The 99,480-nt window shown below is 39.4% G+C and carries 84 protein-coding genes, 3 tRNA genes and 2 pseudogenes; 45 read left to right on the forward strand and 44 right to left on the reverse strand.

The window, feature by feature from the left end; genetic code table 11:
• The first annotated feature begins 192 nt into the window (after positions 1–192).
• From AAV96_RS10725 to htpG, 3 genes are all read left to right on the forward strand, one after another.
• Entirely contained in the window at positions 193–792 is a 600-nt protein-coding gene (locus tag AAV96_RS10725; protein WP_046739302.1) for an OmpW/AlkL family protein, read from the forward strand.
• 133 nt (positions 793–925) lie between these two features.
• Positions 926–1,276, forward strand: a complete 351-nt coding sequence (locus tag AAV96_RS10730) for a lysozyme inhibitor LprI family protein (RefSeq protein ID WP_046739303.1) — start codon at positions 926–928, stop codon at positions 1,274–1,276.
• A gap of 116 nt (positions 1,277–1,392) precedes the next feature.
• The gene (gene htpG / locus AAV96_RS10735) at positions 1,393–3,312 is read left to right on the forward strand and encodes a molecular chaperone HtpG (RefSeq protein ID WP_046739304.1); all 1,920 of its coding nucleotides are present in this window, start codon (positions 1,393–1,395) and stop codon (positions 3,310–3,312) included.
• A gap of 90 nt (positions 3,313–3,402) precedes the next feature.
• Here the strand turns inward: htpG and AAV96_RS10740 are convergent, their stop codons facing one another.
• From AAV96_RS10740 to AAV96_RS10760, 5 genes are all read right to left on the reverse strand, one after another.
• Positions 3,403–4,284: a hypothetical protein gene (locus AAV96_RS10740; protein WP_046739305.1), complete on the reverse strand. Its 882-nt coding sequence runs from the start codon at positions 4,282–4,284 to the stop codon at positions 3,403–3,405.
• Between the two features lie 131 nt (positions 4,285–4,415).
• Positions 4,416–5,546, reverse strand: coding sequence for a hypothetical protein (locus AAV96_RS10745; protein WP_046739306.1), 1,131 nt, complete (start codon positions 5,544–5,546; stop codon positions 4,416–4,418).
• 194 nt (positions 5,547–5,740) lie between these two features.
• Complete coding sequence (locus AAV96_RS10750) at positions 5,741–7,183, reverse strand: hypothetical protein (protein WP_046739307.1); 1,443 nt, start codon at positions 7,181–7,183, stop codon at positions 5,741–5,743.
• A gap of 11 nt (positions 7,184–7,194) precedes the next feature.
• Complete coding sequence (locus tag AAV96_RS10755; RefSeq protein WP_004659320.1) at positions 7,195–7,380, reverse strand: hypothetical protein; 186 nt, start codon at positions 7,378–7,380, stop codon at positions 7,195–7,197.
• Positions 7,381–7,773: 393 nt separating this feature from the next.
• Complete coding sequence (locus tag AAV96_RS10760) at positions 7,774–8,469, reverse strand: DsbA family oxidoreductase (RefSeq protein ID WP_046739308.1); 696 nt, start codon at positions 8,467–8,469, stop codon at positions 7,774–7,776.
• A gap of 176 nt (positions 8,470–8,645) precedes the next feature.
• Here AAV96_RS10760 and AAV96_RS10765 point away from each other — a divergent pair, with 176 nt between their 5' ends.
• Complete coding sequence (locus AAV96_RS10765; RefSeq protein ID WP_046739309.1) at positions 8,646–9,395, forward strand: hypothetical protein; 750 nt, start codon at positions 8,646–8,648, stop codon at positions 9,393–9,395.
• A 58-nt stretch (positions 9,396–9,453) separates the two neighbouring features.
• Here the strand turns inward: AAV96_RS10765 and AAV96_RS10770 are convergent, their stop codons facing one another.
• Positions 9,454–10,152 carry a hypothetical protein gene (locus tag AAV96_RS10770; protein WP_005218622.1) on the reverse strand — a complete coding sequence of 233 codons (699 nt, stop codon included), beginning with the start codon at positions 10,150–10,152 and terminating at the stop codon, positions 9,454–9,456.
• Between the two features lie 290 nt (positions 10,153–10,442).
• Here AAV96_RS10770 and AAV96_RS10775 point away from each other — a divergent pair, with 290 nt between their 5' ends.
• Entirely contained in the window at positions 10,443–10,943 is a 501-nt protein-coding gene (locus AAV96_RS10775; RefSeq protein WP_046739310.1) for a hypothetical protein, read from the forward strand.
• A 55-nt stretch (positions 10,944–10,998) separates the two neighbouring features.
• Here AAV96_RS10775 and AAV96_RS10780 read toward each other — a convergent pair whose 3' ends face one another.
• The 3 genes from AAV96_RS10780 to fadB form a co-directional block, all read right to left on the reverse strand.
• Entirely contained in the window at positions 10,999–11,622 is a 624-nt protein-coding gene (locus AAV96_RS10780; protein ID WP_046739311.1) for a PH domain-containing protein, read from the reverse strand.
• A 168-nt stretch (positions 11,623–11,790) separates the two neighbouring features.
• Positions 11,791–12,963: an acetyl-CoA C-acyltransferase FadA gene (fadA, locus tag AAV96_RS10785; protein ID WP_004802276.1), complete on the reverse strand. Its 1,173-nt coding sequence runs from the start codon at positions 12,961–12,963 to the stop codon at positions 11,791–11,793.
• Between the two features lie 12 nt (positions 12,964–12,975).
• The gene (gene fadB / locus AAV96_RS10790) at positions 12,976–15,129 is read right to left on the reverse strand and encodes a fatty acid oxidation complex subunit alpha FadB (RefSeq protein ID WP_004659309.1); all 2,154 of its coding nucleotides are present in this window, start codon (positions 15,127–15,129) and stop codon (positions 12,976–12,978) included.
• Positions 15,130–15,737: 608 nt separating this feature from the next.
• On the opposite strand from fadB, the gene AAV96_RS10795 reads away from it, so the two are divergent.
• The 7 genes from AAV96_RS10795 to AAV96_RS10825 all read left to right on the forward strand — a co-directional run bounded on the left by AAV96_RS10795 (position 15,738) and on the right by AAV96_RS10825 (position 23,659).
• Positions 15,738–16,802: a GGDEF domain-containing protein gene (locus AAV96_RS10795; protein ID WP_004659308.1), complete on the forward strand. Its 1,065-nt coding sequence runs from the start codon at positions 15,738–15,740 to the stop codon at positions 16,800–16,802.
• A gap of 158 nt (positions 16,803–16,960) precedes the next feature.
• The gene (gene lpxO / locus AAV96_RS10800) at positions 16,961–17,875 is read left to right on the forward strand and encodes a lipid A hydroxylase LpxO (RefSeq protein WP_046739312.1); all 915 of its coding nucleotides are present in this window, start codon (positions 16,961–16,963) and stop codon (positions 17,873–17,875) included.
• Between the two features lie 136 nt (positions 17,876–18,011).
• Positions 18,012–18,878, forward strand: coding sequence for a hypothetical protein (locus AAV96_RS10805; protein ID WP_046739313.1), 867 nt, complete (start codon positions 18,012–18,014; stop codon positions 18,876–18,878).
• Between the two features lie 106 nt (positions 18,879–18,984).
• Positions 18,985–20,784, forward strand: coding sequence for an excinuclease ABC subunit UvrC (gene uvrC, locus AAV96_RS10810; RefSeq protein ID WP_081407491.1), 1,800 nt, complete (start codon positions 18,985–18,987; stop codon positions 20,782–20,784).
• 104 nt (positions 20,785–20,888) lie between these two features.
• A complete protein-coding gene (locus AAV96_RS10815) occupies positions 20,889–21,686 on the forward strand; it encodes a thioesterase family protein (protein WP_046739314.1) in 798 nt (265 codons plus the stop codon).
• 105 nt (positions 21,687–21,791) lie between these two features.
• Positions 21,792–22,379 (forward strand): CDP-diacylglycerol--glycerol-3-phosphate 3-phosphatidyltransferase, encoded by a 588-nt coding sequence (gene pgsA / locus AAV96_RS10820; RefSeq protein WP_004659303.1) that lies wholly within the window; start codon positions 21,792–21,794, stop codon positions 22,377–22,379.
• Positions 22,380–22,498: 119 nt separating this feature from the next.
• A complete protein-coding gene (locus AAV96_RS10825) occupies positions 22,499–23,659 on the forward strand; it encodes a hypothetical protein (RefSeq protein ID WP_046739315.1) in 1,161 nt (386 codons plus the stop codon).
• A 214-nt stretch (positions 23,660–23,873) separates the two neighbouring features.
• Here the strand turns inward: AAV96_RS10825 and AAV96_RS10830 are convergent, their stop codons facing one another.
• Entirely contained in the window at positions 23,874–24,647 is a 774-nt protein-coding gene (locus tag AAV96_RS10830; protein ID WP_004659301.1) for an IclR family transcriptional regulator, read from the reverse strand.
• 417 nt (positions 24,648–25,064) lie between these two features.
• Between AAV96_RS10830 and AAV96_RS10835 the strand changes: the two genes are divergently transcribed.
• The 3 genes from AAV96_RS10835 to AAV96_RS10845 are packed head-to-tail and all read left to right on the forward strand — an operon-like array spanning position 25,065 to position 28,421.
• Entirely contained in the window at positions 25,065–27,158 is a 2,094-nt protein-coding gene (locus tag AAV96_RS10835) for an FUSC family protein (RefSeq protein WP_046739316.1), read from the forward strand.
• Positions 27,151–27,366, forward strand: coding sequence for a DUF1656 domain-containing protein (locus AAV96_RS10840; RefSeq protein WP_004659299.1), 216 nt, complete (start codon positions 27,151–27,153; stop codon positions 27,364–27,366). Before AAV96_RS10835 ends, AAV96_RS10840 begins: the two co-directional genes overlap by 8 nt.
• 53 nt (positions 27,367–27,419) lie before the next feature.
• Positions 27,420–28,421, forward strand: a complete 1,002-nt coding sequence (locus tag AAV96_RS10845; protein WP_046739317.1) for an HlyD family secretion protein — start codon at positions 27,420–27,422, stop codon at positions 28,419–28,421.
• A gap of 166 nt (positions 28,422–28,587) precedes the next feature.
• Here AAV96_RS10845 and ruvX read toward each other — a convergent pair whose 3' ends face one another.
• The 3 genes from ruvX to recN all read right to left on the reverse strand — a co-directional run bounded on the left by ruvX (position 28,588) and on the right by recN (position 31,352).
• Positions 28,588–29,031, reverse strand: coding sequence for a Holliday junction resolvase RuvX (ruvX, locus tag AAV96_RS10850; protein WP_004659295.1), 444 nt, complete (start codon positions 29,029–29,031; stop codon positions 28,588–28,590).
• Positions 29,024–29,578 carry a YqgE/AlgH family protein gene (locus tag AAV96_RS10855; RefSeq protein WP_004659294.1) on the reverse strand — a complete coding sequence of 185 codons (555 nt, stop codon included), beginning with the start codon at positions 29,576–29,578 and terminating at the stop codon, positions 29,024–29,026. Before AAV96_RS10855 ends, ruvX begins: the two co-directional genes overlap by 8 nt.
• 115 nt (positions 29,579–29,693) lie before the next feature.
• Complete coding sequence (gene recN, locus AAV96_RS10860; RefSeq protein ID WP_046739318.1) at positions 29,694–31,352, reverse strand: DNA repair protein RecN; 1,659 nt, start codon at positions 31,350–31,352, stop codon at positions 29,694–29,696.
• A 342-nt stretch (positions 31,353–31,694) separates the two neighbouring features.
• Here recN and AAV96_RS10865 point away from each other — a divergent pair, with 342 nt between their 5' ends.
• The 3 genes from AAV96_RS10865 (at position 31,695) to AAV96_RS10875 (ending at position 33,833) form a co-directional block, all read left to right on the forward strand.
• Positions 31,695–32,021 (forward strand): pyrimidine/purine nucleoside phosphorylase, encoded by a 327-nt coding sequence (locus AAV96_RS10865; RefSeq protein ID WP_004659291.1) that lies wholly within the window; start codon positions 31,695–31,697, stop codon positions 32,019–32,021.
• A 120-nt stretch (positions 32,022–32,141) separates the two neighbouring features.
• A complete protein-coding gene (gene rlmB / locus AAV96_RS10870) occupies positions 32,142–32,891 on the forward strand; it encodes a 23S rRNA (guanosine(2251)-2'-O)-methyltransferase RlmB (RefSeq protein ID WP_046739319.1) in 750 nt (249 codons plus the stop codon).
• Between the two features lie 30 nt (positions 32,892–32,921).
• Entirely contained in the window at positions 32,922–33,833 is a 912-nt protein-coding gene (locus AAV96_RS10875; protein ID WP_046739320.1) for a DMT family transporter, read from the forward strand.
• Here AAV96_RS10875 and coaE read toward each other — a convergent pair.
• From coaE to pilB, 4 genes are read right to left on the reverse strand one after another with little or no spacing between them, the layout of a single operon-like run.
• Positions 33,830–34,435: a dephospho-CoA kinase gene (gene coaE / locus AAV96_RS10880; RefSeq protein WP_046739321.1), complete on the reverse strand. Its 606-nt coding sequence runs from the start codon at positions 34,433–34,435 to the stop codon at positions 33,830–33,832. The genes AAV96_RS10875 and coaE overlap by 4 nt on opposite strands.
• Position 34,436: 1 nt before the next feature.
• A complete protein-coding gene (locus AAV96_RS18510) occupies positions 34,437–35,297 on the reverse strand; it encodes a prepilin peptidase (RefSeq protein WP_046739322.1) in 861 nt (286 codons plus the stop codon).
• Positions 35,297–36,523, reverse strand: a complete 1,227-nt coding sequence (locus tag AAV96_RS10890; RefSeq protein WP_046739323.1) for a type II secretion system F family protein — start codon at positions 36,521–36,523, stop codon at positions 35,297–35,299. The genes AAV96_RS18510 and AAV96_RS10890 overlap by 1 nt, the downstream gene beginning before the upstream one ends.
• Before the next feature lie 24 nt (positions 36,524–36,547).
• Complete coding sequence (gene pilB, locus AAV96_RS10895) at positions 36,548–38,263, reverse strand: type IV-A pilus assembly ATPase PilB (protein WP_004659278.1); 1,716 nt, start codon at positions 38,261–38,263, stop codon at positions 36,548–36,550.
• Between the two features lie 345 nt (positions 38,264–38,608).
• Between pilB and tpiA the strand changes: the two genes are divergently transcribed.
• The 12 genes and pseudogenes from tpiA to AAV96_RS10955 all read left to right on the forward strand — a co-directional run bounded on the left by tpiA (position 38,609) and on the right by AAV96_RS10955 (position 47,476).
• Positions 38,609–39,400 (forward strand): triose-phosphate isomerase, encoded by a 792-nt coding sequence (gene tpiA / locus AAV96_RS10900; RefSeq protein WP_046739324.1) that lies wholly within the window; start codon positions 38,609–38,611, stop codon positions 39,398–39,400.
• Positions 39,401–39,412: 12 nt separating this feature from the next.
• Complete coding sequence (gene secG / locus AAV96_RS10905) at positions 39,413–39,742, forward strand: preprotein translocase subunit SecG (protein WP_005162938.1); 330 nt, start codon at positions 39,413–39,415, stop codon at positions 39,740–39,742.
• Between the two features lie 57 nt (positions 39,743–39,799).
• A tRNA-Leu gene (locus AAV96_RS10910) sits at positions 39,800–39,884 on the forward strand.
• A gap of 44 nt (positions 39,885–39,928) precedes the next feature.
• Positions 39,929–40,005: transfer RNA gene (locus AAV96_RS10915), tRNA-Met, on the forward strand.
• A gap of 87 nt (positions 40,006–40,092) precedes the next feature.
• Positions 40,093–40,169, forward strand: a tRNA-Met gene (locus tag AAV96_RS10920).
• Between the two features lie 197 nt (positions 40,170–40,366).
• Entirely contained in the window at positions 40,367–40,891 is a 525-nt protein-coding gene (gene rimP / locus AAV96_RS10925) for a ribosome maturation factor RimP (RefSeq protein WP_004659273.1), read from the forward strand.
• Between the two features lie 37 nt (positions 40,892–40,928).
• Positions 40,929–42,413: a transcription termination factor NusA gene (nusA, locus tag AAV96_RS10930; protein ID WP_005218583.1), complete on the forward strand. Its 1,485-nt coding sequence runs from the start codon at positions 40,929–40,931 to the stop codon at positions 42,411–42,413.
• Positions 42,414–42,423: 10 nt separating this feature from the next.
• Positions 42,424–45,138 carry a translation initiation factor IF-2 gene (gene infB / locus AAV96_RS10935; RefSeq protein ID WP_004659269.1) on the forward strand — a complete coding sequence of 905 codons (2,715 nt, stop codon included), beginning with the start codon at positions 42,424–42,426 and terminating at the stop codon, positions 45,136–45,138.
• The gene (locus AAV96_RS10940) at positions 45,138–45,539 is read left to right on the forward strand and encodes a ribosome-binding factor A (protein ID WP_004659268.1); all 402 of its coding nucleotides are present in this window, start codon (positions 45,138–45,140) and stop codon (positions 45,537–45,539) included. Before infB ends, AAV96_RS10940 begins: the two co-directional genes overlap by 1 nt.
• A gap of 254 nt (positions 45,540–45,793) precedes the next feature.
• A pseudogene (locus tag AAV96_RS10945) lies at positions 45,794–46,552 on the forward strand (hypothetical protein).
• A 19-nt stretch (positions 46,553–46,571) separates the two neighbouring features.
• Positions 46,572–46,922, forward strand: a complete 351-nt coding sequence (locus AAV96_RS10950) for a hypothetical protein (protein ID WP_046739325.1) — start codon at positions 46,572–46,574, stop codon at positions 46,920–46,922.
• 278 nt (positions 46,923–47,200) lie between these two features.
• On the forward strand, positions 47,201–47,476 hold the full coding sequence (locus AAV96_RS10955; protein WP_155857128.1) for a hypothetical protein: 276 nt from the start codon (positions 47,201–47,203) through the stop codon (positions 47,474–47,476).
• Between the two features lie 669 nt (positions 47,477–48,145).
• Here the strand turns inward: AAV96_RS10955 and AAV96_RS10960 are convergent.
• From AAV96_RS10960 to AAV96_RS11035, 16 genes are all read right to left on the reverse strand, one after another.
• Positions 48,146–48,526, reverse strand: coding sequence for a Na+/H+ antiporter subunit G (locus AAV96_RS10960; protein WP_004659266.1), 381 nt, complete (start codon positions 48,524–48,526; stop codon positions 48,146–48,148).
• Positions 48,527–48,537: 11 nt separating this feature from the next.
• Entirely contained in the window at positions 48,538–48,813 is a 276-nt protein-coding gene (locus AAV96_RS10965; RefSeq protein WP_004659265.1) for a monovalent cation/H+ antiporter subunit F, read from the reverse strand.
• Entirely contained in the window at positions 48,810–49,337 is a 528-nt protein-coding gene (locus AAV96_RS10970; protein ID WP_046739327.1) for a Na+/H+ antiporter subunit E, read from the reverse strand. Before AAV96_RS10970 ends, AAV96_RS10965 begins: the two co-directional genes overlap by 4 nt.
• Entirely contained in the window at positions 49,337–51,148 is a 1,812-nt protein-coding gene (locus AAV96_RS10975) for a monovalent cation/H+ antiporter subunit D (protein ID WP_046739328.1), read from the reverse strand. The genes AAV96_RS10970 and AAV96_RS10975 overlap by 1 nt, the downstream gene beginning before the upstream one ends.
• Positions 51,148–51,516 (reverse strand): Na+/H+ antiporter subunit C, encoded by a 369-nt coding sequence (locus AAV96_RS10980; RefSeq protein ID WP_005218581.1) that lies wholly within the window; start codon positions 51,514–51,516, stop codon positions 51,148–51,150. Before AAV96_RS10980 ends, AAV96_RS10975 begins: the two co-directional genes overlap by 1 nt.
• Positions 51,517–51,518: 2 nt before the next feature.
• Positions 51,519–54,362, reverse strand: coding sequence for a monovalent cation/H+ antiporter subunit A (locus AAV96_RS10985; RefSeq protein ID WP_046739329.1), 2,844 nt, complete (start codon positions 54,360–54,362; stop codon positions 51,519–51,521).
• Positions 54,363–54,791: 429 nt separating this feature from the next.
• Positions 54,792–56,174, reverse strand: coding sequence for an ATP-binding protein (locus AAV96_RS10990; RefSeq protein ID WP_046739330.1), 1,383 nt, complete (start codon positions 56,172–56,174; stop codon positions 54,792–54,794).
• A 24-nt stretch (positions 56,175–56,198) separates the two neighbouring features.
• Positions 56,199–57,701, reverse strand: a complete 1,503-nt coding sequence (locus tag AAV96_RS10995) for a UvrD-helicase domain-containing protein (RefSeq protein WP_004659254.1) — start codon at positions 57,699–57,701, stop codon at positions 56,199–56,201.
• 9 nt (positions 57,702–57,710) lie between these two features.
• On the reverse strand, positions 57,711–58,478 hold the full coding sequence (gene hisIE, locus AAV96_RS11000; RefSeq protein WP_046739331.1) for a bifunctional phosphoribosyl-AMP cyclohydrolase/phosphoribosyl-ATP diphosphatase HisIE: 768 nt from the start codon (positions 58,476–58,478) through the stop codon (positions 57,711–57,713).
• Positions 58,479–58,560: 82 nt separating this feature from the next.
• Positions 58,561–58,983 carry a hypothetical protein gene (locus AAV96_RS11005; RefSeq protein ID WP_005218573.1) on the reverse strand — a complete coding sequence of 141 codons (423 nt, stop codon included), beginning with the start codon at positions 58,981–58,983 and terminating at the stop codon, positions 58,561–58,563.
• A gap of 34 nt (positions 58,984–59,017) precedes the next feature.
• Entirely contained in the window at positions 59,018–59,404 is a 387-nt protein-coding gene (locus tag AAV96_RS11010; RefSeq protein ID WP_046739332.1) for a VOC family protein, read from the reverse strand.
• Positions 59,405–59,430: 26 nt separating this feature from the next.
• The gene (locus tag AAV96_RS11015; RefSeq protein WP_046739333.1) at positions 59,431–60,747 is read right to left on the reverse strand and encodes an FAD-dependent oxidoreductase; all 1,317 of its coding nucleotides are present in this window, start codon (positions 60,745–60,747) and stop codon (positions 59,431–59,433) included.
• Between the two features lie 122 nt (positions 60,748–60,869).
• The gene (locus tag AAV96_RS11020; protein ID WP_046739334.1) at positions 60,870–62,489 is read right to left on the reverse strand and encodes an ABC1 kinase family protein; all 1,620 of its coding nucleotides are present in this window, start codon (positions 62,487–62,489) and stop codon (positions 60,870–60,872) included.
• A gap of 12 nt (positions 62,490–62,501) precedes the next feature.
• Positions 62,502–63,182 (reverse strand): SCP2 domain-containing protein, encoded by a 681-nt coding sequence (locus AAV96_RS11025; RefSeq protein WP_046739335.1) that lies wholly within the window; start codon positions 63,180–63,182, stop codon positions 62,502–62,504.
• Positions 63,183–63,192: 10 nt separating this feature from the next.
• On the reverse strand, positions 63,193–64,134 hold the full coding sequence (ubiE, locus tag AAV96_RS11030) for a bifunctional demethylmenaquinone methyltransferase/2-methoxy-6-polyprenyl-1,4-benzoquinol methylase UbiE (RefSeq protein ID WP_046739336.1): 942 nt from the start codon (positions 64,132–64,134) through the stop codon (positions 63,193–63,195).
• Positions 64,135–64,329: 195 nt separating this feature from the next.
• Positions 64,330–65,037, reverse strand: coding sequence for an FFLEELY motif protein (locus AAV96_RS11035; RefSeq protein ID WP_188363584.1), 708 nt, complete (start codon positions 65,035–65,037; stop codon positions 64,330–64,332).
• Between the two features lie 204 nt (positions 65,038–65,241).
• Here AAV96_RS11035 and AAV96_RS11040 point away from each other — a divergent pair, with 204 nt between their 5' ends.
• Entirely contained in the window at positions 65,242–66,660 is a 1,419-nt protein-coding gene (locus AAV96_RS11040; protein WP_046739337.1) for a phosphate--AMP phosphotransferase, read from the forward strand.
• A gap of 28 nt (positions 66,661–66,688) precedes the next feature.
• Here AAV96_RS11040 and AAV96_RS11045 read toward each other — a convergent pair whose 3' ends face one another.
• Positions 66,689–67,195, reverse strand: a complete 507-nt coding sequence (locus tag AAV96_RS11045; RefSeq protein WP_046739338.1) for a hypothetical protein — start codon at positions 67,193–67,195, stop codon at positions 66,689–66,691.
• A gap of 182 nt (positions 67,196–67,377) precedes the next feature.
• On the opposite strand from AAV96_RS11045, the gene AAV96_RS11050 reads away from it, so the two are divergent.
• The 3 genes from AAV96_RS11050 (at position 67,378) to recD (ending at position 76,614) form a co-directional block, all read left to right on the forward strand.
• Positions 67,378–71,046 carry an exodeoxyribonuclease V subunit gamma gene (locus tag AAV96_RS11050; protein ID WP_046739339.1) on the forward strand — a complete coding sequence of 1,223 codons (3,669 nt, stop codon included), beginning with the start codon at positions 67,378–67,380 and terminating at the stop codon, positions 71,044–71,046.
• Positions 71,047–71,049: 3 nt separating this feature from the next.
• Positions 71,050–74,763, forward strand: a complete 3,714-nt coding sequence (locus AAV96_RS11055; RefSeq protein ID WP_046739340.1) for a UvrD-helicase domain-containing protein — start codon at positions 71,050–71,052, stop codon at positions 74,761–74,763.
• 99 nt (positions 74,764–74,862) lie between these two features.
• Complete coding sequence (gene recD / locus AAV96_RS11060; RefSeq protein ID WP_205625869.1) at positions 74,863–76,614, forward strand: exodeoxyribonuclease V subunit alpha; 1,752 nt, start codon at positions 74,863–74,865, stop codon at positions 76,612–76,614.
• 703 nt (positions 76,615–77,317) lie between these two features.
• Here the strand turns inward: recD and AAV96_RS11065 are convergent.
• Positions 77,318–78,616 carry a serine hydrolase domain-containing protein gene (locus AAV96_RS11065; RefSeq protein ID WP_004659226.1) on the reverse strand — a complete coding sequence of 433 codons (1,299 nt, stop codon included), beginning with the start codon at positions 78,614–78,616 and terminating at the stop codon, positions 77,318–77,320.
• 239 nt (positions 78,617–78,855) lie between these two features.
• Here AAV96_RS11065 and rpsO point away from each other — a divergent pair, with 239 nt between their 5' ends.
• The 4 genes from rpsO (at position 78,856) to AAV96_RS11085 (ending at position 84,417) form a co-directional block, all read left to right on the forward strand.
• Positions 78,856–79,125, forward strand: coding sequence for a 30S ribosomal protein S15 (gene rpsO, locus AAV96_RS11070; RefSeq protein ID WP_004637724.1), 270 nt, complete (start codon positions 78,856–78,858; stop codon positions 79,123–79,125).
• Between the two features lie 258 nt (positions 79,126–79,383).
• A complete protein-coding gene (pnp, locus tag AAV96_RS11075) occupies positions 79,384–81,474 on the forward strand; it encodes a polyribonucleotide nucleotidyltransferase (RefSeq protein WP_171062387.1) in 2,091 nt (696 codons plus the stop codon).
• Between the two features lie 256 nt (positions 81,475–81,730).
• Positions 81,731–83,053, forward strand: coding sequence for a dicarboxylate/amino acid:cation symporter (locus tag AAV96_RS11080; protein WP_004659222.1), 1,323 nt, complete (start codon positions 81,731–81,733; stop codon positions 83,051–83,053).
• A 140-nt stretch (positions 83,054–83,193) separates the two neighbouring features.
• The gene (locus AAV96_RS11085; protein ID WP_004659220.1) at positions 83,194–84,417 is read left to right on the forward strand and encodes a magnesium transporter CorA family protein; all 1,224 of its coding nucleotides are present in this window, start codon (positions 83,194–83,196) and stop codon (positions 84,415–84,417) included.
• Between the two features lie 29 nt (positions 84,418–84,446).
• Here the strand turns inward: AAV96_RS11085 and AAV96_RS11090 are convergent, their stop codons facing one another.
• The 6 genes from AAV96_RS11090 to AAV96_RS11115 form a co-directional block, all read right to left on the reverse strand.
• Positions 84,447–84,773: a chaperone modulator CbpM gene (locus AAV96_RS11090; protein WP_004659218.1), complete on the reverse strand. Its 327-nt coding sequence runs from the start codon at positions 84,771–84,773 to the stop codon at positions 84,447–84,449.
• An 11-nt stretch (positions 84,774–84,784) separates the two neighbouring features.
• A complete protein-coding gene (locus AAV96_RS11095) occupies positions 84,785–85,729 on the reverse strand; it encodes a DnaJ C-terminal domain-containing protein (protein WP_046739342.1) in 945 nt (314 codons plus the stop codon).
• A gap of 141 nt (positions 85,730–85,870) precedes the next feature.
• Positions 85,871–86,482: a LysE family translocator gene (locus AAV96_RS11100; RefSeq protein WP_046739343.1), complete on the reverse strand. Its 612-nt coding sequence runs from the start codon at positions 86,480–86,482 to the stop codon at positions 85,871–85,873.
• Between the two features lie 113 nt (positions 86,483–86,595).
• Positions 86,596–87,471, reverse strand: coding sequence for an Hsp33 family molecular chaperone HslO (locus tag AAV96_RS11105; RefSeq protein ID WP_046739344.1), 876 nt, complete (start codon positions 87,469–87,471; stop codon positions 86,596–86,598).
• Between the two features lie 119 nt (positions 87,472–87,590).
• Positions 87,591–89,408 carry a cation:proton antiporter gene (locus tag AAV96_RS11110; protein ID WP_046739345.1) on the reverse strand — a complete coding sequence of 606 codons (1,818 nt, stop codon included), beginning with the start codon at positions 89,406–89,408 and terminating at the stop codon, positions 87,591–87,593.
• A 121-nt stretch (positions 89,409–89,529) separates the two neighbouring features.
• On the reverse strand, positions 89,530–91,770 hold the full coding sequence (locus AAV96_RS11115) for a primosomal protein N' (protein ID WP_046739353.1): 2,241 nt from the start codon (positions 91,768–91,770) through the stop codon (positions 89,530–89,532).
• A 146-nt stretch (positions 91,771–91,916) separates the two neighbouring features.
• Here AAV96_RS11115 and gspF point away from each other — a divergent pair, with 146 nt between their 5' ends.
• The 3 genes from gspF to AAV96_RS11130 all read left to right on the forward strand — a co-directional run bounded on the left by gspF (position 91,917) and on the right by AAV96_RS11130 (position 94,290).
• Complete coding sequence (gspF, locus tag AAV96_RS11120) at positions 91,917–93,122, forward strand: type II secretion system inner membrane protein GspF (RefSeq protein WP_046739346.1); 1,206 nt, start codon at positions 91,917–91,919, stop codon at positions 93,120–93,122.
• A 23-nt stretch (positions 93,123–93,145) separates the two neighbouring features.
• Entirely contained in the window at positions 93,146–93,682 is a 537-nt protein-coding gene (gene gspG, locus AAV96_RS11125; RefSeq protein ID WP_046739347.1) for a type II secretion system major pseudopilin GspG, read from the forward strand.
• Between the two features lie 263 nt (positions 93,683–93,945).
• The gene (locus AAV96_RS11130; RefSeq protein ID WP_046739348.1) at positions 93,946–94,290 is read left to right on the forward strand and encodes a hypothetical protein; all 345 of its coding nucleotides are present in this window, start codon (positions 93,946–93,948) and stop codon (positions 94,288–94,290) included.
• Positions 94,291–94,341: 51 nt separating this feature from the next.
• Here AAV96_RS11130 and AAV96_RS11135 read toward each other — a convergent pair whose 3' ends face one another.
• On the reverse strand, positions 94,342–94,605 hold the full coding sequence (locus AAV96_RS11135; protein ID WP_046739349.1) for a DUF2798 domain-containing protein: 264 nt from the start codon (positions 94,603–94,605) through the stop codon (positions 94,342–94,344).
• Positions 94,606–94,891: 286 nt separating this feature from the next.
• Between AAV96_RS11135 and AAV96_RS17995 the strand changes: the two are divergent.
• Positions 94,892–95,181: pseudogene (locus AAV96_RS17995) on the forward strand (tRNA-binding protein).
• Between the two features lies 1 nt (position 95,182).
• Here the strand turns inward: AAV96_RS17995 and lnt are convergent.
• Positions 95,183–96,742: an apolipoprotein N-acyltransferase gene (gene lnt, locus AAV96_RS11140; protein WP_046739350.1), complete on the reverse strand. Its 1,560-nt coding sequence runs from the start codon at positions 96,740–96,742 to the stop codon at positions 95,183–95,185.
• Positions 96,739–97,578, reverse strand: coding sequence for an HlyC/CorC family transporter (locus AAV96_RS11145; protein ID WP_004659203.1), 840 nt, complete (start codon positions 97,576–97,578; stop codon positions 96,739–96,741). The genes lnt and AAV96_RS11145 overlap by 4 nt, the downstream gene beginning before the upstream one ends.
• A gap of 175 nt (positions 97,579–97,753) precedes the next feature.
• Between AAV96_RS11145 and tusA the strand changes: the two genes are divergently transcribed.
• The 3 genes from tusA (at position 97,754) to AAV96_RS11160 (ending at position 99,433) form a co-directional block, all read left to right on the forward strand.
• On the forward strand, positions 97,754–98,011 hold the full coding sequence (gene tusA / locus AAV96_RS11150) for a sulfurtransferase TusA (RefSeq protein ID WP_005162798.1): 258 nt from the start codon (positions 97,754–97,756) through the stop codon (positions 98,009–98,011).
• Positions 98,012–98,014: 3 nt separating this feature from the next.
• A complete protein-coding gene (locus AAV96_RS11155) occupies positions 98,015–98,611 on the forward strand; it encodes a LysE/ArgO family amino acid transporter (protein ID WP_046739351.1) in 597 nt (198 codons plus the stop codon).
• Positions 98,612–98,935: 324 nt separating this feature from the next.
• Positions 98,936–99,433: a hypothetical protein gene (locus AAV96_RS11160; RefSeq protein WP_227505847.1), complete on the forward strand. Its 498-nt coding sequence runs from the start codon at positions 98,936–98,938 to the stop codon at positions 99,431–99,433.
• The last annotated feature ends 47 nt before the right edge of the window (positions 99,434–99,480 follow it).

Here is a 99,480-nt window from a genome sequence, read left to right on the forward strand (position 1 = left end):
TTTATAATGATTTAAGTTGATTAAATTGGTCTGAATTATTTTTTATTACATATTTTAACAAATATATTTTTTTATTATTCAATATATTACAAAATCAATCAAAAAGGTTGGAATTAATATGTATTGCATAATATAAAAACACGTGTTTATTATGTTGAACAAGAACATAATTTTTTAAAAGAGGTTGTTTAAATGCTAAAAAATGTATTAGTTGTTGCATTATTGGGGTTATCATCAACTGCGTTTGCAGGTGGTTTTCAGGTTAAGGTCGGTGGTAGTGTTATTGCGCCAACAGATGAAACAAAAATTGCGGTAGGTACCTTAAAAGGTGACAATGAGTTTGCTTTTACACCTTCAGTAGAATATTTCTTTGGTGATACGCCATTTTCAGCAGAGCTATTACTCGCAACACCAATTGCACATGATGTTTTGCTAGATGGTGAGAAAGTAGCGAGAATTAAGCATTTACCACCAACAATAACATTCAAATATAATTTGAAGAATTCAACAGGTTTTACACCTTATATCGGTGTTGGTGGCTCAGCATTTCTTGCTTGGGATGAACAAACCACAGGTGGATTAACTGGTAAAGATTTATCAGTCAAAGAAGATTTTGGTTTTGCAGGTCAAATTGGTTTTAATTTTAAACCAGCTGATGCAAAGAACTGGGGTGTTTTCTTTGATGCGCGTTATGCACAATTAAGCCCAGAAGTTAAAATTAATGGAACTAAGTTGACTGATTTAGATATTAATCCAATGGTCTATACTTTGGGCTATAGCTACAAGTTCTAAGGCGATTTAGATTTAAAGAAACCTCACAGATCGTGAGGTTTTTTATTTTGCAATCGCAACATAAAACAGATACAAGCCTGAAACAGAGCGTACTGTAAGCTAACAACTAGTTTTTAATAAGTTGTGATCGGTGATGAAAAAATTATTAAACTCAGCATTATTTCTTATGTCATTACTCATTTTATCTCAAACCCATGCCGCCAGTTTCCCATGCAAAGCTGCAAAATTAAAATCGGAACAACAGATTTGTAACGATCTTGGTTTAAATGATGCAGATGTAAAACTGGCAACAACTTACCAGATTATTTTGCACGCACTACCTATGGGAGGACGTGATGCAGAAAAAGATAAGCAATTCCAATGGTTGAAACAGCGTAATTCATGTGCAGCAAATACTCCCTGTCTTCGTCGTGCTTATGCGCAAAGACAACAGCAATTGGATCAACTTCTACAAACACGTATATTGAGCCAAGGACCATTCTAATTGTTCTTTTGCGCATTTTTTAACTGAAAAAATAAAACACAAGGATTGAAATATTCAAGATATGCACCATTCATAAATCATTCCAAATATATAAGCCTCAAGATAAGGAGTGATTTATGAGTGAACAAGTCGCACAAAATTATAGTTTCCAAGCTGAAGTTGCTCAGTTATTACACTTGGTGACACATTCGCTGTATTCCAACCCAGAAATTTTCTTACGTGAACTGATTTCAAATGCTTCGGATGCTTGCGATAAGTTACGTTTTGAAGGGATTAATCACCCTGAATATTATGAAAATGATGCAAACTTACATGTTCGTGTGAGCTTGAATAAAGAGAATAAAACTTTAACTATTTCCGATAATGGTATTGGTCTGAGTCAACAAGAGGCGATAGAAAATCTTGGTACGATTGCAAAATCGGGCACTAAAGATTTTATGTCAAAGTTAAGTGGTGATCAGAAAGCCGACGCACAGTTAATTGGTCAATTTGGGGTTGGTTTTTATTCTGGATTTATTGTAGCCGATAAAATTACGGTTGAATCACGCCGCGCTGGCTTAGAGACTGCTGAAGGTGTGCGTTGGATCAGTGGCGGTACAGGTGAGTTCGAAGTTCAAACAATTGAGAAAGCAACTCGTGGTACCGATATCATCTTGCATTTACGTGATGATGCACTCGACTATTTAGAGTCGTGGAAAGTTAAACAAATCATCAATAAGTATTCAGATCACATCAGCTTGCCAATCGAAATGCAAAAAGAAATATGGCAAGAAGAGGAAGTCGCTGAAGGTGAAGAGCCTAAAGGCGGTCAGATGGTTAAAACGGATGAATGGGAGGCGATTAACTCTGCTAGCGCATTATGGACACGCAGTAAGAGCGAAATCACTGATGAGCAATATATCGACTTTTATAAAAACCTCAGCCATGATTTTGCAGAACCTCTAGCATGGGCACATAACCGTGTCGAAGGTAGTACTGAATATACACAGTTATTGTATATCCCAAGTCAAGCCAAACAAGATCTGTTTACACGCGAAGCAAAAGCGGGTATTAAATTGTATGTGAAGCGTGTATTCATTTTGGATGAAGCAGACAACCTCATTCCAAACTATTTACGTTTTGTACAAGGCGTGGTCGATAGTGCTGATTTACCATTAAATGTCAGTCGTGAATTACTTCAAGAAAGCCGTGATGTAAAAACCATTCGTGAAGGCAATGCGCGTCGTATCTTGACTTTATTGGATGGTTTAGCAAAGTCGGAAGATGAAAAAGACCAAGAGAAATTTAAAGCTTTCTATACTGAATTTGGTTCGGTATTAAAAGAAGGTTTAGGCGAAGATACCGGTAACCGTGAACGTATCCTAAAATTATTGCGTTATGCGACGTCAACCCATGATGAAATCTCGACTTCATTTGCTGACTATAAAGCACGTATGAAAGAAGGGCAGAAAGCGATTTACTACGTGACTGCTGATAACCTTACAGCCGCGAAAAATTCGCCACAACTTGAAGTGTTCAAGAAAAAAGGCATTGAAGTATTGCTCATGGCAGATCGTGTTGATGAGTGGGCAATGAACTTTGTATTTGAATTCGATGGCACACCACTGCAAAACGTTTCTAAAGGCGCTGTTGATCTTGGTGACTTACAGGATGCTGAAGAGAAAAAGGCTTTAGAACAAGCGGCTGAGCAGTTTAAACCTGTCGTCGATCGTTTGAGTACTTCCTTAAAAGATAAAACCAAAGAAGTGCGTGTTACGACGCGTTTAGTTGATTCACCAGCATGTTTGGTAACGAGCGAGGGTGAACTTTCTCCGCAATTGATTCGCATGTTGAAACAAGCAGGTCAAGCAGTTCCTGAGATTAAACCAACACTGGAAATTAACCCTGAACATCCATTGGTAAGAAAACTAGAAAATTCAGCACAGTTTGATGATCTTGCGAATGTGATCTTTGATCAGGCGGTGATAGCAGAAGGTGGCTTACCAGAAGACCCAGCAGCCTATGTAAAACGTATCAACAGTTTATTATTACAATAAGTGATTTGACCTAAAAACCTCTGCTTCGGCAGAGGTTTTTTATATCTATTGATAACATTTAAGTTATCCACAGTTATGTTGGTCTTTTGATCAAAACTGTGCTTCAAACTTCATTTGATAGTTGAAAGAATATCCTTGTTCACTCGTTGGCATGTTTACATAATTAATATCATTTTGCATAAAAACCCAATTACGCCAAATTGGTCTTTTCCAAGAAAAATATGGCCCCCACTCATTCACACGAAGAGTCTTGTTTTCATAATCACCTGTACTCAAAATTCCATAGGTGAGATTGTTTTGAGAAAACAGATTTAATTTCTGAAAAGTACGATTACTCCATACATATTCTGAGTCTTGAGTTTTAGAAAAGTTAAATTGCGTGGAAATCTGTGCTTGTTGCTGAAATTTTTGGGTTAAATCTAAGTAGGTTTCCGCATAGTTTTTACTGCTTGAACCGTAACGAAAGATTTGAGTTGTATTGAGCCGTAGCCCTGAATACAAGATCCAGTTTTTCTTTGCTAGAAATTGGACATAAATATCTGTATCTGAATTTGAACCTAAATCTAGATCATTATGAAAGGGCAATAAATTAGAAATGGTTGACCAACTTGCGCTGAGTGGATTCGGCGTGGGAATTGTTTTGTGGGCATTGTGCTTGGTATTTTTGCCTAGTTTTTTAGGCGGTTGGGTTTGCTGAGCACGTTGCCATAAAGTGTCATGACCAAAAACCTGCATAAGTTCATCGGCAAGTTGTTGATCGTTGCTTACTTCATGAGCTTCATCTGTAATCACCGTAGAACATTTTAAAACATGATGTACTTGCGAATGTGGCTGTAAAAAAGATTGATGAGCAAGATGTGTATGATGTCTATTGATTGGGATTAAAACAGGAAAAAAGGGGAGCAGTAGGTAACCTAAATATAGATTTCCTATAATCAAAACATACACAAGTATGGCGTATCGATGATTCATGCATAAAAGAAAAATTAAAGAATCAAATAATAACAATCAAAGCTTAATTAATTATTTATTTTATAAGATTGTATAAAAATGAAAATGCTCAATTAAAATTTAAATTAAGCATTCAGATCATTTAAATGAATTTAGAATAGGGTTTCAAGACGAACGAAAGTACTAACGAAATGACTGCGATCTGAACGATGATCATTGAAGTAGTTTAGATCACCTTGTACATAGAACCACTCACGCCATAAAGGTTGTCTCCAAGAAACAAAAGGCCCCCAACTATTTAGACGCAAGTCATTATTGTTGTAATAGCCACCTGTATAGAGACCGTAATTAAAATTGTTATGCGCAAAAAATTGGTGTTGGCGGAAAATTCGATTGTCCCATAACAAATCATCATCTTGTTTGTCAGCGTAAGTTAAACTGAATTGATTTGAAAGAAAAGGTTGGTTGGGGCGAGCATGTATCAATTCTAAATTTGTACGCAGATAGTTCTCACTTTGACTACCATATCGATAGATTTGTTCAGCATTAAAGTGGAAATCATTGCGCAAATCCCAATGCTTCTCAGCTCTTAGACGTAGGTAAACATCATCACCAGAACGAATACCAATATCTGCATCTGTTTCAAATGGTAGTTTTTTGGAAAAATTAGACCAACGTAATGCAAGAGAACCATTGCTGTCACGTGTTTGTTTAGAATCAAGTTTTTTATTTGGATCTTGATTTGGTTGTGTATTGGTATTGGCAATATTATTTTTAAATTCGTCATCTAGAGAATCATCACCAAAAACTAAGCTAAGTTTTTTTTCTAAAGTTGGAAGTTTGATTTTTCCTCGAATACGAGGTTTAACTTCATAGTTATCATATTCATTCCAATAATTGTCCAACATAAAACGAATCGTTGCCGAAGCTGGTTTTTCAGGGTCGACATCACCAAACCAGTCATCAATCTTAACCGAGGTTCGATCAGCCCAGTTGCGAATATCACGCTGTTTACGATCAACCCAAGTTTTATTCTCAGTTTCAGCGGTTGGAGGAACAATAGATTGATCAGATTGTTCAGGAAGAACCGTCGGACTCGCATCTACCCATTTAGGAATATAGTCTAAGAAATTTTCTTGATTTGATGTTTCCGCTTTGGGAATATTATTCTCAGTTTGTTCAACCGGTTTAGTTGCTGCACTGACAGTTGTTGATAAACCGAATGGAAGTGCAATGAGCGTATATAAAATATATGATGGTACCGTTTGATTTAAAGTCGTCATAGTTAAAACTTATATATTGTTCTTCATTTAACTTTTGATTATTCATACAATAAAATCAAGCTAAAGACACAAAAAACAGCAATTTAACAATGCTTTTGAAAATTTGAATGAGTATTTATGAAAATCTACCATCAAACTTACAATAAGCAATCACAAGTTTGATGGTGGATTAGATGTATCTTAAAAATAGATATTTAGGTCGCTGAAACATCCGCATTTTCGAGTGCTTGATAGAGATCGTGAACTGAAATTGGTTGAGGGAGACGGCTAATCACTTGACGTATTAATTGCCATGTATAGCCGTCTGCACGATCTAACAATAGATACGGATAAGCTTGATCTTCGCTCGATAATTTTACGCGTTCTGCGCCGTGTAGCACTCTTATTTTCTGGCGCTCTTTGAGGAGTATGACTGGCGTCAGAAAAGTCGCTGTTGTTTCTTCAAAAGGAATAAATTTTTGCGTGTTAATAAAGGCAGCAGGAATATAAGGGTAAGATCGCTCATTACGTTGCCAAACTTGACTACCATTCATGATACATTCATTAAATAATGTTTCATGTTGATGGTAATGTTGTTTAAAAATAACCCAGTCTGTTTGATGAATCGAGCTTGTTTGAGTATGACGTTGGTCTGTATAAGCTTGTAAGATTGTTGCAGCATATTCGACACTATGAGTACCAATAAGTACGACATAATGTGAAAACTGTCCTTGAGCATAAAGCTGTTCAGCAACAAAGATTTGAGCTGTTTCCCAAACAGGTTGAACGTCATTCTCAGCTTTTAAATATAACCAATCAATTTTAATATTTTGATCAATCTCATCGTGTAGCTCTACACGATATAAAGATGGAAATGTTTTAGGATCGATACGCTCTAAGCGACAAACGAGTCCATCTAAATTAAAATCTTTTAGCGCAACAGGTTTAGCTTTATTTAGATTTGCAACAGGACGCACATTTTGTCTAAAACTTGGTTTAGGCTTTGTAACCGTTGGCATACTTGGTGCTGGAGCATTGGGTACAGATTGAATTCTTTCCTGAATAATTGCTTCGAGTTGTGCTTCAAAATTCGCAGTTTCTTCTCTCATTGCAGATAATCTGTCCTTGTGAATTGTCTGATTTAGATCTAACGATAATTCTGTTGAAGTTTGATGAATTGGTTCTAAAACAGGGATGAGACTTTTGAGTTCATCATCTGTTTTTATATAATCACTTGTGCTCGTTTGAATCCATTCAAGTGCTTGTCGAGTAGATGTAAACCAAGGGCTCTTTATAAAAGACAATGCAGGACGAATAACCCAAATTTGCCAATGCTGTGACTGACGTAAAGCTGCCCATCCCATGTCGCCTGATGCAAATAAAGCATGTTCAACACGCCCCATAAATTTAAATGTTCCGCGATAAGTGAGTGCATACCCAAAGCTTTCTAATTCTTCAGCCGAAAATTCTTCTTGTTGAATAAATTCTTTAAATGGAGTGAGTTGTTCTTGAAACAATGGATCGTCACAAGAAGCACAAATATCCTTGATACGTTGCTTTGATTTTGCAATCTCAAAAAGTGAGTTTTTATCGTTGTTTAGCCCAACAATGAGATGTTTGAGCTCATCAACCAATAATGCTTTCTCTAATACGTCCATTGATAGTTTCCTTAGAGATAGGCTTGAGCCTGTTTCAAATAATGAATAAGTACGATATTCACAGCATCATCTAACAGTTTGTATTCAGGTGTATTCGTCAAATTATGCTGTCTAGCCAAGGCTACAAGTTGCTCAATGCATATTTGTTCGGGTTGAATCTGACCATTTATTAGGGCTTGTAACTCTTGAATTTTCATAACAAAAGAATGTCACTTTATGACGATTATAGAAGAAAAATATGCAAAATCTATAGACTGCAAGTTAGTAAAAAATCTCATTTAGGTATTCCAAATAGAGATTTTGATCATGTTTTGGCTTTCAAAGTATCAACATTTTAAAACAATAAATCGGATAAATAGATCGCGCTGGGGAAGTATATCTATAAATCTATCTCTGTAGTGTGATTTTAATCACATTTTTTTTAGTTAAAAGTTGATCAATAAAATACTTAGTTTGTTACAGAATTTACCACTAGAGATAAACGGTATGCTTTTTAAGATAATAGGTGATGTAACTATCACATCTAGCTAGAATAGTTTGCTGCGCACAAGCTTCAGACAGTTGCTGAAGCTTGTATTTTAGCTAGCTTGTTAAGGCTTAATTTCGCATTGATCATCGCTGCATTGGGCTGTATCTGTTTGCTGAATTTCTTCTGCAGAAGCAGATTGAGCCTGTTGTAATGCCTGTAAGAAAATTTCACGCGGTTGTGCACCTGAAAGTGCTAGTTTTTGATCAAAAACAAAAAAGGGTACACCCGTTACATTTAATTGCTCATGGGCAATTTTTTCATCATGGCGAACAAAATCTGCTAGTTCATCTGAATTCAATACATACTCGACTTCAGCATGATCCAAACCAATCCGTGAAGCGATTTCTTCAACCACTTCACGTTCACCAATTGCAAGACCTTCAGTCATATAAGCATGAAAAAAAGCTTCTTTTGCTTCGTTACCCAAGCCTTTGCTTTGAGCCAAATGGATAATACGATGTGCATTAAAGCTGTTGCCTGAATTGGCTTTTTGCCATTGAAAGTCAATGTTTTCAGTCGCTGCCATAGCCGCAACATTACGTTCCATTTCTTCCATTTCAGCAAAGCTACGCCCATATTTCTTTGCTAAGCGCTCCGTATTTGAAGTCTCGTGTTTAGCTGGAGCATCTGGATCGAGTTCAAAGCTATGCCAATGAATATCAAGCTCAATTCCTGCTTGTTCAGCAACATGTTCAAGACGCTTTTTCCCAATATAACAAAAAGGGCAAACGACATCTGACCAAATATCTACGCGCATAGCATATCTCTACAATTTCAGTTGATTTGATAATAGGGGCGAAAGTATGAAATTTAAAGCGATGAAAATGTAATGCTCCGTTACGAGAAATGAAATAAAAATCAATTAACAGTCTGTGTTTGATTGATTAAACTTAAATTCAGAACATAAAAAATATAAATATACTTGGAGGCTGCATGCGCCGTTTTTTATTATTTTTAACTGTAGTCGTGATTTGTTTGGGTACATTCTTTTTCTATCAATATCGCGTAAAGCAAAATGCAGCCAATACAGAACAAATGTTTGAAATTGTTATGGCTGAAAAAATGCGTGAGCTCTATGATCAAGCGCAGGATTGGAGCAAGCCTATACAACTCAACGTGCATGATGATCGTTTATCTGGTGATTATAAGTTGATGTCCGAGTTTCTACTTAGTTATTGGATGCAAAATGTTGAGGCAAGAAATGCTTATTTAAGGCAACTCAAAGCAGCAAATTGGGATACTTTTTTAGATGTCGAACGTTTAGATCAAGACCGTCAAAAAGGTTATCGTGAGACTGAAAAAATGCTTCAGGATGTTCGAAAAATCTCGACTGAATACGGAATAAAGAGACAGAAAATACAGGCAGATTCACTTGAACAAGCAAAAAATCTTGCCATTCATAATGAAATGAGAAAATCCTTACAAGAAAAATTGCAGAATAACCTGAAAACAGACAAGGCGCATGACATTTTCCCGATTGAACAACAAGTGATTGAGAAAGCACAAGCGATGTTTGATATGTTAAAAACCTACCCTTGGCAAAGAGAAGATAACAAGATTCTTTTTGAGGAAACAGCACAAGTCAAAAAGTTTAATTCGCTTTATCAAGATGTGCTCAGATTAAATCAGAAGATGGATAAAATTAAGCAAAACAATGTTGAAGTATTAGATGAAGAATTATAATTTCGTGATGCAATGATGCCTTGCATACATCATTGCATGACTGAGTTCGAGCTTAAGCTTAATCAAAGATCTTTTCTGCTGCTTGGAAAGGTAGACTCACTACATCAATCGCCACGGCAAAAGGGAGCAATACCAGTTTTTCCAAAGGATTCATACCTGATTTTGATTTATAACTTTCTTCTTTATTGGTATAGATAGAGACTTGATAAGGCTTACTTAAGGCTTTGAGTGAACTTAGATTATTTGCTGTAGGATAAACCACACCAGCGAGTTTGATATCGAAACAGAAGCGTTGAGCTTGCATACGTTCATCACTTGAAGAAGAACATTCTCTCGCACCATTCTCAATGAAAAACTCTAAATCTTTTTTGCTCAAGTCTTCTTTTAGTTTTATATATGAAAGGGGGAGTGTGCCCGAAAAATTGCCATCATTTTTTTCAGAATAAAAGCTTAGCTCACGTGTAATTTGAATATTTTTTGGGTCGAGTTTTGTGATCAAACTCACAAATTGGGATCCACCTTGGGTGAGGATATAGCTATTTTTTTGCCCAGCGATTACGAGACTATCTTTAGGTAAATTTGAAGATTGTTGAGCGGGTCTTCCAAATGCAATGACAGTATCTTCAACTAAAGTAACCTTAGTTGTGCGAACATAAGTTTTACTGTCTTTGGTAATAAGGGTTTTAGTTGCACAACCTGCTAAACATAATCCTGTAATCGATATCGCTGTAGTCATTTTAATTAAAGTTGAAAACATCCATTTCTCCCAATCGTTTTTTAAAGTATAGAAAATAATCAATATTTATAAATTCACTCGAGCACAGTAATCAAAAAAACGAGCTTATGCGAGATTTTTTCCTCTTTTATCTATTCATTTTACAAAGATCAGACATATTATTTGATTCGCTCATTTTATCTTACGTTCAAAAAAATAATCCTATTTACCGTTTATCAGAGTGATACAGAATTCAATATTACTTTGTTGTAGGCTTAAGCTTACAGTTATTTTTATTTAATGTTTAAGGTGAATGATTTTTGGAGCAAGTGATGAACTTTCTAAAACGATCAGCGCTGATGATGGCATTTACTTTGGTTGGGTTTTCAGCAGTACATGCCGAAGAGGTTGCAACTTTACCAACCATTCGTCTTATGGCTGAATCTGAATTACGTGAAGAAGTCGTAGGACCTACTCCATTTCAAGAAGATAAAAAAGTACGTCAAGCACTTCAGCATCGTATTTATAAAACTCATACTGATATGCAGAATGCAGAAATTCCTGAGAATATTAGTGCAGTTGAATTTGAACCAAAGGTGCAGTCAGGCTTATCTCAAGTTTCACCTGGGTTACAAGAGTATATTCTAGCAGTGGCTTCAGGTTTTCAATCATCTGATCCAACTAATGGTGTATTTAAAATATTAGAGCCACTTAATATAAATCGAAACAATATTGATGGCATTCGTGATGGTTCGATTAAAGTCAATTTGAATGATATTTTGTTATTACAGCAGCAAATTCAAAATGGTTTAAAAGATTTTAGACAACCATAGCTTATATCATTGATTAAGATAAAAATCCCCGCATATATAGTGGGGATTTTTTCTATTATTGTTTGAGATAACGCTCAAAAATACTAGAGAAATCATAATTTTCAATTTGTTTACGGCGTTCAGTAAATTTATTTTCAACTTGAATCGTCGTCTGTGAAATAATATCGGGGAGATTTAACAATACTTGTTCTGGTAATTCACGCAGAGAAAACATGTTATTCACAGCTTGTTGAGTAATTACTAGTGAATTTATTTGACGTTCAATTTCTTTACACGCTTCTCCAATACTAAACAGAGCTTTATACAAATCTCGTACTTTTTCGATTTGTGATTTTTCAATATCAATGGAATAACTTGCTCCACCAAGTTGGAATTTGATTTCGACATCGCGATCAATTGTACCTGCGGTTTCAAGCAACACGCGACTGATCTGATAATGTTTATAAGGATAGCGATTTAAAGTGCGTTTTTTGCTGACCGCACTGGTACCATCAAGATGAATAAATGATGTGTTAGTGAAGCAGTATTCATCGGTTTTTGCTTTAATTAAAAAGAAAATTTTTTCATTGTCTTCATGGAAAATATAGTCATCAATATCAGTTTTATCATAATCTTGAGGTTCAATAATCTTACCGATATCACTGGTTCCCATTAAATCGGCTGCCATATTTTTAAACATTGTTAGAACCTTATTATTTGTTGGAATAGCGATCATAATTTGCCGTGTATTGTTCTGTCTACAGTGGGCATTTGTATTTTAAGAATTCTATACAACCATGAAACGAATTTTGATCGCATAAAAAAATCCCCGCAAAATGCGGGGATTTTCTTTTTATCTTAGTGTCGATTAAACACGTTCGATAATGGTCGCGATACCTTGACCAAGACCGATACACATGGTCGCAAGACCGATTTGGGTATCTTGTTGTTCCATCACGTTCAACAAGGTTGTAGTGATACGCGCACCAGAACAGCCCAATGGGTGACCCAATGCAATCGCGCCACCATTCAAGTTGATGATGTCTTGTTTGTCATATACGCCTAAGCCTTTCATGACTGATAAGCCTTGAGCAGCAAATGCTTCGTTTAATTCGATGGTCTGGATATCCGCCATGGTTAAACCAGCACGCTTAAGCGCTTTTTGAGTTGCAGGTACTGGACCATAACCCATGATTGCAGCATCACAACCCGCAATGGCCATTGAACGAATCACAGCACGTGGTTTTAAACCCAATGCTTGAGCGCGCTCAGCAGACATCAACAACATTGCAGATGCGCCGTCAGAAAGAGCAGAAGAAGTTGCTGCTGTTACTGAACCACCTTTAGGATCGAAAACTGGTTTCAATGCTTTGAATGCTTCAAGGTTAGCATCCGCACGAATGACTTCGTCGATGTCGCAAAGGATTTTGAAGCCATTGGCATCATGACCTTCAACACCAACGATTTCGTTTTTGAAACGACCTTCTTGAGTTGCAGCCCAAGCACGACGGTGAGATTCAACACCGAAAGCATCTTGTTCTTCACGAGAGATACCGTTCATACGACCTAACATTTCAGCTGTTAAGCCCATCATGTTCGATGCTTTCGCATAGTGTTTAGATGCTTCTGGGTTAAGGTCGATGCCGTGCATCATACCGACGTGGCCCATGTGCTCAACACCACCAATGATGAATACATCACCTTGGTTAGTTGCAATCTGTGCAGCAGCTGTGTGGATTGCTTGCATTGAAGAACCACAAAGACGGTTTACTGTTTGACCGCCAGCAGTTTTTGGAATATCAGCCAATAAACCAATGTTACGAGCAATGTTCATACCTTGCTCTAAAGTTTGGTTTACACAGCCCCAAATTACGTCTTCAACTTCATTGGTATCAAACTGGTTACGAGCAACAAGTGCACGTACTAATTCAGCAGATAAACTGTCGGCACGAACATTGCGGAACATACCGTTACGTGATTTGCCCATGGCAGAACGAACGCCATCAACAATCACAACGTCACGTGGATTTAAAGTAGCCATTCACGTCGCTCCTTAACCGTAGAATTTTTTGTTGTTAGCAGCCATGTCACGCAACATTTGTGGCGCTTCATAAGCCTTACCTAAGTGTGCATATTTGTCGCAAAGCGCAACATATTCAGCAACACCTGTTTGGTCGATGTAACGGCATGGACCACCACGGAATGGAGGGAAACCTACACCCATGATCATCGCCATATCTGCTTCAGAAGCAGTTGCAACGATGTTGTCTTCTAAGCAACGAACTGTTTCGTTACAGAAAGCAAGCATCATACGGTCAATGATTTCTTGGTTGTCAAACTCGCGTTTTTCACCAGTAACGAAAGGCGCAATGATTTCGTAAGCTGTTGGATCAACAGTTTTCGCTTTCTTACCTTTCTTATCTAACACGTATTTGTAGAAACCAACGTCATTCTTTTGACCAAGACGTTTTGCTTCATACATCGCTTCGATAGAACCTTTGTAGTCAGGCTTCATACGGTCAGGGAAACCTTCAGCCATTACTTCTGCGCCATGAACACCTGTATCGATACCAACAACATCGATTAAGTATGCAGGACCCATAGGCCAGCCGAATTTCGCCATTACATTATCCACTTGTTGGAAATCCGCACCATCTTTTACAAGAAGATCGAATGCACCAAAGTAAGGGAACAATACACGGTTAACTAAGAAACCTGGGCAGTCGTTGACAACGATTGGTGTTTTACCCATTTTTTGAGCAAGAACAACAGTGGTTGCAATCGCTTCATCAGATGTCTTCTCACCACGAATCACTTCTACCAACGGCATCATGTGTACTGGGTTAAAGAAGTGCATACCAACAAAGTTTTCAGGACGTTGTAATGCTTTCGCCAAACGCGTAATTGAGATTGTAGACGTGTTAGAAGCAATAATCGTGTTTTCACGAACATTCTTCTCAGTGTCTGCAAGTACCATCTCTTTTACTTTTGGATTTTCAGTCACTGCTTCGATCACGATATCCACTTCTTTAAACTCATCGTAGCTTAAAGTTGGACGGATGCGAGCAAGTGTTTCACCCATTTGAGCAGGTTTCATTTTCTTGCGTTCAACTTGCTTAGTCAGTAAGCCGTTCGCTTCTTTCATACCAAGTGCAAGTTGTGGGTTACCAATGTCTTTCATGATGATTGGTGTGCCTTTGCTTGCCGTTTGGTAAGCAATACCACCACCCATGATACCCGCACCTAATACAGCTGCTTGGTTTACAGGATGAGCACCTTTCTCATATTTCTTCGCAGTTTTCTTCACAACTTGGTCATTGATGAATAAACCAATCAATGCACCTGCTTGTGGAGTAATTGCTGCTTTAGCAAAACCTTGAGCTTCTGCTTTTAATGCATCATTACGCGTAAGGCTTGCACCTGCTTGTAATGAGTCAAGTAACAATTTTGGCGCAGGGTATTGTGCAGGGTTTGCTTTTGCAAGTACCGCACCTTTTGCCGTATTGAACGCCATCATTTGTTCAAGTGGGTTCAATTTAATTGCGTCTAATTTTTCTTGACGTTTTGCTTTCCAATTCAAACGACCAGCAATGGCTTGTTTTACCAAATCAATCGCAGCTTCTTGAAGTTTGTCAGCAGCAACAACCGCATCTACAGCACCATCTTTTAGTGCAGCAGCTGGTTTTTTCGGGTTCGCCATTGCCATCCATTCAACAGCATTGTCGATACCAATTACACGGCTTAAACGTACGCTACCACCAAAACCAGGATAGATACCAAGTTTGATTTCTGGTAAGCCAACTTGAGCTTGCTCAGACATGACACGGTAGTCACACACTAAGCACATTTCAAAACCACCACCAAGCGCTGTACCATTAATAGCAACAACTTTAGGGATGTCTAAATCTTCAAAGCTATTGAAGACGTCATGTACAGGCATAAGCCAATCAACAATTGCTTGTTCACCAGCAGCGAAGTTGTCGCCAAATTCAGTAATATCTGCACCAACGATAAATGTTGATTTACCAGAGGTAACAACTAAGCCTTTAATGTCGTTATTGGCTTTAACCGCAGCAATTGCTGCTTGGAAGTCTTCGATGGTTGCACGGTTAAATTTATTAACCGACTCACCTTGTAAGTCAAAGCGGAATTCTGCAATTCCGTCCGCAAGCATTTGGACGGTAATGGCATTGCCAGCGTGGATCATGCCTGATCTCCCTTGTTGTGGAGGATTCTGAGTTGATGTCATAAAGCGTGTATGCGTTAGCGCACACAAAATGCTTCGCTAATCTTACGATAACTATATCCAAAAAGGACATAACAAGTTGTATCAAGCCGTGACGCTAGGGTCATCTATTCTTTTAAAGAATTTATTTCTAAGGCTTGTATAAAAATAGAAAGCTATTTTTTCCTTTAAAAACAGTGAAAAGTTGATTGATTTTAGTCATGTGATTATCGGTTTTAAACGTAAAAAGTGCATTAAGCAACCCATAAATCATTTTTAAATTCATATATTTTTTATTAGCATATTTAAGCTAATATTTAAGTTCAGTTGATAAAGTTATGGCTTATTTATTGCTTTATTATAGATATAGAGAAAGCAATATTTTATTGTTAACTCATTGTTGAAAAAGGATTTTGAAAGATTTTTTTTGTTTTTGAAATGAGACATAGTTTGATTTTATGACAAAAAATGTTAGTTATAGCTATTTTTAGGGTTTATGTGAAAACGAATAGAAAAATAATTATTTGTTGATGATGTGGTTGGGAGGCTGAATAAAAAAACAAACCTGTTTAGGGAAGGATGGGTAAAAGATGAAACCAACAGACCAAACATTGATGAAACAAATGCATATTTCGATTGAAGAAATTGAATATCGACGATCTTTGCTTAGTTTAAGTCATCAAGAATTACAGCAGTTGGTTGACTTAGGGGAACAAATTGATCTTGAGTATCTACTTGACCAAGTTGTGATTACCTTTTATCAACAGCAAACCTCGATTTCTGAGATTGCTTCACTGATTGGCGATATAGACACTTTATCTCGGTTACAACATGCACAACGCCAATACTTGGTAGAACTTTTTTCAGGTAATTATGATGCCAATTATGTCAATAATCGATTGAGAATCGGTTTAGTGCATAAACGAATTGGTGTCGAACCCAAATTATATTTATCCGCCGTCTATCATCTCAAAACCATGCTGATATCGATGATTCAACAACAGTTAGGCGATACAGAGAATTTTCATCAAATACGTTCTACTTTAGAAAAGTTATTTATGTTTGATATTTCGCTGGTTGTAGAAACCTATGTGTGGAGTCTGGTCAGTGAGTTGAAGGCATCTAAAGAAAAAATTGAGCAATATGCTTCTGTGTTAGAAGATCGTGCTCAGCAAATGGAAGCTTTATCTCAAACTGATCCGCTCACAGGACTATTAAATGTGAGACATTTAAATCGTATTTTAAATTCGACAATTTATGCAGCTGAACGAAGTTTAGAACCCGTTACAGTCGTATTTATCGATATCAATGATTTTAAAATGATCAATGATAATTTTGGGCATTCTAAGGGGGATCAAATCTTAAAAGTGGTGGCGGATGCGATTCGATTCGTTGCACGTTTGGATGATCATTGTTTTAGATGTGGTGGAGATGAGTTCTGTATTGTATTTCCGCGTTGTACTGAAGCACAGGCACTTGAAAGTTTCGTTCCGAGATTACTACAGTATGTTTATCAAATTGAGCCGAGTATTACCTTAAGTATCGGTGTAAAACAAACAGATCATGTTGATGGCTACTTGGACGCATCTACTTTGATTCATGAAGCTGATGCAAAAATGTATTTGGTCAAAAAACAGCAAAAAATAAAAAAATAACAATTTTCATTGGAAGATCAATTTTTATATATACATGATATTTATTGTTTATTTTATCTAATAAATTAAGTAGAACAAATTGTTGAACCAAAATTGGCTAGAAATTAAAAAAGACGATGATAAAATTCCGAGATTCATTTTTTTGGTCGATTTTTTCAATGGTTAAATGGATCATTTTAGCGATTTTTATTATTTCAGCTTTGTATATTCAACGACGCGGTAAAGTAAAGCATTCGTTTTATCGTCAATTTTTCGATCATTCAACGATTCTTGCACCTATAAACTTTTTAATGTACATGTTTTCTAAAGTACCGAATCAACCTTATATTGATACGCAGTATTTTAAAGATTTAAAAGTTTTAGATGAAAATTGGGAAATGATTCGAGACGAAGCCAAAGCTTTATATGACAAAGGTGGGATTAAAGCTTCAAGTAGTTATGATGACCTCGGTTTCAACTCCTTCTTTAAAACAGGTTGGAAACGTTTCTATTTGAAATGGTATGACTCGGCACATCCATCTGCCGCTGAACTTTGCCCAAAAACAACTGCATTATTAAAAACCCTTCCAACAATCAAAGCTGCGATGTTTACTGAGTTAGCGCCAGATAGCCGTTTAGTTCGCCATCGTGATCCTTATGCGGGTTCATTGCGTTACCATTTAGGTCTTATTACACCAAATGATGATCGCTGTTTTATTGATGTTGATGGTCAGCGATATTCGTGGCGTGATGGTGAAAGTGTGGTGTTTGATGAAACCTATATCCATTATGCGGAAAACACCACTGAACAGAATCGTATTATCTTTTTCGCTGATGTAGAACGCCCATTAAAAACCCGTTTTATGGAAAAGTTTAATCATTGGTTCGGTAAAAGTGTCATGACGGCAGCCAGCTCACCCAATGAAGCGGGTGACCAAACAGGCGGGTTAAATAAGCTTTTTGGATATATTTATCAGTTCCGTTTAAAAGCCAAAGCCTTAAAAGCAAGTAATCGTGGTTTATATTATTTTTTGAAATGGTTCATCATGTTAGGGCTATTTTTCTTAATTTTTATTCGACCTTATGTATTTTAAGTCTGAATGAGATCAACGCGCGAAAGGGCGTTTTTTTATAACGATGATTTGGTTATTTATTTGTTTATTAATATTGTATCAAATGGTCTAAATTGAGCATAATTTGCAGGCATTTTATTAAAATTGAGAAGCCATAATGAAAAAATTTTTACTGATTAATTTAAGCCTTTTAAGTTTAGTGGCTTGTAGTGATGAAAATAATGATATTTATGGAAAGGTTGACCCAAAGAATAAAGTTTTTTACAGTTATGATTTTGCAGCGGCAAATACCTCAAACAAACTAACAAAGAAATCATACCAAGTAGATAAAAATAATGATCTTTTAATTAGTTATACTGAAACACCGAAATTGCAAACAGAAGCGCTTCGAAACTTTATAACGAGCAATGGTATATCCACTATATTACCACCGCAAAATACTACGGGTGCTTATATGGTCGGTCGTAAAGCGATATTTAATCACACTGTTTTAGAATATGAGCCTTATAATTTAGAGCAGAGAACAGTATTTAAACTCACCTATCAACTTAAAAAAATTGATTTATCTGGCTTAGATGTTTCTGACTATATAGGATACTTTTTAAGACAAGCGACATCATCATCGTTCATAAGCGATATAACATTAGATATTATTAAAGGAATATTGTTTGCCAGTCAGGATAAATTCCCAGCAGGTGCAACATGTTGGCAAAAACAAGTTCAGTTGAGTTCACAAGATTATATTGAATCTTATCCAACCCAAAATCTGTCACATGTAAGTGTAGGAAGCAGTATTATCCGCCAAGATATTTGGCAAAATGCAGCTTGGACTGCATTTACACCTAATACTGAGTTTAATTTAGCAGATACACGTATTCGCCATCAGTCTCGTGAGTATTGGGGTTTTTACCATACAACTAGAGAAGTTAATCCAATCGCTCCAACAAATGAACTAGCCTGTGATTTCTTTAATGAGTCTGCATTTAATAGCGCTAATAACGTATTGAGTCGAGTTTTTAAATAATTGGTGTTATTTGAGTTATTGAATTGATGGATTTTAGCTCAATTGACTTGAAATTGATTTATGCAGACTACATCATCGAAAGCATTACTGATGATGAAAGTCTGCTGTGAATCCAAACGCGCGTGAACATATTGAAAAAATTCTGACTCATATGACTCAATTGCCTGGTGTTTATAAAATGCTCGGCAAAGATGGAGAGTTGCTGTATGTCGGGAAGGCCAAAAACTTAAAGAATCGTGTATCCAGCTATTTTGTTAAAACAATTGACCATCCTAAGACACAGGCTTTAGTCGCGCGAATTTATGACATCGAAAGTTTGGTTGTTCGTTCTGAAACAGAAGCATTATTACTTGAACAAAATCTGATTAAATTACATCGTCCGCCATACAATATTATGTTGCGTGACGATAAGTCGTATGTCTATATCTTCGTTTCAGCAGATAAACCTTACCCACGTATTGCCAGTGGCCGTGGCAAAGGTAAACATCAAATTGGCAAGTTTTTTGGTCCATATCCAAGTGCTTATAGTGCTAGAGATACGCTACTTGTATTACAAAAATTATTTAATGTCCGCCAATGTGAAAACAGTTATTTTTCACAACGTAAACGCCCTTGTTTACAGTATCAGATTAAACGTTGTACAGCGCCTTGTGTCGGTCTGATTAGCCCTCAGGACTATAAGGAAGATGTGGATAATTCAATTCGTTTTTTACAGGGTGATACCAAAGAACTCAATCAAGAGCTGATTGGAAAAATGGAACAGGCTGCCGAAGCTCTTGAGTTTGAAAAAGCCGTATTTTATCGTGATCGCCTCGCTTTATTGCGCGAGGTTCAAGCACAACAAGCAGTATTTAAGATCAAAGGCGAAGCCGATATTCTGGCGATTGCCTATCAAGCGGGTGTGACTTGCGTACAAATCATGCATGTTCGTAATGGACGTATGCTTGGTGGAAAAAGTTATTTTCCAGATATGTTGGGAGATGATTTGGCGCAAATGCTGAATGATTTTATGGCGAATTTCTATTTCCAAGTGGCGGATGAAGTGCCATCAGAATTGATTGTAAATGTAGATATTCCCGATCAAAAACAATTAGAAGAAGCATTACAACAAACCTTCAATAAGAAAGTTCAAATCAAGCATAAAGTGCGAGAGACTCGGGCTGAATGGCTAGAGTTGGCACAAATGAATGTGCAACATGCGATTAAAGGCAAACTGAGTAATCATTTGGAATTGAACGAGCGTTTTCATCAACTTGAACAAGTGGTTGGGCGTCCGATTGATCGGATTGAATGCTTTGATATCAGTCATACCATGGGTGAAGCACCGATTGCTTCTTGTGTAGTCTTTGATCAGGGCGGTGCAAGAAAGCGAGATTATCGTCAGTTTGCGATTCAGGATATTACGGGCGGTGATGATTATGCGGCGATGCGACAAGCGTTGATACGCCGTTATAAAAAAAATATGTTACCTGATCTACTCTTGATTGATGGTGGTAAAGGGCAGTTGCATATGGCGATGGAGGTCATGCAAGAATTAGCGCTTGATGCTTTTATGATTGGTGTTTCTAAAGGTGAGGGACGTAAACCGGGATTAGAAACGCTGCATTTTACTGATGGCACTAAGATTCAATTACCCGAAGACCATAAAGCTTTACACCTCATCCAACAAGTGCGAGATGAAGCGCATCGTTTTGCTATTACCAAACATCGAGCTAAGCGTGATAAACGCCGTAGTAGTTCAGTTTTAGAGGCTATTCCTGGGCTAGGGCCAAAACGCCGTCGTGATCTACTCACTCATTTTGGCGGTATACAAGGTGTTTTAAAAGCATCAGAAAAAGAGTTGATGCTTGTACCGGGTCTGGGTGAAGTCATGGCGAGAACGATTTATAAAATTTTGCATGAATAATTTGACCGATTGGCTCAATCTCTCAATGACTGATGCGTCAATGATCATTCACAAACAGAGAAAAACATTTAAAGATAAGATGGTTTGACGATTAAGGAAAGATAATGTCATTGCTTCCGCTATATCAACAGGTTGAACATCAAGAGTGGATTGATATTCCATTAGGATGGTTACAAGGTCGCACCGTATTTGGCGGTTTAGTTGCAGGATTATTAATCCAAAAGGCGCAGAGTGTGGTTCATGATACAACAAAGCAGTTGTTGAGTTGTAATGTGACCTTTGTTGGCCCTGTGCAAGAAGGGCAGGCTAAACTCACGGCAGAGGTGTTGCGAGAGGGTAAATCGGTTACAACCTTAGAAGTGCGGTTATGGCAAGCAGATACTGTACAAAGTATTTTAATAGCAAGTTTTGGTTCGCAGCGTGAATCTCGGATTCATGTGCAAAATCTACCGCAAATTCCTGATTATCCACTGCCGGCACAGTTGGAAAAAACGGCTTATATTGAAGGCTTAATGCCACAATGTTTGCAACAGTTTGAACTATGTTGGGCTGAAGGTAATTATCCAATGGCTGGCAGCAAAGTGCCTGACTTTGGCGGATGGTGTCGTTTTATGCCTCAGTTGCATCCAAATCGCGAAATGAAATTAGCCGATCTATTTGGATTGATGGATGTGTGGCCACCAGGTGTGTTACCGATGTTTAAAACCCCCGCACCTGCAAGCTCATTAACTTGGCAAATTACCTATTTGCAGCCGATTGCTCATCAAGTACAGGATTGGTTCAAATACAAAGTAGTGACTGAATATGCTGAACATGGCTATTCAACCGAGTATGCCTATCTTTGGGATGATGAAAATCGACTGATTGCGATACTTAGACAAACAGTTGCCGTTTTTGCCTAGTCGACACTGCCGTGCATTTCGTATAAAGTTGCTTACACATGGATACAATCTCGGCACATCCTTTGTGCGACATGCATATTTGATGCGAACAACATGGCGGTGTTTATGAGCACAGGGCGAATCCTGAACATTCCTAATATTTTAACTTTGGCGCGTATCGCCCTCATTCCTGTATTTTTGGCAATTGCCTATTGGCCACCTGCAATTGGAATTGCTGAGCATCATGGGGGAATGATGCGACATTTGGTATTGACTGCAATCTTTGTTCTTGCAGCAGTGACAGATTGGTTCGATGGTTATTTAGCTCGGACTTTGAATCAGACTTCTGCTTTCGGACGTTTCCTTGATCCAGTCGCCGATAAGCTTATGGTTGCAGCTGCATTAATTGTATTGGTGCAATGGCAACCGACGATTTCAATGGCTTTTGCTGCAATTGTGATTATTTCGCGTGAAATTACCGTTTCGGCATTGCGTGAATGGATGGCTGAATTGGGTGCACGTACTAGCGTTGCAGTTTCTACGGTAGGAAAGTACAAAACAGCATTTCAAATGATTGCGATTAGTGTGTTCTTATTAAACTGGAAACCACTCGAAATCTGGGCATATGCTTTACTGTATACCGCCGTTATTTTGACTTTATGGTCGATGTTTATTTATATGAAAGCTGCTTGGCCATATTTAAAACAGCCTTAAAATGATTTGCCATCACTATTTTATTTAAATTTAATAAAAATCTAGATAATCAAAGCATTCACTATAAAATTTGTGAAATATAGTGAATGTTAAAAATGATAACGTAGGAACACGGTTACATGTCATCTTTATTATATTTATCAAATCAAGAATTATATCTATTACAAAATCAAAAAACACAGACTATAGATTGTCATGCGGTCAGTCAGTACAAGAAAAATTTACAAGAAATTAAGCAGCGCAAACAATGGAAAACCATTGGGACTGGCGCGCAATTTATGGGGTTGACCAGTCAAGATGATCCAAATGAATTAGCCTATGTATTTCCAGTTGATGCTGTATTGACTGATAATCAACACATGATTTATGCGGCGCGACTACAAGATGGTTGCGCAATTTATATGAAATCATTAACTGAGTTACAACAGCCAGAAGCTTTGGTTCTTAGAAATAATGAATTTATTGTTCATCATCTTGATTATGCAGCGCAAAAACAAAGATTAATTTTATCTGCTAGTAAAGGTTATGCATATGAAAGGCATCTTTGTGTTCTGGGGCTAGATTCGAATCGCATCCAATATATTACGGAAGGTGACTGTCAAGACGAACATCCAAGTTTTGATCCTCAAGATCCTGATATTGTTTATTATGATAGTTGTGGTTTTGCTTATGACCATCAAGGTAATGTCAGTGTGGGACCGAAAGAGATTTGTCGCTTAAACCTGAAAACAGGTGAACTAGAAACAATCATTGCTGATCCGAAATTTGATTTTTATAAACCAAAAATTGATGCGGCGGGGCAGCTTTATTTCCTTAAGCGCCCATATAAAAATCAGCATCACAGTGGTAATTCACTCAAAGATATTATATTTGCGCCGTTTAAAATTATTCGTGCTGTGATTGGTTGGTTAGACTTTTTTACGCAACGTTATACTGGCGAATCGCTTAAGTCGACTTCAGGTAGAAATCCTGCTAAGACTAAACAAAAATCTGAAGAAGAATTATTTGTTGAAGGTAATTTGATTAAAGCTCAGAAAATTTTGCAACAAAATCAAAGTGCAGGTGAAAAATTTGCTGGTGTGATTCCTCGTAATTGGGAACTGATTCAATATGCAATGAATGGAGAGCAGAAAGTTCTCAAAAGAGGGGTGTTAGGCTATGCCCTGAATCAGGATGGTTCGCTTTATTATTCAAATGGTAAATATTTGGTTGCAATGACGGCTGATCAGACTGAACAGATGTTGGTCGAAGCAAAGTTAATCAATAAAATTATGTGTTAACTCAATAAATTTATTCTAACTCATTGTTTATAATTTTTTTAATTAATAGTTTTAGATAGTGATTAAGAAAAAAGCCCATAACAAAGATGGGCTTAGTTCTCTGAGGAAAGTCATACTCTTTTTAGGAGGGTATGCTGAAGAACATAATCATAATATGAGAATATGTTGCTATTTACAACGGATAAAAATGTAAATATTTTTTAAAATTCTCAATTCAGTTTGACTGATTTTCGGAAAGTGTTGCAAATTTATGTTCAATTTGCGCTGCATTATTTTGCAAGATCTCGATCAGTTTTTGAATATTCAAGAAATCAAAACGATTTTTTGATGCTACTAGCGTGAGTGCAATCGGCGCCTCTTTAGTAGAAAAGCGAATCGGCACGGAAAGGCCACATACCATTGGATCAATCTCACCTTGAGATAAATAAAAGCCTTGTTTTTTAATTTTCCGCATTTGCTGCATGAATTCATCGAGGCTATGGGCAAAGCCTACCTGAGCAAGCTCCTGAGTAAACTGGTGATAATAAGCTTGAATATGTTGCTTGGAGAGATGAGCAATCACAATTTTGGGTGAAGCACCTACATAAACAGGGCGTGGACAACCTCTTCCGTACGAGATAAGTTCTGCTTCTTTAAAGGTTTCATGATGTAGATCAATACAATAATCATGGTTTAAATAGGTTAATAAACAACAGAGTTCAGTACGATCTACGATATCACGCATAAAAGGAATACTGATCTGAACCAATGGATCGGTACTATGAGAAATATAATCAAGAACGGCAATTTTAGAGCCTAAAGTGTAGTCTCCTGATGTACCACTAATGCGCTTTAAAATATCTGTTGAAACAAGTTCTTTAAGATAACGATAGGCTGTGGGTTTTGAGAGACCAAGCTCATCACAAATGATATCGACATTGATAATCGGACGTGAAACTGAAAATAAATCCAGCACGGTGAGAATTTTACCAAAACTCGAAATTGCCATGATCCGTTGTCTACTCCTTAAAAATAACGTGAAAATCGAACTTTTATTGCTTTATAACAGAAAAGCCCGAGATCGTGTATGGACTTTTAGGTCGGAATATTTTTGCTCAATCAATTAGCCATTGAATTGAGAAAAAATATGGTTTTTATTGAAAACATTTTAAATTAAAATTAAAAATTATCAAATAGTGATAATTTATGTTGACTAATTTGCTTTGTTTTGAAAAAATTGTAGATGTAGTGTCCTCATTGGATAATGAAATTAATTAGATTATCTCCATTTGCTCTAGACACTATGCCTTGCTCCCCATAATCAGCTTTCTCTTGTCAACTGATTTGATACTCCAAATCGGTCTAACTTCGTGCCACATTGTTATGTGTCATCTAGATCATGCTGACTTAGAATTGAGACATATTCATGTTACTTAAACAGCTGTTAGCTTTCAGACCAAGCCGACTTGATCTTATTTTTGCTTGTAAAACCTTTGTAGCAGGCATGCTGGCATTGTTTATTTCTTTTGAATTAGATTTGATTAATCCTATGTGGTCGATTGGAACGGTCATGATTATTGCCAATCCTTATTCGGGAATGGTGTCTTCGAAATGTGTGTATCGTTTGATTGGGACTGTAGCAGGGGCAGTCATAGCACTGTTATTAACCCCACATTTTATTAATACGCCGTGGCTATTTACGGTTATTTTATCTCTCTGGGTGGGCTTTGCTTTATATGTGTCATTACTAGACCGCACGCCGCGTAGCTACGTATTTATGTTGGCAGGATATTCAACTGCCATGATTGTTTACAATGCAATTACCTATATCGATACCTATAATATTTTTGATATCGCTGTTGCACGTGTACTTGAAATCTCAGTTGGGGTGGTCTCTTCCGCCATTGTTTCGGCAACTTTTTTTCCAGTTCATGTTGGCGCAATGATTAAGCAACGTGTCAATAAAACGTTAAACGATCTAGAAGCAACTTTTGAAAAATTGATTGCAGTTCAAGAAACACCTGAAAATTACACACAAGTTTTATCTGTGATTACTCGTGATGCCTCTGATATTCATGCTTTAGCAGTACATTTGGCTTATGAGAAAGGTGAGTTGAAAGGCATGACCAAACCTTTACAAGAAATGCTACATCAAGTGTCATTGGTGGTTGCGAATTTGGTTGCATTGTCGCAACGAGTGAAACAACTCGAACATTTGCACTTAGTTAATCTTGTTTCGAATTTGGATATGATTCGTCAGCATACTTTGACATTTTTAAAACAAGAGAAAATTTTAGTACCTGCTGATTTGCAGACTTTGCCAATTGGATTTGAAGAGGATTTTGCTGAGCTGATTTCTAAAGCAACGTCTGAACAGAAAGTTGTATTGGCTGCATTAAAGATGGATGTTCGTCATTTTATAGCCAATATCTTGGCAGTAAAACTACTTTGGCAACAGATTCAGCAAGGTAATAAAGAGATTCCAATAGAAATTACAGCAATTACGACGAAGTATCCAAGTTTACATCGTGATCATGGTATTGCGATACGAGGTGGAATTAGTGCCGTATTGATTACTTTTATTGTCACTGCAGCTTGGATTCTGTCAGGTTGGAAGGCGGGTTTTATGATGGCGCAAATGGGGGCTATCACGGCGTGTATCTTAACCGCATTGGATAACCCAGTACCTGTGCTGCGGATTTTTATTTGGGGCAGTATTGTGTCAGCAGGCTTAGTATTCTTATATGCATTTGGTATTTTTCCGCATGTGACCCATTTTTGGCAATTGGCTTTGGTGCTATTTCCTGTGTTTTTAGTGGCTGTCACCATGATGGCAAATCAAATGTTAATGCCTGTAGGAATGGTACTTGGGATTAACACCATGATGGGATTGAATCTGCATAATAAATACACCATGGATGCTGTTTCTTATTTAGATAGTTCATTTGCAATGGTTCTGGGCGTATTGGTTTCACTCATTGTGATTGATTTAGTTCGAGCTGTTTCACCTGATACCAGTGCAACGCGAATTTTAACTTTACATTATCAGGCGATGCGTCAGGCATTAAATCTATCTTATGGCAGTGAGTTCAAAATTCATCTACGCAGTATGTTGGACCGAGTTGGAGTATTGAATACCAAAATGGTTCAAAATCCTGAAGTTAAGATCTCGATTCAGAATGCTCTGATTGAAAGTAGTTCAATTATTGACTTAGTCCGATTGCAAGAAATTAGCCAAAAACTCCCCCAATTGGTCAGTTTGAAAAATGAAATCAATGAGCTGCAACAGCAACTGACTGAATATTTTCAAATGCAGGAGAAACAACTTTCTCTGAACCATTTTCCAATTCGAATTGTACAGCAGATTGATCTATTACAGCGGATTGCAGCGCAAATTGAAGATGAGCAACTCGCTCAAAGAATGTTGATTTCTCTGAATAATATTTGTGAAAGCATAGGGCATGTCTCAACACAAAAGCTGGATTCAGAAACATATGATTTAGGTGTATTGCATGGGTGAAATTAACGTTTATGGAATCTATATTCCAATTCTTTTGGTGCAAGCCATCATCGCCTACGTACTCTTTAAGCTGATGAGTCCACTGATCGATCGTTTAGTTATGAGAGGTTGGATTGTACTACCGAACATTTTCAACTTGTGTTTGTACTTGGGATTGTTGCTGTGTATGCATTGGTTATGTCTTTATTTACAAGGTACAAGCCTTTAAGTAGCTCTCTCCGAAATTTAATGATTTAAAAATATGTGGTAAAGGTGATGAACATGAATGCATTTGATGTACGAAAAGTCATACGTCCAATTGTATTAGTACTTTCGGTTTTGATTGCGATATATGCAGTCGTGCATTTATGGAATTACTACAATGCCGCACCGTGGACACGTGATGGTCGTGTGCGTGGTGATGTGGTTCAAGTGGCTTCAGATGTTAATGGATTAGTAACTGAGGTGCTGGTACAGGACAACCAGACGGTAAAGAAAGGACAAGTTCTTTTTAAGATTGATGTTGAACGTCAAGCGCTTGACGTTGAACAAGCTAAATCTGATTTAGCTAAAGCCAATGCTGGTTTGGCTCAGGCGCATGCAAACTTAGTCGGTTCAAAGGCAAATTTGGTCAAGACTGAAGCTAATATGAAATTGGCTGAGAAGAATGCAGCACGTTATGCGAGTTTGATGGATGGTGCAATCTCTAAGCAAGAGCAAGATCAGGTTTTTGCTACACGCGATCAGGCGATTGCTGAGAAAGAACAGCTAGCAGCGAGTATTGAACAGGCTGAGGCTGCCATTCAACAACAGCAAGCTTTGATCGAAGTAGCGAATAGCAATTTACATTTAGCTCAGCTCAATATGAGTCGTTCGGCAGTCGTTGCACCTGCGGATGGGACCTTAGCTAACTTTGATTTACGTGTTGGGAATTATGTTAAGGTTGGGCAAGCGGTTGCTGCGCTGCTAGATCGTCATCAGCTTTATGTCGTGGGTTATTTTGAAGAAACCAAATTGAATCGTATTCATGTTGGTGATTTGGCAACCGTACAGTTGATGGGGGATCGTCAATTAATTCGTGGGCATGTTCAAGGTATTGCAACAGGGATTGAAGATCGTGAGCGTTCTGGCAGTTCTAATCTATTGGCAAATGTAAACCCTACTTTTAGTTGGGTACGTTTAGCGCAACGTGTGCCTGTAAAAATTGTTTTAGATGAGCAACCTCAGAATCCATTGGCTTTTGTTTCAGGGCGAACTGCAACGGTTAGAATTATTGAGAAATAATCAGATGTAGTCTGAGCTGATTTATTTTTTAAAAATTGCATTCTAAATTTTATTCAAGTGATTTGGGTTGTAGACGTGATAAAGCAGTTATTTTGATGGTTTGGATTTGATTTTATCACGGTACATCAGTGTGCTATACCGTGATAAAGCGCTTAAATATAAATGATTAAGGTGTTATTCCATTAGGATCACGATACCAGCTTTGAATGAGTAGCGCAGCTGCGAAACTATCAGCAGATAATCGTTTTGCTTGGCCTTTATTTTGATAAGACTCAAGTTCTTCTCTCGCTTCGCGTGTAGTCAAGCGCTCATCCACCATCCACGTTTCAATATTGGTTTGATGACGCAAACGTCGTGCAAATTTTCGTGCGCGAGCAGAGAGTTCAGATTCACTATCATCCATATTTAATGGCAAACCGACTAAAAAAAGATTGGGTTGCCATTCTTTGACAAGTTTTAATAGTTGGTTCCAGTCAGGGATACCATCTTTCATCACGAATAATGGTAGAGGATTGGCACTCTCAATAGTTGATTGACCAATTGCGATCCCCATCTTTTGAGTGCCAAAATCAAAGGCCATAATGGATTGCGAAGTTTTAAAATCAGGCATGACCAATCTCTGAAGCAAACCATGTGCGGTCTACCCCAATTTTCTTGTATGCTGCATCCCAACGATCACCATATGGTAGATTAAAAATTAAATCCATGTCTGAGTCACAAATCAGCCAGTCACCACGTGCCATTTCTTCTTCAAGCTGATTTTTGCCCCAACTGGCATAGCCTAGAGCAATTTGGTAACGACCGACACCTTCGTTATGTGCAATTGCATCCAAAATATCTTTACTGGTCGTAATGCAAACATTTTCACCGACTGCGATTGATGAATGCCAAGTAGGTTGACCTGTGTGTAGTACAAAACCTGCTTCTGGGCGTAAAGGCCCACCTTGCAACACGGCATGAGGCTGTACATTATCTGCATCAATCTCTAAATCATTCAATAATTCTTTGATCTGTAACTCAGAAGGGCGATTGATAATAATGCCTTGTGCACCATCTTCATCATGGCGTGCCACATAGATAACAGTATTGGCAAAGAAGTCATCTGTTATGTCTGGTGGAGCGATGAGACAACGGTGAGTTAGATATTGTTTCGTCACCTAGGCGATTCTCCATCAAAAATATTATGCTGATCTATCTATATAGGTTCTTCTTATCAACATACAAGAGTTAATCGGATTTCGCCAATCTTTTTCTCACATTTTGTTATGCGTATTAAGCTGATTGGAATTTTAGTTGACGCAGTTGTTTGGCATGTTGCAAGGTAGTTTCGCTAATCTCGACGCCGCCAGACATGCGTGCTAGTTCTAGAATGCGTTGTTCCTCATTTAACTCAATAATGGTACTGCTTGCTGGATCTGTTTGTTGTTTTTTGACCAATAAGTGTTGGTCAGACTGTGCAGCAACTTGAGCTTGGTGAGTGATACAGAGCAGTTGTACATGTTGAGCCAGATCAGCGAGTAAACGACCAACCACTTCGGCCGTACCACCACTAATTCCGACATCAATTTCATCAAAGACCAAAACTTCGGATTCTGTTTTTTCGGCATTCATCACTTGCATGACCAGTGCAATACGAGAGAGTTCACCGCCAGATGCAACGCGAGCCAACGGTTGTGGTGGAATGCCTTTATTGGCAGTGAAAAGAAGCTGAATAAAGCTGAGACCTTCGGCATTTGCTTCCATTGGCTCGAACTTAAATTCAAAATATGCTTCAGGTAGAGCAAGCGGCTTCACTTGTTCAGTCAATTGCTTCGCCAATGGAACTGCAGCAGCACGACGAATTTGATCTAGATGTTCAGCTTTTTGCATAAAAATTTGATAAGAAATTTCTACCTGTTCAGCTAAGGTTTCAGGATCTTCTAATAGATGTAATTGCTCTAATTCCTGTTGCCAAGTTTCATATTCTTGTTTGAGTACTTCAGGTTGGGTACGGTGTTTGCGCGCGAGACGATGGAAAATTTCTAAGGTTGTATTGAGCTGTTCCATTCTTTCAGGATCAAAGCTTTGGCGATCAATAAATTGACGTAAACTCGCGGTTGCATCTTCAATCTCACTTTGCGCATTGAGTAACGAATTATAAATATTTGATAACTGTTCACTGCGTCCTGCATGAGACTCTAAACGACGAATGATTGAAGCAACTTCTTGAGTGATATTTTGTTCAGCCTCATCCAAGACATTTAGACTGTAACTACAGTCTTGCATAATATGTTCATGATGGCTGAGACGATCAAACTCTTGTTCAATCTCTCGATAATCCGTTTGGATAATCTCTTCAAGTTCTTCTATTTGGGATTCTAAATTTTGTATTTTTTGAATACGTGTGGCTTGCGCATCTAAAGCGGCTTGATGCTGGCGAATGTTTTTTTGCCATGTGCTATACGCTTCACGTACTTCATCTGCTGGTTCGGCAAAATTATGATAACGATCTAACCAGTGCTTCGGATAAGGGGGCTCAAGTAATTGCTGTTGGCTATGTTGGCTATAAAGTTGTACCAGTAAGCGTCCAATTTCTTTTAACTCTGACAAGCTACTTGGACGCCCATTGATCCATGCTTTGCTTCGACCTGTCGCAAATATGACACGTCTTAAATGAATTTCACCTGAATCATCATCTAGTTCATGTTCTGTAAGCCATTTTGCTTCCGCACTTTCAGCTTGATAACTAAAGACTGCAGTGACGTCTGCTTTGTCTGCACCATAACGGACATAGTTGGTATCGGTACGTTCACCCAAGCATGCAGACAGTGCATCTAACAATAACGATTTTCCTGCACCAGTTTCCCCAGTTAAAACATTGAAACCTTGTTCAATATCTAAAGCTAAATGGTCTGCAAGTGCAAAATTAATTAAAGTTAAATGGGTGAGCATATATGCATCCAGTGCACGCAATCTTTTGCTTAAAGATAGAGAAATTTTGCTAATCGAACAAGAGGATCAGCGTTGTGTTGATGAAATCGTGTTTTATTTCTGGAGTTGTTTTGAATAATTTAGTGATGTAAAGCTCGTCTATCAATTTATAAGATTTTTTCTATTGTATTTTAGATCGCATGCTTTGATCTAAAAGCGCTTGTGAGTTAAACATAACTTTAGTAGAAAGGCATAAAAATTGCTGTTAAAGCATGATAAAAATGGATTGATTAGTGACGCAGGCACAATTAAACTACGTCCATCATAACCTAATATAAATGCTGCATTATTTGGAGAGTATGCATGAGTTCAGTGCAGTTTGATCATGTTACGGTCATTAAAAAGTCAAATGTATATTTTGGTGGGGCATGTATCAGCCATACTGTACAATTTGAAGATGGTACTAAAAAGACATTAGGTGTGATTTTACCTACTGAACAGGCATTAACTTTTGAAACACATGTGCCAGAACGTATGGAAATCATTTCTGGTGAATGTCGTGTAAAAATTGCAGATAGTACAGAAAGTGAGTTATTCCGCGCAGGTCAGTCTTTTTATGTCCCAGGAAATAGTGTTTTCCACATCGAGACTGATGAAGTGCTTGATTATGTATGTCATTTAGAAGGTTAACCTATTCTGTTCTAAATCGAGTACACTATCGCTAAAGAAAATCCTGTAAAGTTACTTTGCAGGATTTTTATTTTTTCAAAATCTCCCTTTATAGATCGGGAATACTGCAAGAGGTCGTTCATGGCAAAACCTGAATATTATTATGGCGTTCATTCGGTTGAGTCATTATTGGAGTTAGAGCCTGAACGCGTTTTGACTTTATTTACCTTAAAAGGTCGTGATGACCAGCGATTACAAAAGATTTTGCAACTTGCCGAACCTTTTGGGATTAGCGTCCAAAAGGCGAGTCGGGATAGTTTGGAAAAGCTTGCAGGCTTACCTTTTCATCAAGGTGTAGTGGCTGCAGTTCGACCACATCCAACCTTAAATGAAAAAGATTTAGACGAATTGATGCAGCAGTCACCAGATGCTTTGTTATTGGCATTAGATCAAGTGACTGATCCGCATAATCTCGGTGCATGTATTCGTACCGCAGCTGCGATGGGTGTTCAGGCGGTGATTGTGCCACGTGATCGTTCAGCTAGTTTAACTCCGACGGCACGTAAAGTTGCAGCAGGTGGAGCGGAAAAAGTTAAGTTTATTCAAGTGACTAACTTAGCTCGAACCTTAGCTCATTTAAAAGAGACTACACATATGCGTGTTATTGGCACAATGCTAGATGAAAAAGCATTGCCAATTCAGCAATGTGACTTTAAGGGTGCAGTTGTCATTGTCATGGGTGCAGAAGACACAGGTTTAAGACCGATTACTCAGTCTCAATGTGATCAGACGGTTTATATTCCAATGTCTGGTGATTTACAAAGTCTAAATGTGAGTGTCGCAACTGGTATGGCACTTTATGAAGCATGTCGCCAGCGTAGTGTTGTATAATTCACGCAAGTATTGCCAATGTAATCTTAAATGACTGCTCGTACACAAGGTTATCTATTTGTTTTAATTACAATGTGTATTTGGGGGGGATTCACCATTTTCTCCCGTTTAAATTTACATTGGCATGTGAGTGCATGGGATTTGGTGGCAATGCGTTTTGCGATAGCCTTTCTTATTTTAATGCCTGTGCTCATTTATAAAAAAGATTTAGCTTTCTTATGGCATCTACGTCCAGTCATTTTAGCCTTAACTGGTGGTTTAGCCTACTGTCTGACCGTTTATACGGCTTTTTTGCAAGCACCAGCAGCCCACGCTGCAATTTTCTTAAATGGCTGTATTCCTTTATGTACGGCAGTTGCTGCTTATTTATTGTTTAGACAACCTTTTGATAAACATACTTGGTTAAGTCTTAGCATTATGTTAAGTGCGCTTGTATTGATGAGCTATCTGATGTTGCATGATCAAGCGGCCGCTTTGGGATTGGGAGATTTACTTTTTTTTATCAGTGCTGTTTGGTGGGGAATTTTTACAGTATTGCTTAAACAATGGAAATTATCGGCTTGGCATTCCATGGCAAGCGTGGCAATTTGGTCAGCGATTATTTATTTACCTGTCTATATTTTATTTGTTCCAAAACATTTTCAAGAAGCAGAACCCATTCATTTAGTCATTCAAGGTTTATTTCATGGTGTATTGGTCGTAATTATTGCGACCTTGACCTATGTTGCTGCGATTGAGCGTTTAGGTGCATTTAAAACGGGGAGTATTGTTACTTTGGCACCTTTTATTGCAGCTGTGATTGCTGTTCCACTGCTTGATGAGCCTTTAAATGCAGCGATTGCTTGTGGTTTAGTAGGAATGGGTATTGGTGCATTACAGCCGTGGCGCTGGTTTAAAAAAGACACGCTGAGTGAACGACTCGCGCAACAGAAGCAGGATTAAAATGCCTGCTCAGCGCTTTGTAGATATTTTAGATGTAATGGTTTTAGTTGTTGGTGAAGGTGCTCAAGTAAACCATCATTCATAACAATATCATTTGCGAGTAATTGCTTTTGAGTGCGAGGCATTTGAACCGAGATAATTTTTCGGATTTGTTCTTCATTTTGTCCATCTCTTTGACTTGCACGTTGTAGTTGTGTTTGTTCATCAGCATCGATGAGTAAGGTGTGATGCACAAGTTCATGCTGATTGGTTTCAAAGAGAAGAGGTGAAACTAAAATGACATAAGGGCTTTCTGCTTGTTGTAATTGTTGAATAATGGATTGGCGTATAGCAGGATGAGTGATCTTTTCGAGAGTTTCTCGCGCTTCTGGAAACTGGAATATATGTTCACGAAGTGCACGTCGATTCAGATTGCCATCTTCTAATAATACCCAGTCTCCAAAAGAAAGTTGAATTTCTTTCAAAGCAGGTTGACCTAGATCAACCACTTCACGAGCTACAATATCTGCATCGACTACAACAATTCCTTGGGATTCAAACCATTGTGTCGCGGCGGATTTGCCACTACCAATGCCACCAGTAATGCCCAAGATAAAACTCATATTATCCACCTAGGTATATTTTCATAATTTGATTTCCCCATAAAAATGCAATCCAGCCAGCAATTGCAATATAGGGACCAAATGCAAAAGGTTGGTTTTCACCACGCATTTTTATCAAAATAATTCCAATAATTGCACCAACAACTGAAGAGAGTAGCACAATTAGGGGTAGCATCATTGGCCCCATCCAAGCACCTAAAGCTGCAAGCAGTTTAAAATCACCATAGCCCATACCTTCCTTGCCTGTGACGAGTTTAAAGATATAGTAAACAATCCATAAACATAGAAAGCCAATCAAATAGCCCCAAATCGCTGAACCAGCAGAAGTATAAATAGTGAAACTATTGATTCCCAAGCCTAGTGCGGCAAGTGGTAGGGTAAAACGATCAGGTAATAGCTGTGTGTCGAAGTCAATAAACGTTAACGTGATCAAGACCCAAGTGAGTATTAAACCAAATAACATTTGTACGGTCGCGCCAAATATAGCAACTACTATTAATGAGGAAATCATTGTTAATAATTCAATAAGTGGATAGCGAATACTAATTGGATTTTGACAAGAACCACATTTGCCACGAAGTATTAACCAACTCATTACAGGAATATTTTGATACCAGCGAATAGCAGATTTACATTTTGGACATGTCGATGGTGGGGTGCTTAAGGTTAATTTAGCTTCGTCTAATATAGGTTGTTCTGGATGTAATAACATTTGGCATTCATGATGCCATTCTTGTTCCATCATCTTTGGTGTTCTATAGATGACGACATTTAAAAAACTACCAATGCATAAACTTAAAAGTCCAACTGCGATGTATAATGCAGTTGGATTTTGGATAAAATAAGAAATGATTTCTTGCATTAGACGACAGAACCCATTTGGAAAATTGGGAGATACATCGCAATTACTAGACCACCAACAAGTACACCTAAAATTGCCATAATTAAAGGTTCCATCATTGAAGTAAGACCATCGACTGCATTATCGACTTCATTTTCAAAATGAGTTGCTACTTTATCTAACATACTATCTAGAGCACCAGATTCTTCACCGATTGCAACCATTTGAATCGCCATAGCTGGAAAGCGATTGGAAACTCGCATTGCAAATTGTAGTTGTTGTCCTGTTGCCACATCTTCACGAATTTTCATTACAGCTTCTTCGTAAATCACATTATTTGTTGCACCTGCTGTAGATTCTAGAGCATCAATTAAAGGTACACCTGCCGCAAAAGTAGTTGCAAGTGTTCGACTATAACGCGCAATAATTGCTTTATAGACTAGGTCACCAAATATTGGAAGCTTAAGGGCTAGATGATCCAAACCATCTCGAAATTTTTTGCTACGCTTTTTTGCTTCTAGGAAGCAAGTAATAATTGCCCCAATTATAATAATTAGGATAAACCAATATTTTTGCATCCAATTGGACATATTTACAACCATCTTTGTGAAGGCTGGTAAATCAGCTCCAAAGGATGAAAAGACACTTTCGAATACAGGAACAACTTTAACCATTAGAATAATAGTTACAATTACTGCAACACAGATAACAGTGATTGGATATTTCATAGCTTTTTTAATTTTTTGTTTCAGTAATTCGCTTTTTTCTTTATAAATCGCAACACGATCTAACATGGTTTCAAGCGCACCTGATTGTTCACCAGATTCAACTAATGAGCAAAAAAGATTGTCAAAATAAAGTGGATACTTCCGTAAAGCACCTGCAAAAGTATTACCACCTTCTACTTCACCTTTGATACCAAGTACAACCTCACGCATTGCTGGATTTTCTAAACCCTCTGCAACAATCTCAAAACCTTGGACGAGAGGTACCCCTGCTTTCATCATGGTTGCTAATTGACGAGTAAAGACCGTAATATCTAAGGTAGTTACTTTCTTCTTCATCAAACCCTCAAGAATATTCTTACGTTTTTCTCGAATGGTTTTAATGGTGACGCCTTGTTTGCGTAATGTGACCTTTGCTAAGGCCATATTGCGTGCTGGTAATTCCCCTTTAATTTTGGCGCCTTTTCGATCTACCCCTTCATAAGCAAAAGTAGGCATCATTTGCGCTTTTTTCGCTGCCATGATTCTTAATCCTTTTTATTAATTTTATTCACTTGTTACTCGGTTAATTTCTTGCAAAGAAGTAATACCTTGCATCACTTTTTTTAGGCCTGAACGACGCAGATTGTCAAAGCCGGCTTGTTCTGATGCTGCTGCAATTTGCAGTGCGTTACCATCTTCCATGATGATTTGAGAAATTGCAGGGGTGACTTTCATAACCTCATAGATACCTACACGTCCTTTGTACCCTTCTCGACATTCAGCACAGCCAATCGGTTGAAATATTTGTAAATCAGGGTTTGATAAATCCTGTTCTGTAAATCCTAACTCTAAAAGACTTTGTTTAGGTACATCTACGGGTGCTTTACATTGTGAGCATAAACGTCGTGCTAAACGTTGTGCGATAACAAGATTAACTGATGTTGCGATATTAAACGAAGGTACACCCATGTTGCGTAATCGAGTTAAAGTTTCTGGCGCGCTGTTGGTATGCAGTGTTGACATCACCATATGACCTGTTTGCGCTGCTTTAATTGCGATTTCGGCTGTTTCCAAATCACGAATCTCACCGACCATAATTACATCAGGGTCTTGGCGTAAGAAAGCCTTTAATGCAGCAGAGAAAGTCAATCCTGTCTTTGGATTCACGTTGACCTGATTAATGCCTTCCAAGTTAATTTCCACAGGGTCTTCTGCTGTTGAAATATTGGTATCTTCAGTGTTTAGAATATTTAGACCAGTATATAGCGATACGGTTTTACCAGAACCTGTTGGACCTGTAATCAGTAGCATTCCTTGAGGCTTTTCAAGTGCTTCCATGAATAATGCTTTCTGATCATCTTCATAGCCTAATGCTTCAATTCCGAGCATAGCACTTGATGGATCCAAAATACGTAGTACTAATTTTTCCCCAAATAAAGTAGGTAAAGAGTTAACACGGAAATCAATGGCTTTGGTTTTTGATAATTTGAGTTTAATACGACCATCTTGAGGCATTCGTTTTTCTGAAATATCCATTTGGGACATCACTTTCAAGCGAGAGGCAAGCCGATTTGCCATTTGCAATGGTGGGGTAGCAATTTGGCGTAGAACGCCATCTACACGATAACGCACACGGTACATTTTTTCATAGGGCTCAAAATGTAAATCTGATGCGCCCATACGAATGGCATCGATTAAAAGTTTATTAATATATTTAACAATTGGAGACTCATCGCCTTGCGGTGACGCATCATCATCTTCTTGAGGAGAGTCTTGATTAACATCAATATCTAAGTCGAAGTCTTCACTGTCACCAAAATCGAAATTACCTGAATCACCGAAATGTTGTTCGATTAACTTTTCAAGTTTCGTATGCTCAACAATAATTGGTTCAATATTAAGTTTGGTATTAAAGCGAATTGCATCTAATGCATCAATATTGGTTGGATTGCTCGTAGCAACATACAAAATTTGTCCACGCTGTATTAACGGAACAACACGATGTTTTTGTATGAGTTTATTGTCGGTTAATTCTCGAGGTAATAATCCAACATCGTAAACCGCCAAATCAAAAAGTGGTTCACCAAATTCTACAGAGATGCTTTCCGCAATGGTAAGTGGAGAAAGACGATGTTGTTCGATTAAATGAGCAACAATATCTTGTTTGGCTTTCTTGGCTGCATCAATTGCATTCTGCATATTTGCAGCAGTCATATGACCATCTTCAACTAAACGTCGAATGAACCCCGAAAACTTTGGAGACGTATGTAATCCTGACATCTGTCCGCCTTACTCACAATATGGTTATAATAGCTATTCTCAAAATTATACTTTTGTTACGTAAAAATACTACTACAGAAAGTGTTGTTTTTTACTTGGTTCATATTGAAAAACTTGAACTGATCGATTTTTTTACAAATTAATTTCTGATTTAGAGAGTAGCCTTCGCTAGAAATAAAGCAAATGATTGTAAAAAAACGACATATATATGTAAAAAGGGTGGAGATTTTTTAGATCTATTTTTTTTGTTGGTGGAAACTTAAACTGAAAAGAAAAACTGAATTTTATAAAAATACGTGTAAAATGTGCAGCATTTTTTATAAATTAGTCGTAGGTGGGCGAAGTATGTCGAATTCGGCGATTACCCCTTGGGTTATTGGCAATTGGAAAATGAATCCAATGCATGCGAATGCTTTCCAATTAATAGAAGAATTTAAGCAGTTACTACAACAGGACAATATTTCTCCTGAGCAATGTCATATTGGTGTAGCGCCAATAACGATTGCGTTGACTGGTGTTCATGCTCAGTTAAAAGATGCAACCAGAGCTGTTTATACTGTGGCTCAGGATCTTTCTCGTGTGGCCGGTACTGGTGCTTACACAGGTGAGGTAAGTGCGGAACTATTAAAAGATAGTCAGATTGAATATGTATTGATTGGACACTCTGAGCGCCGTGAATTATTTGGTGACAACGTAAATATTTTAAAAGCAAAACTGCAAAATGCATTAAATGCAGGTTTGACGGTGATCTATTGCGTTGGCGAAAGCTTAGAGCAGCGTGAGCAAGGCGCTGCTGAGCAAGTGGTATTACAACAAATTTGTGATATTGCATCCGTCGTTAAAGCTGAACAATGGCAAAATATTGTGATAGCGTATGAGCCGATTTGGGCAATTGGAACAGGGAAGACAGCTTCACCTGCGGATGCCCAAGCAATGCATGCAAAAATACGTGAAGGCTTAAAACAAATTACATCATTCGGTACAAACATGGCTATATTGTATGGCGGTAGTGTCAAAGCCGAGAATGCTGTTGAGTTGGCTGCATGTCCTGATATTAATGGCGCTTTGGTTGGAGGTGCATCACTCAATGCACAATCTTTTTATCAAATTGCAAAAGCATTTGCTCAAAGCAAATAATAGGAAGTAGAAATGTATAGTTTTATACTCGTTGTACATATCATTTTAGCAATTATGATTATTGGATTGGTTTTAGTGCAACAAGGTAAGGGCGCTGAAGCAGGAGCGTCGTTTGGTGGCGGTGGTGCTGCTACGGTATTTGGTGCTTCTGGAGCGGGTAACTTTTTAACACGCTTAACTGCGATTTTTACAGCTTTGTTTTTTGCTACGAGTTTAACTTTGGCTGTTTTTGCAAAAAAACAAACAGCTGATGCGTATAGCTTAAAATCCGCTCAAACCACGACCTCCGCACCAGTAACATCGCCTGAAACTTCATCAAATGCACCTAAAACAACTCAATAAGTTGAATTAGCACTTTCCTTTTTATATTTAAAGGAATAGAATGCGTCCCACAAAGCTGCGGTGGTGGTGGAATTGGTAGACACGCTACCTTGAGGTGGTAGTGCTTTCGGGCGTGGGGGTTCAAGTCCCCCCTTCCGCACCAAGCTTAATAACCAGTAAGTTTGGTGTATGCAGTGATGTTGTTGATGCGGGATGGAGCAGTCTGGTAGCTCGTCGGGCTCATAACCCGAAGGTCGTTGGTTCAAATCCAGCTCCCGCTACCATTTGATTAAGGTGCAACTTAATCAAGCAAATATAGAAAAACTTAAATTGACTTTTTTTTATATTTGTATATAATTTTTGCACGTTGATGCGGGATGGAGCAGTCTGGTAGCTCGTCGGGCTCATAACCCGAAGGTCGTTGGTTCAAATCCAGCTCCCGCTACCAAGTTTCTAAAAGAGGCTCACAATAAGGTGGGCCTTTTTGCACAGTGGACTTCGGTTTTCTGTGTAATATAGGGGCGATTTACGCCCTTTTTTATTGGTTGTTTAGCTATCGTGTAGTGTTCGACATCAATTGGTCAAATAGTCGTGCTTCACTATACGGTTAAGATTGATTGGCTCGCATGAGAGCGACGAGAGTAAATGAAATTATCAAATAAATCTCAAGCATTGCATGATCTAATCGCGCCAGCAGTAGCTGCGTGTGGTGTAGATCTATGGGGGATTGAATTCCTACCACAAGGTAAACGTTCTTTATTACGTATTTATATTGATAAAGTAGTTGATGAGAATGTTGAACCTATCTTGAATGAAGATGGCGAAGTTGAACAAGGGCGTGGTATTGGCGTTCAAGATTGTGTTTTAGTGACACAACAAGTGGGTGCAATGCTTGATGTTCATGACCCAATTTCAGGTGAATATGCTTTAGAAGTCTCTTCACCGGGCTGGGATCGTCCATTTTTCCAACTCAATCAATTGCCTGCTTATATTGGGCAACAAGTGGCTTTACGATTAATTGCTGCCGTCGAGAATCGTCGTAAGTTTCAAGCAAAATTACTTTCTGTAGACTTAGAAAATGAAATCATTCAAGTCGAAGTGGAAGGTAAACATGTGCTTGAAATTGATAGTAATAATATTGATAAAGCAAATTTAATCTATCAAGACTAATATTAACTTAATTTTATAAGAAATCGGTAGGTGACTTATGGGCCGCGAAATTCTTACCGTTGCAGAAACGGTTAGTAATGAAAAAGGTGTTAGTCGTGAGGCGATCTTCCAAGCATTAGAGCAAGCACTTGTTGCAGCAACGAAGAAAAAGTTTTACGAAGGAACACATTCAGAAGAAGCACAGCTTCGTATTGAGATTGATCGTAAAACAGGTGATTATCGCACCTTCCGTCAGTGGACAGTTGTGGCGGATGAAGATCATGAAATGCCAGCTTGCCAAGATGCAATCTCAGATGTTGATCCATCAAAATGGTCAATCGGTGATGTGCGTGAGCTAGAAGTTGAGTCAATTGAGTTTGGTCGTATTGCTGCTCAAATTGCGAAACAAGTCATTGTACAAAAGATTCGTGAAGCTGAGCGTGCTTTGGTTGCAGATGCCTATGAATCTAAAGTGGGTGAGTTGATTTACGGCGAAGTCAAAAAACAAACCAAAGATGGTTTCATCATTGATCTAGGTGATAACGCTGAAGCTTACTTGGCGCGTGAAGAAACCATTCATAAAGAAATTTTGCGTCCTAAGCAACGTATAAATGCCATTTTATACAGCGTAAACCGCGAAGGTCGTGGCGCACAATTATTATTGTCTCGTGCCCGTCCTGAGATGCTAATTGCATTGATGAAAAAAGAAATTCCAGAAATTTCTGAAGAAATCATCGAAATTAAAGCAGCTGCTCGTCAACCGGGTGTTCGTGCTAAAATTGCAGTGAAAACCAATGACCATCGTATTGACCCTGTAGGTGCATGTATTGGTATGCGTGGTACACGTATTCAAGCAGTACAACAAGAGTTGAATGGTGAGCGTATTGATGTGGTTGTGTGGTCTGATGATCCAGCACAATATATTGCAAGCGCATTAGAGCCAGCTGATGTATCAGGTATTGTGCTAGATGAAGATGCACGCAGTGCAGATATTATCTTCGCAACGAATGATCAGTTAGCACGTGCAATTGGTTCGCAAGGGCAAAATGTTCGTTTAGCATCGGAATTGACGGGTTATAAACTCGACATGATGTTAGAAGAAGAGTATCGTGCTCGTCAGCAAAATGAAGCACAACAGTATTTAGATATGTTTGTTACACGTCTCGATATTGAAGAAGATTTAGCAATGGCATTGGTGGAAATGGGCTTTACTTCATTAGAAGAGATTGCTTATGTTCCAGCTGAAACATTTGATGAAATTGAACTAGATGCAGATTTAGTTGAATTGCTTCAAAGCCGTGCTAAAGAAGCTGCTTTAACTGATGCACTGAAACAGCAAGAAAATATTCAAGAGCCAAGCGCAGAACTTCTCGGTATGGATGGTATGACCACTGAGATTGCTTATGCATTGGCGGCGCGTGGTGTGATTACAATTGATGATTTGGCTGATCAAGCGACTGATGATATTTCTGATATCGAAGGTTTAGGTCATGACAAAGCAGGTCAATTGATCATGAAAGCACGTGAATCATGGTTTAACTAGGAGATAATAGATGACGGACAAGTCGATTCAAGAGTTAGCGCTCAGCGTAGAACGTCCTGTAGAGAAACTCCTAGAGCAGGTTCGCGAAGCAGGTCTACCACAGCGTAAAGCAGATGACATTATTACCGCTGAACAGCAAGATACTTTGATCAATCACTTGAAAAAAGTACATGGTCAGGACAGTGGTAACACAGGAAAAATTGCGTTGAAACGTAAAACAACCAGTACTGCTAAAGTAACAAGTACTTCGGGTAAAGCAAAAAACATTAATGTTGAAGTTCGCAAGAAACAAGTTTTTGCTAAACCGAACCCAGAATTACTTGCAGCAGAAGCGAAAGCACGTGCAGAAGCAGATGCTAAAGTACGCGCAGAGCAAAATGCACGTGATGTAGCTGTTCAAAATGCACGTGATGTAGCTGAACAAAAAGCCAATGCAACGTTAGAAGCAATGCGTGCAGCACATACTTCTGATAATGCAGGTCAAACAACTGCGAAAGCAGCAGTTGTAGTGAAAAAGCGTAACAGCGATAAGATTTTGAAAGCGCCTGTTGTTCGCCCTACAGAAACGCCTGAACAAAAGAAAGCACGTGAAGCACAAGCAGCACAGTTGAAAGCAACTGAAGAAGCAGTGCGTCGTAAGGCTGCTGAAGAAGCGCAACAACGTACGCTTGAGCAAATGCGTAAAATGGCATCAAAATATTCGAGTGATGATGCGACTACAACCATTCGTGTAATTGATGATTCACCTTTAGCTGCTGGTCTTGTTGGACAAGCATATGAAGATTCCTTTAATAAGGAAGACCGTGAAATTAAACGCGGTGGTGCGACAGCAAATCCACGTGCCGGTAAAAAAGGTGGTCGTGGTGGTGATGCTCAGGCTGAACAAAGCTTTAGCAAGAGTCATCATAAGCGTGGTTTAAAAACTAGCCAAGCGAATAAACATGGTTTTGAAAAACCTGTTAAGAAGCAAATTTATGATGTTGAGATCGGCGAAAAAATTATTGTTGCTGATCTTGCACAGAAAATGGCGGTTAAGGTTCGTGAAGTAATTAAAACACTTATGAAAATGGGTGAACTTGTTACTCAAAACCAAGCGATTGATCAAGATACAGCCGTATTGGTAGTTGAAGAATTGGGTCACAATCCAGTTTTAGTTTCTGATACACAAGCTGAAGACAATTTATTGGTTGCAGCTGAAGAAGCTCGTGGCGAACAAACGACTCGTCCTCCAGTAGTCACAATCATGGGTCACGTTGACCATGGTAAGACATCGTTACTTGATCGCATTCGTCGTTCTAAAGTGGCAGCAGGCGAAGCGGGTGGTATTACCCAGCATATCGGTGCATACCATGTTGAAACTGAGAAAGGCATTATTACTTTCTTAGATACACCAGGACATGCTGCGTTTACATCGATGCGTGCACGTGGTGCGAAAGCAACGGATATCGTAGTTCTTGTTGTTGCAGCTGATGATGGTGTAATGCCACAAACTGCTGAAGCAATTGATCATGCGCGTGCTGCGGGTACACCGATTATTGTTGCTATTAACAAGATGGACAAAGAATCTGCTGATGTCGATCGTGTATTAAATGAATTAGCACATAAAGAAATCGTGCCTGAAGAATGGGGTGGGGATACACCTATCGCTAAAGTTTCAGCACACTCTGGTGCGGGTATCGATGAGTTACTTGATCTCATCTTGATCCAAGCTGAATTGATGGAGCTTAAAGCTTCAGCAGAAGGCGCGGCGCAAGGTGTGGTGATTGAAGCGCGTGTTGACAAAGGTCGCGGTGCAGTGACTTCTATTCTGGTACAAAACGGTACTTTGAATATTGGTGATTTGGTTCTTGCAGGTTCATCTTATGGTCGTGTACGTGCGATGGTTGATGAAAATGGTCAACGTATCACTTCAGCTGGTCCTTCAATTCCAGTTGAAATTTTAGGTTTACCTGATGCACCAATGGCCGGTGATGAAGTTCTTGTCGTGAATGATGAGAAGAAAGCACGTGAAGTTGCAGATGCTCGTTCAGATCGTGAACGTCATAAACGTCTAGAGCGCGCAAGCGCAATGCGTCTTGAAAACATCATGGCATCTATGGGTAAAAAAGATATTCCTTATGTGAATGTCGTACTCAAAACTGATGTGCGTGGTACTTTAGAAGCATTACATGTTGCACTTGATGAGCTTTCTACTGATGAAGTGAAAGTCCGTATCATTGGTTCTGGTGTTGGTGCAATCACAGAGTCAGATGTGACTTTAGCTGAATCATCAGAAGCAGTATTATTAGGTTTCAACGTCCGTGCAGATAACACGGCTCGTCAAAAATCTGATCAAGATGGCATCGATATTCGTTATTACAGCGTCATCTATCATTTAATTGATGATGTAAAAGCTGCAATGAGCGGTAAGCTTGCACCTGAACATCGTGAAACGATCTTGGGTGTTGCAGAAGTACGTGAAGTCTTCCACTCAAGTAAGTTTGGTGCAGCAGCTGGCTGTATGGTACTCGAAGGTACATTGCATCGTAATAAACCGATTCGCGTATTACGTGATGACGTGGTTGTATTCCAAGGCGAACTTGAATCTCTTCGTCGTTATAAAGAAGTGGTTGAAGAAGTTCGTGCTGGTATGGAATGTGGTCTTGCGGTCAAAGGCTATAAAGACATCAAAGTTAAAGACAAGATCGAAGTCTATGATGTTCAATTGATTAAACGGAGTCTTTAATGGCGGGTAGCCAACGCTTAAAGCGCATGGCGGATTCAGTACAACGTGAGTTGTCTGAGCTGATCCGTCAAGAGCTTAAAGATCCTCGCTTAGGTGGTTTAGTGACCATCTCTGCGGTGAAAGTCAGTGCAGACATGGGTTATGCTGAAGTTTATGTCACTGTGATGGGACGTGAACTTGGTGATGAGCAAAGTGAAGTCGCAAATAAAGAAACTTTAGATGTATTGAATAAAGCTTCTGGTTTCTTGCGTCATGAATTGAGCCGTCGCATCAAGACACGTATTACGCCAAGATTGCGTTTCCATTACGATAAAACTAATGCCTATGGTAACTATATGTTTGGTCTGATCGCGGAAGCTGTGAAGGATCTGCCTGAACAAGGGCAAGACGATAAAGAATAAGTTCTAAAAGAAAGCCACCTTCGGGTGGCTTTTTTATGCTCTAAGATTTTTATAAAAACAGGGAACGATATGGAACGTTGGCTTAACTCTATAATTTGTAGTTTTTCGGCAATCTAAGAAATCAGCGTTAAAGATGAATGTTTGTCACTTTAAAGTTATTTTACTAGCTAACTCGAAATATATAGACAATTCTGTATTGATAAGAATAAGATAATAGTAATATGCTTGTTATGAAAATATTAAAATCACCTTAAATGAATATTTATTTTACCGTTGAAGATGATCAAAAAATATTGGGGAAGGACCAATCCAAGTTGGTTGGTTTTTAACAGAGGAAAAAGCCTCCATGCTATACGAAGCACCTTATCGGATGCGTTCGCAGTTACAAACCAAACATGCCAAGTCAGCAACCGTTATTCTAAGGTATTACAGTTGGAAAGCCGCTATTTTGTGGTGAATTGCCTATTTGATGTTCACTTACGCTTTAGCTGAGAAACGAAAGATAAGCCAAATTTAGTCAATGTATTGGGTGATCAATCGCCTGTACGAACAAATAAGATAAGGGAACTATGAACACTCATTAATGAAAATGAATGGCGTACTCCTCACGTTCCAATTTTACAGCTCAAGCTTCCTTATTTTTTATTAATGATGAGGTAGTGTATCTCACTCAACTCGATGCTTTTGGGCATTATCGTAAGAATCCACTGCCTGGCACCATCTTTGGTGGGCGTTTTTCGATTCATATTTGGTCGCGTCCACTCATGTGGGCATTTGAATGGTATGACACGTCTAAAGATTTGATTTTAAACCGTGGTGACCCTTTATTTTACTGTCAGTTTGATGGTTATGATCTCTCAAGAACGATAAAGCTGATTCAGACAGAGAAAACACTTGAACTGATGCACTATATGGAACAAATTTCAGGTGTGGTGAATTATGTTAATCAAACTTTTAGCTTATTTGCTGAAGTAGAAAAAGTACGACCTACGAAACTAATCCAATCAAAATAAAGCTATGGATCAAAATTAGATGAGTAAAACATCATTGAAACAAAAACTTAAAGTGATTTGTATATTAAAGTTAAGCTTGGGGCTAGCGGCATGTTTTCCTCCTGATAAGTGGGAACAAGAGTGGGAGCAAGAAAGGTTACAAAAGTTTAATCAAAGAAATGCGCCTGAGTTTCAAATAGTAGATCGAGTTTTATATGTAGATTCAGCAGGGAATATTGAAAACAAAGCGCCACGTTTCAAACTAAAAGTTCCAATGAATTACTTACAAGGGGGAATTGGAGCAGATGGGAGAATAGGACAAATATTATCAACAGGGGGGGGCCATTTGGTTATTCTCGGCCTAAGGATCCTAAAGAAAAGCCACAGCTAGGTACGATCAGTTTTGAAATCACAGAAAGTGGTCAACCTGTAATACTGAATGAAGATGGACATTCTGCAAATAAAGAAGACATCTATGGATTTACAATAGCACTGTATTCAGGGAAAAGGCATCCAGTCAATACCCTTGGAGCAACTCACTCTGATCTCTTTAGAGCAAAGGATGTGTATGGTTTACAGAATTATAAAGATTTGAGTTGCTATGATGTAGAAAACTTAAAAGAAAGAGCGCGCTTGAAGGATAGGGGCGATGAATGGATACAGGTAACATTGGACAGACTGGCCAATAAGGCAGCAGATGATCCAATTCCTAAAAACTGCGTTTCTAATGAGCGGCTTCAAAGATGGATTTCACCTCCTGAAGTTCCTGAAGAGGAGGCTGTAAGTATTTATTGCGGTAGTCTACCACTTTGTGAGATTGATTTTAGGTATAAGTCACGAGGGGTTGTGATATATACACGTAAAAATAGGTTATTTGTGTTGCCTAAGTGGCAAGCCTACCGACAACAAGTGATTCAAACCATTCAACAATTTGAAACACAATAAACTAATTAATAGGGAATATAACATGAATAGTAATCCAAATATTACCGCATCAGGTCAATTGAAATTAACGAAAAAGAAATTGATTACCTAGAGTGGCTTTGTTGCATAAATAAAAAAGTAGTTGGGTCTCCTTATTTAACCGAGGTTTATCAACAGCTATTCTTTTAGTTGTACCGAGTTGAGCAAATTTATTCAGAATATTGACTGTAATTTGCAAATCTGGCGTCTAACAATTGAAATATTGACTCGATACTGCTGACCTAAGCTGTTTGAAAAAGCAAACATTTTGGCTTCTATTCGTGCTGTATCAATTGAGTGCTTCCATTTACGCAACAAAGCTCGTCTCCATAAGATTTTTTGTTCAATGGATCAGGTGAAACTGCTGTGGATTATGTAATAGACTTTGCTTGGCGCAGGACCTGATTGATTTATCTGGAATATTGGATAGTCATGCAATAAGTTCTAATTTTCTGGCTATATCAAGATTACTTATGATTTGGATCAAAAAACAATATGTTGAGTATTCGTGGCCAGTTGAGTCAGGCACATAAGGATGTACTGATGATCAACCAATGTGAGCAACTATATTTGCAGGATTTGATGAATAATGAAAAGCTGATCTATTAATAAAATATTGCCAAAAATTGCAATTCAATAAAAAAGACCAACTTAAAGTTGATCTTTCTTTTCTGTATTACGACGATAACGTTGCCATGGTAGCGGACGATTTAAAGCTTCTGGAACATCACCACTGGTTGAACGCAAACGTAAATGAATTGCAGCTTGTGCCATTAAATTGGCAGATACTGGGGCAGTAATAAAGGCAAATAAAGTAATCAATAATTCGGCAAAACCAAACCGACCTTGTGTCGCTCCAAATATCATAGCTGCAATTAAAAAACTCCCTAAGCCTAGCGTACTTGATTTAGTCGGTGCATGTAGGCGCATGAATAAGTCGGGTAGGCGAATCATTCCGATTGAACCTACGAGCATAAAAAATGCGCCAAAGATCAAAAAGAACGAAATGATAATCTCAAAAATTATTTGCATAACCACTCTCCTTAATCAATCACATGTCCAGTCGTAAAATAGCGAGCCAGTGCAACAGTTGAAACGAAACCGAGCATCGCCACCAATAAAGCACCTTCAAATACATTGGTACTTGCCCAATAGATGCCTAACACCACAATCAAGCATGTTGCATTAAGAAAAAGAGTATCGAGTGCTAACAAGCGATCAACAACAGATGGTCCAATGATCATGCGGATGAGACAAAGAAACATGGAAATAGTGATCGCTACTAAACTAATCGCAAGTGCATAAGGTAAAATGGTCATTTCGCTGTTCCTTCTGCAATCTTTACATCAAAGATTTCGAGCAAAGGTAGCTCATAACGATTTTTGATGTCTTGAATGTCTAATTCAGCATTATCGGTACTGAGTGCATGAACTAAAATATCTCCTCGCTCTTGATCAATCCCTGCTGATACTGTACCTGGCGTCGTTGTAATGATCATTGCGAGTAGAGTATTTACTTGCTCATGTTCAGTTTCTAATGGCACGCGATACCATTTTGGATGCAACTCATCCATTGCTCCAAGCACCATTTTAGCTACACGAAAGTTTGAAATCACAATATCCCATAACACCACAAAAAAAAGTTTGATTGCAGGAAACCAATGAATATGTGGTGTACGTGCAATAAAAGGGCTTACCAAACGTGAAACAAAGATACCTAATAGAATTGCGATAAAAATATCTGTGATGTCTAAACTATGTGACAGCATGAGCCAAGTCACAAAAATTAAAAATGATACAAAGGGGTGGGGAAACCAACGATCAAGCAAAGCACGTTTTTGCATTAGTGTTCCTCCATCGGTTTTAATTGTGTAGCATTTGGAATAGTTGGATTCGACAAAGTTTGTTCTGCAATTTGACGTTGTTTATACTCCGAAATATGCTCACCTTGTAGCGTCGGTTTTGAGATAACATCTGGAATTAATACCGCATTATGATCTTCAACCTCACCGCCATATTTAGTTTCAGGCAAATATGCTGCATCAAATGGCTGCACGCTAATGGCACGACCTTGACTATCATGTTTTAGAATCGCTTGTTGATAAAGCGCATGATTTTGAATTTGTTGTGCAGTTGAAGTTGTATAACTCTGAATTGGTGCTGCAAATACAACATAACTCATCAAAGCAATCAGTAGTACATAGATTGCTTTGTCATTCCGATTAGGAGCTGTATCAGGTAGTGCTTGATAAGCGGTATATGCTGGTTCTTTAGAATTTTCTTCGGGTGGACTAGCACGCCAAAAAAGGATAAAACCAACACGTGTGAATGCGATAATGCTAAGTAAGCTAACAATCAGAATAACAGCAATAATCCAGCCTTGATAAGGCGTTTCAGCGGTAGCCTGTAAGATAAAAACTTTACCTAAAAAACCACTGAAAGGGGGTAAACCTGCCATCATTAATGCAATGGTAAAATAAGTAAAAGCAGCCGCTTTTTCCTGTTTGATTTTCGGTGCAACTTTTAAATGATCTTTGAATGAACCACGTTGCGCAGTCATCCAACCACAAAATAAATAGAATGCAGCCGCAATTAGGGTACTGTGAACTAAATAATACAATGCTGCTGACCATGCTTGGGTATTAAACATGGCAATAGCGATGAGTAATGTTCCGATCGATGACAACACCATAAAGCCAACAAAACGGCGTAAGCGTTCAGCAGCAATTGCACCGATTACACCATAGAATGAAGTAATCAAACCAATCATTAATAAGCAGTTTTTGAAAATACTCTGTGCCATTGCATCATCAAAAACAGTACCATTGACACGTAGAATGGCATAAATACCAACTTTGGTCATAATAGTAAAAATTGCAGCAACAGGTGTGCTTGCAACAGCATAGGTTTTTGGTAGCCAAAAGCCGACAGGTAGCATTGCTGCTTTGATCCCAAATACTACAAAGAGTAATAAGCCACCAGCAATTACAAGTTTATGTTGATCACTGTCTAAGGTTGGGATAAGGCGACCCACATCAGCCATATTTAAACTACCAACGCTACCGTAGATTATCCCTAAACCAATCAAAAATAGCGCTGATGCGAGTAAGTTAATCGTGACGTAATGTATACCTAGCTGGAAACGTGGTCGACCTTGACCATGTAATAGTAATACATAAGATGCCATTAACAGGATTTCAAAAAACACGAATAAGTTAAATAAGTCACCCGTCAGGAATGCACCCGTTATACCCATTAACAAAAAATGGAACATGGTGTGGAAATAGCGCCCACGGGTATCCCAGTTATCACTTGCATACCAAATGACAGGCACTGCAAGTGCATAAGTGAGCACCAACATGAATGCAGAGAGACGATCGAGAACTAAAACAATTCCAAAAGGAGCAGACCATTCACCAAGTTGATAAACGGTAACTTGACCTGTATTGGCGATCATCAAATAACTGATTGCTGTGATTAAGCCTAGAAGTGCAGAACCTAAACTAATGCCACGTCGCCAAGGTTGACGCCAATCTTGTTTTAGAGAACCAGAACCGGGATTGCCTAATAAAAGTAATAAAAAACTCGTAAATGCTGGAATTAAAATACTTAAAATTGGAGTATGAGCATGCCAAAAATTATTGAAATCAAACATTATGGCTCATCCTCACGTGGGTCATAAGTCACAGTTGCTTCTTCTTTGGAGTCAACATGATCTGTTCCAGATTCATAACGACTGCGTAAAGCAAGCTGTACAATAAAAGCGGTTGTTGCAAAACCAATCACAATCGCAGTGAGTACCAATGCTTGCGGTAACGGATCTGTTACTTTAGTTGTTTCTGTAATGATTGCAGGTGCATTAATTTGAATACGACCGACCGCAAATAAAAATAAATTTACGGCATAACCGATCATGGCCAGACCGAGTACGACAGGAAAGGTTCTGGCACGTAAAATTAAATAGATGCCTGTTGCTGTTAGCAGACCAATTCCCGAAGCGAGCAAAAATTCAATACTAACCATTTTTATTTATCTCCACTTGGAACAGGTCCAGACATGCTTGAGTGACGCGAATCACCTAAGACTGAAATTAGCAACATTGTCGCGCCAACAACGGTCATATAAACCCCGAGATCAAATGAGACAGCCGAAGCTAAATGCATTTTTCCAAATAATGGTGGTTCTATATAAATATGTGCTGTTGTTAAGAATGGGCGTGCCCAAAACCAAGCTGCAATACCCGTTAAACCTGCAATTGCTAAACCTGAACCAATCCAAATTTCATATAAACGACCAGATTTTGCTTTGATCAGTTGTTCAGTTCTATCTTGACCTAAAACAATATATTGAATGATAAGCGCCATTGCCGTGATCAGACCTGCAATGAAGCCACCCCCCGGATAATTATGACCACGCATGAAGATGTAGATACTGACGACAAGGGCGAGGGGAAGTACCCATGAGGCTGAAATACGTAACATCAATGGTGAAGGGTTAAAACGATAAGATAAACCTTGTGTCATGGTGGTGCCATGTGCACGCATACCATCCATGAGACACAGTGCTCCTATTGCCGCAATACCCAATACTGTAATTTCACCGAAGGTATCAAAACCACGGAAATCAACTAGAATGACATTGACGACGTTTGAACCACCGCCTAACGGGAGGGATTGCTGTAAGAAGAACCATGAGATTGAATTATGTTCTCGCGTTAATATTAGCCATGTAATCCAACCAATACCGATACCACCTGCGATTGCTAAGCTTGCATCTCGCCAACGGCGTGGACGGCTCGATTCGTAAGGGGTTAACTGCGGTAATAGCGATAAGCTCATCAACAATAAAACAGTAGTAACAACGTCAACTGTAATTTGAGTGAGTGCAAGATCTGGTGCAGATAAGGTTACAAACACCATGGTGACGACAAGTCCAACAGCACCACTAATTAAAACAGCTTTAATCCGTTCGTGGTGGAACCACAACATCATCCAACAGCCAGAGAATAATGTGAGCCATAAGACCACAGCAATCCATGGAGCATGGGTAAGCTCACGTGTGCCAGTTGTTAAACCCTGATTAAATAAAGGTAAACCCACCATAATGATGCTAAAGAAAACAATCCAAAGAAGATAGCTTTGTAGAGAACCTGTTTCAGTCTTTTGTTTGATTTTTCGACTGGTAAGTAAGAGATGCTTCAGGAATGATTCAAATAAAAGTTTGCCTTGGAATTTACCTAAATAAGGGTCTAAGTCAATTTTACGTAAACGCTCATTTTTAATGAGGCTAAAGTAAAATAAACCACCACCCATCAATGCAACTAGACTCATGATTAAAGGTGCATTAATACCGTGCCAAATCGCTAAATGAACACCCTCAAATTCAGGTTGAGCCAAACTCGCGCGCGTTACACTATTCACCACTGTTCCGGCCAATAGAGCAGGCAGAATGCCGACCAGAATACATAATGTCGCTAATATAATCGCTGGTAAGCGCATTCCGAGAGGTGGTTCGTGCGCATCTTTATTAGGAACGTGTTTACCAATCCCACCATCAAAGAACACACCATGTACCAAACGAATAGAATAAGTAACAGCAAAAATACCGGATAAAGTTGCCACGATCGCTGCAATTATCATTACTGGACCTGATAGGTTTGCCAGTAATTCCGTAAAGAACATCTCTTTGGAAATAAAGCCATTGGTCAGTGGTACACCAGCCATCGAAGCAGCGGTGATCATGGTTAGGGTACCTGTGAACGGAAGGAGTTGCCAGATACCGCTGAGCTTACGTAAATCACGTGTTCCTGTTTCATGATCAATAATGCCTGCAATCATGAAAAGAGCAGCTTTGAATGTTGCATGATTAATGATATGAAAGATTGCTGCTGCAACAGCGAGTGGTGAACCGATGCCGAGTAAACAAACAATCAAACCTAAATGGCTGATGGTTGAATAAGCTAAAAGCCCTTTGAGATCTTCTTTGAATATGGCGAAACCCGCTGCCATACATAAAGTGAATAAACCAACGAAGGTTACGATATTGTGGTACAACGCTGCCCCAATAAAGAGCGGAGCTAAGCGGGCTAATAAAAATATACCTGCTTTCACCATCGTTGCTGAATGGAGGTAGGCTGAAACAGGTGTAGGTGCTGCCATTGCATTTGGCAACCAAAAGTGAAATGGGAATTGCGCACTTTTGGTAAATGCACCTAGTAAAATGAGCAGTAGGGTAGGAACAAATAATTGATGCTGTTGAATAGACTCTTTCATTAACACCAATTGGTCAATCTGGTAAGTACCTGTCATCTGTCCTAAGAGGACAAAGCCCCCTAGCATCGCCAAACCGCCCATTCCTGTGATCGTGAGTGCCATACGCGCACCACGTTGGGCGGCATCATATTGACTCCAATAGCCCACGAGCAAGAATGAAGAAATACTGGTCAGTTCCCAAAACACCAGTAAGATAATCAAATTGTTGGAGAGTGAAATTCCAAGCATAGCCGCCATGAATAGCATGAGCAACTGATACAGTTTACTGAGTGAATTTTTGGGACTGAGATAATAATAAGCATAAATATAAATCAGTGTGCCGATCCCACTAATGAGTAAACCGAACAATAATCCTAATGCATCAAGGCGAAAACTAAGATTGATGCCCAGTTGTGGAAGCCATTCCCAACTCTGTTGCAGGGCATTACCCTGTAAAACCGTTTCAGCTTGGCTAAGCAGTAAAATAAAACAACTCAGGCTAATGCCAATTGCTCCAATTGCCGTCATACCCCGTGAAATACGTTGCAATTGTGAGACAAGGGTTGTGCCAAGTATGAGTGGTAATAAAATAATAATCGGTAGCACACTGGTATCCATGTCGATGATTTAGGTCGAGAGAGACCTAATGGTGGATTTTCTTCCAAGACTTAAGGCATTCAAAGAGAAAGCCAAAGTTTCAAGTCTCGAAACCCAATCAAGTTAACGGAAAGAGCAAGTTGTATTGCACAACTTGAAAGTAAAAAATGAATTTTATTTTACTATAAAAAATCAACAAAAATCTGATGTTATTACATGAAACTAACAACATCCTTATCGCTAAAATTTGTATATCAACGTTTTTTGTTCGCTATTTAATTGAATATTTTCCATTCGATTATCTGTGTACATAAGAGGGATAGAGATCTGGTCTTGGATCAAATGCGTATCCCTACAATCCAGTGTTTCAGTATAGAAGACCTATTCAAAAGAAAAAATTGGCCTCTAGTTTATAAGGGTTAATGATCTAATCAATCTTAAAGCCCAATATCAAAGTGATGTCTCTTGAGGGGTATCATCAATTTTAAGTAGATGAAGCAAATTACTCTTTTCTTGTTCATCAAGCGCTTGAATTTGATGAAAGAGTTCATCAACTTTACTGACCAAAGTTTCTGATTCTAATAAGTGTTGATTCTGCTGCAAGAGAATGCTTTCCGATTGACTTAACTCATTATAGAGTTGTGAAAGTTGTTGTTGAGATTTCTCAAGATTAATCTCATAAATTTCTTTATCACCTAACCTTAAGCATTGATATTCTAAAGCATGTTCTAATAATTCATCGCGATTGCCTGAAGCAATAATTTGTAGTCTTGGAAATGCTTGATGCAAACGCTCTAAAACTTCAGCACTCATATTTTGATCTAACTGATGCTCAATTTGATCAATTAATAATATGCCTTCACCTTCTAAACATGGGTCGAAACAATGTGGATTAAGCAAGCATAAACGACGTGTAATATCACCTACCAATGCAATCCATGATTTAAGAGAGGCCGATAATTGCTGAAAGGGAATGGTCTGATCTTTGTAACGCACCATTAATTGAAGTTTAGGAATATATTGAATATAGATATCATTCAATTCTGGAAAGATGGTATGTAAGCTTTTTTTCAGCGCATATAAATTAGGTGCTGAAAGTTGTTTAGGATGATTCATCAGTTCTTGTTGTAACTGCTGCAAAACCTCTGATTGATTTTGCTGACTGAAATCGTTGCCAATAAGACGTCTGACAATATGGGCAGAGTGAGCATTTTCAACATCACTAATTTCCCGTAGCCACTCAAAAAAACGCGCAAAAGTTGTGTATGGAATCGCTGTTAAATCGTAGGCAGCAATATCTTGTAGTGTTCCTGGCGCATTCTTGCTTTGTAAATTAACCTCTTGTACAAAGCGTTCGGCAGGATAATACGCAATTAACGGTAATCCAAATAATGGATCTTGAAGACTAGTTTTTTGATATAGCGATACCATTTGATCGAGTTGCTGCGTTTCAACTTGGCTAATTCCAACGCCTTGACTGTTAAACGTTTTAAATAACTTCCAACTACAGTTCTGAGTGTCAGTCATTTGTGCAGAGCTACTTTCTGGTAGATGATGATTTAATTCGCTGCTCATTCTAACTTGGACTTGAACTTTGGCTTGTAAGCGTGTCAACAAAATATCTTGATCAGCAATCACCACACCTGCGGTGCGAATATCTTTATAACGTGCGGAAAACCACGTTAAGGCTTGATAGATATTTTTTAAAATTGTAGTTTTGCCTGTAGCTTGCTCACCTAAAATAAGTGTAATAGGACGTTGTGTCGGTTGAAATTCAATGGTTAAGTCACGAAACATGCCAACATGTTTAAATAGCACTGATTCAAGTTGCATAAGCTCTCCCTGAACATAAGCGCTTTAACCTACGGACTGGCGAAGACTTGAGGGAGCGCCCCGTTTTAATTGTTGTATTAAATCGTAAAGATGATGAATATTTAAACTTACTTTAGCACGAGTACAGGCAACATAAAGTAGTCTTAATTCCTCATCTGTAATTTTATGTTCTAGGCCATTTATTTTAAATTGGTAATCATCTTCAATATGCACACGATTCCATTCCAAGCCTTTGGCTTTGTGTGCAGTTGAAATGACATAATCTGCTTGCTCAATCGGCGTGATTTTGGCAAGTGCTTTCTTGAGTGGCTCAGTACCATGATCATCGACCAGTTTGACTAAAGGTTTGATATCGCTGCCGTCATTCGTCTCACAATATTCATGTACATCATGCCATGAATTAAACCAAGCAAGCTCTGGTACATCGGTAATGCGTTTGCCTTGTTTAAGTAAACTGGCAGCATCCACAAAACGACTGAGTTTTTGATGATCAGCTTGTAGGCTGACTTTGTCGCCATGCACTAAACCAGAAAGTAGTAGTTCCATTGCACGCGCATTGGTACGACACAAAATTGCATCGCGCATTTTGGTATGGGGTTTATTCACTACACTCGATTTAACATTTGGATTACCCAATAACGGAACAGTTTCGTTTAATGCACCAAGCAGACTATTGGCAACATCAGCAATCGCATCACCAAAACGGAATGAAGTCGTTAAGCGACTTTCATGTAAAGGCATCTGTTGCATTGCATTGACTGCACCACGCCACGCATAGATTTGCTGATGTGCATCACCGACATAAATTACTTGTGTGCTTTTTTGACGTAGTAAAATACCCAACATGAGTGGGTCAGCATCTTGTGCTTCATCAAACAGAACATAATCTGTTGGAATATTGGGTTCTGATAATGCCCAAAGTTTGAGGTAAATATCGTGACCAATCCCTGCTTGATGGTTTTGATCAATTGACTCTAACCAACGGCGTTCAACTGCTGGATATAAGTGTTGTTGTAACGATTCAATATCATCTTGATGCAACCAGCTTGGCGCTTGAATATGGCGAGGGGCAGGATATTGTGAGCTGGTCGAGCAGAAATAGCTGACAGCATTGGCAACCAAACTCGCAAGACGACTTGGCATCAGCACATATTTTTCATAACGTCCGCCCATGAGACGACGAAGTGTGATTGGTTCTAAACGATATTCTTTAGCGATAAAACTTGGGCTTAAGCGAGGTAGTCGTAATTTATCAGTCACGCCACGCGGTACGCTACGAAAGGCAAGAGAGTGAAAGGTACGACAATTTACATTTCCGTGAAATTTACTTTGTGCTTCAGATGCAATGGCTTTGTTAAAAGCCAAATACATACCACGCCGTTCGGGCATGGCATCACTGATCATTTGTAAAGTTGTCGTTTTACCTGTGCCAGCATACGCAATCACTTTAAAGGACTGACCTAAACGAGCGTTATCTATTGCAATCGCTTGCTCATAGGTAGCTTTGGGTTTCTCGATATTCGACACAGGCGAGGTTTACACTTCTTGACTACGATTGGCTTTTTCAACCAAGCCAGATAGACCTTGGCGACGAGCAAGTTCATCAAGGACTTCTTGTGGATCAAGGTCGAAGTAGCCGAGCATTACAATACTGTGGAACCATAAATCTGCAACTTCATAAATCAGATCATGCTTATTTTCTAAAGAAGCATGTGCTGCATAATCTTTGGCTGCAATAATGCTTTCGACGCTTTCTTCGCCGACTTTTTCTAAAATTTTATTGATGCCTTTTTTGTATAGGCTGGCAACATAAGAACTATCTGCTTCAGCTTTTTTGCGTTCTTGCATCAAACGACCTAAGTGACTGAGTACGTCAACTTGCTCAGCCTGACCATGATCGTGTGCTTCGACTTTCGCAGATGCGCCGTAAATTGCGGTTGGATCTTTCAGTTGAGCATCAACAATTTCCCAGCCTTGTGGCGTGAGTTTACGATAAAAACAAGACTCCCGACCTGTATGGCAGGCAATTCCACCATGCTGTTCAATTTGCAGAATAATGACATCGGCGTCGCAATCTAAACGAATTTCATGCACTGTTTGGAAGTGTCCAGATTCTTCGCCTTTGTGCCACAATTTTTGACGTGAACGTGAGTAATACACGGCTTGATTTTTTTCAGCCGTCAGTTGTAATGCTTCACGGTTCATCCATGCAACCATTAACACTCGACCAGTTTGATGATGTTGTGCAATGGCAGGAACAAGACCATTGGAATCAAATTTAACTTCATCTAACCAGTTTGACATGAGTGAAAAATCCATTGAGTGGAAAGCCGTTAGTGTAGCGTTTGTGACTAGGGTTGGCTATGTATGTTGGGTAAAAAATCATTTAATGGTTGGATTGGATATAAGTTCCCATTAAATTGGTATTTTCTATTTTTAAAAAGGGCAATGCCCAAGCAACGATGAGTAGTGTTCCACTAGAGTAATTTGACCAGTACCACGCATCAATCAGGAAATAAATAGCAGTGATAGAGACCCAAATATTTAAACTGCGAGCTATAAATTTTTGATGAATCAATAACAGCAATAAAAAAGGGAGACTATCCCATAAGATCACCAATGTAAATTGAGGACTAATAATCAATCTTCCTATTGAAGATTTTGGATTTACTTGCCATTCAAGGAGATGATAGTGGAAATTTAGAAAACAAAATACATTAAAAATGCTAGGGAGTAAGAACCAGCATCCTTTACGAATCGCCTTTCCTTTATCCTGCCGATACAAAGCCCATAGAAAACTATATTTCATGTCTAACCTTATTTTTATTGATGAATTTTAATTTTTAAGTGTTGAGATAATTCGAGATTTCAATCAAGTTCTGATCTGGGTCACGTAAATAGATTGATAAAATTTTTCCTGTTGCTCCAGTTCTTTCAATAGGACCTTCAACGATCTCTATGTTTAATGTGTGAAGATTTGCAATCACGTCCTTTAAAGGTGTTTCAGCAATAAAGCATAAATCCGCAGAACCTGCGGTCGGACGACGTGCTTTAGGTTCAAACTCTTTTCCAACTTGATGTAAATTGATTTTCTGCGAACCAAATATAAGTGCCTTACGATTTTCGCCAAAAGTAATCACCTCAAAATTCAGGGTAGACTGATAAAACTGACAACTGATTTCAATATCAGCGACTGTCAAAACCAAATGATCTAAATGACTAATTTTCATATTTAATTCAAATCCTATTTTTGCGCTTAGTCATATTCAGGCAATGATTGATTGTTTTGAATCAAGACATTTTGATTTTGTTGGTATATCGCAATCTGTTGATAGCTCATTTGCCGGAACATACCCGTTTTTAAGCCTGAAATGGTAATCGCCATTTCTTTACAGAAATAGGGAATTTGATACATCCACGGAAAAGTAAGATCACGTATGCTACCCGCCCACCAATGATCAGATTGATAAAGTGGAGTCAGTAAACGACTAAGGAACTGATAGAATTGAGTCGAGGAGCGACGCAGTTGGTGATAGTGTTGCCATAATATCGACCAGTCAATTTGCTGATTTTTCTGAGCAGCTTGTAATGATTGGGAAAAAGCCCATGCATCTAAAAGTGCCATATTCGCACCTTGTCCCAATTGTGGACTCATGGCATGTGCAGCATCACCAATCACACCGATTCGACCTTGTCCAAATTTTGACATGACCACATCACGATACTGTGCCGAGAGCCACTGTTGTTGATTTCGTTCATCCAATAAAAGCTGTTTAAGCCATTCTGCGACTTCGGGCCAGCGCTTAGAAATTTGCTGTAACCAATCCTGTTTTGATTTGTCCGTTTTTAAGAATGATTGCAATTGCGAAGTCGGCAAACTCCAAAATACACTGGAAAGCCTTTGCTGAGGCGCAGTTGGGATAGCACCTGTAGGCAGAACGCCCATCATGATTTTAGATCGATCATAAAATTGATGAAGAATTTCAGGATTCAAGCTTAGGCATTCAGGCACGATTGTCCATGCAGCTCCCCACGGATAAGCTTGATCAACCTTGACCCAAGCTTTGGGGCGGAGTTGACTGCGCGCACCATTGGCAATCAATACCGCATCGAAACAGTCATCAAAGTTATGTTGTTGGTGAGTGCCAAATAATCGAATTTCATTCGGCTGTTCTTCAATTTTCTCAATGTTATGACTCATTCGCCAAGTGACATGACTTGCATATTCCGCCAATTTTTCAGTTAAGACATGACATAAGGTCGCACGATGAATACCAAGACCATAAAGGTTATTGCCAGCCTGATGATAGTGGCTATTCACCAAGAGACGTTTATTGGGAAGTTGCCCTTCTAAACCTGTGACTTTCGCACCGAGTTTTAACGCCTGATCGAGTACGCCTAAATGTTCAAAAACAGCCAAACCCGCAGGTTGTAGTAATAAACCAGCACCAACAGGAGAGAGTTTGTCAACTTGTTCAAAAATCGTAACGTGATGACCTTCTCGCGCAAGAAGAATCGCTGTTGCAAGTCCTGCTGTACCTGCACCAATAATGGCAAAGTGTGGAGTTTTCATTATTTATTCTTTTTTAAGGATCTATAAATTTGTTGAGTTATGATCTTAATTGAAACTAAACGATTTTTGAAAAGAAATCTTAACCATAAAAAATCCCTTGTCAGAGCAAGGGATTTTTGAACTTATTTCATAATTCTCCAAACTGCAATCAGTGCACTTAATACGATTAAAATGATGGAGACAAACCAAGGACTAATAATCGCAATGGTGAGCATAATCAGCATGGTGCTACCAAACATCCAACTACGGCGTTGCTGTTGTTGCATTTGTAAACGCATTTGCTGAATTTCACGGAGTTGCTTATCTTGCCAAGCCGATTGATTTTTCAAACCATTCAAGCTATCAATCAGTAAGCTTGGGATATCTTGAGCACCTAATAATAGATCTGGGATTTGTTGTCCAAGTTCTTTGATATTTTTGACTGGATTCATATTGGCTTTGACCCATTCGGTCAAAATTGGTTTAGCCAGTTTCCAAATATCGAGTTGTGGGTAAAGATCTGTGCCTAAGCCTTCTACGTGTACCAATGTTTTGAGTAATAGCATCAATTGCGGTGGAATTTCCAAATGGAAACGACGTGCAATATCCATCACCTGAATCAAAATTCCTGCGAAATCCAATTGATCCATCGGTTTTGATACCATTGGACCAACGGTACGGCGCATCTCACGTGACAAGGCATCTTGATCTGTGCCTGGTGGAATCCAACCTGCTTGATGTACGATCTGAATCAGTTGCATAAAGTTGCTATTCATAACAGCAAGCAACATACGGGCAACTGTCATTTGGTCATGTTTGGACAGTTCACCCATGATGGCGCAATCTAGAGCAATAAAGCGCGGATTACTTGGGTTAATGGTTTCAACAAATACATTACCCGGATGCATGTCGGCATGGAAGAAATTGTCACGAAACACTTGGGTAAAGAAGATGGTTAAACCTTTTTCAGCCAAATCAGCACGATTCATACCCAAACGATCAAAGGTTGCGATATCTGAAATAGGTACACCCGTGATGCGTTCAGCCACCATCACATCTTTACTGTCCATATAGACTTCAGGCACGTACATCATGCTTGAGCCCGTAAAGTAATGACGCATTCGGCGGGTATTGTCCGCTTCTAGACTCAGATCAAGCTCATTCAAGATAATTTGACGATAGTCTTGAATGATTTCAGTTAGATGTAAGGCGCGAGCAGCCTCTAAACGATTTTCAAGCCAATCACCTAGCCAAGCTAAGATTTCAAAGTCTTGCAGAATTTGATTACGAATATCAGGGCGAGTGACTTTTACCACCACTTCACGACCATCATGCAGAGCCGCAGTATGAACTTGTGCAATCGATGCCGCAGCGAGGGGTTGCTCATCAAAGCGAGAGAATAATGTGGATACATCTGCTTTGAGCGATTCTTGGATACGTTGTTTGGCCAATTGGGTGTCATACGGTTTGACACGGTCTTGTAACAACACCAATTGTGATAATACTTCTGGTGGAATCAAGTCACGACGTGTAGACAGTAATTGTCCCAATTTAATCGCTAACGGACCCATATCCTCTAAAGCTTCCTTAAGCTTGAGTGGATTTTTTTTCTCTCGACTTGACCATGCCGCAGGATGGGTTTTGATAATGTTGAGGGCATGGCGGGCTTTAACTGGTAATTCTTCCGCAGGAAACAAGGTGTCAAGGCGATAATGTGCTGCAATACGCCAGAGTTCGAGTAACCGTGTAACATGCGGAATCATATAAAATCTTACCTAGTCTTGTGAGAAATGTTTTGCTGGATCAAATGAAGCGTGTAACTGTTGAAATTTCGCTTCTAAACGATCTAATTCTTGATTGAGTTGACGTGTCTCGCAATGAAGATCATCCATTTGCCAACGTGGTGCAAATAAACCACTATCTTCTTTTAAAGTATCTTCAATAAAGAACAAATGGCTTTGTAATGAACGCTTGAGTTGTTTGGGTGCAAGTTGAATCTTACCCAATTCATGTGCCAGTTGTGGGCCAATCCAAGGCGATAAATGCGCAGCGAGATCAGGCTCAGCTTGCTGCATAATTCTTTGAATATCTTGTAATAAATGGTAATCACCTTGTAGGGGAATATTACCAATCTGATCCATATCACTCAGCAATAATTTAATTAACTCAACAATATTTTCAACCTGTAATGTTGCAGTTGCATCGGTGATTTTGTATTGAGGATCAAATGGACGCTGTTCAAAAATAGAAGACTTTTGACTATGTCCCGTTACGGTGGGCTCTAGACGAACTTTATTTTCATCAAAAAAAACATCAACTGAGAGTTGTGGGCTATCAATCACAACACGTAATAATTGCCCTTGCAGTTGATTGATTTGAATACGAGTGATCGCATCCAAATCAATCACATGATGAATGATACGTTCGACTGCACCGAGTGCTAAAATCGACCACATATCTTAAGCCTTAAAGTTTGAATCCGCGGTGAACTGCAACAATACCACCAGTGAGGTTATGGTAGTCACAGCTTTGGAAGCCTGCATTTTCCATCATGCCTTTGAGGGTACGTTGGTCTGGATGCATACGAATAGATTCTGCAAGATACTTGTAACTTTCAGAGTCATTTGCAACGAGTTTACCCATGATTGGTAATGCAGTGAATGAATAAAGATCGTAAAGCTTAGAGAATGGTTCGAACACAGGTTTAGAGAATTCGAGAATCAATAAACGACCACCTGGTTTAAGTACGCGATACATGGCTTGTAGTGCGGCATCTTTATCCGTCACGTTACGTAAACCAAAACTGATAGTCACTAAATCAAAACTATTATCGGCAAAGGGTTCTAATGTTTCAGCGTTGGCAAGTACGAAATCAACGTTAGTACAACCAGCATCAATCAGACGATCGCGACCTACATTTAGCATAGATTCATTGATGTCTGAGAGTACGACATGACCTTGTGGACCGACTTCACGGCTAAATACTTTTGCTAAGTCACCTGTACCACCAGCAATATCAAGTACATGTTGACCACGGCGAACACCTGACATATTGATCGCAAAACGTTTCCAAATACGATGGATACCGAATGACATCAGGTCATTCATAATGTCGTATTTACTTGCAACCGAATGAAAAACTTCAGCAACTTTTTGTGCCTTATCATCACTGCTTACAGTTTGATAGCCAAAGTGAGTGGTTGCTCCAACATTTCCTGTATTGGCACCACGTGGCAAATTATATTTTGGTACTGATGTATTCGGTGTTGATGTTGAACCTTGTTGTAACGATTGCTGTTGACCTTGAGCTGCTCCTTGAGGAAGTGGAGAACTGAGGAAAGGACTGACTTTGTCTGAACTTGGGTTTTGCTCAACTTCTGGGGTAGGCTGTTGGTTTTCGTTAGACATTGTTTTCTCCTAAACTTTCGCTCTAGCGGCACGAATCAGCAAGCATGATGACAGATTTTGTATTTTTTTACAGGGTTTAGCATATCATTGTTATGAATAATATACAGAAAGTCACACGCTCAAAAGCATTTTTAATTTTTGTTTTGGAATTCAATAATCCCTCCTAACACGAAGAGGGATGGCTATCAATTCAATTTAGTCACGAAATGGGTTTGGGTGACCAGCGTGGACTTTTTCGATGATTTCACGTTCTTTTGCCGTAAATGTTTTGATAAACGTTGCAGCAGACTTCATCGGTTTCATTGCAGCAAAACCTTCTTGGATAAACTCGTACATACGTTCAAATTGATATTTGGTTGCAATGCCTTTACACATTTTAAAAGCCGCATACATCATCGTAGAGCGCATATACTTATCTAATGTGAGACCAAGCTCGTCAAGTAATTGTAATTGTTCATAACGTACATCGCCTTGATCGAGTTTGACTAAGGTCTGGCGCATGATTTCATCAGTTAATGGTGTTTCTAAAGGATAATCTTTGAGTAGTTGTTCTGCGACTTGTTCATCGAGTTGAGTGGCAAGTACAGCAAGACTGACCGATTTTGTTCCTGTTTTAATTGCATTTTCAGGGAGTAAGCTTTCTGCTTTATGTGCATATTTCAACAGGCGTTCGATTTGCTGTGCAATTGCATCAAAATCAGGACCACCGTACAAGCGATTGAGAAAATACTGTGCCATCAGTTGATTTTCAGGCAGAGCAAAAAATTCTTTATGGGTTTCTGCGATGCGTGCTTTCATCCACGCTTGTACTTCATGCAGACGTTGCTTAAGTGCTGGATTTTGGTGGTAATTCAGAGTTTGGTATTGTAATAAAAGATGATCAAATGCTGCGAGTTTTGACATATTCGAACTCAAAGAAAATAAAACCAGAAAATCATAGGCTGCATCATAACGAAGAACCATGACAGCTTAAACCCTAAATGTCTAACAATCGGTCAGTATGTTTATACACTGATTTTACTCTACAGAAACTGTACAAGGGTTTTGCATTCAGTGAAATAGATTTCACTATACTTATTCTTAATAATGAGCCATTTAGAGCAGAACATGAGTGTACAACAACCAAAATTTGAATTGCGCGATGAAGATGAGCTTTCTTTAGATTTGATTGAAGCACAATATGCCTTAAAAGATAGCCAAGATAAAAAAAATGCAAAAAGTGTTCTGATTTTAGTAAGTGGGATTGAATTAGCAGGGAAAGGCGAGGCGGTTAAGCAATTACGTGAATGGTTAGATCCACGCTATTTAAGAGTTAAAGCAGATGCACCACGGTTATTAACGACCTATCAAACCTTTTGGCAGTCTTATACGCGCTTTATTCCTGCCGAAGGTCAGATCGTGGTGATGTTTGGGAATTGGTACAGTGATTTGCTTTCAACCGCGATGCATGTGTCAAAACCATTGGATGAAACATTGTTTGATGCCTATATTGATCAGATGCGTTCATTCGAACATGACTTACAGCATAATAATGTACATGTGGTCAAAGTTTGGTTTGATCTATCTTGGAAGTCTTTACAAAAACGCTTAGACCAAATCGATGCGTCCGAACAACATTGGCATAAATTACATGGTTTAGATTGGCGCAATAAAAAACAATACGATACTTTACAGGAGTTAAGCCAAAGATTTACCGATGATTGGTTTGTGATTGACGGTGAAGACGAAGCTCTACGTGATCAATGTTTTGCTCAATACATATTACAAAATTTACAAGAGTTGCCTGACCATCAAACTAAAGTCACGGAAAAATGGCAACAAGCACAGATTCCCACAGCACTGTTAGAACCTTCAAAACAAAGCTTAGATAAAGATGACTACAAAGAGGAATTGAACAAATTAACCAAAAAAGTAGCTGATGCATTACGTTACGACGAACGAAAAGTGATTGTTGCTTTTGAAGGTATGGATGCTGCAGGTAAAGGGGGAGCGATAAAAAGAATTGTTAAAAAATTAGATCCACGTGAATATGAAATTCATAGTATTGCTGCACCTGAACGTTATGAATTACGCCGTCCTTATTTGTGGCGTTTTTGGAATAAGCTGAATGATGGTGGGAAAATCACCATCTTTGATCGTACATGGTATGGTCGTGTTTTGGTTGAGCGGATCGAAGGTTTTGCTTCAGTCGTTGAATGGCAACGTGCTTATAATGAAATTAATCGGTTTGAGGAAAATTTGGTTGATAGTCAAACCGTGATTGTAAAAATTTGGCTTGCAATCAGTAAGGATGAACAAGAAGTTCGATTTAAAGATCGTGAACAAACCCCTCATAAGCGTTTCAAGATTACTGAAGAAGATTGGCGTAATCGTGATAAATGGGACGATTATTTAAAAGCCGCTGCAGATATGTTCGAAAGAACCAACACAGATTATGCACCATGGTATGTAATCGCTACGGATGATAAAAATACAGCACGAATTGAAGTTTTAAAGGCAATTTTAAAACAACTCAAGGCGGATTAAACCGCCTTGTCGTCATCAAATATTATGATTAAGCCACAATGGTATTACGACTTTTTTGTTGAATTCGTTTAGCAAGGTTATAGCAATCTTGAATATGTGCTTCAGTAATTTTACGCATCATAAAATAACCGAGGCTTGCAGCAACCAATTGTCCGCCTAAAGGAATAAACTTGGTCACTTGCTTGGTGGCAATTTTCGTGAAAAAGCCATTAAAAGATTTTTTCATTGCAGTGCGCGCCACCACAAAACCTGAAAATTCGAAACCACGTTTACGTAGCTCATCCCAATGCACTTTTTTGGTTTCAGGATCATAGACACTGATATGTTCAGGTGCTAAACCAAAACGTGCATTAATATAAGGAATAATTTGAGTGAGCATACCCAAATCAACGACGACATCAAAAAATGGGATGGGTACAATCGCTGCACCTGCAGACCAATATGCACGATTTTTGGTCAGTGCCAAACACTCTTCGCGAATTTGCTCCAAATTTAAGCTTGGATCAATCGAATCAGGAATTTTTTCAATTTTCATAAAGTTATACCTAAAGTCTATCCCTCGATAGTACATTCAATCGGATTGAGTGGTGAATTTCAAAACAATTTATTTATTTCCTTGTGTGTTTAACGTGACATAGTTACATGAAGTTGTATAGTGATAAATATGTACGTTTTCGTGCAATACAATAAGCATTCCTGATGAGGTCATATTCGTAGATGGGTATTCATGTTATTCAAAGTCAACGCCTTGAAGTGTTATTACAAGGTGTGATGGCATCAATCACCCAACCGAGTTCTTCTCCATTTCAGGTATTTAAAACTCAGCATTTTATTGTTCCCAGTCCTGCACAAGAACAATGGTTGACGCAGAAAATTGCCGAACAACAAGGCATGACTGCCAACTATCAATTTCATCAACGCATTCGTGGTTTTCAGTGGTATGCATACCAGCAAGTATTAGAAAATAAAGAACAAGTGCGTAAAGCCAATATTCCACGTTTGATTTTAAAGTGGCGTATTCATCAAGCCTTACAGCCTTTTATTCAATCCGAACAGAATAGCCTTGCACAAGAGCACCCTTTATATTCGATTGTGCAACGGATTTATGCCAGCGCTGATCAGTTGCAGCAAGGCACGGAAAAACAACTTAAAAAACAAAGTATGTTGTATTGGGTGGCGGAACAGGTTTCACAACTGTTTAACAACTACATGATTTATCGCGGTCATTGTCAACGCGGCTGCCAAAGCAATTGTACCTGTACCAGTAATTGGCTATCGGCGTGGGGGCAGAACAAAGCCTTAAATATCGAACAACTGATTGCGCATACAGATCAACAAACTTCAGCCTTTAGCTTGCAGCAAACCGAACAGTTGGAAGCTTGGCAGCGTTGGTTGTGGCAACACTATTTTCACGATGATTTTGTTGAAATACAAAGTATTGATGCTGATTTCTGGCAACTTTTAGACAATCAGCAGACACGATCCCGAGCTTTGGCACAACTACCGAATCAGGTGATTGTATTTACGATTCTAGATTTACCACCGAGCCAACTGCAATTTTTACGTCGTTTGGGACAGTATCTAGATGTGGTGATTCTGCACTATAACCCATCGCAGGAATATTGGGCCGACAGTGTTGATCCCCTCTGGAAAAAGCGTTATGACCTCGGCGTGAAAGAGCGTTATATTGCGAAACATCCCCATGCTAGTGATGCAGACATTGCTGCATTCTTTGACAGTTTTAGTTTAGGTTTTAATGCTTTAAATCGTGAATCTCGACATCCCTTGCTCACCCGTTTAGGTAAGCAAGCACGTGACCACTTTTCGCTGTTGTCGCAACTGGCGACAGGAGAAGAGGGGAAATGGGTGGATGCTTTTGAGGATTATTTTCCTGAAACGCTACTCGGTAAAATTCAGTCGGATATTTTCTATTTGGCAGAACCTCAGCCCCAGCAATATGAGCTTGCACCAGAAGATGAATCCATTCAGGTCCACGTATGCCACTCCAGCATACGACAACTTGAAGTATTAAAAGAGCAGTTACTGCATTGGCTATCTCAAACAGATACCACACCGCGTCGCCCAAGTGATGTGCTGGTTTTGACCCCGAATCTAGCTGAACTTGAGCCGTTGATTCGTAGTGTTTTTCCTGCGCTGGCCCATGAGCATGGGGTGTTCTTACCTATAAAAATTGCTGGCGTTGCCCAATTAGACGCCTTAAATGCATGGCGTGCAGTGCTTGGACGTTTGCAATTGACCCAAGGGCGTTTTAGTCAGGATGACTTTGCTGATTGGTTAAATTTAGCTGCGACCCAACAACGTTATGGGTTGGATTACACACAGGTACAGCGGATTTTAGCGTTATTGGGTGAGGCTGGTTTTAAACGAGGGTTGGATGCTGAACATTTAAAACAGAGTCTCAGTGCTGATGACCAAGACTACCGCTATAGTTTTAAATTTGCCCTCGATCGTTTGGCGCTTGGGATTGCCGTGCCAGCCCATGTGATGGTGCAAGACATCTTAAGTTATGCGCTGGTGCAACCCAGCGATTTTGAACTGATTGGGATTTTGATTCAGATTTATCACGAGTTATCGGCACGGCGAGACTGGTTGGTGGCACATGAGCAAGGACAGCGTTTGCCTGTTGAGGTCTGGTTGCAACGGATCAAACAGGATGTACAAGAGTTTGAACAAGCCGATGTGGTGGCTTTAAAAGCAATCCGTGAAATTATTGAGAAGCAAGAGCGGATGTTGACTTTGGCCAGCTATTATGAGGATGCCGAAACCCAATTACGTCAAATTTCCTTGCCTTTGCCTTATATTGTTGAAGAAATTCAACGCACTTTAGAAAGCCAGTCCGCACAAGTTGAACCGACAGGACAAATTACTTTTAGTCAGATTGGACAGATTCGTCCGATTCCTTATCGGCTGATTGTGTTGTTGAACTTGGATACTGGCAAATTTCCAAATCGGGACAGTCATATTCCGTTTGATTTGATGGATGCACTGCGTCAGCAATTGGGTGATCGCTCTCGTTTGGAAGATGATCAAGGGGCATTTTTGGATGCCATCCTATTGGCACAAGAACAGGTTTGGCTGTTTTATAATGGCTTTGATCTCAATGATGGCGAAGTCAGAGAGCCCTCCAGTGTGTTGCAGGGCTTCCGTGATCATTTGGCTTTGATTGTCAAACCAGCGCCCTCTAAATCTCTCCCTGACGGAGAGACTTCATTTGAAGACAGTCTTCCTTTATCCGAAGCGGACTTGGCTGGATTGGAGGCATTACAAGTCCCCGCACAGCTTTATCCTTTGTATCATTTACATCGTCTCCAACCGTTCGATCCACTCGGCTTTGTTTCGGATCGGCCTGTGCGCTTCCAAGATCAATGGTTTAAGGTCGCCTCACAGATTCAGCAGATGAAAGGTGAGCTGCAAGCATGGGTCAATACCGCCTATCCTGTTGAACAGAATGAAATGATCATTTTGGAGAGCCAGCAATGGATTCAGGATGTTACTTTCCCTGCGCGATTGTATTTAAAAACCTTAGGTGTGGAAAATTTAACTGCACAAACATTGCTTGATCAAGCTGAACCATTATTACTCGATGGTCTCGGTAAATATGCCATTCGGCATTTTTTACAGCAGCAGGATGACCAGCTCTCTCCAAGTCTGTTGCAAGATCAGCTGCCCGTTGGCAAAGTTCAGCATAGTGCTTGGCAGCAAAGTCGCTTAGAGCAGCAACGCTTGTTGGAGCGCTTGCAGCAGTATGCCCCAGCGCCTACTGAAACCTCGCAACGGGTTTGGCGCGTCTCGAAACAATTACAAATCGCCTGTGTGACTCCGAAACAGCTGACTCAAGATTGGGTCAGTTTGGATGCTTCCAGTGCACGTGCCAAACGCTTTGCCAAAGTCTGGCTGGAATATCTGCTTTGGTTGGCGCTAATCAAGAGTGACGCTGCTACAGAGAAGCGCCGAATTGTGGTATTTAGTGATCAGACGGTGATTTGTGAAGGCTTAAGTTCACAACAGGCACAGCATTATTTAAATGCATGGTTACAGCTTTGGCACGATGCACAGCAGCAGCCTGTGGTCTTGCCTGCAGCCTTAGTGTTAAAGCCTTTAGAAAAGGGGAAGCAATATGAGTGGATTGAACTGGATTCAACTCAGATTTTAACTGAAGACAGTCAAAAGCAAGTATTAAAGGATTGGAATGATACGGGGGATTTCTCGGGTTTTGATATGACCCAGAATGAAGCCTGTAAATTGCACCGCGATTGGCAGTTCATTTTGCAAGAGCAAGATGCAACCGCTTTATTGCAGTATGCCTGTGATCATTATGCCTATGCGTTGTATCAACCGATTTTTGAATTTTTACGGGTGGAGTAAGACATGAATTCACAGTATCCTGTGTCTTATCAGCCGATTGGAGATATTCAATTTGAAGGGCTGCATTTAATTGAAGCCTCAGCGGGGACAGGTAAAACCTATACGCTATCCAGTTTGATGGTGCGGATTTTTTTAGAAAAATATCTACCCAATCAGGTGATTGCCACTACCTTTACCCGTGCTGCAGCCGCAGAACTCAAAACGCGTATCCGTTTGCGTCTGGTCGAAATCCTTGAATTTTTAGAGCCTTTCCGTGATGTATTGGAACAAGATATTCAGGCCAAGGCATTACAGGAGGCTGATCCGTTAAAACAGCAGGTCTTAAAAAACTTTGCACCGCGGATTGCCTATGCCTGTGAACGGCTAAAATTGGTCATCGATCAATTGGATGAATTATTTGTCGGAACCTTGGACAGTTTTAGTCAAAAGCTATTGCGTGAGTTTGCCTTTGAAAGTGGCAAAATCGAACGCGCTGAAATTACTGAGGATGCCAAAAGCTATACCCGTCAATTGATTCATGATGTGTTGCGGGAGTGGATTCAGACCCAACCGCAGCAAGTGATCAATGCGCTATATAGCGTGGGTGGACTGAAGAGTGTCGATCATTTTGTCGGGATGGTGGAAAGTTCGCTGAATTTTAGTTCGGCACAATTCAAACTGCCTGCCATGCCTGAAATTGACTTAGCTCAGTTGCAGCAATGGCAACAGCAAGCACAGCAGATTGACCTGAGCAGCTTGGCTGAATACTTTCAGTTAGAGGGCGCTTATTATGCACATATCAATGGTGCTTCTTTCCGCAACAATGCCTTTCATAAACTGTTTACAGAATCCTTGCCGCCATTATTAACTGCACTCAACAGTCCTGAGAATATACAGATCTTTGATGCCTATTTTGCCGATGCGCGTGATGCAGTATTTAAGTTTTTAGACAAACTCGAAGCACAAAAAATTTTTAAGAAATGTCCTGCGGAAATTGCCGAGGGCTTCTATCAACATCCATGTGTGTTGCAACTGCAACAGCTGTTTCAAGCTGTGCAGCAGACTCAGCAAGAATTTGAGCAGTTACAGGTCTATTTGAAAGCCTATTTATGTGTTGAAGTTAAAAACCGCTTACCACAAGTGTTGCAGCAAAAAGGAGAGACCACCTTTGCTCAGCAAATTAAAACCCTGTCTGAAGCTTTAAAAGCTGAGCAAGGACAATCTTTCGCCGTGTTTGTACAGTCACGCTACCCATTGATTCTGGTCGATGAGTTTCAGGATACCAATCAAGACCAAGATGATATGTTGGCCAGTATCTGGCGTCATCCACAGCGTTATCAAAAAGGTTGCATGATCATGGTCGGCGACCGTAAGCAGGCGATTTATGGTTTCCGTGGTGGAGATATGCTGACCTTCCTGAATGCCTATCAGGATATTATGGCCAAACAGGGGCGTGAGTATAAGTTGATTCATAACCACCGTTCGGTGAAAGAGCTGGTGGAAGTGGTGGATGTGCTGTTTCAGCGCCAGATCGATTTTGGTGAGCAGGTCAGCTATGACCCGATTCAAGCGGGTTCACGTCCACACCTCGCTTTGATTGAAAATGCTCAACCCAATCTAATGCCTTTACGTTGGTTGCACTTGCAAGAAGGCAATGAACAGGCTACACAGGTGGCGTGGCAGATTCAGCACTTACTTAATCAAGCCTATTTAAAACAATTGTACCTAGAGGGTGATGTCCCAACTGCGATTGATGAAGATGATATTGCCATTCTTTCGCGTAGCCATCGTCAACTGGATGAAGTGCAATATGTATTGGAACGTATGGGGATTCGGGTCAACCGACCTTCGAAACGCAGTGTGTTTGATTCCAGCATTGCACAGGATGTAGGGGCTCTGCTCACGGCACTACTTCATCCTTATGACGAAGCCAAGCTCAAACGGGCTTTGCTCAGCCGTTTATTTGGTTTTGATTTGGCTCGACTGTTGGCCTTAGAACAAAGTGCAGAAGGCTTGAGTGCTTACATTCAGCAGTTTGATGACATACGCGAAATGTGGCTGAATCAGGGCTTTTTATCGGCATGGCAACGTTGCCTAAATCAGTTTGGTCTTTGGCAGCAACTGGTGGCCACACAAAGTAAAGACAATGAACGTGCCGTGGTGAATCTACGCCACCTCACTGATCTCTTGAGTCAGCACAGTGAACATGTACAAGGGATGCAAAACCTGTATCACTGGTATTTAAAACAATTAAATTCACCAAGTGATCGCGATTGGGAGCTTGAACACAAGCTGTCCAGTGAAGCGGGCGTGCAACTGATGACGATTCATCAGTCCAAAGGCTTGGAGTTTAAAATCGTATTTTTACTGGGGGCGAATAAGGCCTTTGTAGAAGTACAGAAAACACTGAATTTTTCTACCACTGAAATCCAGTTGCCTGAGACGGGTCAAATACGGACGCAACGGGTGGTGGCAGTGGCAGATAAAAATTTTTTACAGCAAACTGAGCTGGATCAACATCAGCAACGCGCTTTAGCAGAACAAAACCGGTTGTGGTATGTGGCGCTGACACGTGCCAGCCATCGGGTCTATGCGGTGTTTGAACCAGAAAAAGGCGATAAGAATAAGTTTTCAGGTTTGGCTTTTTGGAAGAATCAGGGTGATAACTTTCAACATCCCTATAGTGCCGATGCTGAGCTGATCTTAGCGCGACCACAAGCCTTACAGATGCAACAAACTCAACAACAGCGCGTACTGTTGGCCCAAACACTGCCGACACAACGTTTTTATGCGCGTGGGAAAACCAGTTTTAGCTATCTGGCACAACATTTAAAGCACAAAGCAACTCGGGCTGATCGCTTGGCCAATATCGATACTGATTTTGAGCAAGCTGAAGATGAATTAAATTTTGCTGAAACGGAAAAAATCGCCACGGCTCAGCCAATCGCTTGGATTAAACAATATTTCCCGAAAGGGACTTTGGCTGGTAATTTCCTGCACGAGATTTTTGAGCAGATTGATTTTCAGCAACCCCAAACCTGGGTAGAAGACATTCGCCGTCGTTTTAAAAATACCTATCAAGGCCTATGGTTGGAGCTGTTACAACAGTATCAACTGCATTTCCCAGAACAAGAAAATGGCGAGCAACAGCTCTATCAATGGATTGCTGATTGGCTTGGTGAAGTATTACACACGCCACTTAATCAGGGCTTTCAGTTAAAGCAATTAGCTGCAGGACAATATCTGTCGGAATGTCCATTCTATCTAGCTTTATCGGATCGAGTGCTGGCGATGCAGCGTGTACAGCAGCTATTTGAGGAATACGGTATCGAAATGCCTGAGTTACTTGAAGCTAAATCTGCCCGTTACTTGAATGGCTCCATTGACTTGGTCTACTTCGATGGTCAGCGTTACCATATCGCCGATTATAAGAGTAATTATCTGGGGGCAGCACAACTGGATTATCAGGCTACTCAAATTGCAGAAAGTATGTCGCTGTCGAGTTATTGGTTACAAGCGGCGTTATATCTGGTGGCACTACATCGTTATCTGTCGGTGAAATTGCAGGATTATGATATGCAACTGCATTTGGGTGGCGCATCTTATCTGTATTTACGCGGCATGAATGGGCAGGCGCAGCAAGGCTGTTTCTACTGGAAGCCTGAGGATGAGTTTATCTTACGTCTGGATGCAATACTTGGATATTTTTCTGAGGATAAAGCTGGAAAAATGGTGTAGATAAAGTGTGTGATTTTAAATTAAACAAAAGCTTAGCTTGTGAATAACTCTGTTTATAACCTTGTGGACAAGCGTGTGGGTAAGTTTGAGGATAACTCTGTGGACAAACAAGTTGATGATCAGTCAACGCAAATGACGTGGTTAAATATGTGGAGTGACTATCTCTCACAAGCACCATTTTCTCAATCTGCTCAAACAGTTAACGCTGCACAGGTACTACAAAAACTGGTTGAAGCCAGCTTACAAGGTGACAGTTGTATTGAGGTTGAGCCGAGCCAGATTGCGGAATTGGCGGATTTGGCTGTTTCCAGCGAAATCGCAACCACGCAGGTTGCCCCTTGTGTCTATGATCAGCAGGGCTTGGCATTATACCGATATTGGCACCTAGAGCAACGCCTCGCACAGCAGATTTGTCGATTAAAGCGACAAACGATTCAGGTTGTTGATACCGAACATTATCAAGACTTACTCAGCGATGAACACCAGCAGGCTGCACTGAAAATGGTTTTGCAACAAGGCTTGAGCATTATTACAGGCGGGCCAGGGACAGGGAAAACCTATACCTTGGCGCGTATTATTGCAGCCCTCAACCAGACCATTCCGGATATTCGTATTGCCATGGCAGCACCGACAGGCAAAGCCGCACAGCGTATGCAGGAAGCATTACAAAACTCTTTTAATGATCCAAAATTATTACAATCAGGGCTCGTCACTGATGAGTTACGCGATCAAACCACGCAGACCTTGCACCGTTTATTGGGTATGGGCAATCGACAAAGACCACGTTTTCATCTAAAGCAACCTTTACCCTATGATGTGATTGTGGTCGATGAAGCATCGATGCTGGACTTAAACTTGGCAACCCTGTTATTTGAAGCCGTTCCAGATCAATGCCGAATTATTTTGCTGGGTGATGCCAATCAGTTGGCTTCGGTTGATGTTGGCTCGGTTTTGGCTGATTTACAGCAAGTACAAACATTGACTGAAAATCGAGTCCAGCTACAGACCAGCCGTCGTTTCTCTGGCGAGGCCAAGATTGGACAATTCGCACGATTTATTCAGGCACAGCAAGATTTAAGCAATCTCGATTTAGTCTTATCAAAACTAGAGGCAGAAATTGTTCAGGCTGCACTGTTGCAAACGATTTCCTTGAGCAAGGATATGCCAGACCTAATTCAGCTGGAATATTTACCTGAGCAACAGCAGGTTGATATTGAGCTTTATCAGAATAAATTGATAGCTGGATTCCAAGCCTATATCGAAGCTTTAAAACATTATATAGATGCAGATGAGCCTGCCGAGCAAATCCAGCATGTGATTCAAGCCTTTGATGATTATCGAATCTTAACGGCTGTTCGACATGGCCCGTTGGGAATCGAGCAACTGAATCGTTATGCGGGGCATTGGCTCAATCAGCAATTGAAACAAATCGCTGTTGGAGACTGGTATATCGGACGTCCTGTAATGATGACCTATAATGACTATCAGCTTGGAATTTCCAATGGTGATATTGGCATTTGTTTTAAACACCGTACTCAAGCACAGCAATTTGAAGTGTTTTTCCCGAGCTTAAATAAGTGGATTGCAGCGCATCGACTGCCTCGCAGTATGCAAACCGCCTTTGCTTTAACCATTCATAAATCACAAGGTTCGGAATTTACCCATACTGCGATTGTTTTGGATGCACATGCCGAGAAATTATTGAGTCAGGAATTGATCTATACCGCAGTCACTCGCGCTAAAAAAGTAGTGAGTATTTTGGCTGATCGGAAGGCATTACAACAGTCATTGATTACTAGAACCGTTCGTCGTAGTGGTTTAGTGCAAAAGATCAATTTAGAGGGATTGTGAAATTATTCTTTAAAATTCACTGTTTTGTAAGTAAAAGCTTACAAGGATTCGAGATATTGTCGCTAGAGTGAAATAAATGTTTTTGAGATCATGTACACACAAATAGCCTAGCACGGAAAGCTAGGTAAATCGCAAAAATATAATAATAAAGTCAATGAGACAGCGAACTTACAGTGAGGTAAGTGATAAAAGAGGAAACTTACAGCCGCTAAGCCTTGTAGTTTTGGGAGAGACTACAGGGCTTTTTTATTTTTAATCCTTAATCATACTAACATCATGATAGTCATTGTATTTATTTTAATCAAAATGATTTTAATGAAGAATATCTATCTCTGACAGTGTGAAGCAAACATTAATTTTTCTATAAAAGCTTTGAACCAAAAGTTTAAATTAAAAATATGATTGTTTGACAATTTTTCTGTATTATTAAGTTAAATGTTATACAGACCTGTACGTTTTTGCTTACATAGAGATAAGAAAAATGCTATTTTTCTCCACAATTAGTTCTGACAGAATAGTCGGTATAAAGAAGATACACACTCAAAGCAAAAACATAAAAAGTGATGTGTGAAATACGTTCAGAGGGTCTGAAAGTAGCTTAATAAGAAACATAAAAAATAATAATAGAAAAATGAAAAGAACCTTGAATAACGCGCAAAAGCCCAAGTCTGACTTGGGCTCTTTTTTTTGCGCATCAAATGAATTAGACGATGTCTGCTTCGTGTCGATCTGTTGCAAATAATGAACGACGTTGATTCTTTGGAATCTTAGGGCAGTTTGTAGAGATTTGATATAATGTTTTGGCAAGAGCAGGGAGGTGTGTCCCAACGACAGATTTTCCTGTTGTAAGCAACGATACACTAATATCACGCTCTGGATCTGCCCAACATAAAATATTAGAAAAACCAATGTGCCCAAAAGCCTGGCCAGTCATTGGACCAAATAAACCGACTGGATTACTACCAAGCATTGGACCTAACGCATAACGCATTGGCGCGAGTAGGGTACGGTCTAGGCTTGTTCCTGATGTTGGTAGGGTTGAGCGAAATACAGTTTTTGCGCTCATGATCTCTTTACCCTGATATTCACCACCGCTGAGTAACATTTCAAAAAAACGACCAACTTGTTCAGCGCTGGTATAAATGTTCCCAGCAGGACAAATCGTATCCATGAAACGAGTATCGTTGGTTACATCCACTGCAAGTTGTAAACCACCACCGAGTACATGATTAAGATAATGGTCTGTACCTAAACTTGGGTGAATTCCTGTGGCATAGTTTAGTGCAACATTGTCTCGATATTCTGGTTTCAAACCATAGTTGAAATAATCCAGCCCCATTGGTTTTTCAATATTTTCAGCCAAAAACTCACGTACGCTTTGTCCAGTTACACGCTGAACGATTTCACCTAGGATATAACCAGCGGTAACAGCGTGATAAGCAAGATGTGTCCCTGATGGTGAAACAGGTTTAGCTGCGCAAAGTACTTTTAAGATTTCTTCTTGGTTAAATAAAAGTTCTGGTGTGACTTCTGTATCAATGCGTGGAATCCCGCCACGGTGAGAAAGCAAATGGAAAATCGTGGCACGACGTTTACCATTGACCCCATATTCAGGAATATAGTAGCTAATCGGATCGAGCAGATTCAAATCACCGCGTTCATCCAACATATGGATTAGCATGGCGGTCACCATTTTAGAGGCAGAGAATAAGCAGACAGGTGTATCAGGCGTACCAATTTTTGCATCCGCAGCTAAGCCATCTGGGGAGTTGCCCTGTGCATAACCAATACTGCGGTTCAGTAAGATTTGTCCTTGACGTCGCAAACATAATGTAACGAGTGGATAGTTTCCTGTTTTATACAGGCATTCAACGCTATTCCAGATCTTTTGGATCTGCTTTTCAGTCATTCCACCCAATTCAGCTGCAACTTCATCTTTTGAGCGAATCACTTGATTTAAGTCATTTGGTACATAACAAGTATTGGTTGATAAAATTTTCACGATTCCCTCGCAATATTTTCGTTTTCTTTCGTCTCTGTCATAAATTGAAAACAGATATACGATAGTGTGCCTATTTTGTTCAATGCTGTCAGCTGCCGAAATGCCAGCAAAGTTAAAACATTTTTGCAATATGGTGATAGATCACTTAAAATAGGCGACTTGCTGTAGTGATGCACGGCAGTCAGTTGCTTGCAACTGATCATTATCATTTTATTTTTTAAGCATCTCGGAGAAATCGAATGGCTTTAACTAACGCAGATCGCGCAGAGATCATTGCTAAATTTGCTCGTGCAGAAAACGACACTGGTTCACCTGAAGTACAAGTTGCTTTATTGACTGCTCAAATCAATGATTTGCAAGGTCACTTTAAAGAACATAAACATGACCACCACAGCCGTCGTGGTTTGATTCGTATGGTTAACCAACGTCGTAAATTACTTGACTATTTAAATGGTAAAGATCACGGTCGTTATGTTGCTTTGATCGGCGCATTAGGTTTACGTCGTTAATTCGATTTTACTTTGTTTTCGCTATTTCGCATGTTGCAATGCTTTATCGCTGAAAAGAGAGTTTCACCTAATTTAGTTTAGGTGATTTTAGAAGGGGCGCTTGTTCGCTCCTTCTTTGTGTTTAACTTTTATGTAAAAATTTTTGATCTAGTGCGATGGCTTCTAAGCTTTGTCATTTATCTACACATGAGTTGTAGTCTGAATGCCAAACCTTAGGGGTCTCACTAGAATAAAACTAGGAAAATATAATACATGTCAATGTTTAATATCGTTCGTAAAGAATTCCAATTTGGTCAGCACCAAGTTGTTTTAGAAACGGGTCGTGTTGCACGTCAAGCAAATACAGTTTTAATCACAATGGGTGGTGTAACTGTACTTGTTGCGGTTGTTGCACAGCCAAAAGCAAAAGCGGGTCAAGACTTTTTCCCGTTAACTGTTAACTATCAAGAAAAACAATATGCGGCGGGTCGTATCCCTGGTGGTTATGGCAAGCGCGAAGGTCGTGCATCTGAAGCTGAAACTTTAATTTCTCGTTTGATTGACCGCCCAATTCGTCCATTGTTCCCAGAAGGTTATTTCAACGAAATCCAAGTGACAGCAACAGTTGTGTCTTCTGACAAAACGATGGATGCTGATATTGCTGCAATGTTAGGTACATCTGCTGCATTGTCGATTGCGGGTACACCTTTCCGTGGTCCAATTGGTGGTGCACGTGTTGGTTTGATCAATGGTGAATATGTTCTTAACCCAACGCTAGAACAACTTGCACAATCTGATCTTGATCTTGTAGTTGCAGGTACAGAATCAGCAGTGTTAATGGTTGAATCTGAAGCAAAAGAACTTTCAGAAGACCAAATGTTAGGCGCAGTACTTTTCGGTCATGACGAAATGCAAATTGCTGTACAAGCAATCAAAGAATTTGCTGCAGCTGTTGGTGCGAAAGAGTCTGAGTGGGTTGCTCCAACACACAACGAAGAATTACGTGCGAAATTAAAAGAAGCATTTGAAGCAAAAATTTCAGAAGCGTATACGATTGCGGTAAAACAAGAACGTTATGCAGCTTTAGATGCACTTTATGCAGAAGCAAAAGCGCAATTCGTTCCTGAAGAAGATGTTGATGGCATCGCTGATGAAGTTGATTTCTTATTCGAAGATCTTAAATACCGTACCGTACGTGACAACATCTTGTCTGGTAAGCCACGTATCGATGGTCGTGACACCAAAACAGTTCGTGGTATCGACGTTCAAGTGGGTGTATTAGGTCGTGCTCATGGTTCAGCATTATTTACACGTGGTGAAACACAAGCACTTGTAACTGCAACTTTAGGTAACACACGTGATGCATTGATGGTTGATACCTTAGCGGGTACGAAAACTGACAACTTCATGTTGCATTATAACTTCCCTGCTTACTCAGTAGGTGAAACGGGTCGTGAATCAGGTCCTAAGCGTCGTGAAATTGGTCACGGTCGTTTAGCGCGTCGTGGTGTACAAGCGGTTCTTCCACCTGTTGATCGTTTCCCTTACGTACTTCGTATCGTATCTGATATTACTGAATCAAACGGTTCATCTTCTATGGCGTCTGTTTGTGGTGCATCTCTTGCACTTATGGATGCAGGTGTTCCGCTTAAAGCACCAGTTGCAGGTATTGCAATGGGCTTAGTGAAAGAAGGTGAGCGTTTTGCAGTTCTTTCTGACATCTTAGGTGACGAAGACCACCTTGGTGATATGGACTTTAAAGTAGCAGGTTCTGCAAACGGTATTACTGCGCTTCAAATGGACATCAAGATCGAAGGTATTACTGAAGAGATCATGGAAGTTGCATTAAACCAAGCTTTTGCTGGTCGTATGCATATCCTGAATGAAATGAATAAAGTCATTTCACGTGCTCGTGCAGAAATTAGTGCTAATGCGCCGACTTTCGAAGTGATTAACATCAATCCAGATAAGATTCGTGATGTGATTGGTAAAGGTGGTGCTACCATTCGTGCCATTACAGAAGAGACCAAAGCTGCGATTGATATCGAAGACAATGGTACAGTTCGTGTATTTGGTGAGACTAAAGCTGCTGCTCGTGCTGCGATTGCAAAAATCCAAGCACTGACTGCTGAAGTTGAGCCAGGTAAAATCTACGACGGTAAAGTGATTCGTATCGTTGAATTTGGTGCGTTCGTAAATATCATGCCTGGTACGGATGGTTTACTTCACATTTCACAAATCTCAAATGAGCGTATTGCGAATGTGACCGACGTGTTAAAAGAAGGTCAGGAACTAAAAGTACAAGTTGCTGATGTCGATAATCGTGGTCGTATTAAGTTGACAATGAAAGATATTGAGCAAGCTCAATAATAGCAATACTTTTGCTTAAAAAAAGCGCATTGTTTTTACAATGCGCTTTTTTATTAACTAGATGAAAATTATAAATATAAATTGGCGAAACAATAAACATAAAATTATTTTATATTAGACATTAGTCGAATGCTTAAAATGTGAGGATTACAATTAACGTAGAATTCCCCAAATTTCCGCTCCTGCCTGTGTTTATAAGGTTTTAGATAGACAGTCGGAAGTCTATTTGTTATCCCAATATGAAGGAATATTACACATGCATATCGATCATGCCGCCACAGGTCAAGATGACCAGCAGCCACCAAAGAAACCCAAGTTTTATCAAATTCTTTACGTACAGGTCATCTTTGCAATTGTTGCAGGGATATTGTTAGGTCATTTTTTTCCTGAATTTGGTGAAAGCTTAAAACCGCTTGGTGAAGCCTTCATTAAAATGGTGAAAATGATTATTGCACCCGTAATTTTCTTGACTGTTGTAACAGGGATTGCTGGGATGAAAAATCTCGGCAGCGTTGGACGAGTTACGGGTAAAGCGATGATTTACTTCCTGACCTTTTCAACATTGGCGTTAGTCGTCGGGTTAATTGTTGGGAATGTGATTCAACCGGGTCATGGATTAAATATCGATCCAAGTACATTACACAGCACTAAAGTTGATGAATATGCAGCTAAAGCACATGAATCAACTATTACAGGTTTCTTGATGAATATCATCCCAGATACATTGGTGAGTCCATTTGTATCAGGCCAAATTCTTCAAGTTTTGTTTGTCGCAGTCTTATTTGGTTTGGCACTTGCTAAATCAGGCGATTTAGGCCGTCCAATTACTGACTTCTTACAACAATTAACCAATCCTGTATTCACTTTAGTGGGCATGTTGATGAAGTTTGCACCTATTGGTGCATTTGGTGCGATGGCATTTACCATTGGCGCTTATGGAATTAGTTCGATTGGGAACTTGATGTTATTAATCGCAACCTTCTACATTACCGCATTACTTTTCGTTATTGTTATCTTGGGTGCAGTCGCTCGTTATAACGGTTTTTCGATTATCGACCTGATCCGTTATATCAAAGATGAACTGTGGTTGGTTCTTGGTACAAGTTCATCAGAAGCAGCACTCCCATCATTGATGGCGAAAATGGAAAAAGCAGGCTGTGAAAAATCGGTTGTGGGTTTAGTAATTCCGACAGGGTATTCATTTAACTTAGATGGTACCAATATTTACATGACATTGGCGGCATTATTCATTGCACAAGCATGTAATATTGAATTGACACTCACTCAACAAGTGACAATTTTATTGGTGGCTATGCTCAGTTCTAAAGGTGCTGCGGGGATCACGGGCGCAGGCTTTATCACTTTGGCTGCAACGCTTTCTGTTGTTCCTGCGATTCCAGTCGCGGGGATGGCGTTGATCCTTGGTATTGACCGTTTTATGTCTGAATGCCGTGCTTTAACCAATTTAGTTGGTAATGCTTGTGCAACAATTGTTGTTGCAAAATGGGATAAGGCGTTAGATAAAGAGCAACTCGACCAAGCCTTAAAACATGGTGTGGTACTAAACAAAGAAGTTTAATACTACCTAATTTGGAAAAGCCTCGATGCCTCGCATACGAGGCTTTTTCATGTCATTTGATTTTGATAATAGAATAAACATAGCTTTTTATTGTGCTTCATGGCAGCATTTCTATAGATTTTCAAACTTATCTTGACTCTATGCAGCTTTATTATTTTTATCGTCATAACAGTGAAAATACGATTTTTATTAGCGTGGAACAACAAACAGAACATACGCTTGAGTTTTTATGGGTTGATAGTTTGAGACAGGATTTGGTTAATCATACCGATTCTTGGCAAAAAAATATTTATGAGCATACAGGTGTGGTGCTTAACGAATTTCATATGCGCGATTTACTCAATATTGAACATCCTTGTGCCTTTGATACAGTTGAAGAATATGACCTATTAGTATTTCGGAAATTGATCAGTCCAGACGATCAAATTTATGAAAGTGACAATGCTTTAGAATCTCATGAAAGTATTTTTGGCCTAGCGACTACACCGATGAGTTTTATTCTAACGCCGAATATTTTGGTGAGTGTGAGGGAGCAGGGGAATAAAGCAATCGAAAGCTATATTCAACGTATTCAAGTAATTATGGGTCGTCCGATTGCTGAACAAAATAAGCCGAGAAAATTAGCCAGCACACCTGCCGATTTATGCTTGCGTTTGCTGAACAGCATGATTGATGGCTATTTGAATTTACGTACGCCCTTGACCCGTCGTGTTGAATATTGGCAACAGCAACTTTTGCAGGGCAATCGCCGTTTTAAACAGTGGCATCAATTGTTTCATGAAGATATGGCTTTCCAGCAAATTGAAAATTTATGTGAGGAACAAATAGAGACCTTGCAGGAGTTCCGAGATGAACTGGTGGATAATTATCATCATGTGATGGGGGAGCATAAGCATAAAAATCAAGACATTCTCTTGGTTCGTCTCAATGATTTAATGAGCCATGTAGAGCGTGTTCAAAAACATACCTTGCGTTTAAGAAATGCGATTCAATCGGCGATTGATTTACATTTTTCAGCTATTGCGAATCAAACCAATGAAAATATGCGTATTTTGGCAATTATTACGGCAATATTTGCCCCTTTGACCTTATTAACAGGGATTTATGGGATGAATTTTGAATTTATCCCAGGGTTAAAGTCACCTGTTGGTTTTTGGATTATGCTTGCAGTCATGCTAATGAGCACAGTGGTACTGTTGTACTATTTTTACCAGCAACATCTGGTGGGGCGGGGCGAACGTAGTGTGATTGATTTATTGGCACAACAGCATAAACAACGAAATGTAAATTTACTTTGGTTCTTAGACTATGAACCAATTAAGCAAACACTTAAAGAAGTAGAGAAAATGACTAAACTTAAATAAAGCGTTTAGTCATATATAAAGATGTTGCCTTAGTGAAAATGTTTGAGCTGTTTACGCAGTTGCTGTACTTCATCAATCAGATCCAACATCACCGCAACTGCTGATAAGCTAGCATCGAAGTCACGTTGTAAACGATAAGCTCGACGTGCTCGGGCTACATCTTCACCAATAAACTGATAACTTTGTGGATCGACTTGGATTTGTAAAATTTCATAATCAATCAGTTTTAAAACCCAATCCGTACTTTGGCCACATGCTTCTGCAAAGTGTTCGAGATCAAGTGCCAATTGTTCATCAATAATTTCAACTTGGCAGTGACCGTCATATTGAATTTCTTTGTATTGAATAGTTGTCATGATCTTACTCCTTATGAGGCACGAGGTCTGAATGAAGCAAAGGCATCTGCAAACTGTTGATAAGCCTGTTGCTCTTGTTCACTGTGTGCTGGTGGTAAAACAATATTAATAATTAGATATAAATGCCCTGAGGTTTTGTTTGGTATTCCTTTATCTTTTAGACGTAATTGTTGTCCATTCTTAGCATTTTTAGGTAAATTGACCTTGAGTTGCCCTGCGGGAGTATTGACTTCAATGCTTTGTCCTAGAGCTGCTTCCCACGGAGTTACATCAATAGTTTGATAGACATCAGCTCCTTCAATACGAATGCGGTCGGTATTTTTATATTGGATTTCAATATAAAGATCACCATTTTCGCCGCCATTGATACCACTTTGTCCTTGACCATTTAAGCGAATTTGCTGACCTTCTTTCATTCCTTTTGGAATCTTAACCTGCAAGGTTTTTCGCTGGACTTCAGGCTCACCATAGACGTTATAAGTTGGAATTTGCAAGGTAATCTGTTGGGTTGAACCGTGATAGGCAATATCTAAATCGACTTGAATACTGGCATGCTGATCTTCACCCCGATAGCTACGTTGTTGACGTTGCGAACGTTGTTGTCCGCCACCAAAACCTGAGCCAAATCGACCAAATAAATCCTCAAAGTCACTAAAGTCAGCGCCTTCACCTGAGCTTTGGCGATAGAACTGTGAACCGTCAAACCCATTTGGATTGCCTTGTCCAAAATTAGAGAAACCTTGTGGATGATCTAACATCTGATCGTATTCAGTTTTTTTTGTAGCGTCACTCAAGGTGTCATAGGCGACATTAATCGCCTGCATTTTAGCTTCCGCATCGGTTTCTTTGCTCACATCAGGATGATATTTACGTGCTAGTTTTCGATAAGCTTTTTTAATTTCATCTGCTGAGGCATCTCTTGAAACACCTAACTCTTCATAATAATTTTTTGCCATGATCTTAAATATAATAATGAGATGTTTCTTTCATTATGAAACGAATCCAAGAGATTTCAATGGATTCGATTGTATAAGAGTTGTTTTGTTTAGCTAAAAGCTTAGAGTAAGTATTGGTGCTTTCGGTTTTCTAAGATCACTTTAGATAAAGGTTTCAATCAGCCCATAGACTGCAATCAACATGAGCAGAGCACCACACAGACCTAGAATCTTTGGATAGATTCTGCTTTGAGAGAGACGACTGAAGAACAGATAGACTAAAGACAAGGTTAAGAAGTCCAAAATGATCCATGTGAACGTAAGTAAGCTTAAACTGAAATTGATGTTCGGAGAGAGATGAATAAACTGTGGGAAAAAAGCCGAAAAGAAAATAATATCTTTTGGATTGGAAATTCCCACTAGAAAGCCTTTTTTAAAGCCTCCGCTTTGTGTGGATACGGTTTGAATGGTGGTTGGGTGTGGTGCCTGAAGCACTTCTTTAATAATGCTATAGCCTAGATAGGCAATATAAAGGCAACCTAATATACGAATGGCTTTTAGGTAGTTCTCATCAATCGTGAGAAAGCCTTTGAGAATGAGTACAGAAATAAAAATTAGGATTAAAGACGCGAAATTGGTACCAAAAATAGTTTCTAATGCTTTTCTATAACCGCCTTTCAGACCAGCACTCGCCACTAAGATCATTACGGGGCCGGGGGTAGCAATCAAGACAATAACGCTAATAATAAAAAAGAAATATTCGAAGTAATTCATAAGTCAAAATTAAGGTCTATGTTATTGGGAGATTTGAACATTGTTCTATCGGATAGACCTTAATACAAAATAAAAAAAGACGGAAGCCCGTCTTTTTTTATTTTACTTTTCAATTAACTTAAATGTTCACCAAATAAGCCTAAAGCTTCTTCTGCACTAAACTCGTAACGTGTATTACAGAATTGGCAATCCATCTGGATTGGATTTTGTGCTTCTAGTGTTTCATGAACTGCATCCACACCAATTTGAATCAAAGCGTGGGCACAACGTTCCTTTGAACAGGTACAACCGAACTTTAACTGCTCAACTTCAGGTAAACGAACTTCTTCTTCGTTATACAAACGATAGAGAATTTCATTGGCTGAAAGATCCGTCAATTCCTCGGGTTTAAGGGTTTCAGTCAACATGGTCAAACGAGGCCATAGGTCTTCATCAACCAACTTTTGTTCTTCTTCATTATTACGAGGGAGTAGTTGGATTAATAAACCACCTGAACGTTGACCATTTGTTGCCAATACAATATGTGTTGGAATCTGTGCAGACAAATCATAATATTGCGTTAAGCAACCTGCTAATGTCGGTTGATCAAATGGTACGATACCTTGGTAGCGTTCGCCGTGTTCAGGTTCAATATTGATGAACAATACTGGATTGCTAAGCGCAGCAAGCACGGTACGACTATCTTTGCCTTCTGTGAAGCGCGGATCTTCTTCATAATCTGCGAGCGCACGAACTTCACCTAAATGATTGCATTCGGCCATAGCCCATTTAAATGTTCCACTTGCTTGAATTTGTAAGCTAATACGACCACGAATCTTGAGTGTACTTGCAAGTAAGGCGGTTGCACTCAGCATTTCACCCAAGAGACTTTGTACCGCAGGCATATATTCACGTTGCGCCAAAATGGTTTGTAGTGCTTCTTCCAAATGAACCACTTCACCACGAACAGGGCAGTCTTCGATAAAAAAGCGTTGGCGTAAATCAGACATATTTTTCTCCAGTGCTCCTTCGAGGGAGCGCAAAGCAACGCTTTGCTTTGTAACGCACTTCAGACTTTATAAAGAGGTGCATGGTTATGCAGTCAATAATGGTGTCAGTTTGCCAAAACTCAAGATGTTTCATTGAGTGATTTTGCATCACTTTGTGTGTTTTGATCATTGCTCGCACGATCTAAAATCAAAGTTTTTGTATTTGCAAATAAATACTCAAGCTCGGCAATAGCACTTGGATGGTTTTTAATGATCTCTTGTTGATTAGAATTCCAATGTTGCTGGATAAGCCATTCATCTTCTTGTTTAAAATGCATCATCAAATTTTGTGCTTCATCTTCGGAAAGACCTGTTTCAACCAAGGCTTGCTGCGCCATACTTAACGCAGATGCATAGGTTTCACGCCAAATCTGTGAGATACCTAAATCATTAAGTAATCGTGCATGATGACGATCTCGAGCACGAACCAAAATGGTTAAATCTGGATAATTTAAACGCAGATGTCGTGCTAGATTCATACTGTCTTCGACATCATCAATCGCAATAATCAGTAGCTTGCAGTATTCAATACCTGTAGCGCGTAGGTTTTCGATTTGTGTAACATCGGCATCAATAAAATGATGTCCATATTGTTCAATAAAGTCAGCATCAGGTTGGTTGCTATCAATCACGTTAAAGTGTTTGCCTTGCGCATGTAAAGCACGTGCAATGACTTGCCCAAAACGGCCAAATCCAATAATAAGAATTGGATGTTGTGGGATATCAGCATCAGCCACAGCGACTTTATTTTTTTGTAGCATCGGTAAAATTTTCCGATTAAACAGCGCGTAAAGTAAAGGTGTGAATAGCATCGAACCCAAGATAATGAGAAATGTCGGTGCTAATAATTCTGTGCTAAGTAAATTTTCGCTTTCAGCTAGCTTGAGTAGAATTAAACTGAGTTCACCACTTTGTGCCAAGCTTACGGCAAATAAGGTACTAAATTTAGCATTCCGTTGTTGATAATAGCTGATCGCACCTATCACAACTGCTTTGATTAAGACCAGTGCAAAGATTGAACCTAGAATCAAGAGTGGAGATTGGCTTAAAGGTGTCAATGAAAGACCTAAGCCAATCGCCAGAAAAAACAAGCCTGTCGCCGCATCTTTAAAGGGTTCGACAATACGTTCAACCTCAACTTTAAATTCAGTCTCAGCAAGTAAAAGTCCAGCTAAAAATGCAGCAATCAAAATATGAAGATTTAAAATATCCATAATCAGGATGACTGAAAGCAGGATAAATAAACTGAGCACAGGAATGAGATGAAGACTTTTTTTATGTGCTAAGAAACGAAATATAGGACGAACTAAATAACGATTGGCTAAAAATAGGCCTGAAATCGTAGCGATGAGCGCTGCAAAATAGGCGATTCCGTGTCGAGTAGAGGCTGTGTCTTCTAGTAAAGGAAAGAGTGCAATCAGAATGATGGTAATAAAAGCCTGAAATTGTAAGGTGGCTAAAGTAGCTTGTTCTAATTTATGGTTGCTCTGTTGTTTTTGTTGGAGTAGTTGTTGTGGAAGAATCAACGCGGAGAGCGCTAAAGCACATCCGAGAATCATACTGTGCAACACTTGATCAAACAGTAAGAAATATGCTCCAACTAGAAGGATCGTGATGATGAAGTATTGTAGGCCACTATTTTTTAGGATGCCTCTGCGTTCTCCCCACAGTTTTAGCGGGCGAAAAGCAAAGCCAATAAAGAACATCACGGCAATCATACCGAAATGCAGCAGTTGATTAATCAGTTTAGTATCTTCAATCAAACCAGAAATGCTAGAACCAAGTAAAAGCCCTGCTATCAGATAACCTAAAACAGTGGTGGAGGCATAGCGTTTTGTCAAAGGAACAAAAATTAAAGCCGCAGCCAGTAAAAAAATAATCGGGAGCAGTAAAGACATTGAATGCCTCAATTTTTCTATTTTATCTAGACTAACTCAAATGAAGCGCCTGTAAAAATATGATCTGCAAAGATGATATTCGGAAACGCCCTTGGTCATTTGAATCAACGGACGTTTAGCTTTAACTAAACTCTTGTGGATCAACATCGATAGAGAGTCTGAGCAAATGCTGACGTGGTAAATGTACCACTTGTTGCCACCATTGACGTAAATAAAAGTGCAGCTTGGCGCGATCAGTTGATAAAATCACCATATGCGCGCGATAACGACCAGCTTTACGTTCCATCGGTGCGGGAATTGGTCCCCAAATATCAACTAAATCTCCAGCCATTGTCCGTAATTGTTGTGCAATATCTGCCAAGAATTGTTGGCTATAATCTCTGTCTTTAGATTCAACCCGAACCAATACTGCATAACGATAAGGTGGCAGCAGGGCAATTTTGCGATCAGCCAGCATTTGTTTGGCGACAGTACGATAGTCATGTTCAATTAATGTGGTCAGCATAGGATGATCTGGACGCAAACTTTGCAAATAAACACTGCCTTTATGCTCGCCACGACCAGCACGGCCAGCGACCTGCACAATCAGCTGTGCGGTTCGCTCAGGTGCACGTGGGTCAACACTGAGCAGTCCTGCATCAATATCTAAAATCGCGACGAGCGTCACATGCGGAAAATGATGGCCTTTTGCCAGCATTTGTGTGCCCAACAAAATGCTCGGTTTATTTTGCTGAATGCGATCATAGATTTTTTGCCAGCTACCGACTCGACTGGTGCTGTCACGATCGACCCGAATCACTTCATTATGTGGAAATAGCTCCTGTAAATGTTCTTCAAGTTTTGCTGTTCCTGCTCCAATAGTTTTTAAGCTTTGTTTCTGACAGGCAGGACAATGATCAGGCAGGCGATTGATGGTGCCGCAATGATGACAATGCAAATAATGGTAGGGCTGTGAATGCAAAGTAAAATTCGCATCGCAATGTGGGCAGTTGGCTTGCCAACCACAGCTTTCACACATCAGGATCGGTGCATAACCACGTCGATTTAAAAAGATCAGCACCTGTTCTTTACGTTCTAAAGTATGTTTGATCTGTTCGATGAGCGTTTGGCTGAGACCATGCTTCTTTTTTGCGACTTTTAAATCCACCACATACATTTTCGGCAGTACAGCGACGCCTGCACGCTGATTCAACTCAAGCAGATGTAACTTGCCCGATTCCACCAAGTGATAACTGTCAATACTTGGGGTGGCTGAACCGAGAATAACAGGACAGTTCTGTAAATAACCACGATACAACGCCACATCGCGGGTATGGTAACGGAAACCTTCTTGCTGCTTAAAGGAGAGGTCATGCTCCTCATCCAGAATGATTAAGCCCAAATGCGGCAGTGGGGTATAGATTGCTGAACGTGTGCCAATAATGATCGATGCTTTGCCCGTTTGTGCATGTTGCCATGCTTGTAAACGTTTTGAGTCATTTAAGCCTGAGTGCAGTAAAGCCACATCACAATGGAAACGTGACTTAAAACGGGCGACCGTTTGCGGCGTCAGGCCTATTTCAGGCACCAGCACCAATACTTGTTTGCCTTGTTTTAACACCTCATGCATGACTTGCAAATAAACTTCAGTTTTGCCACTGCCGGTCAAACCATCGAGTAAAAATGCCTGATAGTGATGTTGTGCTTTGAGGATCTGTTGAATGGCTTTCTTTTGATCTTCGTTCGGTGTCAAAGGCACTTGAGCCAGTTGCACAGGTGTAGGGGTGAAATCATGCGGTTCTAGACAGCATTCAACCAAGCCCTTTTTCTCCAAGGCTTTTAGGGTTGAGGTTTCTACACCACTTAGATTGAGCACATTTTCAGTTGTGCCATTGGGATGCAGTTTGAGAACCTGATAAGCATCATATTGTTTTTGTGAACGTTTTAATAAGGTATTGGGATCATCATGGGGAATGATCTTCCATAAATGAAACAGAATATCCAAGGCACGCCCTTGTCTTAATAAAGTAGGCAGAGCGCTTTGCATCACTTCACCAATCGGGAATTGGTAATATTGTGCTGACCATGTCAACAAAGTTAAAACTTGTTGATCTAGAATTGATTCCTGATCGAGTAATTCTGTGATGGCCTTAAGTTTGAATTGCCCTATAAATGCTTCGTTTGGGTCAACTTTTTCAGTAATGATTCCTACGAGATTTTGCCGTCCAAAAGAAATGGCAACGCGTGCACCGATTTGAGCTTGTGCGTATTGTCCAGCACTGACCGTATAGTCAAACGTGTCGTATACATAAACGGGTATTGCAACTCGAATACGGTACAAAATAGCGTTAGAATTTTGGCTAGGCATATAGGCTTCATTCATGGGTAAAATGGCATGACTGCATGTCATGGAATTATGCTAAAGTGCGAAGTGTTATGTCGATGAATTTCTTGTGAAACTCTCAGGTTTCATTTCAAACACGGATGCAACTGTAACAACAACTATTTTGGGACAATTAGAACAGAACCATGCCTGCTTATCAATTTACTGCGCTTGATGCCTCAGGAAAGCAACATAAAGGTGTGCTGGAAGGGGATTCTGCACGCCAAATTCGTCAACAGTTACGCGATAAAGCATGGACACCCATTGCTGTCGATGCAGTTGAGCAAAAAGACAAACAGCAACAACGCTCATGGTTTAAAAAAAGCTTTAGTGCCTATGATTTGGCATTAATGACCCGCCAGCTTTCTGTGCTAGTTGCAGCTGGTATTCCATTGGAAGAAGCCTTGCGTGCAGTGAGTAAGCAAAGTGAAAAATCACATGTCCAAAATTTATTAATTGCCGTACGATCCAAGGTTTTGGAAGGACATTCACTGGCGAAAAGTATGCAGCAGTCGGGGCGATTCCCTGAACTGTATATTGCAACTGTTGCTGCGGGTGAGCGTTCAGGCCATCTTGATCTGATTCTAGATCAGCTTTCGGATTACACCGAAAATCGTTTTGCCATGCAAAAGAAAATTCAGGGTGCGATGATTTATCCGATCGTACTGATGTTGATGTCTTTTGGGATTGTGATGGGCCTGATGACCTACGTCGTGCCTGAAATTGTCAAAACCTTTGAACAAAGTAAAGAAGCCTTGCCTTGGATTACAGTTGCTTTGATGAAAGCTAGTGCCTTTATTCGACATACGTGGTTGGGCATGCTTATTCTGGCCTTTATTGCGGTGATCTTGTTTACCCGTTTTTTAAGAACGACTGCAGGGCATTATGCATTTGACCGATTAACACTCAGATTGCCACTATTTGGTAAACTTTCACGTGGTATAAATGCGGCGCGTTTTGCCAGTACTTTGTCGATTTTAACCCGTTCAGGTGTGCCTTTGGTTGAGGCTCTACGTATCGGTGCTGAAGTGAGTAATAACTGGGTGATACGTGATGCGATTGAGGTCGCGATGGAGCGTGTAACAGAAGGTGGTAATTTAGCAACACAATTGGAGCGTTGCGGTTATTTCCCACCAATGATGGTACAAATGATTCGAAGTGGTGAAGCGTCAGGTGAACTGGATCGCATGTTGGACCGTGCATCCACGATGCAGGATCGTGAGGTGACGACCTTTATTTCTACATTACTGGCCTTGCTTGAACCTTTGATGCTGATTTTTATGGCGGCAATTGTATTGGTGATTGTGATTGCGGTAATGTTGCCAATTATTAATATGAACAATATGATCTGATGAGTAAGATGTAAGAGATGAATATGAATAATTTAATAGATAAACAAAATGTTGGACGTAGCTTGAATGCTTCTACCCTTGCGGAATCTTGTAACTCAGAGCATAGCTCTTCGTCTTGCGCTCGGACAAAGTTTCACTTTGTTAATCCTCGCTCAGGATTTACCCTCATTGAGGTGATGGTTGTTATTGTAATTCTAGGTGTTTTGGCTGCATTAATCGTCCCGAATGTGATGGGACGTGGAGAAAAAGCCAAAGTTGATACAACCAGTATTACACTCAAAGGTGTTGCTGGTGCTTTGGATCAATATAAGCTCGATAATGGTCGTTATCCATCGATGCAAGATGGTGGTTTAGATGCTTTGGTCAACAAACCTGCGGCTGCTAAAAACTGGTTGCCAGGTGGTTATGTTAAAGGTGGTTATCCAAAAGATAGTTGGGAAAATGATGTTCAATATGTGATTCCGGGTCGTGAAGGTCGCGCGTTTGATTTATATTCGTTTGGTGCGGATGGTAAAGAAGGCGGTGAAGGCAATGATGCCGATATTTATTACCAGCCATAATGTTTGAATAAAATATCACTTCATTTTTTTGATTAAATAAATCAAGAGTGAAGTGATAATGTTTACTGATTAATAATTTTTATTTAAGTTTTTGAAAAATATATAAAAATAAAATATAAACTATGTGGGATTTATAATAAGAATTATTCCCATACTTAATGGTTACAAGAAACAATGAATTATGTAGGTAAATAGACTTTTCCTTTAAATCAAAGCTTTGCATAATAAATTCAGACCATTTAAATCAGGTATGGAGAAATGAGATGAAAGCATTTTTTATGTTGGATGAGCTGAATCAGTTTCATTGGACAATGCTTAAATCTGTCTTACTGATTTTAATGTTATTGCCGATTACACAAGGGGCTTTAAGTTTGTGGCAAGCCACGGAAGGAAGTAGTCAAATTATGATTGGCTTTTTTGCATTGAGTATGTTGAGCGCATGGCTTGTGCTGTGTTTTTTAAGCGCATTAAAAACCACTGTTTGGAATAATGATGAGACCATTTCTCAATATGAGCAGCTTATGTTTAAAGCCTATCGCTATATTCCAATGTTGTTTTTATCCAGTTTAGTGGCTTATTTATCGGTTCAAGTCTCGATTAATTTCTAAGCCCAATATATTCAAAAAACGTAGACCAAGATCTACGTTTTTTGTCTCAAATTAAGTCGGTTGAACCAGTAGTATGGTTAATTTACGCACAACAGGTAATACCAATAGCAGTACAGGAAATGCAATCAACCAAGAAATCCCCCATGCTGACATCCACGTCGCAGAAGAAAATTGTTCAAAACCCATACTTCTGAGTGTACTAATACAAGACACGATAAAGGTCATAATAATTGATAAGAAGAAGGGTAAAACAATAGATGCGTAACGATTTGGAATCTTTTGAAAACTAAAAGAAGAAGATTTTGAACTCTGCATTTTTTACTCCGTAAACCAACAAACGCCAGTCCCTTATCAAAGATAAAAATATCTTGATCAAATAGCTCCACGCTTTGTTGGAGATATGTTGGCACGTTGATTGACGTAAACGTTTACGGCTTTATGATCAGCAAAATTAATTTAGCATGAAGCTGCTCAATTGAAAATGAAAATAAGCGTATTTATTGATGGGCACAAACTGATTATGCTTCATGCAAACATGAAATAAAAGAAGGGATATATGCAACAGATTGAGTAGAATGATTTTAGCAAGGTTGAATTACGTGTGGGTAGAATCATTCATGCAGAAGCGTTTAGGGAAGCTCGGAAACCTACTTATATTTTACAACTCGATTTTGGCGAAGAGTTGGAGATCTGAAAATCCAGTGTACAAATTACCAAGCTATATCAGCCTGATGATTTGATTGGAAAATTGGTTGTTGCTGTGAATTTCCCGAAAAAACAAATTAGTCCGATTCAATCAAAGTGCTTGGTGACGGATTTTCATAATCAGGAAGGGATGTTGTGCTTTGTGTCCTAGAGTTTAATGTTCCTCTAGGCACAAAGTTATTGTAATTTATCGACGGGATTTAAACGAAATATCAACTTTACGTGGGCGATAAATCCATCCCATTACTAACAATAATAGTGAGAAAATCAAGATTGGATAATCACTCAAACGATTATATAACGTTTGCCCTTGCATAGCAGGCAAATCACCACGTAATACAAATTCCTGATCTAAAGGAGCTTGTTTCACAATGTGCCCATTGTGATCAATAAATGCAGTTACACCAGTATTAGTCGCGCGAATAAACCAACGACCATTCTCTTTGGCACGCATTTGTACCATTTGTAAATGTTGCCAAGGACCTGCTGTACCTGTAAACCAAGCATCATTTGAAACAGTAATTAAAAAGTCACTATTCATCGCATTACGACGGGTAAGGTTTGGATAAGCTACTTCATAACAAATGGCAGCAGCAAGTGCATGTCCTTTGATGGTTAGAGGCTTTTGATTGGCTTCCCCACGTGAAAAGCCACTCATACTAATATCATTTTGCATCGCAGGCAGCACCCATTTCAGCATTCCTGAAAGAGGAATATATTCGCCAAATGGAACAAGACGTTGTTTTTTATACAAGCCATGCGAGTCACTGCCTGACGCCATAATACTGTTGTAATATAAGGGTTCACCCACTTGTTGAGACTTTGGCATATCCCAGTAAGGGATTCCAGTCACCCAAGCGCTATCTGCCTTTTTTGCTTGAATATCCATTGCTTTTAAAAAGTCTGGAATATCCGTTTGAAATAAGGGAATAGATGATTCAGGCCAAACGATGAGATCACGCCCCCATTCCGCACGGGTTAAAGTGGCATAGATTTCTAAAGTTTTAATCTGATATTCAGTCAACCATTTCAGATCTTGCGGAATATTCCCTTGAATTAGTGAAACACTCAGCGGTTTAGCTGCTTTAGGCTGCACAAATTGAATCAACCCAGCACCCCATGCACCCGCTATCAGTAGCGCAGAAGGAATAGCCCAGAACCAACGGCGATTTAAAACCTCGACCAAGGCACAAGCCAAGACAATCACAACAAAAGAAACAGCATAGACACCAAATAAAGGGGCATAGCCATCGAGTAAGCGTTCAGTGAAAGCATAGCCTGCAAATAACCATGGAAAACCTGTGAATACCCAAGTTTTCGCCCACTCAAATAATACCCAGAGTGGGGCGAAGGTTAACGGTGTTTCTGGGAAAAAGCGACGGTACAGCCATGTTTGAAAAGCTGTAAATAAACCCATTGCTGCTGCCATAAAGGCAATCATCAAAATGCTTAAAAATGCATTGGTATCACCATAAGTATGGATAGAGGTGTAGAGCCAAAAGGCGCCGACAAACCATAAACCAAAACCATAGGCCCAACCCAGCGCAAAAGCTTGGCGTGGGGTACGTTGACGTAATACAGCATATAATAGAGCCGGTGATAGAATCGCCAGCCACCAAAAATAATAAGGTGCTAAAGCTAAACTAAAGATTGCACCTGAAATGAGTGCAATCAAAAGGGGAAAAATAAAGGGTAACTGTTTTTGCGGTTGAGAAGTTTTTAACAGCTTTTCAAAATAGGCTCTCATTGACGTACAGCTCGAATCAGATGAATAGTGCGTGCATCTGCTTCAATAATGGTAAATTGCCAATCTCCAAGCTCAATGGTTTGACCTTGTAAATCGCTCACTAAACCAATCTCTTGCAGCAGTAAACCGCCCATAGTTTCAACTTCATCATCAGAAAAATCTGCATCTAAAATTGTGTTGAAATGTTCAATTGGTGTAAGTGCCTGCACAATCCATGTATTGGCTGTAGTTGGATCATTGTCAGGTACGATATATAGCGCTTCTTCATCGGCAATATCGTGTTCGTCTTCAATTTCACCAACGATCTCTTCGAGAATGTCTTCAAGGGTGACTAAACCAGAAGTTGAACCATATTCATCGATGACAATCGCAATATGTGTTTGGGTGTTTTTTAGCATACGTAACACTTGGTCTGAACGTGCACTTTCAGGTACAAACACAGGTTGGCGCATCAGAGAGCGAATATCGACTTTGACATTGCGCTCAGTCAAAAAAGGCAAAAGATCTTTTGCTAATAAAATACCAACAACATTATCACTTTGATCTGCTGAGAACACTGGGAAACGCGAATGTGCTGAATCAATCAGGACATCTAAAATATCCAATAACTGATCATCTTCTTGTAAGCTGATGATTGCAGTTCGAGGCGTCATGACTTCCCGAATTTTTGTTGCTGGTAGATCGAGAACACCCTCAAGCATAGCAACAGTATCTGGTTCTAAAAAACGACGTGAGTCTTGAACTAACCTGAGTAATTCATCGCGGGTTTCAGGTGCAGTACCTAACCATTTTCTTAAGCCACGCATACCCCACGACGGACTGGATTCCTCGACCATGATCTTTCCTAAAGACTCTCTATATCAATTAGATGATTTTCATCATACCGAAGAAAAAGCGGATATGCATCAATAAAACGATGCGAAAAATGTACAGTTTTTCAAAAAGCTGTTGATGATTTTTATCGACTTACTTTATGTTAAAATGTGAATATTAAAATATATGAGTATGATGATGTCCGAACAACCTCAACTTCCCACTGTTCAACTTAATACTAGAGGTTTACGTTGTCCTGAGCCTGTAATGATGTTGCATCAAGCGATTCGTAAAGCAAAATCAGGTGATATCGTCGAGGTCTTTGCTACAGATCCTTCTACATCTTGGGATATTCCTAAGTTTTGTATGCATCTTGGGCATGAACTATTATTAAAAGAAGAAAGTCTTGATGAAAACAGTCACACCGAATATCGTTATTTAGTTCAAAAAGGCTAAGTTTTGTTTTCTACATATTTCTCAGGTCTACTTTTAGGTTTCTCTTTAATTCTAGCAATTGGTGCACAAAATGCTTTTGTACTGAAGCAGGGCTTATTGAAACAATACGTTTTTTGGGTTTGCTTAGTTTGTGCGTTATCTGATGCAGTTTTAATTTGTTTTGGCGTATTCGGTTTTGCATCAATTCTGAGTCAGCAGATTTGGTTGATTCAGGTGATGAAATATTTTGGTGCCGCTTTTTTACTGATCTATGGTCTACGTAGTTTTTATAATGCGTACAAGGCTGATACAGGTTTAGTTGCCTCTGATCAACCTACGACAAGTTTGGTACAAACTTTGATTTTGTGCCTCAGCTTTTCTTGGCTCAACCCACATGTTTATTTGGATACAGTGGTGTTGTTAGGTTCTATTTCTGCCCAATACCTTAATAAAACTGCTTTTGCGATGGGGGCTGTTTCAGCATCTTTTATTTTCTTTTTTAGTTTGGGCTTTGGCGCTCGTTTGTTACGGCCTTTTTTTGCTAACCCTAAAGCATGGAAAATTCTTGATGTGCTGATTGGTATTATTATGCTTATCCTTGCTGCTTCTTTGTTAATCTAATATTTGTTGAAAAGTGTATTAATTTTCTATTTAAAATATATGTGAATTGCATTTAGGGTGAAAAAAAATATATGTTTTTAATATACTAAATATATAATTCATCTGTAAGTGATACTAAATGATTGTGGAATTATAATGATTTTTATTTAAATATAATGCTTTGATGTGACAAATATTGCCACAAAAGTCTCATTAATGTATGTGAAAATAAATGCATAGTAGACAGGCGTACTATATTGTAATTAACAGTAATATTTGTATAATTTTTATAATCTGTCTCTTGTGTTAAAGAAGAAAATGTTTTATTGGGCTTTGTTCGGACTAATGTTGTCATCCATTATCTCTTCTTTTTTACTAGGAGGGTATTTCCTATTTTTTAATAAAGATTACTTTTTTTTAATCATTGGTATCTTGCTTCTATTTTTGGGTGTTTTAATTTTCTTAGAATCTGAAAATTTGAAATATAGTTCGCTTCGTAAAAAGTTTAAAGAAAGTGATGGTGCATTCCCTAAAGAAAACAAACTGATTTCATCGATCCTTCTGCTAGATGAGCTTGGTGGAAAAATCGGTTTTAAAAGAAGGTACAAATGGCAGTATAAAGATCGTGAAGTCTTTATTGTGATTGCTTATAAGACCTATTCGATCTATTACGACTCTGAAGTTTTATATAAGAAAACCTTCTCTAAAACAGTTGTGTTTAAATCAGGACCTTGGGTAAATGAATTTAACGAATATGTAAAATCGTTAAATACTGAGAAGAAAATTCCTTTAGCTAAAGATCTAACAAAAGAACAAAAAATTTACGAAGAAATAAGTTTTTAAGTTTATTACTTAGTATAAAACCAATCTTTAAGGTTGGTTTTTTTATT

Source organism: Acinetobacter sp. AG1 (assembly GCF_001005525.1).
GTDB lineage: Bacteria > Pseudomonadota > Gammaproteobacteria > Pseudomonadales > Moraxellaceae > Acinetobacter > Acinetobacter modestus.

Bases quoted from the DNA above. Each gene is read 5' to 3' on its own strand.
- AAV96_RS10725 (WP_046739302.1), top strand. From the start codon at position 193: ATGCTAAAAAATGTATTAGTTGTTGCATTATTGGGGTTATCATCAACT.
- AAV96_RS10730 (WP_046739303.1), top strand. From the start codon at position 926: ATGAAAAAATTATTAAACTCAGCATTATTTCTTATGTCATTACTCATT.
- htpG (WP_046739304.1), top strand. From the start codon at position 1,393: ATGAGTGAACAAGTCGCACAAAATTATAGTTTCCAAGCTGAAGTTGCT.
- AAV96_RS10740 (WP_046739305.1), bottom strand. From the start codon at position 4,284: ATGAATCATCGATACGCCATACTTGTGTATGTTTTGATTATAGGAAAT.
- AAV96_RS10745 (WP_046739306.1), bottom strand. From the start codon at position 5,546: ATGACGACTTTAAATCAAACGGTACCATCATATATTTTATATACGCTC.
- AAV96_RS10750 (WP_046739307.1), bottom strand. From the start codon at position 7,183: ATGGACGTATTAGAGAAAGCATTATTGGTTGATGAGCTCAAACATCTC.
- AAV96_RS10755 (WP_004659320.1), bottom strand. From the start codon at position 7,380: ATGAAAATTCAAGAGTTACAAGCCCTAATAAATGGTCAGATTCAACCC.
- AAV96_RS10760 (WP_046739308.1), bottom strand. From the start codon at position 8,469: ATGCGCGTAGATATTTGGTCAGATGTCGTTTGCCCTTTTTGTTATATT.
- AAV96_RS10765 (WP_046739309.1), top strand. From the start codon at position 8,646: ATGCGCCGTTTTTTATTATTTTTAACTGTAGTCGTGATTTGTTTGGGT.
- AAV96_RS10770 (WP_005218622.1), bottom strand. From the start codon at position 10,152: ATGTTTTCAACTTTAATTAAAATGACTACAGCGATATCGATTACAGGA.
- AAV96_RS10775 (WP_046739310.1), top strand. From the start codon at position 10,443: ATGAACTTTCTAAAACGATCAGCGCTGATGATGGCATTTACTTTGGTT.
- AAV96_RS10780 (WP_046739311.1), bottom strand. From the start codon at position 11,622: ATGTTTAAAAATATGGCAGCCGATTTAATGGGAACCAGTGATATCGGT.
- fadA (WP_004802276.1), bottom strand. From the start codon at position 12,963: ATGGCTACTTTAAATCCACGTGACGTTGTGATTGTTGATGGCGTTCGT.
- fadB (WP_004659309.1), bottom strand. From the start codon at position 15,129: ATGATCCACGCTGGCAATGCCATTACCGTCCAAATGCTTGCGGACGGA.
- AAV96_RS10795 (WP_004659308.1), top strand. From the start codon at position 15,738: ATGAAACCAACAGACCAAACATTGATGAAACAAATGCATATTTCGATT.
- lpxO (WP_046739312.1), top strand. From the start codon at position 16,961: ATGGTTAAATGGATCATTTTAGCGATTTTTATTATTTCAGCTTTGTAT.
- AAV96_RS10805 (WP_046739313.1), top strand. From the start codon at position 18,012: ATGAAAAAATTTTTACTGATTAATTTAAGCCTTTTAAGTTTAGTGGCT.
- AAV96_RS10815 (WP_046739314.1), top strand. From the start codon at position 20,889: ATGTCATTGCTTCCGCTATATCAACAGGTTGAACATCAAGAGTGGATT.
- pgsA (WP_004659303.1), top strand. From the start codon at position 21,792: ATGAGCACAGGGCGAATCCTGAACATTCCTAATATTTTAACTTTGGCG.
- AAV96_RS10825 (WP_046739315.1), top strand. From the start codon at position 22,499: ATGTCATCTTTATTATATTTATCAAATCAAGAATTATATCTATTACAA.
- AAV96_RS10830 (WP_004659301.1), bottom strand. From the start codon at position 24,647: ATGGCAATTTCGAGTTTTGGTAAAATTCTCACCGTGCTGGATTTATTT.
- AAV96_RS10835 (WP_046739316.1), top strand. From the start codon at position 25,065: ATGTTACTTAAACAGCTGTTAGCTTTCAGACCAAGCCGACTTGATCTT.
- AAV96_RS10840 (WP_004659299.1), top strand. From the start codon at position 27,151: ATGGGTGAAATTAACGTTTATGGAATCTATATTCCAATTCTTTTGGTG.
- AAV96_RS10845 (WP_046739317.1), top strand. From the start codon at position 27,420: ATGAATGCATTTGATGTACGAAAAGTCATACGTCCAATTGTATTAGTA.
- ruvX (WP_004659295.1), bottom strand. From the start codon at position 29,031: ATGCCTGATTTTAAAACTTCGCAATCCATTATGGCCTTTGATTTTGGC.
- recN (WP_046739318.1), bottom strand. From the start codon at position 31,352: ATGCTCACCCATTTAACTTTAATTAATTTTGCACTTGCAGACCATTTA.
- AAV96_RS10865 (WP_004659291.1), top strand. From the start codon at position 31,695: ATGAGTTCAGTGCAGTTTGATCATGTTACGGTCATTAAAAAGTCAAAT.
- rlmB (WP_046739319.1), top strand. From the start codon at position 32,142: ATGGCAAAACCTGAATATTATTATGGCGTTCATTCGGTTGAGTCATTA.
- AAV96_RS10875 (WP_046739320.1), top strand. From the start codon at position 32,922: ATGACTGCTCGTACACAAGGTTATCTATTTGTTTTAATTACAATGTGT.
- coaE (WP_046739321.1), bottom strand. From the start codon at position 34,435: ATGAGTTTTATCTTGGGCATTACTGGTGGCATTGGTAGTGGCAAATCC.
- AAV96_RS18510 (WP_046739322.1), bottom strand. From the start codon at position 35,297: ATGCAAGAAATCATTTCTTATTTTATCCAAAATCCAACTGCATTATAC.
- AAV96_RS10890 (WP_046739323.1), bottom strand. From the start codon at position 36,523: ATGGCAGCGAAAAAAGCGCAAATGATGCCTACTTTTGCTTATGAAGGG.
- pilB (WP_004659278.1), bottom strand. From the start codon at position 38,263: ATGTCAGGATTACATACGTCTCCAAAGTTTTCGGGGTTCATTCGACGT.
- tpiA (WP_046739324.1), top strand. From the start codon at position 38,609: ATGTCGAATTCGGCGATTACCCCTTGGGTTATTGGCAATTGGAAAATG.
- secG (WP_005162938.1), top strand. From the start codon at position 39,413: ATGTATAGTTTTATACTCGTTGTACATATCATTTTAGCAATTATGATT.
- rimP (WP_004659273.1), top strand. From the start codon at position 40,367: ATGAAATTATCAAATAAATCTCAAGCATTGCATGATCTAATCGCGCCA.
- nusA (WP_005218583.1), top strand. From the start codon at position 40,929: ATGGGCCGCGAAATTCTTACCGTTGCAGAAACGGTTAGTAATGAAAAA.
- infB (WP_004659269.1), top strand. From the start codon at position 42,424: ATGACGGACAAGTCGATTCAAGAGTTAGCGCTCAGCGTAGAACGTCCT.
- AAV96_RS10940 (WP_004659268.1), top strand. From the start codon at position 45,138: ATGGCGGGTAGCCAACGCTTAAAGCGCATGGCGGATTCAGTACAACGT.
- AAV96_RS10950 (WP_046739325.1), top strand. From the start codon at position 46,572: ATGAGTAAAACATCATTGAAACAAAAACTTAAAGTGATTTGTATATTA.
- AAV96_RS10960 (WP_004659266.1), bottom strand. From the start codon at position 48,526: ATGCAAATAATTTTTGAGATTATCATTTCGTTCTTTTTGATCTTTGGC.
- AAV96_RS10965 (WP_004659265.1), bottom strand. From the start codon at position 48,813: ATGACCATTTTACCTTATGCACTTGCGATTAGTTTAGTAGCGATCACT.
- AAV96_RS10970 (WP_046739327.1), bottom strand. From the start codon at position 49,337: ATGCAAAAACGTGCTTTGCTTGATCGTTGGTTTCCCCACCCCTTTGTA.
- AAV96_RS10975 (WP_046739328.1), bottom strand. From the start codon at position 51,148: ATGTTTGATTTCAATAATTTTTGGCATGCTCATACTCCAATTTTAAGT.
- AAV96_RS10980 (WP_005218581.1), bottom strand. From the start codon at position 51,516: ATGGTTAGTATTGAATTTTTGCTCGCTTCGGGAATTGGTCTGCTAACA.
- AAV96_RS10985 (WP_046739329.1), bottom strand. From the start codon at position 54,362: ATGGATACCAGTGTGCTACCGATTATTATTTTATTACCACTCATACTT.
- AAV96_RS10990 (WP_046739330.1), bottom strand. From the start codon at position 56,174: ATGCAACTTGAATCAGTGCTATTTAAACATGTTGGCATGTTTCGTGAC.
- hisIE (WP_046739331.1), bottom strand. From the start codon at position 58,478: ATGTCAAACTGGTTAGATGAAGTTAAATTTGATTCCAATGGTCTTGTT.
- AAV96_RS11005 (WP_005218573.1), bottom strand. From the start codon at position 58,983: ATGAAATATAGTTTTCTATGGGCTTTGTATCGGCAGGATAAAGGAAAG.
- AAV96_RS11010 (WP_046739332.1), bottom strand. From the start codon at position 59,404: ATGAAAATTAGTCATTTAGATCATTTGGTTTTGACAGTCGCTGATATT.
- AAV96_RS11015 (WP_046739333.1), bottom strand. From the start codon at position 60,747: ATGAAAACTCCACACTTTGCCATTATTGGTGCAGGTACAGCAGGACTT.
- AAV96_RS11020 (WP_046739334.1), bottom strand. From the start codon at position 62,489: ATGATTCCGCATGTTACACGGTTACTCGAACTCTGGCGTATTGCAGCA.
- AAV96_RS11025 (WP_046739335.1), bottom strand. From the start codon at position 63,182: ATGTGGTCGATTTTAGCACTCGGTGCAGTCGAACGTATCATTCATCAT.
- ubiE (WP_046739336.1), bottom strand. From the start codon at position 64,134: ATGTCTAACGAAAACCAACAGCCTACCCCAGAAGTTGAGCAAAACCCA.
- AAV96_RS11035 (WP_188363584.1), bottom strand. From the start codon at position 65,037: ATGTCAAAACTCGCAGCATTTGATCATCTTTTATTACAATACCAAACT.
- AAV96_RS11040 (WP_046739337.1), top strand. From the start codon at position 65,242: ATGAGTGTACAACAACCAAAATTTGAATTGCGCGATGAAGATGAGCTT.
- AAV96_RS11045 (WP_046739338.1), bottom strand. From the start codon at position 67,195: ATGAAAATTGAAAAAATTCCTGATTCGATTGATCCAAGCTTAAATTTG.
- AAV96_RS11050 (WP_046739339.1), top strand. From the start codon at position 67,378: ATGGGTATTCATGTTATTCAAAGTCAACGCCTTGAAGTGTTATTACAA.
- AAV96_RS11055 (WP_046739340.1), top strand. From the start codon at position 71,050: ATGAATTCACAGTATCCTGTGTCTTATCAGCCGATTGGAGATATTCAA.
- rpsO (WP_004637724.1), top strand. From the start codon at position 78,856: ATGGCTTTAACTAACGCAGATCGCGCAGAGATCATTGCTAAATTTGCT.
- pnp (WP_171062387.1), top strand. From the start codon at position 79,384: ATGTTTAATATCGTTCGTAAAGAATTCCAATTTGGTCAGCACCAAGTT.
- AAV96_RS11080 (WP_004659222.1), top strand. From the start codon at position 81,731: ATGCATATCGATCATGCCGCCACAGGTCAAGATGACCAGCAGCCACCA.
- AAV96_RS11085 (WP_004659220.1), top strand. From the start codon at position 83,194: ATGCAGCTTTATTATTTTTATCGTCATAACAGTGAAAATACGATTTTT.
- AAV96_RS11090 (WP_004659218.1), bottom strand. From the start codon at position 84,773: ATGACAACTATTCAATACAAAGAAATTCAATATGACGGTCACTGCCAA.
- AAV96_RS11095 (WP_046739342.1), bottom strand. From the start codon at position 85,729: ATGGCAAAAAATTATTATGAAGAGTTAGGTGTTTCAAGAGATGCCTCA.
- AAV96_RS11100 (WP_046739343.1), bottom strand. From the start codon at position 86,482: ATGAATTACTTCGAATATTTCTTTTTTATTATTAGCGTTATTGTCTTG.
- AAV96_RS11105 (WP_046739344.1), bottom strand. From the start codon at position 87,471: ATGTCTGATTTACGCCAACGCTTTTTTATCGAAGACTGCCCTGTTCGT.
- AAV96_RS11110 (WP_046739345.1), bottom strand. From the start codon at position 89,408: ATGTCTTTACTGCTCCCGATTATTTTTTTACTGGCTGCGGCTTTAATT.
- AAV96_RS11115 (WP_046739353.1), bottom strand. From the start codon at position 91,770: ATGAATGAAGCCTATATGCCTAGCCAAAATTCTAACGCTATTTTGTAC.
- gspF (WP_046739346.1), top strand. From the start codon at position 91,917: ATGCCTGCTTATCAATTTACTGCGCTTGATGCCTCAGGAAAGCAACAT.
- gspG (WP_046739347.1), top strand. From the start codon at position 93,146: ATGAATAATTTAATAGATAAACAAAATGTTGGACGTAGCTTGAATGCT.
- AAV96_RS11130 (WP_046739348.1), top strand. From the start codon at position 93,946: ATGAAAGCATTTTTTATGTTGGATGAGCTGAATCAGTTTCATTGGACA.
- AAV96_RS11135 (WP_046739349.1), bottom strand. From the start codon at position 94,605: ATGCAGAGTTCAAAATCTTCTTCTTTTAGTTTTCAAAAGATTCCAAAT.
- lnt (WP_046739350.1), bottom strand. From the start codon at position 96,742: ATGAGAGCCTATTTTGAAAAGCTGTTAAAAACTTCTCAACCGCAAAAA.
- AAV96_RS11145 (WP_004659203.1), bottom strand. From the start codon at position 97,578: ATGGTCGAGGAATCCAGTCCGTCGTGGGGTATGCGTGGCTTAAGAAAA.
- tusA (WP_005162798.1), top strand. From the start codon at position 97,754: ATGTCCGAACAACCTCAACTTCCCACTGTTCAACTTAATACTAGAGGT.
- AAV96_RS11160 (WP_227505847.1), top strand. From the start codon at position 98,936: ATGTTGTCATCCATTATCTCTTCTTTTTTACTAGGAGGGTATTTCCTA.